Genomic DNA, 110,275 nt, shown 5'->3' with positions numbered 1-110,275 from the left:
ACCGAAACCCCCGTCATCACCCTCGACGCCCGACGCCGCGACAGCGCCAAGAGCGCCCTCATCACCCTCGTCGAACACGCCCTCCTCGCCCGGCTGCGGTGACCCCGGGGCACCGCTCGACGGCGCACGGCCGAACGGCGCGGCCCGCGGACCCTCCGGTCCCCGGGCCGCGCCGTCCTGTCACCGCGGCGGGCCCTCGCCGCACCGGGCCGCCGGTGCGGCGCCCGGGTCAGTCCCGGGCCTCGTCAGGCTCCAGCCCGACCCGCAGCAGGCCGTAGGTGTAGGCGTCCTCCAGGGCCAGCCAGGAGGCCGCCACCACGTTGTCGGCCACCCCGACGGTGGACCAGGTGGCGGTGCCGTCGGTGGTCTCGATCAGCACCCGGGTCTTGGAGCCGGTGCCGTGCTGGCCCTCCAGGATGCGGACCTTGTAGTCCACCAGCTCCAGCTTGGCCAGCTGCGGGTAGATCCGCTCCAGCGCGGTGCGCAGCGCCTTGTCCAGCGCGTCGACCGGGCCGTTTCCCTCGCCGGTGGCGAGCATCCGCTCGCCCTTGGCCCACAGCTTGACCGTCGCCTCGTTGCCCGCGGCGCCGCCCGGGCCCTGCTCGCTGATGGTGCGCCAGGACTCCAGGGCGAAGTACCGCTCGCGGCGGCCGCGGACCTCGTCGCGCAGCAGCAGCTCGAAGGAGGCGTCGGCGGACTCGTAGGTGTAGCCGAGGTTCTCCTGCTCCTTGACCCGGGCGACCACCCGGCCGGCCAGGTCCCGGTCGGTGGAGAGGTCGTAGCCGAGCTCCTTGCCCTTGAGCTCCACGGAGGCGCGGCCGGCCATGTCGGAGACCAGCATCCGCATGGTGTTGCCGACCGTCTCCGGGTCGATGTGCTGGTAGAGGTCCGGGTCGACCTTGATCGCCGAGGCGTGCAGTCCGGCCTTGTGGGCGAAGGCCGAGAAGCCGACGTAGGGCTGGTGGGTGGAGGGGGCGAGGTTGACCACCTCGGCGATCGCGTGCGAGATCCGGGTCATCTCGGCCAGGCTGCCGGCCGGCAGCACCCGGCGGTCGCACTTGAGTTCCAGCGCGCCGACCACCGGGAAGAGGTTGGCGTTGCCGACCCGCTCGCCGTAGCCGTTGGCGGTGCACTGGACGTGGGTGGCGCCGGCCTCGACCGCGGCCAGGGTGTTGGCGACGGCGCAGCCGGTGTCGTCCTGGGCGTGGATGCCGAGCCGGGCGCCGGTCGCGGCGAGGACGTCGGCGACGGTGTCGCGCACGCCGGAGGGCAGCATCCCGCCGTTGGTGTCGCAGAGCACCACCACCTCGGCGCCCGCCTCGTGGGCGGCGCGGACCACGGCCAGCGCGTAGTCCCGGTTCGCCCGGTAGCCGTCGAAGAAGTGCTCGCAGTCGATGAAGACCCGGCGGCCCTGCGCCCGCAGGTGGGCGACGCTGTCCCGGACCATCTCCAGGTTCTCGTCCAGGGTGGTGCGCAGCGCCAGTTCGACGTGCCGGTCGTGGGCCTTGGCGACCAGGGTGACCACCGGTGCGCCGGAGTTGACCAGGGCGGCCAGCTGCGGGTCGTCAGCGGCGCTGCCGCCGGCCCGCCGGGTGGCGCCGAAGGCGACCAGCCGGGCGTTCCGGAGGTCCAGCTCCTCGGCGGCGCGGGCGAAGAACTCGGTGTCCCGGGGGTTGGCGCCGGGCCAGCCGCCCTCGATGAAGCCGACGCCGAACTCGTCCAGGTGCCGGGCGATGGCCAGCTTGTCGGCCACCGTGAGGTTGATGCCCTCGCGCTGGGCGCCGTCGCGCAGGGTGGTGTCGAAGACGTGGAACGCGTCGTCGGGGAGGTTGCTCGCCTGGGTCATGACCCTGGGTCTCCGTTCCGGGAGGTCGGGTTGCTGCTCTGCCGGTTCTGGTTCCGGCTCCACTGTCCAGCATCCCGCGCGCGCCCCGGTGTCCCTCGGCCCCTTGTGGGGGCTCCGGCCGGTCCGGGGGAAACAAAAAGACCCCTCGCGGGTGCGAGAGGTCTGCGCGCGGGTCTGGACGCTGGTGGTCGCTCCGCATCGGGTGGGTGCGGGAGCGGTCACTGCGGACCGGCGCGCCTGCTGCTAATAATCAGCGAAAGCGAGGACACGTCGGCAGTCTGGCACATCGTCCGCGCCTCGGCCCGCCCGTCTCGGCATCCGGAACGGACGGGCCGGGAGCGGGCCGGGCGGGCCGGGGCGGGCGGCTCCCTCGGCGGCCGCCCGCCCGGCGGGAGCGGGATCAGACGATCCGGTGCAGCCAGCCGTGGGTGTCGGGGGCCTGGCCGCCCTGGATCGCGAGCAGCGAGCGGCGCAGCTCCATGGTGACCGGGCCGGGCTCGCCGGCGCCGACGGTCCAGTCGCCGCCGCGGGACTTCACCGAACCGACCGGGGTGATCACGGCGGCGGTGCCGCAGGCGAAGACCTCGGTCAGGGTGCCGTCGGCGTTGCCCCGCTTCCACTCCTCGGTGGAGATCTTCCGCTCCTCGACCGCGTAGCCGAGGTCGGTGGCGAGCTGGAGCAGCGAGTCGCGGGTGATACCGGGAAGCAGGGCGCCGGACAGCTCGGGGGTGACGATCCGGGCGTCCTCGCCCTCACCGAACACGAAGTAGAGGTTCATGCCGCCCATCTCCTCGATCCACCGGTGCTCGGCGGCGTCGAGCCAGACCACCTGGTCGCAGCCCTTGGCGGCGGCCTCGGCCTGGGCGACCAGCGAGGCGGCGTAGTTGCCGGCGCACTTGGCGGCACCGGTGCCGCCCGGGGCGGCGCGGACGTAGTCCTCGGAGAGCCAGACCGAGACCGGCTTGACGCCGCCCGGGAAGTAGGCACCGGCCGGCGAGGCGATGATCATGAAGAGGTAGGAGTTGGCGGGCCGGACACCCAGACCGACCTCGGTGGCGAACATGAACGGCCGCAGGTAGAGGCTCTGCTCCGGCTCGTTCGGGACCCAGGACTGCTCCTGCTGGACCAGCAGCTCGACGGCCTCGACGAAAGCCTCGACCGGCAGCTCCGGCATCGCCAGCCGGCGGGCCGACGCCTGGAAGCGCTGCGCGTTGGCCTCCGGACGGAAGGTCGCGATCGAGCCGTCCGCCTGGCGGTACGCCTTGAGGCCCTCGAAGATCGCCTGACCGTAGTGGAGGGTCATGTTGGCCGGGTCCATCTCGATCGGCGCGTAGGGCGCCAGCTGGGCGTCGTGCCAGCCCACCCCCTCGGTCCAGCGGATGGTGACCATGTGGTCGGTGAACACGCGCCCGAAGCCCGGGTTGGCCAGCCGGGCCTCGCGCTCCGCCTGGGGCAGCGGGTGCGCGGAGGGCTTGAGGTCGAACGTGATGGGCGCCTGGGTGGGCGTGCTCATGGCTGTGTGTCCTTCACCGTGGGGTTGGTCCGGGCCGCCTCCGCCGGTGCTCGTCCCGGACTCACACTCCGGTACGGACGCACGACGGCACGGCCCACTGTCGATACTCGCATCCAGAGGGCCGTGCCGAACAGTCGCGGACTCCTTGGAGAACCGCAAGCTGCCGTTATGGGGTCCGGCCCACCGGGGCCGGAACACCGTTTGTCGGGTCCCGGCCTCCTAGGCGGATACTCGGGCGGCGAGCGCGTCGCCGACCTGGGCGGTGGTGCGGGTGCCGGTGCGCTCGGCGAGGTCCGCGGCGACCGCGGTCTCGATCCGGGCGGCCTCGGCGGCGTACCCGAGGTGCTCCAGGAGCATGGCGACCGACAGCACGGTGGCGGTCGGGTCGGCCTTGCCCTGGCCCGCGATGTCCGGCGCCGAGCCGTGCACGGGCTCGAACATCGACGGGAAGGCACCGCTCGGGTTGATGTTGCCGCTGGCGGCCAGGCCGATGCCGCCGGTGACGGCGGCGGCCAGGTCGGTCAGGATGTCGCCGAACAGGTTGTCGGTCACGATGACGTCGAACCGCTCGGGCTGGGTGACGAAGAAGATGGTCGCCGCGTCGACGTGCAGGTAGTCGGTGGTGACCTCGGGGAACTCGGTGCCGACCTGCTCGAAGATCCGGGTCCACAGGTGGCCGGCGTGCACCAGCACGTTGTTCTTGTGCACCAGGGTGAGCTTCTTGCGCGGGCGCGCCTGCGCCCGGCGGTAGGCGTCGCGCACCACGCGCTCGATGCCGAAGGCGGTGTTGAGGCTGACCTCGGTGGCCACCTCCTGCTCGGTACCGGTGCGCAGGGAGCCGCCGTTGCCGACGTACGGGCCCTCGGTGCCCTCGCGGACGACCACGAAGTCGATCTCCGGCTCGCCGGCCAGCGGCGACTTCACGCCCGGGAAGAGGCGGCCCGGCCGGAGGTTGATGTGGTGGTCGAAGGCGAACCGCAGCTTCAGCAGCAGCCCCCGCTCCAGCACACCGGACGGCACGCTCGGGTCGCCGATGGCGCCGAGCAGGATCGCGTCGTGGCCCTTGAGCTCCGCCAGGACGCTGTCCGGGAGGGTCTCACCGGTGCGGTGGTAGCGCCGGGCGCCGAGGTCGAACTCGGTGCTCTCCAGCTTCACATCGGCGGGAAGCGCAGCCTCCAGGACCTTGAGGCCCTCGGCCACCACTTCCTGGCCGATACCGTCACCGGGGACTACTGCGAGACGAATCGTGCGAGACATGTTCGGAGGCTACGCCGATGTCCCAGAGCCTGACATCTCGCGTCCACCATCCGGACAACGCCCTTGGTGGCAGGTGATCAGGTGAGATCGATGTCGACCGGAAACGGCCGGTCCACCTTCAGCTGCTTGTGGTGGATCCCGGTCGGCCCGTAGAGCCCGGTGGCCGGGTCGATCTCGTACGGCTGCGGTCGTCCAGCTTCACCCCCATTCGGCGCCAGACCTCCCGGCCTTCCGGCACCTGTTCGTCCAGGTGCCGGTCCAGGCGACTGACCGTCCGGGCGTGGAAGCGTGTCTGACGTGCGCTGAAGACCGGACCGCCGAACAGCAGCTCGGTGTGCGGCGGAAGGTCGGACGGCCGGTCAAGGCTGTCGGCGGTGTGTCCCTCGGCCGGCGGGCGGAGCCGAACCGGGTACTGCTCAGAGAGATCCTCCACCGCTCCACCCTCGCAGAGGGACGCCGTCGGGTTCAGCCGTTCTCCCGATCGGGGGAGCGTGCGGCGAAGGCCGCACGCTCCCCCTCGGGACCGGCTACGGCAGGGACAGGATCTGGCTGCGGCGGCCCTCCGGGTTGAGGTGGTGGAGCAGCAGGACCCGGGAGCGGTCCCCGTCGGTGCGGCGGATGTCCAGCAGGGTGGCGGGGTGGACGGGGGCGGCCAGGGCGGTGGGGCCGCCGGGGCCGGTGCGGATGTCGACGGCGGGGTGCAGGACGTCGACGGCGAGGGTGGGGCGGGTGCCGCGCAGGCCGATCGCGGAGTAGGCGTCGGCCGGGTCCCGGCCCGCGCCGGCCAGGCCGGTCCACACCGCGTAGTGGACCGTGCTGTGCCCGGCCCGGACGCCCGGGAGGGCGGAGAGCCGGACCGGCAGGACCACCGTGTCGGAGTCCAGCAACGCGGTGTCGGTGTCGCCCCAGCGGGCGTTCAGCGGCTGGACGTCGAGTTCGGCGCCGGTGCGGGCGTCCACCGTCCGGGCCACCAGGACGTCGCTGCCGCGCATCCGGTCGGCCCTGACCACCGCGTCGGTGACGCCGTCGCCGTCGGTGTCCAGCGAGGCCCGGACGCCGAACAGGCCGACCGGGGTGGCGGACGGGGCCCACACCTGGGCACCGAGGTAGAGCCGGCCCTCGGCGAGCGGGTCCCCGGCGACGGTGGGCGCGTCGGTGGCGGCGCCCGCGGCCCTCAGGTTGGCCGCCCGGTCGCCGGGGCGTTCGACGCAGACGTCCCGCAGGTGCTCGGCCTCCTCGGTACTGCCCTCCGGGACGAAGCCCGCGCCGGGCCCGACGGCCGCCCCGCTGTCCGGCGGGCAGTCCGCCCAGCGGGCGCCCTCCCCGCCGAGCGCGAAGGCGCTGAGCAGACCGGCCCCGTCACCGGGCGCGTCGGTGCCGGTGAGCGCGACCACGGCCCCTGAGCGGGTGGTGCGGACCGGGGCGGTGGCGGCCAGGTCGGTGGCCGGACGCGGGGCCGCGAACAGCGGCACCCGCAGGCCGGGGACGGCCGGGTCGTCCGGGGTCAGCAGCAGCCGGCCGGAGAGCTCGCCCCGGTAGCTGCGGGCCCGGCCGCCCTGGACAGTGGCGATCGTCGGGTCCGGGGCCCGGCCGAGCGCGCCGGGAACGGCCAGGGTGACCCGGACCCGCGCGGTGCCGCCGGGCGGCAGCTCGATCCGGTCGGGCGCGAGCTCGAAGCGGGCGCCGGGCAGCTCGGTGGCGGCCGCGTAGCCGGTCCGGTAGGCGACCGGGGCGGCGGACAGGTTGCGGACCTCGACCTCGCGCACCAGGGCCTGCGGCCCGGTGACGGCGACCGGGCCGAAGGAGACGCCGACGGCGCCCTCCACCGCGCCCTCCCCCGCCGCGTAGGCGACGGCCGGGGTGCGGACGGCCCGGTCGACGGCGGCCCGGCCGGCGCCGGTGCGCTCGGGCCCGTAGACCGGGCCGGTGCCGCCGTCGCCGAGCCAGGTGTCCCCGGCGGTGTTCATCAGCGCGGCCTTGACCTGTTCGACGGTCCGGTCCGGGTGGGCGGCGCGGACCAGGGCGGCCAGTCCGGCGACGTGCGGGGTGGCCATCGAGGTGCCGTCCTCGCGCTGGCCGCCGGTGCCGCTGCCGACCCGGGCCGACCAGATGGTCTCGCCGGGGGCGGCGAGGTCCGGCTTGACCACGCCGGGCACGCCGATGCCGCGCGAGGTGAAGTCGGTGAGGGTGTCGAGCCGCTGCGGCTGGTCCTGGGCGACGACGCCGTGCAACGGGTTGCCGGGCGCCGCGAGCCGGACCCGGACCGGACCGGCGGCGGCGCCCGCGCGGAGCCGTTCGCCGTCGGCGCGGGCGAGCAGGGCCAGCGGGACCCGGTCGTTGCCGGCGATCTCGGCGAGGTGGTCGTCGTCGGCGGCGAGCAGGGCGCCGAGGGCCCCGGCTTCGGCGACGTGGTCGGCGCGCGGGCCGGAGCCGCAGGCCCGCTCCGACTCGCGGGTGCTCCAGGCGAGGACCGCGATCCGGCCCGCGATCCGCTGCCGGTCGGCCTCGGAGAAGGCCGCGCAACCGTCCCGCTGGTCGGTGGGCAGGGCGAGTTCCCCGGCCACGTCGGCGGTGGACCAGTCCTGGTAGCGGGCGCTCCAGTGGGCCGGAACGACCCCGGCGAGCGGCTGCGGGTCGAGCACGGTGAGGCCGTCGGCGTCGCTGTGCGGGTCGACCGAGGCGGCGACCGCGAGGGCCCTGGCGGCGGTGCCGGGGCTGCCGCCGATGGCGTACACGTCGCCCTCGTTGCCCGCGGCGGCGACGACCACGGTGCCGAGCGCGGCGAGCCGGTCGACGGCGAGGGCGTCGGCGTCGTCGGTGGCGCCGAAGCGGCTGCCGAGCGAGAGGTTGAGGACGTCGAGCCGGTCGCTCGGGTCGCCGTCGCCGTCCGGGTCGGCGGCCAGGTCGAGGGCCTCGCCGAGCTGGTCGGTGGAGCCGTCGCAGCCGAACACCCGGATCGCGTACAGCTGGGCGCCGGGGGCGGCGCCGGGGCCGACCCGGAAACCGGCCGGGTCCAGGCCGGGCCGGTAGGGGCCGTGGTAGGGCTGTCCGTCGGTGGTGACGCCGAGGCCGGCGGCGGTGCCGGCGACATGGGTGCCGTGGCCGTTGCGGACGCAGTCGATCGGGTTCCCGTCCGGGTGCGGCTCCGGCTGGTAGTGCGGGGAGGACGGGTCGGGCTGGTAGTCGTCGCCGACCAGGTCGCGGCCGCCGGTCACCTTGGCGTTGGGGAAGAGGCCGGCCGGCGCGGGCTTCGCGCCGTCGACCGAGCGGAACGCCTCCTCGGTGCCGGGGCCGCCGAAGTCGGCGTGGGTGTAGTCGATGCCGCTGTCCGCGACGCCGATCCGCACGCCCCGGCCGGTGTCGCCGCCGTCCGGGCCGCCGTCGGAGGAACCGCCGGTCCAGACCTCGGGCGCACCGGTGACCGGAACCGAGTGCGCGTTGTCCCGCTGCTTGCGGACGATCGGGTGCACGGCCGCGACCCCGGGCAGGGTGCGCAGCGCGGGCAGCCGGTCGGCCGGCGCGCTGACGGCGAGTCCGGTGAGCAGGGTGCGGGTGCGGTAGAGCTCCCGGGCGGCGGGGACGGCGTCGTGGACGGCGTCGGCCAGGCGGTCCAGCGCCGTGGAGGCGCGGGCCCGCTGGGTGGCGCCGGCCCGGGCGGCCTCGCCCCGGACGGCGTCCGGGGAACGCCTGTTCCGCCGGGCCTCGTCCCCGGCCCGGCGCCAGGCGGGGACGACGGGTTCGGTGGCGAGTTCCAGCAGGACGGCGACGGGCCCGGTGGCGGAGCGGCCCGGCGGGGCCGCCGGGGCCGTCGGCGGGCTGCCGGTGGCGGGGGCGGCCCCGGTGAGCAGGGCCGGTCCGGCGAGCAGGGTGAGTGTCAGGCCGAGCCGGGTGAACGGTCGGCGGACGACGGGATGGCGCATGGTCCTCTCCCCCGGCCGGGGGAACTGATCCGCATGCGGTGCCGCTGACGCCCGCCCGCGCGGCCGTCGATCACCCTTCCGGGGGCCCCAAATTAGGAATATCGCGCCGGTCCGGCGAGCGACTTCCACCGAACGGCGGCAAGGTGCACTCCTGGGGGTGACCTTCCGTCAGTCCGTCCGGCCCATTCGGCGGATGAACGCCGAACGGGCCGGGGCCAGGTCGGGGGCGGCCCCGGCCGGGGCGGCGGGTCGGTGCCGGCCGGTCAGTGGTGGCCGGTCGCGCCGCCGTTGTCGCGGCGGTCCAGCGCCCGCTGGAGCGCGGCGGCGGCGAAGGGGTTCTGCTCGACGGCCCGGCGGCGGCGCGGGGCGCGGGCCTGCGGGGCGGCGGGGGCGGAAGCGGCGTGGCGGTCGGCGGTCGGGGGCATACCGGGGCTCCTTGGTTCGATACGCGCCGTGGGAACGGACGCGGCGGTGGGGAGGAGGGGGGTACACCGGGCGGGGGTCTCCCGCCCATGGGTGCGGACGCGCGCACGGGCCGGGCGCCCTGGCTACAGGGGCGGCACACCGTGCGGCTGCTTCCACGGTACGACCCGGGCCCGGCGGTGTCTGCACGAATACTCGGATTTCCTAGTATCTGAGACGGGCTTCACCCGGGGGAACGCGCCAGGGCCCGGACCGCCGTGCGAACGGTGGTCCGGGCCCTGGTGGGGGGCGGTGCGGGGCTCAGGCGCCGAGGTCGACCGAGCGGGCGAAGCGGGCGCCGATCTCGGCCGCGATCGCCGACAGCACCTCCTGCGGGATCTCGCTGTCCACGGTGAGGGAGGCGAGCGCGCCGCTGCCGTCGCGGGCCACCTGCATGCCGGCGATGTTGATGCCGGCGTCACCGAGGTGACGGCCGAGGACACCGACCACGCCGGGCCGGTCCTCGTACTTGAAGAAGGCCATGTGGTCGGTGAGCGCGACGTCCACGTCGAAGGCGTCCACGCCGACGATCTTCTGGACCTGCTTGGGGCCGGCCAGCGTGCCGGAGATGGCGATCTCCTCGCCGTCCGCCAGGGTGCCGCGCACGGTGATGACGTTGCGGTGCTCGGGGCTCTCGCTGGAGGTGGTCAGCCGCACCTCGACCCCGCGCTCCTGGGCGAACAGCGGGGCGTTGACGTAGGACACCGTCTCCGCCACCACGTCCTCGAACACGCCCTTGAGGGCGGACAGTTCGAGCACCTTCACGTCGTGCTGGGTGATCTCGCCGCGCACCTCGACGTCGAGCCGGACGGCGACCTCGCCGGCCAGCGCGGTGAAGATCCGGCCGAGCTTCTCGGCCAGCGGCAGGCCCGGACGGACGTCCTCGGCGATGACGCCGCCCTGGACGTTGACCGCGTCCGGCACCAGCTCGCCGGCCAGCGCCAGGCGGACCGACTTCGCGACCGCGATGCCGGCCTTCTCCTGGGCCTCGTCGGTGGAGGCGCCCAGGTGCGGGGTGGCCACCACGTTGTCGAGGGCGAACAGCGGCGAGTCGGTGCACGGCTCCTTGGCGTACACGTCCAGGCCGGCGCCGGCCACCCGGCCGTCGCGCAGGGCGCTGAGCAGCGCCGCCTCGTCGACGATGCCGCCGCGGGCGGCGTTGACGATCCGGACGGTCGGCTTGACCTTGTGCAGCGCCTCGTCGCCGATCAGGCCGATGGTCTCCGGGGTCTTCGGGAGGTGGACGGTGATGAAGTCCGAGACCTCCAGCAGCTCCTCCAGCGAGACCAGCTTGACGCCCATCTGCGCGGCGCGGGCGGCCTGGATGTAGGGGTCGTACGCGACGATCTTCATCCCGAACGCGGACATCCGCTGGGCGACCAGCACGCCGATCCGGCCGAGGCCGACGACGCCGAGGACCTTCTCGCTGAGCTCGACGCCGGTGTACTTGTTGCGCTTCCACTCGCCGCCCTTGAGCGCGGCGTTGGCCGGCGCGATGTTGCGGGCGACGGAGATCAGCAGGCCGCAGGCGAGTTCGGCGGCGGTGACGATGTTGGAGGTCGGCGCGTTCACGACCATGACTCCGGCCTTGGTGGCGGCGGAGACGTCCACGTTGTCGAGGCCGACGCCGGCGCGGGCGACCACCTTGAGCTTGCGGGCCGCGGCCAGCGCCTCGGCGTCGACCTTGGTGGCGGAGCGGACCAGGATGGCGTCCACGTCCGCGATGGCGGTCAGCAGTTCGGTGCGGTCCGCGCCGTTGCAGTGGCGGATCTCGAAGTCCGGACCGAGGGCGTCGACGGTGGCGGGCGACAGCTCTTCGGCGATCAGTACTACGCCAGATTTCACAGTTGTAGCAGTGCTCACGACAGTGTGTCCTTAACTGTCCGGTTCTCCCCGGATCCGGGCGCGAGGGTGGCCTTGCCGGGCGGGGGAAGGTGGCATGCCGCGTAGTTAGACGCACGACGCTGTGGGCCTGACGCGCACTCGGAAGTGTATCGACGGGCTGGGTAGCAGGCTGCTCCCGTCCGGCAAAATCACCCGGACGGGAGCCGCCTTGTTGTACAAGGGGGATACGGGCCGGCGAGGGCTCCCCCGAGGCGTTACGCCTCTTCCTTGACCCAGCTCATGAGCTTGCGGAGCTTCTTGCCGGTGCTCTCCAGCAGGTGGTCCTCGTCGGCCTTCTTGTACTCGTTGTACTTGGGCAGACCGGCCTTGTACTCGGCGATCCAGGTGTTGGCGAAGGTGCCGTCCTGGATCTCGGTGAGGACCTTCTTCATCTCGGCCTTGGTGTCGGCGGTGATGATCCGCGGGCCGGTGACGTAGTCGCCCCACTCGGCGGTCTCGGAGACGGACCAGCGCATCTTCTCCAGGCCGCCCTCGTACATCAGGTCGACGATGAGCTTCAGCTCGTGCAGGCACTCGAAGTAGGCGATCTCCGGCTGGTAGCCCGCCTCGACCAGGGTCTCGAAACCGGCCTTCACCAGGGCGGCGGTGCCACCGCAGAGGACGGCCTGCTCACCGAACAAGTCGGTCTCGGTCTCCTCGGTGAAGGTGGTCTTGATGACGCCGGCCTTGGTCGCGCCCAGGCCCTTGGCGTAGGACAGCGCCAGGTCGAACGCCTTGCCGGAGGCGTCCTGCTCGACGGCGACGATCGCCGGGACGCCGCGGCCCTCCTCGTACTGGCGGCGGACCAGGTGGCCCGGGCCCTTCGGGGCGACCATGCAGACGTCGACGTCGGCCGGGGGCTTGATGAAGCCGAAGCGGATGTTCAGGCCGTGGCCGAAGAACAGGGCGTCGCCGGCCTTCAGGTGCGGGGCGATGTCGGCCTCGTAGACATCGGCCTGGATCGGGTCCGGGACCAGGATCATGATGACGTCGGCCTCGGCCGCGGCCTCGGCGGGGGTGACCACGCGCAGGCCGGCCTCCTCCGCCTTGGCCCGGGACTTGGACTCCGGCTTCAGGCCGACCCGGACGTCCGCGCCCGAGTCGCGCAGGGACAGCGCGTGGGCGTGGCCCTGGCTGCCGTAGCCGATGACCGCGACCTTGCGGCCCTGGATGATGGACAGGTCGGCGTCGTCTTCGTAGAACAGCTCGGCCACGGGGGCACATCTCCTTGCGAGTGGTTTGCCGGGTCTGCGGTGGTTCCTACCGTATGCGGATCCGGCGTCGGGGTGGGGCGGTGCTTCAGGGTTTGAGACGGCGGCGCGTCCCGGAGGGCCGGGACCGGTCGGGTCCTAGGCGCTGCGGTCGAGGGCGCGCAGCGAGCGGTCCGTGATCGAACGCGCGCCGCGTCCGATGGCGACCAGGCCGGACTGGACCAACTCCTTGACGCCGTAGGGCTCCAGCATCCGGAGCATGGCCTCCAGCTTGTCCGAGCTGCCGGTGGCCTCGATGGTGACCGCGTCCGGGGACACGTCGACCGTCTTGGCGCGGAACAGCTGGACGATCTCGACGATCTGCGACCGGGTCTCGTTGTCGGCGCGGACCTTCACCAGGACCAGTTCCCGCTGGATCGCAGCGGACTGGTCGAGCTCGACGATCTTTATCACGTTGACGAGCTTGTTGAGCTGCTTGGTGACCTGCTCCAACGGGAGGTCCTCGACGTTGACCACGATGGTCATCCGGGAGATGTCCGGGTGTTCGGTCGGGCCGACGGCGAGGGAGTCGATGTTGAAGCCCCGACGGGAGAACAGCGCGGCGATCCGGGCGAGCACGCCGGGCTTGTTCTCGACCAGGACGGAGAGGGTGTGCTTGGACATGGGTCGTGGGTTCCCTTGGTCGTTCCGGAGGGGGCTCAGTCGAGGTCGTCGCCGAAGTCGGGACGGACGCCGCGGGCGAACTGGATCTCGTCGTTGCTGGTGCCGGCCGCGACCATCGGCCAGACCATGGCGTCCTGGTGGACGATGAAGTCGATGACCACCGGGCGGTCGTCGATCTCCATCGCCTGCTTGATCACCGCGTCGAGGTCCTCGGGGCGCTCGCAGCGCAGGCCGACGCAGCCCATCGCCTCGGCGAGCAGGACGAAGTCGGGGATCCGGGTGCCCTGGGCCGGCGGCTCGATGCCGTCGTGGCCGGGGCCGGAGTGCAGCACGGTGTTGGAGTAGCGCTGGTTGTAGAACAGCGTCTGCCACTGCCGGACCATGCCCAGCGAGCCGTTGTTGATGACCGCGACCTTGATCGGGATGTTGTTCAGGGCGCAGGTGACCAGCTCCTGGTTGGTCATCTGGAAGCAGCCGTCGCCGTCGATCGCCCAGACCTCGGCGTCCGGGCGGCCGGCCTTGGCGCCCATCGCGGCCGGAACCGCGTAGCCCATGGTCCCGGCGCCGCCGGAGTTGAGCCAGGTGCCCGGCTTCTCGAACCGGATGAACTGCGAGCTCCACATCTGGTGCTGGCCGACGCCCGCCGCGTAGACCGCGTCCGGGCCGACCAGCCGGCCGATCCGCTCGATGACCTGCTGCGGGGACAGCTCGCCGTCGGGCGCGGGCTCGTAGCCGACCGGGTAGGTGGTCTTCCACTCGTCGAGCCGCTCCCACCAGTCGGCGTAGTCGCCCTTGTGGCCGGCGTCGAACTCGGCCTGGACGGCGACGATCAGGTCGGCCAGCACCTCGCGGGCGTCGCCGACGATCGGCACGTCCGCCGGGCGGTTCTTGCCGATCTCGGCCGGGTCGATGTCCGCGTGGACGACCTTGGCGTACGGCGCGAAGCTGTCCAGCTTGCCGGTGACCCGGTCGTCGAAGCGGGCGCCGAGGGTGAAGAGCAGATCGGCCTTCTGGAGCGCGCTGACGGCCGGGACGGAGCCGTGCATGCCGGGCATGCCCAGGTGCTGCGGGTGGCTGTCCGGGAAGGCGCCGAGCGCCATCAGGGTGGTGACCACCGGGGCGCCGGTCAGCTCGGCCAGGATGCGCAGCTCGGCCGTGGCGCCGGCCTTGACGACGCCGCCGCCGACGTACAGGACCGGACGCTTGGCGGTGACCAGCATCTTGGCCGCCTCGCGGATCTGCTTGGCGTGCGGCTTGGTCACCGGGCGGTAGCCGGGCAGCGAGGTGTCGACCGGCCAGCGGAAGGTGGTGGTGGCCTGGAGGGCGTCCTTGGCGATGTCGACCAGGACCGGGCCGGGGCGGCCGGTGGCGGCGATGTGGAACGCCTCGGCGATCACCCGGGGGATCTCGGCCGGGTCCGTGACCAGGTAGTTGTGCTTGGTGATCGGCATCGTGATGCCGCAGATGTCCGCCTCCTGGAAGGCGTCCGTGCCGATCGCCTTGGAGGTGACCTGGCCGGTGATGGCGACGATCGGCACCGAGTCCATGTACGCGTCGGCGATCGGGGTGACCAGGTTGGTCGCGCCCGGACCGGAGGTCGCCATGCAGACGCCGACCCGGCCGGTGGCCTGGGCGTAGCCGGTGGCGGCGTGGCCGGCGCCCTGCTCGTGGCGGACCAGGATGTGGCGCACCTTGGTGGAGTCCATCAGCGGGTCGTACGCGGGAAGGATGGCCCCGCCCGGGATGCCGAAGACGGTGTCCGCACCGACGGCCTCCAGCGAGCGGATGAGCGACTGGGCGCCGGTCATGGTCTCGACGACGTGCTGAGGAGCGGGAGCGTGGGCGGCCGGGGTGTCCCCGCGGCGGGGGGATGCGGCGTGCTCGGTCATCTGCCTGTCTCTTCTCGGTTCTGGCCGACCCGGGGGTTTGCGGGCCCCGGGGGGTCGAGGGTGGGGTCCCGCTTGCGGGCCGATCGCCGGCTCTGCCCCAATCGTCCCTTTCGCGGGGCCTCGGGGCCAGGGGTCTTGCGGTGGTGGAACAGCGTCGGTGCAACAAAAAACCCCTCGTGCCCAAGGGCATGCGAGGGGTGGCGCGTCGGTCTGTCGCGAACGGGTCGGGGCCCGCTCAGCCGACGCGCCCGCCAAGTACGAGAATTCGGGTGCGCATGGCAACGACCTTCCTCCCGCCAAGGGTCGGCTGTCAAGCAGGTGGGACGGCCGTCTCGCCATGCGGACCTGCTCCCGGACCCGCCACGGCCGGGTGTTCGGGCAGGTCGGAGCCGTTGTGGTGAGGTACGACACGCCCTCCGGCGGCCTCGCCGCGGCCACTCGTCCGGGTGTCCGCGGCCAGGAAGGGGCGCCGCCCGGGCAGCGGGCCGGGCGGCCTCGGCACCGGGTAGGCGCGGCGGGCCAGCTCGCGCCGGAGCCGGATCTCGTCCAGCGGCGCGGAGAACGCCGAGCCCTGGACCTGGCGACAGCCCAGCTCCTGCAGCACGGCCACCTGGCGCGGCAGGTCGACGCCCTCGGCGGCGGTGACCAGCCCGAGGTCCCGGCCGAGCCGCAGGGCGTGCCCGGCGAGAGTGCGGGCGAGCGCGGACTCGCCCAGGTCCTGGACCAGCGAGCGGTCCAGCTTGAGGCCGTCGAAGGGCAGCCGGACCAGCGCACCGAGCGAACCCCGGCCGGCCCCGAAGCCGGCCAGCGCGGTGCCGACGCCGAGCCGGCGCAGCGCGTCGAGGCGGCGGCCGAGTTCGTCCGCCAGGTCGTCCGGGCCGGTCCGGGCCACCTCCACGATCAGCTGGCCGCCGGGCAGCCCGCTGTCCCGCAGCGCCGCGACCACCGCCTCGTACAGACCGGGCGCGCACAGCCGCTCGGCGGACAGCCGGACCGACACCGGGACCGGCGGCGGGACGGCGCGGCTCCGGGCGGACGGACCCCGGCGCAGCGCGGCGGCGGTCACCGCCTCCCGGACCAGCCAGCGGGAGAACCGGGCGGCGGCGTCGCCCGGCTCGGTGGAGCGCAGGAACTCGGCCGGGGTGAGCAGCAGGCCCTGCGCGGAGCGCCAGCGGGCCTGCGCCTCGACGGCGGTGACCGCGCCGCTGGTGAGGTCCACCACGGGCTGGTGGAGCAGGGTGAAACCGCCCTCGCGGACGGCCGCGCGCAGGCGTTCGTCCAGTTCGGTGCGGCGTTCCAGGTCGGCGCGCATGGCCGGCGTGTAGAGCATCACCCGGCCCTTGCCCTCGGACTTGGCGCGGTACATCGCGAGGTCCGCGTTGCGCATCAGCTCGTCGGCGGCGGCGCGCGGGTCGGCGGCCGGGCCGCGTTCGGGGGTGCCGAAGGCGATCCCGATGCTGGCGGCGACGCTGAGTTCGCTGCCGCCGATCCAGTAGGGCTCGGAGAGCGCGGTGCGCAGCCGGTCGGCTAGCTCCTGGACCTGGAGCCGGCCGAGCGGGCCGCAGACCAGGGCGGCGAACTCGTCGCCGCCGAAGCGGGCGACGGTGTCCCCGCAGCGGACGGCGCCCTGGAGCCGGCGGGCCGCCTGGACCAGCAGTTCGTCGCCGACCTGGTGGCCGGCGGTGTCGTTGACCGCCTTGAAGCCGTCCAGGTCGAGGAAGAGCACGGCGACCCCGGAGCCCGCCTCGTCCTGCGGGCCGCGGGCGGCCAGGGCGGCGCGCAGCCGCTGGGTGAACAGCGCCCGGTTGGGCAGGTCGGTGAGCGGGTCGTGGAAGGCGTTGTGCTGCAGCTGGGCCTGGAGCATGACCCGTTCGGTGACGTCGCGGCTGTTCAGGATCAGGCCGTCGCGGTAGCGGTCGACGGTCGACTCGACGTGCAGCCACTCGCCGCCGCCGGAGCCGATCCGGCACTCCACCCGGGCCGCGGGCAGCGGTTCGGCGCCGGGGTCGCGGTGGGCGGCGAGCCGGCCCCGGGCCAGGAAGCGGCGGACCTCCAGCAGGACCCGGTCGACGTCCTCGGGGTGGATCAGGTCGAGCAGGTTGCCGCCGACCAGCTCCTCCGGGTCACGGCCGTAGACGCCGAGCGCGGCCGGGGACACGTAGGAGAGCACGCCGTTGGCGCCGGCGATCATGATGACGTCGCTGGAGCCCTGCACCAGGGAGCGGAAGTGCGCCTCCTTGTGGGCGAGCTCCTGGGCCAGCGAGAGGTTGTCGAGCAGCATGATGCCCTGGCGCAGGATCAGCGCGAGGCCGACGGTGCAGGCCGCCGAGGCCACCACCCGGTCCAGGGAGCGCCCGCCCAGGGCGTTGTAGAGGATCCCGGCGGTGCAGACGGCGGCGGCCGCGTACGGGGTGAGGGCGCTGAAGGTGGTGGCGACCCGGCGGCGGGGCAGCCCGCCGAGCGCCGGGTGCTCGCGCAGCGGGCGGCGCCAGCGCGGGGACCACGGGGCCCAGGCCAGCAGCAGGCTGCCGGCGAACCAGCCGGCGTCCAGCAGTTCGCCGGAGTGGTAGCTGCTGCGCAGTTCGGGCGAGGTGAACAGGGCGTCGCAGAGCACGGTGACGGCGAGACCGACCATGGCGGTGTGGACGGCCGCGCGGTTGCCGTCCCGGCCGCCGAAGCGCAGGCCGACGACCAGCGAGACGAGCAGGATGTCCAGCACCGGATAGGCCAGGTTGAGGGCCAGCCGCAGCGGGGAGCCGTCCTCGCCGGCGGCGGTCCGGCCGAGGGCGAGGCTCCAGCTGAGGGTGAACAGCGAGCCGGCCACCAGCCAGCCGTCCAGCAGCAGGCAGAGCCAGCCGGCGGCGGTGCGGGGGCGCTGGGCCAGCACCAGGACGCCGGTGATGGCCAGCGGGGCGAACAGCAGGAAGGCGTACTCGGCCAGCGAGTTGGGCGGCAGCGGGGTGCGCTCGACCAGCTCGTACCAGCCCCAGGTGCCGTTGCCGAAGGCGACCATGAGCGAGGAGAGACCGAACAGCAGCCAGGCCGGGCGGGCGTGGCCGCCGACCGTGCAGCCGTAGGCGAGACAGGAGAGAGCGGCGGCGAGCGCGGCCGCGGCCAGGCCGAAGTCGCCCATGAAGACGGCGACCTGGCGCGAGCCCCAGCCGAGCGCGGCACCGAGGGTGTAGGCGAGGCAGAGCACGCCGAGGGCGGCGCCCGGCAGCTTGCGGCTGCAGAGCGCCCGGCGGAGCGGCCCCGGTCTCGCGCCGCGGCCGGCCGGCCGGTACGGGGGCGGGCCGCCCGTTCTGCCCGGGGGCGGGCCGCCCGCACGGGCGCCGCGCGGCGGCGGGCCCGGCCGCGGCGGGCCGTCCACGGGCAGGACGGCGTCCGGCGCCTGGGGCCGTCCGGCTCCGGGCAGCACCGCGTCGGTGGAGCTCACTCGGCCTCTCCCCCTCCGGCCCGGGGCCTCGCGCCCCGGTCACGGACCACCGGCCGCGCGCCTGGTGGCCGTGCGCGGTGACCTGGCGCCCCGGCAGGGCGGTGGCCCAGGGGGCGGGGGGCCTGCCGGCCGTCCCGCCACACCGATGTTCCCGTTCGGGACCCTACACCACTTCGGTCACTCAATGACACGCACACTCAACTTAGAGTAATGGTCCAGGAGTGGGGAATTGGGTCCGATTCCGCCGGAACGGTCCGGTTGACGGGGGCGCGCACAAGGGGGCTCACGCAGCGCGCACAGGAGCACGCGGCGGCGCCCGCCCGGCACCGGCCACCACGGCGGGCCGGGCGTCGGGCGGGAGCCTCGGACGGGCCGTCAGCGGGCGACCGGGACCAGGTCCTCCGGGAACAGCCGTAGCCGGTGGGCCAGCGCGGCCGCCTCGCCCCGGCCGGTCACCGCGAGCTTGCCCAGGATGTTGGAGACGTGCACGCTCGCGGTCTTCGGCGAGATGTACAGTTCCTCGGCGATCTGCCGGTTGGTGCACCCCCGGGCGAGCAATCGGAGCACGTCCCGCTCACGGGGGGTGAGGCCGAGCGATTCACCGGCCGGCAGTGCCGGGGCGGGCGCCGGACGGTCCGCGACCAGGACCAGGCCGGCCCGAGCGGCCAGCGCGTCGATCTCGGCCCGCAGCCCCGCGTCGGAGCGGGCCGCGGCCAGCTCCCGCGCCTCGCGCAGGAGTGCCACGCCGGATTCGCGGCGCCCGGCCAGCACCTCGGCCTCGCCGGCCCGCAGCAGCGCCGCCGCCAGCGGGAACGGCAGCCCGGTCGGGCGCAGCGCCGCGACCGCGACGGCCCACTGCCCGGGGGTGTCCGCGCCCTCGGCGCGGGCCAGTTCGGCCTCCAGCAGCCGGGCCCAGCCGTGGTGCAGCGGCACGGTCGGGGTCAGCCCGGCCGCCGTCGCGGCGATCCTGGCCAGCACCGCGGCGCGGCCCCGCTCCGCCTCCGGCAGGCCCCGGCTGTCCGCCTCGGCGGCGGCGCCGTCCACCAGCAGCGGGTAGAGGTCGGCGAGGTAGCCGCAGCGGAGGTCCTCGTCCAGGGCGGCGATCAGCTCGGCGCGGGCGTCCAGCGAACGGCCGGCCCCGACGGCGACCCGCAGCGCCAGCCGCGCGATCGGGACGGAGTGCTGGAGCTGGCCGATCCGGTTGGCCGCCCTGGCCTGTGCCAGCATGGCGGCGGCGGTGGCCAGGTCGCCGCGGAGCAGGGCGAGTTCGCCGCGCATCCGGTCCAGGAACTCGGCGTGGGTGCCGGTCGCACCGACCAGCCGGCACTCGGCGAGCACCTGCTCGGCCTCGTCGATCCGCCCGAGGTCCATCAGCGACTCGGCGAGGTTCCCGGTCAGGATGGCGCCGATGTTGCGCTGCAGGCCGTTGCCCCGGGCGGATTCCAGCCCCTCCCGGGCGAGCGCCGCCGCCTCCTCGGCCCGGCCGAGCCCGCGCTTCATCGCGGCGAGGTTGTTGATGCCGCGCAGCAGGACGTCGGGGGCGCCGATCCGCCGGGTGGCCTCCACCGCCGCGGTGAGCTGGGCGACGGCGGTCTCCGGGTCGGAGTCGAGGTCGTTGCGCAGTCCGCCGAGCGTCATCAGGGCGTGCTGCTCGACGGCGTCGGCGCCGACCTCGCGGGCGATCCGGACCGCCCGCTCGGCGAGTTCGACCAGCTCGGGCCGGGGGTTGGAGAGCATCCCGCTGCCGGCGGCGAGGGCGAACACCTCGGCCTGGACGGCGGACGGCGGCAGGTGCTCGACCAGCCGCCGCGCGTACGCGATCTCCTCCTCGTCACCGGAGCGGCGCAGGTGGCCGAGCATCCGGGCCCGGTTGATCCGGAACCAGGCGGCGCGGGCCGGGTGCCCGGTCTCGTCGACCATCTTGAGCGCCCGCCGGGCCAGGCTCAGTCCGCGCTCGCGGTCCCCGCTGCGCCGGGCCGCGACCACCGCCTCGGCCAGGACGTCGATCAGGCAGAGCCGGTCGCAGTGCTCGTCGTGCCGGTCCACGTCGCAGGAGCAGGGCGGGTAGGTCTCGGCCCAGTCGTGCGGGCGGAGGGTGCCCGCCAGCACCTCGTCCGGGACCTCGTCCCAGAGCTCCAGGGCGCGTTCCAGCATCCGCAGCTGCTCGGCGAAGGCGTTGCGCCGGCGGGCGGCCCTGGCGGCCTCCAGCGCGGTGGGCAGGGCCCGGGCCGGGTGGTGGGCGTGGTACCAGTAGTTGGCCAGCCGGGCGGGGCGGACGTCGGAGCCGACCAGGTGCGGATCGGCCTCCAGCGCGGCGGCGAAGCGCCGGTTGATCCGGTGCCGCTCGCCCGGCAGCAGGTCGTCCGAGACCGCTTCCCGGACCAGCGCGTGCCGAAACCGGTAGCCGTCGCCGTCGGTGTCCGGGCGCAGGATGTTGGCGCCGACCGCGACCCGGAGCGAGGCGATCAGCTCCTCCTCGTCCTCCAGGACGGCGGCGAGCAGGGCGTGCTCGACGTAGGAACCGCCCTCGGCGGCGATCCGCAGCACCCGCTGGGTCTGCTCGTCCAGCGCCTCGACCCGGACCAGCAGCATGTCCCGGAGCGAGTCGGTGAGCCCGGCCGAGCAGCCCTCGCGGAAGGCGGTGGCGAGTTCCTCGACGAAGAAGGGGTTGCCCTCGGAGCGGCGGTGGATCCGGTCGACCAGCTCCCGGTCCGGGGCGGCGGTGCCGAGGATGCCGGCCAGCTGCGCGGCCACCTCGCCCGGCCCGAACCGCTCCAGCTCGGCCCGCTGCACGGTGCGCAGCCGCTCCAGCTCGGCCAGGAAGGGCCGCAGCGGATGGCGGCGGTGCAGGTCGTCGCTGCGGTAGGTGGCGACCAGCAGCACCCGGGCCCGGTGCAGGGTGCGGACCAGGTAGGCCAGCAGCTCCCGGGTGGAGCGGTCGGACCAGTGGAGGTCCTCGACGGCGAGCACGAGGGTACGGTCCGTGCCGAGTCGTTCGAACAGCCTCGCGGTGTGCTCGAACAGCCGGGCTCGTCCGTACTCGTCGTTGGGTTCGCCGTCGGCCTCGCCGAAGTCCGGCATCAGCCGGGCGAGGTGCCCCTCCATGCCGGCCGCGGCCGCCTCCAGCTCGGTGCCCAGGCTCCGGTGCAGCCGGCGAAGCGCGGTGGCCAGCGGCGCGTAGGGCAGGCCCTCGGCGCCGATCTCCAGACAGCCGCCGACGGTGGTGACCACGCCGTCCAGGCACGCCTGGCGGAGGAACTCCTCCAGCAGCCGGGTCTTGCCGACCCCGGCCTCGCCGCCGATCAGCACGGTCTGCGGCTGGCCGTCGCCGGCCCTGCGCATCGCGTCCAGCAGGACGGTGAGTTCCGGATCGCGGCCGACGAAGACGGGACTCACCGATATCTGCTGCATGGAGGCGAGCATGCCACAGAGGTCGGGCGTCGTCCGAGGGGTTATCCCGCCCCCTGGACGCCCGGAAGGGGAGGCGCACCCCCGTGGCGCCTCCCCTTCCGGTCCCCGCTCGGCACCGAGGTGCCGGTCCGTCAGCATTCGCGCGGACGGACGGCCCGCCGCTGGATGCGGAAGCCCACGTTCGGGCGCCAGCCGGTGCGCTTGGCACCCTTCGCCTCGCGGACCAGGCGCTCGTGGTCGGCCTGGGCCCGGAGTTCCAGCTCCTGCTGCTTGATGAGCTCGTACTCGATCACGGTGTTTCCCCTCGTGGGTTTCGGTGTCTCTCTCGTTCTGAGGTAAAGATTCCTCTCCCAGGGGGGTCGGCCGCATCGGCAGCCTGCCGCATGTTCCGGGGCCCGACCGCCTTAGGTACCGGCCGCCGGGTACGGCAAAGGCCCGGTCCTCCCCCTGGCGAGGGGTAGGACCGGGCCTCGGGCCACTAAGTGGCCCTTAGATCGCCTCAGGCGCCTTGGAGGCTCAGGCGGAAACGCCCAGCTTCTCCAGGATCAGATCCTTGACCCGGGCCGCGTCCGCCTGGCCGCGGGTGGTCTTCATGACCGCGCCGACCAGCGCGCCGACCGCGGCGACCTTGCCGTCGCGGATCTTGGCGGCGATCGCCTCGTTCTCGGCGATGGCCTGGTCCACGGCGGCACCGAGCGCGGAGTCGTCCGAGACCACGGCCAGGCCGCGCTGCTCGACGACCGCGTCCGGCTCGCCCTCGCCGGCCAGCACGGCCTCGATGACCTGGCGGGCCAGCTTGTCGTTCAGCTTGCCCTCGGCGACCAGCGCGGCGACCCGGGCGACCTGCGCCGGGGTGATCGGCTGCTCGGCCAGCTCGGTGCCGGTCTCGTTGGCCCGGCGGGCCAGCTCGCCCATCCACCACTTGCGGGCCTGGTCGGCCGGGGCACCGGCCGCGATGGTCTCCTGGATCGGCTCGACGGCGCCGGCGTTCAGCACCGACTGCATGTCCTTGTCGGTCAGGCCCCACTCGGCCTGCAGCCGGGCACGGCGCACCCGGGGCAGCTCGGGCAGCCCGGCGCGCAGCTCCTCCACCCAGGCGCGGGACGGCGCGATCGGCACCAGGTCCGGCTCCGGGAAGTACCGGTAGTCCTCGGCGTTGTCCTTGATCCGGCCGGCGGTGGTGCTGCCGTCCTCCTCGTGGAAGTGCCGGGTCTCCTGGACGATCGTGCCGCCGTCGGTCAGCACCGTGGCGTGCCGCTGGACCTCGAACCGGGCGGCCCGCTCCACACTGCGCAGCGAGTTGACGTTCTTGGTCTCCGAGCGGGTGCCGAAGGTCTCGGTGCCGTTCGGGCGCAGCGACAGGTTGACGTCGCAGCGCATCTGGCCCTTGTCCATCCGGGCCTCGGAGACGCCCAGCGAGCGGATGACCTCGCGCAGCTCGGCGACGTACGCCCGGGCGACCTCGGGGGCGCGCGCGCCGGCTCCCTCGATCGGCTTGGTGACGATCTCGATCAGCGGGATGCCGGCCCGGTTGTAGTCCAGCAGCGAGTGGGTCGCGCCGTGGATCCGGCCGGTCGCGCCACCGACGTGGCTGGACTTGCCGGTGTCCTCCTCCATGTGGGCGCGCTCGATCTCCACCCGGAAGGTCGAGCCGTCCTCCAGCTGCACGTCGAGGTAGCCGTTGAAGGCGATCGGCTCGTCGTACTGCGAGGTCTGGAAGTTCTTCGGCATGTCCGGGTAGAAGTAGTTCTTCCGCGCGAACCGGCACCACTCGGCGATCTCGCAGTTCAGCGCCAGGCCGATCTTGACGGCCGACTCCACGCCGATCGCGTTGACGACCGGCAGCGAGCCCGGCAGGCCCAGGCAGGTCGGGCAGACCTGGCTGTTCGGCTCGGCGCCCAGTTCGGTCGAGCAACCGCAGAACATCTTGGTCTTGGTGCCCAGCTCGACGTGGACCTCCAGGCCCATCACCGGGTCGAACGACGCGAGCGCGTCCTCGTAGGAGACCAGGTTCTTGACGCTCACAGCGTCCCCTTCACTAAAAAGTCTTCGGTGGTGCGGGCCCGGCCTGCGCCTCGGGCGCAGGCCGGGGCCTCACGGGCTGGGTCAGCCCAACAGGACGTCGTCGTCGCCGAGGCGGCGCAGCTCACGGACCAGCAGGGCCGTGCCGGTGACCAGCGCGGCCGCGCCGACCAGGGCGTTGACCAGCTTCAGGGTGTCGCTCTCGCCGCGGGCCTTGCGCACGTCCTTGACGATGGAGACCGCGCCGAAGGCGCTGGTGCCGATGGACAGCCAGAGCCCGGGCTTGGAGTGCTTCCACCCCTTCAGCGATGCCGACTGGGCCTTGGCGTTCTCGATCTTGCTCACAGTGCCGGTGCCTCCTCCAGCAGGGTGTGCCCCCACTTGTCGTTGAGTGCGGCCTCGACGGCGCCGCCCACGCGGTACAGGCGGTCGTCCGCCATCGCGGGTGCGATGATCTGCAGGCCGACCGGGAGATTGTCCTCCGGGGCCAGGCCGACCGGCAGCGACATGGCCGCGTTGCCCGCAAGGTTGGACGGAATCGTGCACAGGTCGGCCAGATACATCGCCATCGGGTCGTCGGCGCGCTCGCCGATCGGGAAGGCGGTGGTCGGCGTGGTCGGCGAGACCAGGACGTCCACGCCCGCGAAAGCGGCGTCGAAGTCGCGGGAGATCAGCGTCCGCACCTTCTGGGCCGAACCGTAGTAGGCGTCGTAGTAGCCCGAGGAGAGCGCGTAGGTGCCCAGGATGATGCGGCGCTTCACCTCGGGGCCGAAACCGGCCTCACGGGTCAGCGCGGTGACCTCCTCGGCCGAGCGGGAGCCGTCGTCGCCGACCCGCAGGCCGTAGCGCATCGCGTCGAAGCGGGCCAGGTTGGACGACGCCTCGCTCGGGGCGATCAGGTAGTACGCCGGCAGCGCCAGGGTGAAGGACGGGCAGGAGACCTCGACGACCTCCGCGCCCAGCTCGCGCAGCAGCTCCACCGACTCGTTGAAGCGCTGCATCACGCCGGCCTGGTAGCCCTCGCCGGCGAACTCCTTCACCACGCCGATCCGCATGCCGCGCACGTCGCGCAGCTTCGCGGCCTCGACCACGGCCGGGACCGGCGCGTCGATCGAGGTCGAGTCCAGCGGGTCGTGGCCGGCGATCGCCTCGTGCAGCAGCGCCGCGTCCAGCACGGTTCGGGCGCACGGGCCGCCCTGGTCCAGGCTGCTGGAGAAGGCCACCAGGCCGTAGCGCGACACCGAGCCGTAGGTCGGCTTCACGCCGACGGTGCCGGTGACGGCGCCGGGCTGGCGGATCGAACCGCCGGTGTCGGTGCCGATCGCCAGCGGCGCCTCGAACGCGGCCAGCGCGGCGGCCGAACCGCCGCCGGAGCCGCCGGGGATCCGGGAGAGGTCCCACGGGTTGCCGGTCGGGCCGTAGGCGGAGTTCTCGGTGGAGGAGCCCATCGCGAACTCGTCCATGTTGGTCTTGCCGAGGATGACCACGCCGGCGTCCTTGAGACGCGTGGTCAGCGTGGCGTCGTACGGCGGGATCCAGCCTTCGAGGATCTTCGAGCCGCAGGTGGTCGGCACGCCCTTGGTGGTGAAGACGTCCTTCAGCGCCAGCGGGACACCGGCCAGCGGGCCCAGCTCCTCGCCCTTGGCGCGCTTCTCGTCGACGGCCCGGGCGGCGCTCAGCGCGCCCTCGGTGTCGACGTGCAGGAAGGCGTTGACCTTCTTGTCGACGGCCCCGATGCGGTCCAGGTGCGCCTGGGCCACCTCGACGGCGGACACCTCGCCCTTGGCGACGGCGGCGGCGGTCTCGGCCGCGGTGTAACGGATGAGCTCGGTCATGGGTCAGTCCTCCCCGAGGATCTGGGGCACACGGAAACGCTGCTCCTCGGCGGCCGGGGCCCCGGCCAGCGCCTGGTCCGGGGTGAGCGACGGCCGGACCTCGTCCGCGCGCATGACGTTGGTCAGCGGCAGCGGGTGGGAGGTGGGCGGGACGTCCTGTCCGGCGACCTCGGAAACGCGGGCGACCGCGCCGATGATCACGTCGAGCTGCTCGGCGAAGTGGTCCAACTCTTCGGCCTGCAACTCAAGACGCGACAGCCGAGCGAGGTGGGCGACCTCCTCGCGCGTGATGCCAGGCATGCAGCGATCCTCAGGGTGAGTTCTGGTGAGGCCCGGATCCGCCTTCCGGCGGCGCCGGGCCCGGGCCGGGAGCCGCCGGTCCGGCGTTCCCGTCCTCGTGGTCTGTGGTCCCCATCCTATGGGGCACGGCACTGCCACCGGCCAACGACCGGCGGTGGGCGCCGGTCACCCTCGCCGGACAGCCCCTGGGCGCGGGCCGGACGGACCTGCCGCCGCGAGCGGGTCGGCCCCTGGGCGCGGGCCGGACGGCGCTCTCACTGCTGGCGGGTCTGCGCCCAACTCCGGTGCTTGGGCGCCTGGATCTCCAGCTTCGCCGCCTGCACGGCCTGGATCACCGGCGGCAGGACGGGCTGGATCGCGGGCGGCATCCGGTCGGCGGCGGAGCCGAGCCGCTCCACCGGCGGGGCGCCGGTGCGGTGCACCCGCAGCCAGGCGGTGGCCTGCTCGGCCGGCAGCGCCGCCGACACCAGCCAGCCCTGCACCGCGTCCACGCCCATGCAGGCCAGCCGCTCCCAGGTCTCGTCGTCCTCGACGCCCTCGGCGACCACGGTCAGGCCGAGCGAGTGGGCCAGCTCGACCGAGCAGCGGACCACCGCCGCGTCGTGGTCGTCGGTGGCCATCCGGGAGACGAAGGAGCGGTCGATCTTCAGCTCGCCGACCGGCAGGCTGCGCAGCCGCACCAGCGAGGAGTGGCCGGTCCCGAAGTCGTCCAGGGACATCCCGACCCCGTAGCCGCGCAGCTCCGCCAGGGTGTCGGCGGCGCGGCGGGAGTCGTCCAGCAGCAGCCGCTCGGTGATCTCCAGCTGGAGCGCGTGGGCCGGCACCTGGTGGCGGACGAGGTGGCCGGCGACCCGCTGGGCGAAGCCCGGGTTGAGCACGTCGCGCGGCGAGACGTTCACCGCGACCTGGACCTGGAGGCCCTGCTCGCGCCACTGGGCGAGCTGGCCGACCGCGGCCTCCAGCACGTAGTCGGTCAGCCGGGGCATCAGCCCGCTGGACTCGGCGAGGCCCACGAACTCGTCCGGGGAGACCCGGCCCTGGCCGGGGCGCTCCCAGCGCAGCAGCGCCTCCAGACCGACCACCCGGCCGTCGAAGGCCACCTTGGGCTGGTAGTGCAGCTGGACCTCGCCGGTCTCCAGGGCCCGCCGCAGATCGCCCAGCAGTCCGATCCGGTACGGGGTGTCGGCGTCCTGGGTCTCGTCGTACTGCTCGACCGAGGTGCGACCGCGTTGCGCGTGCCCCATCGCCACGTCGGCGCGGCGCAGCAGCGACTCGGCGTCCTGGGCGTGCTGGGGGAAGACGCAGACGCCCGCGCTGGCCTCCAGGACCAGCAGCAGTCCGTCCAGCCGGATCGGGGCGGCCAGTTCGGCGATCAGCGCCTTGGCCACCTTCTCCAGCGAGTCCGGGCAGCCGATGCCGGGCAGCAGGACGGCGAACTCGTCGCCGCCCATCCGGGCCACCATCGGGTGGCCGCGGTAGTGCCGCGGCAGTCCGGCGAAGACGTCGTCGATGGACTCGCGGGTGGCGCTGCCGGCGGCGCCGCCGGAGCGCAGGGCCCGGTGCAGCCGGCGGGCGATGTGGACGAGCAGGCGGTCGCCGGCGGTATGGCCGAGGGTGTCGTTGAGCGACCGGAAGCGGTCGAGGTCGAGCAGGATCAGACCGACGCTGTAACCCTCGGTGTGCTCGGCGATCGCCTCCTGGGCGGCGAGGAGTAACGCCTGGCGGTTGGGCAGATCGGTCAGCGGGTCGGTGAGCTGGTCGCGCGCCCGGTCGCGGGCGATCCGCCAGGCCGCGACCAGGACGGCCAGCGGCACCGCGAACAGTGGCAGCAGCTCCGCCTCGTAGCGGTAGACCAGCACGGCCAGCGGGATGAGCGGCGCGGCGCCGGCCAGCAGCACGCCGAGCAGCAGGACCGCTCCCGCCACCCCCTGCGGCGGGCGTGTGGGCGCACCGCCGGTCGTACGATCCATAAGCCCAGTCCTCCGTCGGGCCCGCCCCGTCAGGCCGCCTAGCGGTGAGGCACCGTACCGGCGCCGGCAGCCTGCCGGGCATGGAGCGGCCCCGCGGAGTCCGGCTCAGCCGGTACCCCCACCCCTGCTGACACTCTGTTGCGCTCCAGGGTATGCGCGGCTTCACCCGACGGGCAGACTTTCGGACAACCGGACATACGCCACCGCGCTCGGTGCCGCACAGTGTCACGATGCCCGCTATCACTGTGCGGCACCCGATGACGTTGCATCAGGACGATAACAAGCCGGATTCGGGGCTTCCGCGCGCGGGGTCAGCCCTCGGTGCCCTCCTCCGCGGGGACCTGCGGAGCCTGCGCCCCGTCCGGGTCCGCCACCTGCTCCGGGACGGCGTCCGCCGCCACCTCCGCCACCTGCTCCGCGTCCTGGTCCGGGTCCTGCTTCGCGGCGGCCTTCCGCTTCGCCGGCGCCTTCTTCACCGGCTCCTCCGGCGGTTCGGGCGACAGCCCCAGGTGCACCCGGGCGGCGGCCGAACCCTGCTCCAGCAGAATCGTGAAGCCCGCGTCGTCGAGCACCGGCAGCCCCAGCTGAACGGCCTTGTCGTACTTGGACCCGGGATTGTCACCCGCGACCACGAAGTGGGTCTTCTTCGACACCGAACCGGTCACCTTCGCCCCCCGCGAGGTCAGCGCCTCCTTGGCGCCGTCCCGGGTGTGCCCGGCCAGCGTGCCGGTGACGACGACGGTCAGCCCCTCCAACGGGCGCTCGCCCTCCTCCTCGGCGGCCTCCTCGGTGAAGCGGACCCCGGCCTCGCGCCACTTCTCGACGATCTCCCGGTGCCAGTCCACCTGGTACCACTCCACGATCGAGCGCGCGGTGCCCGCGCCGACCCCCTCGGTGGCGGCCAGCCGCTCCTCGCTCGCCGCGAAGATCGCGTCCAGGTCGCGGAACTCCCGGGCCAGGTCCTGGGCGGCGACCGGGCCGACGTGCCGGATCGAGAGGCCGTTGAGGAAGCGCCAGAGCGGGCGGTCCTTGGCCTTCTCGATGTTCTCCAGCATCAGCCCGGTGTTCTTCTTCGGCGCACCGGCGGTGGTGGCGAAGAAGAACACCTCCTTCTCCTCGCCGGTCTCGTCGTCCAGCTTCGGCATACCGGTCTTCTGGTCGCGCACCAGCACCTTGATCGGCAGCAGCCGCTCCACCGTCAGGCCGAAGATGTCGCCCTCGTTCCCCACCGGCGCCTCGACCGGCTCCAGCGGCTGGGTCAGCGCGGTGGCGGCGACGTAGCCGAGGCCCTCGATGTCCAGCGCCGAACGCCCGCCGAGGAAGGCGATCCGCTCCCGGATCTGGGCGGGGCAGAACCGCGCGTTCGGACAGCGCAGATCGATGTCCCCCTCCGCCATCGGCCGCAGCCCGGTACCGCACTCGGGGCAGTGCGAGGGCATCACGAACGCCTGCTCGGTGCCGTCCCGGAGGTCGTACACCGGGCCGAGGATCTCCGGGATCACGTCGCCGGCCTTGCGCAGCACCACGGTGTCGCCGAGCAGGACGTCCTTGGCCTTGACCACGTCCTGGTTGTGCAGGGTCGCGTACTGCACCATCGAGCCGGCCACCTTCACCGGCTCGGCCAGCACCGCGTACGGGGTGGCCCGGCCGGTGCGGCCGATCCCGACCTTGATCGCGGCGAGCTTCCCGGTGACCTCCTCCGGCGGGTACTTCCAGGCGATCGCCCAGCGCGGGGACTTCGAGGTGGAGCCGAGCCGGCCCTGCAGCGCGATCTCGTCCACCTTGACGACCACGCCGTCGATCTCGTGCTCGACCGAGTGCCGCTGCTCGCCGAAGTGCGCGATGAACTCCCGCACCTCCGCCAGCGAGCCGACCACCCGGTTGTGCCGGGCGGTCGGCAGGCCCCACCCGCGCAGCAGCTCGTAGGCGTGCGACTGGTTGTCGATGTCGAAGCCGACCCGGGCGCCGATGCCGTGCACCACCATCCGCAGCGGGCGGGAGGCGGTGATCAGCGGGTCCTTCTGGCGCAGCGAGCCGGCCGCGGCGTTCCTCGGGTTCATGAACAGCCGGATCATCGCCCGGGGCCGCTTGCCCTCCTTGGCGCGCTCCTCGTTCTCCAGCCGGCGGCGCTCGTTCTCCTCCGCGAAGGAGGCGTTGAGCGCCTCGAAGTCCTCGGTCGGGAAGTAGACCTCGCCCCGGATCTCGACCAGCTCGGGCACGTCCTCGCCGGTGAGCCGGTGCGGGATCTCCTTGATGGTGCGGACGTTGGCGGTGATGTCCTCGCCGACCCGGCCGTCGCCCCGGGTCGCCGCCTGCGTCAACCGGCCGTTCTCGTAGGTGAGGTTGACGGCCAGGCCGTCCACCTTGAGCTCGCACAGGTAGTGGTACTCGATCCCGGCCAGCTCGGCGGCGACCCGCTCGGCCCAGGCGGCGAGCTCCTCGTCGTCCATCGCGTTGTCCAGGCTGAGCAGCCGCTCCCGGTGCTCGACCGGGGCGAACAGCAGGGTCGGCGCGCCACCGACCCGCTGCGAGGGCGACTCCGGGGTGACCAGCGCGGGGTGCTCCGCCTCCAGCCCCTCCAGCTCGCGCATCAGCCCGTCGAACTCGGCGTCGCTGACGACCGGCGCGTCCTGCTCGTAGTACCGGGCCCGGTGGTCCGTGATCTCGGCGGCCAGCTCGGCGTGCCGCTTGCGCACCTCCGCCGGAACGTCCTCCCAGCCCTCGACAGCCACCACCGCAAGCCCTCCGTCAATCTCTCATTCCGGGTTGTCCACCAGACTCCGGGCCGCGTTCACACTGAGTGACAGCGCCCGGCGCGCGTGGTCCGGGGAGGCCCCGGCCAGCCCGCAGGTCGGCGTCACCAGCACACGGCGGCCCAGCAGCTCCGGGGAGAACCCGAGCCTGCGCCACAACGCCCTGACACCCTGGACACTACCGGCCGGGTCCGACAGTGCCGTTGATTGAGCGAGCGCCCGCTCGGTGGACGGGACGACGCCCGCGAGGATCATCGTTCCGGCGTCGACCGCCTCGCCGAGCTCCTCGTCCTCACGCTCGGTCAGCAAGGAGAAGTCCAGCGAGACCCCGGCCACCCCGGCCCGGCGCAGCAGCGGCAGCGGCACCCGCGGCGCGCAGCAGTGCACCACCACGGGTGCGTCCAGGGCGCCGATCACGTTCCGCAGCGTCTCCTCGGCGCGCTGCCGGTCGACGGAGCGCAGCCGCTGGAAGCCGCTCGCGGTCCTCACCTCGCCGGCCAGCACGGCGGGCAGCGAGGGTTCGTCCAGTTGCAGCACCACCTCCGCGCCCGGCACCCGGCGGCGGACCTCGGCGAGGTGGCGGCGCAGGCCCTCGGTGAGCGAACCCGCGATGTCCCGGCAGGCACCGGGGTCGGCGAGCGCCTTCTCGCCGTACTTGAGCTCGATCGAGGCGGCCAGCGTCCACGGCCCGACCGCCTGCACCTTCAGCGCGCCGGTGTACCCCTGGGTGAACTCCTCCAGCGCGTCGAGGTCCTCGCCGAGCCAGGAGTGGGCCCGCCGGGTGTCCCGGCCCGGGTGGTCGGCGAACCGCCAGCCGCTCGGCTCGGTCTGCGCGAACAGCTCGACCAGCAGGCCGGCGGAACGGCCGATCATGTCGGCGCCCGGCCCGCGGGCGGGGAGTTCGGGGAGGAACGGCAGGTGCTCCAGCGCGCCGGTGGAGGTCCTGGCGGCCTCCCGGGCGTCGGTGCCGGGCAGCGATCCGACGCCGGTGGCGGCGCCGACCAGGTCGGGGAAGGGAAGTCCGTTGCTCACGGCCGAAGCCTATGGCGTCGGGAACGCCGCCGGCCCCGGCACCGGGCGCGGGGCCCGGTGCCGGGGCCGTCGGGTGGCCCGGGCCCTACCGCCCCGGGCGGACGGTGATGTCGGTGATCTCCGCGTCCCGGGAGGCGTCCAGCGCCGCCAGGACCGCCTTCGCCACCGACTCCGGCTCGATCCACTGGCCGGGGTCGTACTCCTTGCCCTCCTGCTGGTGCACCTTGACCTGCATCGCGGTGGCGGTGCGGCCCGGGTACACCGAGGTGACCCGCACCCCGTGGCCGTGCTCCTCCAGCCGCAGCGAGTCGGCCAGGGCCTTCAGCCCGTGCTTGCTCGCCGCGTACGCCGACCAGTCGGCGCTCGCCCGCAGCCCGGCACCGGAGTTGACGAACACCACGTGGCCCTTGACCAGCCGCACCGAGGGCAGCAGCAGCCGGGTCAGCTCGGCGGGACCGACCAGGTTGACGTTCAGGGTGTCCTGCCACGCCTTGACCGGAAGCTCGCCGACCGGGGCCAGCTCGACCATGCCCGCCACGTGCAGCAGCGAGTCCAGCTCGACCGGCGGCGCCTGGTGCCCGAGGGCCCAGGAGAGCTTCGCCGGGTCGGCGAGGTCGCCGACCAGGGTCCGCGCGCCGGGGAAGCGTTCGCGCAGCTCGGCGGCGCGGCGGGCGTCGCGGGCCAGCAGCCAGAGCTCGTCCCCGCGCTCGGCGAGACGGGCGGCGAGGACGGCGCCGATGCCGGAGCCGGCGCCGGTGATCAGATGAGAGGCCATGACCGTGATCCTCTCAGCCCTTGAGCTGCTCGAAGACCTGGGCCGGGGTGTCGGCGAAGGTGATCAGCTCGGCCAGCGGGCGGGGCAGGAAGCCCTCGGCGTCCATCCTCTCCAGCTGGGTGCGCAGCCCCGCGTAGAAGCCCTCGGTGTCCAGCACCACCACCGGCTTGTCGTGCAGCGCGTGCTTCTTCAGCTCCAGCACCTCGGTGACCTCGTCCAGCGTGCCCAGCCCGCCGACCAGGACGACGACCGCGTCCGCGCGCGCCAGCAGCTTCGCCTTGCGCTCGGCCAGGTCGGCGGTGGTGACCAGCTCGTCGGCGCCGTCGTACGCCTTGTGCTTCAGGAACTCGACCGAGATCCCGACCAGCCGACCGCCGGCGTCCCTCACCCCGTCGGCGAGCAGGCCCATCAGCCCGGCGTTCGAGCCGCCCCACACCAGTGTGTGCCCGCCCTCCCCGAGCAGTCGGGCGAATTCGGCGGCGGGAAGGGAGTAGCGGTCGTCGAGCGAGTACGCGGAGCAGAAGACAGTGATGTTCATAGTGGTCCCCGGTCTATCACGCCGCCGGGCCTGCGCTCATTTCGATTACTGGGCGGACCCGTCCCCGTACGGCACCAGCGCCGAAAGGCCCAGGGTGAAGCCGAACGGCTCCGGGATGCCGATCTCGTCGCCGAACTTCCGGTCGCTGCGGGTGTGGTAGCGGTCGTGGTCGGGTTCGGAGAACAGCGTCACCGTGCCTTCGCGCGGGTCCACGATCAGGTAGAGCGGGATCCGCATCACGGCGTAGTCGTGCAGCTTGTCCATCCAGTCGTTACCGGGGTTCGACGGGGAGACCACCTCCACCGCGATCAGCGCCTCGGCGGCTGGGGCGCGGTTGCCGGGCTCCGAGAGCACGGCAACCGGAAGGTAGGTGAGGTCCGGACCGCGCCCCACCGAACCGTCGGGAGCGACGATCACAGCGCGTTCGGTCGGCACGTACCCCTCGGGTTCGTGCCGCTCGAACTGCCGCCGCACCTGCGCGAGGTTGAGCTGGTGGATGTTCGACGGCGACGCCTGCACGACCAGGTTGTCGCCGGACCACTCGATCCGGACGCCGTCGGGTGCGGTCCGCTCCAGCTCCGCCACGAAGTCCCTGTGCTGCTCGAACAAGCCCATGCCGTCCTTCTCCCGTCAGCCGAGCAGATGCCGCCCGTCATGGTCCCGGACAGCCGGTACGGCACCGTCCCGCAGCGCGTCCAGCACGCGCACGGCGTACACCTCGGCCATCCGGTCGGAGACCTCGCCCGGCGTGAGCCAGTCGACGGCGGTCGACTCCTCGGAGAGCCGCTCGCTCCCGCTCTCGGGGCGGCAACGGAACACCAGGGCGACGATTCCCCGGCTCACGTTCTTGTAGACGCCGGTCAGCCGCTCGACGCCGACCTTGATCCCGGTCTCCTCGAACACCTCGCGCCGTACGCCGTCCTCGACGGCCTCGGTCACCTCCAGCACTCCGCCCGGCGGCTCCCAGGTCCCGTTGTCGGCCCGCCGGATCGCCAGCACCCGACCGTCCTCGCGCACCACCACCCCGGCCACGGACACCGAGTGGAGCGGCGTTGACCGAGGCTTCCCGGCACTGTTACTCATGTGCAGGAGAATAGGAGCCCTGAAGGACAGTCGCGGCCCGGCCCTGGTGGATCACCTGACCGGTGACCGGTGGGTGCCACCGTGTCGGTGGCGGCCGCCTTTCACGTGGCCGTCGCTGCCGTAATGCTGATCGACCGCACCCGCTGAATGCCGCCCGCGTCGCCGGGTCGGCGGCGCGGGCGGTCAGGAACAGCGTCCGTCCTCAGGCGTTGACGGCCGGGCGGTGCGTGGTGGCGATGGTGGCGGAGCCGACGACGCGGGTGCCGTCGTAGAGGACCACGGCCTGGCCGGGGGCGATGCCGCGGGCGGGGGTGTCGAGGTCGACGTGGAGGGTGTCGTCGGCGACCGAGGCGCTGACCGGGACCTCCTCGCCGTGGGCGCGCAGCTGGGCGGTGTAGCGGCCGTCGGCGAGCGGCTCGGTGCCGCACCAGCGGGGACGGATCGCGGTGAGGCCGGTGACGTCGAGGCCCTCGGCCGGGCCGACGGTGACGGTGTTGTTCACCGGGGAGATGTCGAGCACGTAGCGCGGCTTGCCGTCGGCGGCCGGGCGGCCGATCCGCAGGCCCTTGCGCTGGCCGATGGTGAAGCCGTAGGCGCCGTCGTGCTCGCCGAGCTTGGTGCCGTCGACGTCCAGGATGTCGCCGGTGGCGGTACCGAGGTGCTGGGCCAGGAAGCCCTGGGTGTCGCCGTCGGCGATGAAGCAGATGTCGTGCGAGTCGGGCTTCTTCGCGACGGCCAGGCCGCGCCGCTCGGCCTCCTCGCGGATGACGTCCTTGGTGGTGTCGCCGAGCGGGAAGAGCGAGTGGGCGAGCTGGTCGGCGTCGAGCACGCCGAGCACGTAGGACTGGTCCTTGGCGGCGTCGACGGCTCGGTGCAGTTCGCGGGAGCCGTCCGCCAGGTCGACGATCCGGGCGTAGTGGCCGGTGCAGACGGCGTCGAAGCCGAGGGCGACCGCCTTGTCCAGCAGCGCCGCGAACTTGATCTTCTCGTTGCAGCGCAGGCACGGGTTCGGGGTGCGCCCGGCGGCGTACTCGGCGACGAAGTCGTCGATGACGTCCTCGCGGAAGCGCTCGGCGAGGTCCCAGACGTAGAAGGGGATGCCGATCACGTCGGCGGCGCGGCGGGCGTCCCGGGAGTCCTCGATGGTGCAGCAGCCGCGGGCGCCGGTGCGGAAGGACTGCGGGTTGCTGGACAGCGCCAGGTGCACGCCGGTCACCTCGTGGCCGGCCTCGACGGCGCGGGCGGCGGCGACGGCGGAGTCCACCCCGCCGGACATCGCGGCGAGCACGCGCAGGCGGCCGCTGGCGGACGGAGCGGTGGGGGCACCCGGGAAGTCAGTCATGATGACTCCAAGCGTACGTGGTGCCGTCCGGCATTCCGCCGGGGCCGTTCGGCCGGAAGGGCTCAGCGCCGGACGGCCGCGAGGCCGGCGTTGCGGGCGCGCTGGACGGCCGGGGCGATGGCCTCGGCGAGGGCGGTGACGTCCTCGCGGGTGGACGTGTGGCCGAGCGAGAACCGCAGCGAGGCCCGGGCGAGCAGCGGATCGACGCCCATCGCCAGCAGCACGTGGCTGGGCTGCGGGACGCCGGCCGAGCAGGCCGAGCCGGTGGAGCACTCGATGCCGCGGGCGTCGAGCAGCATCAGCAGCGCGTCGCCCTCGCAGCCGGGGAAGGAGAAGTGCGCGTTGGCGGGCAGCCGCCCCTCCCCCGCCGGGTCGCCGTTGAGCACCGCGTCCGGGACGGCGGCGTGCACGGTCGCGACCAGTTCGTCCCGCAGCGCGCCCAGGGTGAGGGCGTGCTCCTCGCGGCGTTCGACGGCGATGGCGGCGGCGGCCGCGAAGCCGGCGGCGGCGGGCGCGTCGAGGGTGCCGGAGCGGACGTCGCGCTCCTGGCCGCCGCCGTGCAGCAGCGGGACGGGCGTGGCGCCGCGCGACAGCAGCAGCGCGCCGATGCCGAACGGGCCGCCGATCTTGTGGCCGGTGACGGTGAGCGCGGTGAGGCCGGAGCCGGCGAAGGAGACCGGCACCTGACCGAGCGCCTGCACCGCGTCGGCGTGCATCGGGATGCCGTACTCGGCGGCGACGGCGGCGAGTTCGGCCACCGGCTGGACGGTGCCGACCTCGTTGTTGGCCCACATGACGGTGACCAGGGCGACCGAGCCGGGGTCGCGTTCGATCGCCTCGCGCAGCGCCGCCGGGTGGACCCGGCCGAGGGCGTCGACCGGCAGGTAGTCGACGGTGGCGCCCTCGTGCTCGGCGAGCCAGTGCACGGCGTCCAGCACCGCGTGGTGCTCGACGGGGCTGCACAGCACCCGGGTGCGTGCCGGGTCGGCACCGCGGCGGGCCCAGTACAGGCCCTTGACGGCGAGGTTGTCGGACTCGGTGCCGCCGCCGGTGAGGACGATCTCGCTGGGCCGGGCGCCGAGCGAGTCGGCGAGCGACTCGCGGGACTCCTCGACCACGCGGCGGGCCCGGCGGCCGGCCGCGTGCAGGGAGGAGGCGTTGCCGACGACCCCCAGGTGTGCCGACATGGCGGCGATCGCCTCGGGCAGCATCGGCGTGGTCGCCGCATGGTCCAGGTATGGCATAACCATCCGATTGTAGTGGTCCTCCGGCCTGCGCCGGACCGGTGCGACCGGTGCGGCCGGGCGCACCGCACCGATCCGGCCACCGGACGCCGGTCACCGGGGTGCTGCCCCTCGGGGCAGCCCAGGTACGGGGAACGGGCCACGAACGGTTAGCCTGACGGCCACCACCACACGGCCTCACGGCCATCACCACGCGGCCCGGCGGCCATCGCCACGCGGCCCGGACACCACCGCCACGCGGCCCGGACACCACCGCCACGCGGCCCGGACACCACCGCCACGCGGCCCGACGGCCACCGCCACGCCGCGCGGCCGGACCCAGGAACGGAACCAGGAACGGGGAACGCGATGTCGCAGTCGGTCGATCGGGCGCTGACCCTGCTCGGCTCGCTCGGCGACGGGCCGGTCACCCTGGAGCAGGCCGCCGGCTCGATCGGGGTGCACAAGTCCACCGCCCTGCGGCTGCTGCGCACGCTGGAGGAGCACGGCTTCGTGCACCGGCTGTCCGACCGCCGCTACCGGGTGGGCGGCCGGGTGCTGTCGCTGGCCCAGCGGGCGCTCCAGGAGATCGACGTCCGGCAGGTCGCCGCGCCCTACCTGGCCGCGCTGAACGAGCGCTGCGGCTGCACCGTGCGGTTGGCCGTGCTGCAGGACGACGAGGTGCTGTACCTGGACGAGCTGGCCGGCCGCTGGAGCGCCGATCCGGGCCGGCCGGACCGGATCGGGCGGCGGGCGCCGGCCGCCGGGACGGCGATCGGCCGGGTGTTGCTGGCCGGGCTGGCGCCGGACGGCCCGGCGGCGGACGGGCTGGCCGAGGACCTGGCGGCGGTGCGCCGGCGGGGCTGGGCGGCGGAGTCGGCCGAGCACCGGGAGGCGGTCACCTGTGTGGCCGCGCCGGTGGCGGGCAGCGACGGACGGGCGGTCGCGGCCTGCGCGATCTCGGCGCCGGCCGACCGGATGCCGCCGGCCGAGCTGCTGCGGCTGGTGCCGGAGCTGCTCTGCACGGCGGAGGCGGTCTCGCTGGCGTACGGCGGCTCGCCTACTCCTCGCTGGTGCGAGAACCGTTGCGGTGCCAGGCCCGCGGCGCGCGCCAGCCGTACTTGAGGGCGAGCATCCGCAGGCCGAACGCGGTCAGCGCGGCGGCGGTGCCGGTGGCGGCGGTGAGGCTGTCGAGGGCGATCAGCACGGCGACCAGGGCGGCGCCGACGAGGGCCGGCACGGCGTAGATCTCGCGGTCCCAGCGCAGCAGCGAGGGGAGTTCGCCGGCCAGGACGTCGCGCATCACGCCGCCGCCGGCGGCGGTCACCATGCCGAGGGCGACCGAGGAGACGGCGCCGAGCCCGAAGTCGTGCGCCTTGGCGGTGCCGGTGACGCAGAACAGGCCGAGGCCGAGCGCGTCGAGGGTCTGCACCGCGCGGTTGATCCGCTCGACCTCGGGGTGCAGGAAGAAGACCACCAGGGCGGCGCACAACGGGGTGACGAAGTAGCCGAGGTTGCTGAACGCGGCCACCGGGGTGGCGCCGATGACGAGGTCGCGCATCACTCCGCCGCCGAGCGCGGTGACCTCGGCGAGGACACAGATGCCGAAGATGTCCATGTTCTTGCGGACGGCGAGCAGCCCTCCGGAGAGGGCGAAGACGAAGATGCCGACGAGGTCCAGCGACTGCTGCACGTCGGAGGGGAAGATCTGCGAGGTCACCGCACCAGTGTGACCCGGCCGGGCCTCCCCTCCGACCGTACGGTCAGACGGAGGCCCGGGCCCCGTCACCGGTGACGGCGTTCTCCGGGAAGTGGCAGGCCACCTGGTGGCCCGCGGTCGCGACGGCGAGCGGCGGTTCCTGGGTGGCGCAGATCTCCTGGGCCTTCCAGCAGCGGGTGCGGAAGCGGCAGCCGCTGGGCGGGTTGATCGGCGAGGGCACGTCGCCCTTGAGCAGGATCCGCTCGCGCCCGGCGCGCTGGCGCCGGCGCGGGTCGGGCACGGGGACGGCCGACATCAGCGCGGTGGTGTACGGGTGCATCGGGCTGCGGTAGAGCGAGTCCCGGTCGGCGATCTCGACGATCTTGCCGAGGTACATCACGGCGACCCGGTCGGAGACGTGCCGGACCACCGAGAGGTCGTGCGCGATGATCAGGTAGGTCAGGCCGAGCTCCCGCTGGAGGTCGTCGAGCAGGTTGACCACCTGGGCCTGGATGGAGACGTCCAGGGCGGAGACCGGCTCGTCCGCGACGATCATCCGGGGCCGCAGGGCGAGCGCCCGGGCGATGCCGATGCGCTGGCGCTGGCCGCCGGAGAACTCGTGCGGGTAGCGGTTGTAGTGCTCGGGGCTGAGCCCGCACAGCTCCAGCAGTTCCTGGACGGCCTTCTTGATCCCGCCCTCGGGCGCGGCCTTCTGCAGCCGGAACGGCGCGCCGACGATGGTGCCGACGGTGTGACGCGGGTTCAGCGAGGAGTACGGGTCCTGGAAGATCATCTGGATGTCGCGGCGCAGCGGCCGCATCGCCCCGACGCCCAGATGGGTGATGTCCTTGCCCTCGAACTCGATCGTCCCGCCGGTCGGCTCGTCGAGCCTGGTGACCAGCCGGCCCATCGTCGACTTGCCGCAGCCGGACTCGCCGACGACACCCAGGGTCTCACCGGCGTTGACCGTGAAGTCGATGCCGTCGACCGCCCGGACGGCGCCGCTCTGGCGCCGCAGCAGACCGCTGTGGATGGGGAAGTGCCGGGTCAGACCGGTCACCCTGAGCAGCGGCTGCCGATCGGGGGCGGGCGCCGGCGCGGGGATGGTCGCCGCCTGAGTGTCCGTCATCGGTTCTCTCCAGAAGGGTGGTACGAGTCCGGGCTCACAGCAGGGGCGCGATCTCTTCGGTGAAGATGCGGTGCCGCTCGGAGAGCGCGAGGTGGCAGGCGGCGTGGTGGCCGGGCGCGACCTCGGTGAGTCCCGGGGTCTCCTCGGTGGAGCGTCCGCCGGTCAGCGCCGCGTAGGGGCAGCGCGGGTGGAAGGCGCAGCCGGACGGCACGTTGATCAGGCTGGGCGGGGTGCCCTTGACCGGCACCAGTCGCTCCTGGAGCTCCCGGTCGAGGCGCGGCATCGAGCCCAGCAGGCCCCAGGTGTAGGGGTGTTCCGGGGAGTCGAAGAGGGTCTCGGCCGGGCCGCGCTCGACGCACTTGCCGCCGTACATGACGAGGATGTCGTCGGCGAGCTCGGCGACCACCCCGAGGTCGTGGGTGATGATGATGACCGCCGAGCCGAACTCCTCCTGGAGGTCCCGGATGAGGTCCAGGATCTGCGCCTGCACGGTGACGTCCAGGGCGGTGGTGGGTTCGTCGGCGATCAGCAGCGAGGGGTCGTTGACCAGGGCCATGGCGATCATGGCGCGCTGGCGCATGCCGCCGGAGAACTGGTGCGGGTAGTCGTCGACCCGGCGGTCGGGCTGCGGGATGCCGACCCGGTCGAGCATTTCGACGGTGCGGGCGCGGGCCTGCTTCTTGGTCGCCTGCGGGTGGTGCACCCGGTACGCCTCGACGATCTGCTGCCCCACCGTGTAGTAGGGGTGCATCGCGGTCAGCGGGTCCTGGAAGATCATCGCCATCTCGCGGCCGCGCAGCTCCCGGACCCGGTCCGGCCCGGCGGCGACGAGGTCCTCGCCGTCGAGGCGGATCTCGCCGGTGATCCGGGCCCGCTTGGAGCGGTGCAGACCCATGATGCCGAGCGAGGTGACGGACTTGCCGGAGCCGGACTCGCCGACGATGCCGAGGGTGCGGCCCTTGGCGAGGTCGAAGCTGACCCCGTCGACGGAGCGGACCAGGCCGTCGTCGGTGTCGAAGTGGATCCGCAGGTCCCGGACGGAGAGGTACGGGTCCCCTCCGGCCGGGGCGGCCGCGCGGGCCGGGGTCTTCTGGAGCTCGGTCACGACAGCCTCACCCGGGGGTCGACAGCGGCGTACAGGAGGTCAACCACGAGGTTGCAGAGGACGATGAAGAAGGCGGCGAGCAGCGTGGTGCCGAGGATCTTCGGCAGGTCGTTGTCGGAGATCGCCTGGACGGCGAACTGGCCGACGCCCTGGAGCGAGAACACCTGCTCGGTGATCAGCGCACCGCCGAGCAGCAGACCGAGGTCCATGCCGAAGATGGTGACGATCGGGGTCAGCGCGGCGCGGAGTCCGTGCCGGGTGACGACCTTGCGCTCGGCCAGGCCCTTGGCCCGGGCGGTGCGGATGTAGTCCTCGCTCATCGTCTCCAGCATGCCGGCGCGGGTGAGCCGGGCGTAGAGGGCGGAGTAGAGGAAGGCCAGCGAGATCCAGGGCAGGATCAGGTTGCGGGCCCACATCAACGGGTCGTCGGTGAAGTTGACGTACTGCAGGTTGTCCAGGATCGGCCACTCGTAGCTGAACACCGTGAGCAGCAGCGCGCCGGTGAAGAAGACCGGCAGCGAGACGCCGGCGAGGGCGATGCCCATCGAGATCCGGTCGAAGATCGACCGCGGCCTGAGGGCGGAGACGACGCCGGTGGCGACACCGGAGACCAGCCAGAGGCTGGCCGCGCCGATGGCGAGCGACAGCGTGACCGGGATCCGCTTGGACAGCTCGGGCCAGACCTCCAGGTGGTTCTTGAAGGAGTAGCCGAAGCAGGGCACGTGGCAGGTGGCCGGTTCCGGGCCGAACTTGTACTCGGCGCCGCTGACCAGACCCTTGAGGAAGTTCCAGTACTGGGTGTACAGCGGCTGGTCGAGGCCCAGGTTCTTCTTGACCGCCGCGATCGCGTCGGGAGAGGGGTTCTTCCCGATGTACTGGGTGGCCAGCTGGTCGACCGTCTCGCCGGCGAGGCGCGGGAGCAGGAAGAAGATCGCGAAGGTGACCGCGCTGACGACCAGCAGCAGCACCGCCGCGGCGAGGATCCTGCGGATGATGTAGGCAAACACAGTTGGTCGGCTCCGGCCGCCCGCCGCCGTCCGGGGTCCTCCGGACGGCGGCGGGCGAACCGCTGCCTTCACCTGCCTTCAGGGATGCGGAGCCAGGCTCTTACTTGGTGGTGCCGATGTTCAGGTAGTCGTACTCACCCGAGAAGGCCGGCGTGGACGCGAGGTTGGTGGCGTTGTCCGGGCGGTACAGGAAGACCTTGAAGTCGGTCAGCGGAACGTAGACCGCCGCCTCCATGACCTTCTTGTCGATGTCGCCGTAGATCTTCTCGCGGGCGGCCCGGTCCGGGTTGGTGGCGGCGTCGTCGAGCAGCTTGTTGACCGCCGGGTCGTTCAGCGAGGCCAGGTTGCTGTTGCCGGAAGCCTTGATCGCGCGGCCGTCGACGATCTGCTGCAGGAAGCCGTAGCCGGTCGGCCAGTCGGCGCCCCACTGCATCATCATCAGACCGATGTTGTGCTCCTTGGCGAACTTCGGAGCGCCGGCGCTGTCCGCCAGGTACTTGCCCTGCGGGAACTGCTGGATCTCGGCGTTGATGCCGACCTTCTTCAGCGCGGCCTGGATCGAGGTGGCGGCGGCGACCTCGGTGGCGCGCTCGGTGCGGGCGGAGAGGACGGTGGTGATGCTGTCCTTGCCGCAAGCCTTCAGCGCGTCCTTGGCCTTGGCCTCGTCGCCCTTGTTGTCCTTGGTCTCCCAGACGTTGAAGTCCTGGTGGCCCGGGATGTCGGGCGGGAGCACGGTGTTGGCGACCTGGCCGCGGACGGGGCCGCCGAGCGCGGTCTGCACCGAGACCTTGTCGACCGCGTACTGGACGGCCTTGCGGCACTCGATGTTGTCGAACGGCGCGACATCGGTGTTGATGGCCATGTAGACCAGACGGCCGCCGTAGGCGTTGTCGGTGTTGGCCTTCAGCTTCGGGTTCTGCAGGATCTGCGCCTGGGTCTGCGGGTCGACACCGCCACCCACCAGGTCGACCTGGGCGTTGCCGGCCAGCAGGTCCTTGTCGATGGTGGCCTGGTCGATGTTCATCCGGAGCACGATCTTGTCCGGCAGCTGCTTGCGGATCGGGTCCGTGCTCGGGTCCCAGTTGGTGTTCGGGACCAGGACGGCCTGCTTGCCGTCCTCGTAGGACTCGAACTTGAAGGAGCCGGAGGAGACGATCTTCTTGACGTACTCGGCGCCGGTGTCCTTGGCCTGCGGGACCGGAACCGTCTGCGGGGCGCTGACCAGGTAGTCGAAGTCGGCGAAGGCGTGCGTCAGGTGGAAGACGATGGTGGTGTCGTCCGGGGTCTCGATCGACTTCAGGTCGCCGGTCTTGTCCTTGTACGGACCCTCGTACGGCGTGGGGTTGTCGACCAGCAGCTCCTTGAAGTACGTCGGGCCGTTGGAGTTCACGTCCGGCGCGAAGTTGGAGCGCTCGACGGCGTACTTGACGTCCTTCGAGGTGATCGGGGTGCCGTCGTCGTACTTCAGGCCCTTGCGCAGCTTGTACGTCCAGCTCAGGCCGTCCGCGCTGACCTGGCCGAGCGACTCGGCGAGGTCCGGGACGAGCTTGTTGCCCGCCTCGCCGGCGCCCGGCTGGAAGGTGGTGAGCGGACGGCCGTACAGACGCGAGAAGTTGTAGATGTACGCGTAGTACGTGTTGCCGGGGTCGAGCGAGTCCGGGGTGCCCTTCATCTCGAAGGTGACCGTCCCGCCCTTCTTGTCGGAGGCGTTGACGATGCCCTTGGTGGCCGCATTGGCACCGGAGCCGCCGGCGGCCTCGGTGCCGGAGCCGGTGGGCTTGGCGTCGGTGCTCTTCGAGCTGGACGAGCAGCCGGTGACGACCAGGACCGCGGCAGCGGCCGCGGCGGTCAGCGCGACGGTACGGGACCTACGCATGGTTGAGATCAACCCCTTGAGGAAGTGTTGGCCGAACGAGGGATCCTGACGCGGCGTCAGTTGCTCTTGGGATCGAGGGCGTCACGCAGCCCGTCGCCGAGCAGGTTGAAGGCGAGTACGGTGACGAAGATCGCCAGACCGGGGACCACCATGTACTGGGGGTCCACCTGGTAGTACCGGATCGCGTCCTGGAGCATGCCGCCCCAGGACGCCTGCGGGGGCTGGATGCCCACGCCGAGGAAGCTCAATCCGGCCTCGAAGAGGATGTTGGTCGGGATCAGCAGGGTCGAGTAGACCAGGATCGGACCGACCAGGTTGGGCAGCAGCTCCTTGAAGAGGATGAACGGCCCCCGGGCGCCCAGGCTCCGGGCCGCGTAGACGAACTCGCGCTCACGCAGCGAGAGGGTCTGTCCGCGCACGATCCGGCCCATGTAGGGCCAGTTGAAGAAGCCGATCACGAAGATCAGCACCATGATGTGCAGCGGGAGGCCGTGCAGGCCGAACGCGCCGCCCTGCAGCGAGGTCGAGATCGCGATCGCGAACAGCAGCAGCGGGAAGGCGAGGAAGACGTCCATCACCCGGCTGATCAGGGTGTCCACCCAGCCGCCGTAGTAGCCGGCCATGATGCCGAGCACGGTGCCGATGGTGTTGGACAGCACGGTCGCGCCGAAGGCGACCAGCAGGGAGACCCAGGAGCCCTCGATGACACGGGTCAGCAGGTCACGGCCCTGCAGCGGGTCGACGCCGAGCGGGTGGTCCCAGCTCATGCCGCCCCAGTCGCCGAACGGCAGACCGCCGAGGTCGGCGTCCAGGAGGTCCTGGTTGAGGGCGTCGGGATCCAGGCCGAAGGCCGATTCGATCGGCTTCGCCAGCACGGCGAGCAGGATCAGCAGGATCACCACGACGCCGCCGACCAGGGCGGCCTTGTCCCGCTTGAAGCGGGTCCAGGCGATCCGGCCGAGCGAGCGGCCCTCGATCTTCTTGGCCGGACTCGCGGCGGCGTCTGCCTCCGGTGCGTTGCCGGCGGTCTTGATGGGTGCGGTCATGGTCAGTTCGGTCCCCTCGCCGACGGTGGCCGGCCCACGGGTGCCGGGCACCGGGATCGGCGGCGCGGCTGGTGCGGACGTGCTTGGGTGCGGACGTACGGAGGTACAGGAGCGGAGTGCTTCCAGCGGTACGACTGGCTCAGTACTGCTGCCACGCGGGATGGGCGTCACGTGGATCATGCGGTCCGCCAGCGCGTTCGCCCTTGTGGGACGCCAACCACGCGCGGCGGGCTGTTGCAGAACTCTCTGCCATCCGAACTGGCTTACGCCAGCCCTGACCACCGACAGATGCCCAACTGTGATCTGTCCGCATGCACCTCCCAGGTCATCGGCATATCCCTCTTCACACAGCTGTAACAGCCATGTCAAGATGTCTTCCTGCGATTCGGGGAGAACGTCCGAAAAAACGTCGAAACCGGCCTGACGGAATGTCAAGCCGGTTTCATGGAAGGGCATCCGGCGCGCCGGTCCGGAGGCCCGTGCCGGGCCGCCCCCGGCCGCCCCCGGTCAGCGACCGGGGTAGCCGGGCCACGGCTGCTGCGGCGGCGGCTGCTGCCCCGGCCAGCCCGGACCCGGCGGCTGGGTGCCGTAACCGAAGCCCTGCCCGTGGGCGGGACCCTGCTGCGAGGCGTACGGCGGCGGGGGCACCGGCGGGTACGGGCCGGTCTGCGGACGGCCGTGCCCGGCCGCCTCCCGGTCGTAGAACGGGCGCGCGTGGGCCCGCATCCACAGTGCCACCGGGTCGAACTCGTCCGCCATCGCCACCGTCGAGACCGCCAGCCCCTCCGGCGCGACCGCGATCGCCCGCTGCATCAGCGCCCGCACCGCCTCCACCGTGGGCGGCGAGCTCTCGTACAGCTCCAGTCCGATGGCGAGGTACGGCTCGCCCACGGACGGCCGCACCCAGGCCCGGCGCAGCGCCCGCACCGAGCGCACCTCGGCCGCCTGCCGCTCCAGCAGCGCGAAGAACTGCTGGGCCGGCACCTGTGGCTCGCTCAGCTTCAACGGGCCGGCCGGCAGCCGGTCCAGCCCCGCGGCCACCCGGCGCAGGTCCGCCCACGGCACCCCGACCCCGCCACCGGGGGCGTGCGGGTTCAGCCAGAGCCCCCAGCGGGTCCGGTACAGCGAGGCCGCGATCTCCCGGCCCGAGATCACCTCGTGCGCCCGCGCCCAGCCGGAGGCCGCCAACTGCTCGGGCGAGGTGACGGCCGGCGCGTAGCCGTGGCCGCTGATCTCCATGTTCCCGTACTGGGCGTCGGCGCTGCCCGGCGTGCCGTGCCACAGCAGCATCCAGACCCGGCCCTCGGCGAGCGCGTTCAACATCGTCTCGTATGCCTCGTAGCGCTCCGGCGCCACCTCGCGCAGGGCGCGCTCCAGCGCGCCCGGATCCGGGCGTCCGGTGGGCGCCTGGCCCCAGGGCCCCGGTGCGCCGCCAGCTACCGATCCCGCACTCATGCGCCCACCTCGTTGCGCCTCTTCGTTCCTCGTCCGTCACCGGCGGCCCGGCGGCCGTCAGGACGCACCTTATGGGGCGCCGCCGACCACCGCCACGCCGACGTGCCAGGGCCCGCGCCGCTCCCCACCGCTCCCCCGTCCGCGCCCGGCCCTACAGGCACCGGACGGACGGCCGGGGTCCGGCTCAGCCCCGTACGTGGAAGGGCGCGACCCGGTTCAGCATCCATTCGACCACCGGGTCGTCCGCGAGGTCGAGCAGTACGAGGTGGACGCCGCCGGGCAGCGGCGCGGTTCCCAGCGCGCGCCCCAGCGCCTCGTTCACCGCCCCCGGGTCGGCCGGGGCCGCCGGGTCCAGCTGGACACCCACGAACATCACGGTCGGCTCGCCCTCGACACTGGCCAGCGCCCGCCGGGCGGTCAGCACCCCGGGCAGCAGTGCCAGTTCGGCACGGCAGGCGGCCAGGAACAGCTCCGGGTCCTCACCCGGCACCGGCTCGCGCAGCGCCACCCGGCCCCCGGACGGCGCGTCCTGGACGGCGTCCCAGCGGTCCTCGCGCGGCCCGCGGCGCAGCTCGGCCACGCCCTCCGGCGGAACCGGGATGCCCACCGGGGCCTCGGGGTTGACGGCGATGCCGACGCCCAGCGGCAGGCCGCGGGCGAACTCCCACACCGGCGCGACCGCGAACGCCATCCCCGGCGCCTGCTGCCGCAGCACCTCCTGCGAGGAGAACACCGGGACATAGGGGCCGCCGGCCAGTTCCAGGGTCGGCAGGTCCAGCGCCCGCCCCTGCGGGTCGCCGCCGGACGGCAGCGGGATCCACACCTGGCTGCGCGCCAGCACCTCGATCACCCGCGGGGTCGCGCCCGGGTCGCCGAGCGCGGCGGTGAGCACCTGCTCCAGCTCGTTGGCCGGCCACGAACCGCCCGCCGGCGCCGACTGCGCCCCGCCCCAGCCCTGCTGCTCCACCGGGTTCCCCATCCGCCGCTGTACCGCCCTCCGCTCGCCGTTCCCGCAGCCTAGCGTCCGGGCGCGGCGGAGCGGGACGCGGAACGCGACAGAGAACGGGGAGGGACCTGTGAGGCAGCCCCCTCTCCCGCCATCGGTGCGGACGTGCCATGATGTGCGCGTCTGCGGTGGCATCCACCCAGCCCCTCCAACTCCATACCGGCCGCTCGAACCCGCGCGGGAGAGTCCGGAGTGCCCCGTCCTGGCGGCACAGCCGGCGCCGAAGGAGCAAGTCCTCCCCGGAATCTCTCAGGCCCCCCTACCGCACGGGTTAGGCAGATCTGGAAAGCGGCGCACGGCCCTGCCGTCCGCCCACCCACGGTGCAAGCCGCCATGCTGTCCTGTTACAGGGCAGTGGCCGGTGAAGCTCTCAGGTACGACGACAGATGGGGAGACCCAGCCGCCGCATGCCCGCGCGCAGGGTCCGCCGCCCCCTGCAGGGCCGGTCCCGGCGTGCGCACCCCTGAGTGCCCCGACCGAGGAGTTCCTGGCCATGTCGTCCCTCCGCCTCACCGCGCTCGACGCGCTGCACCGCGCCCTCGGCGCCACCATGACCGACTTCGCCGGCTGGGACATGCCGCTGCGCTACGGCAGCGAGCGCGAGGAGCACCTCGCCGTCCGTACCAGGGCCGGGCTGTTCGACCTCTCCCACATGGGCGAGATCACCGTCACCGGCCCGCAGGCCGGCGAGATGCTGGACCACGCCCTGGTCGGCTTCGTCTCCGCGCTCGGCGTGCTGCGCGCCCGCTACACCATGATCTGCGCCGAGGACGGCGGCATCCTGGACGACCTGATCGTCTACCGCCTGCGCGAGGACGCCTTCCTGGTCGTCGCCAACGCCTCCAACGCCCAGCTGGTGCTGGACGAGCTGATCGCCCGCGCCAAGGGCTTCAACGCCGTCGTCTCCGACGACCGCGACGCCTACGCGCTGATCGCCGTCCAGGGTCCGGAGTCCACCGCGATCCTGGCCGACACCACCGAGGCCGACCTGCCCGGCCTGAAGTACTACGCGATCCTCCCGGCCCAGGTGGCCGGCCGCGACGTGCTGCTCGCCCGCACCGGCTACACCGGCGAGGACGGCTTCGAGATCTTCTGCAACCCGGGCGACGCCGAGCAGATCTGGCAGGCGCTGACCGCCGCCGGCGCCGAGCGGGGCCTGATCCCCTGCGGCCTGTCGTGCCGCGACACGCTGCGCCTGGAGGCCGGCATGCCGCTGTACGGCCACGAGCTGTCCACCGGGCTGACCCCGTTCGACGCCGGCCTCGGCCGGGTGGTGCGCTTCGACAAGACCACCAACGAGGGCGCCTTCGTCGGCCGCAAGGCCCTGGAGCGGGCCGCCGCCGAGGCCGAGGCCAACCCGCCGCGGGTCCTGGTCGGCCTGGTCTCCGACGGCAAGCGGGTGCCGCGCGCCGAGTACACCGTGGTCTCCGCCGACGGCGCCCCGATCGGCGTGATCACCTCCGGCGCGCCGTCCCCCACGCTGGAGAAGCCGATCGCGATGGCCTACGTGGACGCGGCCCACGCCGCGCCGGGCACCACCGTCGCGGTGGACGTGCGCGGCAAGCACGAGCCGGTGCAGGTCGTGGCGCTGCCGTTCTACAAGCGCGCCCGCTGACGCCGCTCCCCCACCTTTCCCTCGCGAGGCTCGTCCGCCCCTCGGGCCGCTTCGTCGTACCCGCTTCCCATCCTGGAGAATGACGCCATGAGCAACCCCCAGCACCTTCAGTACACCGAGGAGCACGAGTGGCTGACCACCGCCGAGGCCGGTGAGGTCGCCACGGTCGGCATCACCAAGCACGCCGCCGACGCCCTCGGCGACATCGTCTACGTGCAGCTGCCCGCGGTCGGCGACACCGTGTCCGCCGGTGAGACCTGTGGCGAGCTGGAGTCGACCAAGTCGGTCAGCGACCTGTACTCGCCGGTGACCGGCGAGATCACCGAGGTCAACGACGCCGTCGCCGACGACAACAGCCTGGTCAACAGCGACCCGTTCGAGGGTGGCTGGCTGTTCAAGGTCCGGATCGAGTCGACCGGCCCGCTGCTGAGCGCCGACGAGTACAGCAAGCTCACCAACCCCTCGGCCTGAGCCACCCACGGGGCGGCCCGCCCGCGGCGGCCGCCCCGCCCGCCGGCCCTCCTCCCTCTCACTCCCGGGAAGACCCCACCATGACGGTTCTGAACCAGTCCCTGCACGCCCTCGACCCGGAGATCGCCGCCGCGGTCGACGCCGAGCTGCACCGCCAGCAGACCACCCTGGAGATGATCGCCTCCGAGAACTTCGCCCCGGTGGCGGTCATGGAGGCCCAGGGCTCGGTCCTGACCAACAAGTACGCCGAGGGCTACCCCGGCCGCCGCTACTACGGCGGCTGCGAGCACGTCGACGTGGTCGAGCAGATCGCGATCGACCGGATCAAGGCCCTGTTCGGCGCCGAGCACGCCAACGTCCAGCCGCACTCGGGCGCGCAGGCCAACGCCGCCGCGATGTTCGCGCTGATCCAGCCGGGCGACACCATCCTGGGCCTGTCGCTGGCCCACGGCGGCCACCTGACCCACGGCATGAAGATCAACTTCTCCGGCAAGCTCTACAACGTGGCCGCGTACCACGTCGACGACAAGACCGGCCAGGTCGACATGGCCGAGGTCGAGCGCCTGGCCAAGGAGCACCGGCCGAAGCTGATCATCGCCGGCTGGTCCGCCTACCCGCGCCAGCTCGACTTCGCCGCGTTCCGCCGGATCGCCGACGAGGTCGACGCGCTGCTGATGGTCGACATGGCGCACTTCGCCGGTCTGGTCGCGGCCGGCCTGCACCCCAACCCGGTGCCGTACGCCGACGTGGTCACCACCACCACCCACAAGACCCTGGGCGGCCCGCGCGGCGGCGTCATCCTCTCCAAGGCCGAGTGGGCCAAGAAGATCAACTCCGCGGTCTTCCCCGGCCAGCAGGGCGGCCCGCTGGAGCACGTCATCGCCGGCAAGGCCGTCGCCTTCAAGGTCGCCGCCTCCGAGGAGTTCAAGGAGCGCCAGCAGCGCACCCTGGACGGCGCCCGGATCCTGGCCGAGCGCCTGCTCCAGGCCGACGTCGCCGAGGCCGGCGCGACCGTGCTCTCCGGCGGCACCGACGTCCACCTGGTCCTGGTCGACCTGCGCAACAGCGAGCTCGACGGCCAGCAGGCCGAGGACCGGCTGCACGAGGTCGGCATCACTGTCAACCGCAACGCGATCCCGAACGACCCGCGCCCGCCGATGGTCACCTCCGGCCTGCGGATCGGCACCCCGGCGCTCGCCACCCGCGGCTTGGGCGCCGAGGACTTCCGCGAGGTCGCCGACATCATCGCCGAGGCCCTGAAGCCGGCCTTCGACGAGACCGTCGCCGACGCCCTGAAGGCCCGGGTCACCGCCCTCGCCGACAAGTACCCGCTGTACCCGAACCTGTAGGTCCCTCCTGTTCGGCCGCGGGTGACCGGGCTCACGCCGCCCGGACACCGGGGATTCCGGGGCACCGCGCACACTGGAAGGTGCGCGCGGTGCCCCGACCCGTGTCGGTCGCCCGACCCACCACCTCCGCCACTGCCGTCCCTCCCTCCCTGCCGGCACCACCCACGAGACCAGACAAGGACGTCACTCCGTGGCCATCAGCGTCTTCGACCTCTTCTCCATCGGCATCGGCCCGTCCAGCTCCCACACCGTCGGCCCGATGCGCGCCGCCCGGATGTTCGCCCGCCGCCTGAAGTCCGAGGCCCTGCTGACCGAGGTGACGGCCGTCCGGGCCGAGCTGTTCGGCTCGCTGGGCGCCACCGGCCACGGCCACGGCACGCCGAAGGCCGTCCTGCTCGGCCTGGAGGGCTACTCCCCGCGCACCGTGGACGTCGACCGGGCCGACCTCGACGTCGAGCGGATCACCGCCGAGAAGCGGCTCAACCTGCTCGGCACCCACGCCATCGACTTCGACCGCGACACCCAGCTGGTGCTGCACCGGCGGCGCTCGCTGCCCTACCACGCCAACGGCATGACCCTGTGGGCCTACCGGGCCGACGGCTCCACCGTGCTGGAGAAGACCTACTACTCGGTCGGCGGCGGCTTCGTCGTGGACGAGGACGCGATCGGCGCGGACCGGGTCAAGCCCGACGACACCGCGCTCAAGTACCCCTTCCGCACCGGCGACGAACTGCTCCGGCTCAGCCGGGAGACCGGCCTCTCCATCTCCGGCCTGATGCTGGAGAACGAGAAGGCGTGGCGGAGCGAGGAGGAGATCCGCACCGGGCTGCTGGAGATCTGGCAGGTCATGCAGGAGTCCGTCCGGGCGGGCATGTCCCGGGAGGGAATACTCCCCGGCGGCCTCAAGGTGCGCCGCCGGGCCGCCTCCGGCGCCCGCGCGCTGCGCGCCGAGGGCATCGGCCCGGCCAACGCGATGGAGTGGGTGACCCTCTACGCGATGGCGGTCAACGAGGAGAACGCCTCCGGCCGCCGGGTGGTGACCGCCCCGACCAACGGCGCGGCCGGCATCATCCCCGCCGTCCTGCACTACTACCTGAACTTCATCCCCGGCGCGGACGAGGACGGCATCGTCCGTTTCCTGCTCGCCGCGGGCGCGATCGGCATGCTCTTCAAGGAGAACGCCTCCATCTCCGGCGCCGAGGTCGGCTGCCAGGGTGAGGTCGGCTCGGCCTGCTCGATGGCGGCCGGCGGCCTCGCGGAGGTCCTCGGCGGCTCGCCCGAGCAGGTCGAGAACGCCGCCGAGATCGGCATCGAGCACAACCTCGGCCTCACCTGCGACCCGGTCGGCGGCCTGGTCCAGATCCCGTGCATCGAGCGCAACGGCATGGCCTCGGTCAAGGCCGTCACCGCCGCCCGGATGGCCCTGCGCGGCGACGGCCGCCACCACGTCTCCCTCGACAAGGCGATCAAGACCATGAAGGAGACCGGCGCCGACATGAAGATCAAGTACAAGGAGACGTCCCGCGGCGGCCTCGCCGTCAACGTCATCGAGTGCTGACACCGGCCCCACCCGCGCCCGCGCCCCCGCCCACCGGCGGGGGCGCGGGCGTTTCCGCTTCCGGCCCTACCGGGTGCCCGCCCGCTCAGGCCCTCAGGACGATCGCCCGTACGCCCGGCAGATCGGCAAAGGCGGCCGAAGCGTCGGTGGTGACCACCGTCCGGGCGGTTGCGAGCGCCGTGGCCGCGATGATCAGGTCGTGGGCGTCACGGGGACGGCCCTGTCGACGGACGTGCGCCATCAGTCGCGCATGGATGCGGGCCGTATCGGGGGTGTAGTCCTCCACCGGCACGACCGCCAGCACCGCGTCGACGAAGCCCTGCCGCCCGAGCCGACGGGACTCGTTCGCGAGTTCGACCCCCAGGTGGAGTTCGGCCGCCGTGACGGCCGCGATCGCCACGTCGTCCTCCGGGTCGAACAGGCTCGCACTCCCCTGGCGCTCCGCGCGGATCAGCACACCGGTGTCGAGGATCAGTCGACGGGCCACTCGGTCACCTTGTCCTCGAACAGGGAGCGTGCGGACGCGATGTCCTCGGCGAAGTCGTCGTCCGGGCGGAAGCGCCGCAGCACGTCATTGAGGGCGGCCCCGTTGCCGACCGGGGCCGGCCCGATGACGGCGATCCGCCGACCACCACGCGTCACCACGATCGTCTCGCCGTGCTCCGCCGAGTCGAGCACGGCGGCGAAGCTTCTCGAAGCCTCGGTTGCGGTCATCAGCCTCATGGAATCAGATTATCTGAGACACCTGTCGCCCGTCCATGGAACCGACGGACCAGCCGTCGCGCCCCCGCCCACCGGCGGGGGCACGGGCATTACCCGACCGGTCATGGAACGGCCCGGCGGTGCGGGGCAGCCGGATCGGTTCGAACTCGGCGCCACGCGGTGGCACTGCATGGCGCCGCTCCTCCATGCTCGTTCCATGACAGTCCAGCCGGTCACCCCCGACGGACGCGAAGGCGTGAAGCTGATCCCGCTGCATCGGCGGCGGCGGTTCGTCCCCCGCACCGAGTTCGCGGCCGAGTCCCGCAGCGCGCCCGCCGTCTCCCTCGATGCCTTCCGCGCCGACCAGGAGACCGCCGCCGACGGCCTGGCAAGCAGTCGCTGACGCCTGCCGCCCCCGCCTTGGCCCCTTCAGGCGGTGGGGGTGCGGCGGTGGAGTTCCTCGGGGGTGAGGTCCTCCAGGTGGGTCAGGAAGATCCAGAGGTGGCCCGAGGGATCCCTGAGGACGGCGGTGCGGTCGCCGTGGAACATGTCGGTCGGCGGCTGCAGCACCTCCGCCCCGGCGGCTTCGGCCCGCGCGGCCAGGGCGTCGACGTCCGGCACGTAGACGTGCAGCGCGACGCTGGTGCCGCCGAGCGCCGTCGGCGCGGTGAAGGGCGCCCCGTCCCCGCCAGCATCGCCCAGCATCAGGACCGACGCCCCGATGCTGATCTCCGCGTGCAGCACCCCACCGTCGGGGGCGTCGATCCGGACGTCCTCACGGGCTCCGAACGCCCGCTGGTAGAAGTCGATCGCGGCGGACGCGTCGTCGACCATGATGTGCGGGACGACGGCGTAGCGGTAGCGCTCGGGTACGACGGCGTCGGTGTCGGCGGCGGCTGTGCTGGTCATGGCGGATCCCCCTCGATGTCGCCGCCCGGCGGTGCGCCGGGCGGCCTCGGGACCACGGTAGGAAGTGAAGCCGGCTTCAGGTCAAGGCCGACCGCTCCGCCCGGCCGCTACCTCAGGATCGACCGGGGCACGTCGGTGGCCCGGGTGAAGACCGAGAGCGGGAGCTGGGTGTCGCAGTACTTGTTGCCGGTCGAGACGACGCCGATCACCACGCCGCCCACGACCAGCGGGCCGCCGGAGTCGCCCTTGCAGATGCTGTCGGCCGTCCCGGGCCCCGGAAGGCCGCAGACCTTCAGCAGCGGCGAGGCCCCCGGCTGCGTGAACGGCTCGCACTCGGCCGGTGCCGCGAGGGTGAGCCCGGCCTTCTTCAGGTGCGTGCCCGGGCCGCCGTCCCCGGTCCGCCCGTAGCCGAACACGGTGGCCGTGCGGCCGTAGCGGTAGAGCTTCTCGTCGCCCTTGCCCGCCACCCGGACCGTCCGCTGCGGGAGCGGCCGGTCGAGGGTGAGCACGGCGGAGTCGTGGTCCAGGCCGGGCGTGAAGCGGGGGTCGACCTTGAAGCTCCTCACCCGCCGCTCCTGGCCGCCGGTGCCGGTGAGGTCGGTCCGGCCCGCGATCACCCGCAGGGCGGTCGGGTCGTCGGCCTCGGTGACGCAGTGGCCGGCGGTGAGGACCTTGGTGGGGGCGATCAGCGCGCCGGTGCACCACTGCTGGCCGTCAGCCGTCTCCAGGGCGATGACGAACGGGTTGGCCCCGGTGGTCGTGTCCGACCCGCCGTGGACGGCGGCGGCGGGACCGGCGGCCATCGCGACCAACCCGGCGGCGGCCGCCAGGACGGCGAGCGGGCGGCGGGCGGTGCGGTTCTGGCGGCTCATGGTGGTACCTCTCTGCCGGTGACGAGACGTCACCAAGCGTGACGACCGCCACCCGGCCAACGGTTCCGCCCTTCCGTCACCAAACCCCCGACCCGCGCCGGCGACGGGGGCGCGGTGCCCGTCGAGCACCGGGGAGCCCTCCGCCCGGCCATCCCCGGCGACCCGTACAGGAAGTCGAGCGGGTCGGCCTCCTGTGCGGGCTGGCCGGGAAAGGTCGAAGGAATTCACTCGAACGAGTGACGATCTGTCAATTTCAGGTCAGAGATGGGAGACCCCGACTCGGCGCACCCTTTCGGAAGAAAGGATTCCGGTGGCGCGGCCCGCAAAGCGGGCTCGCACGTCCATACCGAGGGGAGACGGTAGGCATGTGGCAGACCTACGTTGACAATCAGCTCGTGGGTTCGAGGAATCTCGACGGCGGGATCATCGTCAGCGCCGCCGACGGCGGCACCTGGGCGCAGAGCAGCGGGTTCAGCCTCAACGCCGGTGAGGGCGCGGCGCTCGTCGCCCTGTACAAGAACCCGGGCGACGCGTTCACCAACGGCGTCACGGTCGGCGGCGTCAAGTACACGGTGGGGATCAAGGCCGACGCGCGCTCGATCTACGTCAGGAAGGGCTCCGCCGGCATCGTGCTGGTCAGGACGTCCCAGGCCATCCTGGTCGGCCGGTACAGCGAGCGGCACCAGCCGGCCGTCGCGGCACAGACCGTGGAGAAGCTGGGCGACTACCTGATCGAGAACGGCCGCTAGGCCGACGGGGAAAGTCGGGTGGGCCGTCCGGTCGTCGTGCGGACGACGACCGGACGGCCCGCGCGCGTTCACGCCTTCAGCTCGAACCAGACCGTCTTGCCGATGCGGCCCGGGCCCCGGGGGTGGGCACCCCAGGCGGTGGCGAGGGCGGCGACGAGTTCGAGGCCGCGCCCGGACTCGTCGTCGGGGTCGGCCCGGCGCGGGACGGGGAGCCTGGGGTCGGCGTCGGAGACCTCGACCCGCAGGGTGGAGTCGTCGAGGACGGCGCAGGTGACGAGGATGTGGCGGTCGCGCGGGGCGTCGGCGTGGCGGCAGGCGTTGGTGGCCAGTTCACTGAGGAGGAGCAGGGCCACCTCCGTGGACTCGTCCGGGACGCGCCACTCGTACGCCTGCCGGAGGAGCTGAACACGGGCGCGGCCGACGCTGCGGGGGTGGCGGGGGAACGTCCACTCGACCATGGCTGTCCTTGGGTGGGGAGGAACCGGGCGTCACCCGCAGGAGCGGAGTTCGGCCATTTCACGTCCAGGTAACGAGGTGGGGGCATAGCCTCGGGAGTTCCAGCCGAGGTACACCGGTGAGGTGACCCGCCGGTCGACCGCACACGATGGGGGTCCGAGGATGGGCGCGCCCGCGCAGCCGCCGATGGCTTGGAAGTACTGCGGAGACCAGATCAAGCGGTGGCGCGCCCAAGCGGGGGTGACGAGGGAGCAGTTGAGCCGCGCGGCCAACTACGACATCGAGAGCGTGCGGTCGATGGAGGCGGGGAGGCGCAAGCCGTCGCTGAAGCTGCTGGAGACGGCGGATGAGCTGTGCGACGCGCGGGGCCTGCTGGTGGGAGCGCAGGAGTACCTCAAGCCCGAGAAGTTCCCGACCTATTCGCAGGGATACACCGACGCCGAAGCAAGAGCCATCGCGATCAATTGGTACGAGGGTCTCCTCATCCCTGGACTTCTACAGACCGAGCAGTACGCCCGCGAGCTGCTGAGTCACAGCTGCCCGCCGCTGGACGACGAGACAGTCGATGCCCGAGTCGCGGCACGGCTGGAGCGGCAGGAGAAGTTGCAGAACTCTCCGACGGTGATGTTCGGATTCGTCATCTATGAGGCGGCCTTCCGCTCCATGGTCGGTGGGCCGGACTGCATGCGCCCCCAACTGCATCACCTGATCGAGGCGGGACAACTCCGCAATGTCACAGTCCAAGTGTTGCCCATCGGCCGTGGCGCCTATACGGGGCTCGGAGGCTCGCTGATCCTCTTGGAGTCCCCGGAGCACGAGCATTTCGCCTACATCGAAGGCCAAGAGACCGGAGTGCTCTACGCCGACTCGAACAAGGTGAGTGTCCTGACTCGGCGCCATGGCATGATCTGCTCGCAGGCCCTCGGAGTCGAGGATTCTGCGGCGTTCATCGAGCAGGTGGCGGAGGAGCTTTGAGCGATCGCGGCAACTGGACCAAGTCCAGCTACAGCAACGACCAAGGGGGCGCCTGCGTCGAAGTCGCTGCCTCCCCCTCCTCCGTCCTCGTGCGGGACTCCAAGGACAAGGCCGGGCCCCGGCTCTCCTTCTCCCCCTCCGCCTGGGCGGACTTCGTCGCGTTCGCGGCCGAAGCTCAGGCGCCGGAAGGCGAGTGACTTCCATGGGAACGGGTGGGTAACCACCTCCCACCCGCCCAGCCAACTGGCCTTCCGGCCAGCCCATATGACTTATCGTCACCGTTCGCCACGGTGTGCCGCGAGCATGTAGCGTGCGGCTCGGACGAAACAACCCCCGCCGGTGCTACCAACACCGAACGGGGGTCTGACCTTCACGATCGAAAGCAGTCGATCCTGTGGCTACCCACGACTTTAGCTCCATCACGCTCCCTCCCGGGCCGGAACTCGCCTCCCCGGGCTACGGAAAGCGCCACGCCCCCGGTGAACTCCCCCGGGAGGCCCGAGACTTCGCACACCTGCCCGTTCGCGAGGCGTACCTCGCCAGCATGATCGACCGCTTCCCCGAGGGCGCGGCGATGGACGTGAAGTCCCTCGCCGCCTTCAACCCGCTCTACGGGCAGCAGGCCGTCCGCACCGCACTCAACAACCTCTCCACGGCCGGCCACCTCCGCCGGGTCCGGGAGCGAGTCGGCGCCGACCGCTCCCAGTGGGTGTTCCGGACGTACTTCTCCCGCACGCCGCGCGGTGATGCCTGGTGGAACCACTTCATCGCCACCGGCGAGGCCCTGGCCGAGGAGCGCCCCGCCGAGCGGTCGACCGACGTGCAGCCCCCGCCTCCCCCGGCGGACGACCCCGAGCCGCACCACTCCCCCGCCCACCGCGCGCTGGCCGGCCTCGGCCGCGCCGACCACCGGCTCGCCCTCTCGGCCGCCGACTGCGCCGCCCTGGAGCCGCTCGCCGCCGAGTGGCTGGCCCGGGGCGCCACGGCGGAGCTGTTCCGGACGGCGATGACGGCCGGACTCCCGCCGGAGGTGCACAGCCCGGCCGCGTTCACCCGCCGTCGGCTGGTCGACAAGCTCCCCCCGGCGCGCCCGGTACAACCCGACGCCGTCCCGCCCGGGACCCGCCTCGCCGAGTGCACCGACTGCCGGGTCCCGGCCCGGCCGCCGGCCCTTCTCGGCGGCCTCTGCCGGGCCTGCCGGGCGGGCGGCAGGTCGTTCGCCCCGCCACCGCCCGCGCGTCTGCCCGCGACCGCCGTCCGTCGGCACGCCGCCCGGGCCCGGGCGGCCCTCAAGACCGGCCAGAATTCGTGTCGATCATGAATAATCTCAGGCGCTGACGTGAACCTGTGCAAATTCCGAAGGTGAACTAAGTTACAAACCTTCCATTCGAAGCCATCCGGTTTGCCCACATGCTGAGATCCATGCGATAGTCGAAGCGTTCGAGGGTGAACGTCAGCGACTGACGGAGCCCCCCGGGCAACGATGACTTCGGCCCGCCCGACCTGGCACGGCCGACACCCATCGCACGGCACGCACCCCCTTGGCCGCGCGATGACCTGCAAGGGCCCCCACCGCCGGACCACGGCGATATCGGGGGCCCTGCGTGTTTCCCGGCCCGACCGAGCCCGGTCCGGTCCGACTCAGACCCGCTCGCGGACCTTCAGTTCGAACCAGACGCCCTTGCCGCGCGGCAGCAGGTCGGCGCCCCAGCGGTCCGCCAGGTCGTCGACCACCTGGAGCCCGCGCCCGCGCTCGGTGGCGGGCAGCGGCTCGGCGAGGATCATGCACGGGAGCGCCCGCGAGGAGTCCCTCACCTCGACCCGGAGCCAGCCCGGCTTGCGCACCACCTGGAGCCCGATCGTCCGCCCCGCGGCGTGCCGCACGGCATTGGCGACCAACTCGCTGGTGAGTAACTCGCACACCTCCAGGTGCTGGTGCAGCTCCCAGGCGCCGAGGACCGCGAGCACCAGTCGGCGCGCCACCGGTCCGGTCTCCGGCCGGGACGGGAGCCGCACCTCACCCGGCGTCGTCCGGTCGCACAACCGGCCGGCGTACAACCGCTCCAGCTCGTCGCAGCTGAGCCGTTCCAGCGCCGCCAGGGAGTCCTGGAACGACCCCCACGACGCTTCGGCGACCAAGCTGGAACCCGGAATCGATGACTGATCTGTTTCGCCCCAACCCGCCATGCGCCCCATCATTGCGGAACGCAAGCGGCCGCGTACGGACAATGAACAAACGATCACTACTCTTTCGGCATATGCCGGGTGCAACCCGAACCCGCGTTCGCAAAGCCCGGGTCGCCGCCCCGCCGAAGTCCTACCAGGCGCTCCAGTCGACGTTCCAGCCGCTGAGGCCGTTGTCCGGCGCGACCTGCCCGCGGGTGGAGTTCCGCACCGTGACGACGTCCCCGATGATCGAGCCGTCGTAGAACTGCCCCGCCGAGGTGGCCGCCCCGCCGCCCTTGACGTCCTTCAGGCCCACGCAGCCGTGGCTGACGTTGTCCTCGCCGAAGGCGTTGCTCCAGTAGTTGCCGTGCACGTAGGTGCCGGAGTCGGTCAACCGCATGGAGTGCGGAACCTGCAGGTCGTAGGGGTCGCCGGTCATCCCGGGCAGGGTGCTGGACTGCATCCGCACCACGCCTTCCTTGGACATCACGACCATGGTGCCGTTCCAGGTCGGGTGCTCGGTCGAGCCGGAGGTGATCTCCACGACCGAGCTCTGCCCGTCCCGGTCCACCGTCATCCGGTGCGTCTTGGCGTCAACCGTCGAAATCTGGGATCGCCCGATAGTGAAGGGCTCGTCCCGGTCCACACCCCCGTAGACGCCCGGCGCGATCTCCACGCTCTTCAGCCGGTACTTCACGGTGACCTTGGTGCCGGGGTTCCAGTACTTCTCCGGACGGAAGTCCAGCCGGCGGTTGCCGAACCAGTGGCCCTTCAGCACGGTGCCGTCGCTGGTCTCGAAGGAGATGCCCCGGGCCACCGTCTCCTTGTTCTTCACGTCCTTGTCGAAGGCGACCGAGACGATCATGCCGACGCCGTAGGTGGCGTTGTCCTGGATGTTGTCGCTGGCCTTCGCCTCCCGCTCGGGCGTCAGCGTGGTGAAGCTGCTGTCGGCCGAGGCGACCACGCCCCCGGCGTCCGCCGCCAGCGCGCTCACCTGGTAGGCGGTGCCGACGGCCAGCGGGCCGGAGGGGCTCCAGCTCGCACCGTCCGCGGCGAGGGTGCCGGCCACCTCCTTGCCGGTCCGGTCGCTCACCTTGACCGTGGTGAGCTTCCCGCCGGACACCGCGACCTTGAGCGAACCGTCCGGGGCGACGTCCACGGCGCCGCTCCTCGGCTGGATGTCCACCACGGCCTGCGAGACCTTGGGCGCGGCGGCGGTGGCGGCTCCGGTCGCGGCGGCCGGGGCGGCGGCCTGCCCAGCGGCCGGCGCGGCGGCCGACGGGACCCCCGCGGTCCCGTCGGCCCCCAGCTCGGCCCTGGCCGCCGTCCCGCCGCCGGTACCGCCGCTCCCGCCGCAGGCGCTGGTCAGCACCAGCGCCCCGCCGACCAGTCCCGCGGCCACCACCTTGCGTATCGACTTCACCGTCGTCCCCCTCGTTCGTGTCACGGTGTTCGCCCTTTACACGCGCTGTACCCGGGAAAGGTTGCGCCGTTCGGGGGGGCATCGGCCCCGGAAACGCGACCGGCCCGACCCCAACGAGTGAGGATCGGGCCGGTGGTGGCGGTTCCGCGACTGGCGGAGGCTACCGAGGGGTAGGGCCTACCAGTTCGCCCAGCCGATGTTCCAGCCGCCCAGGCCGTTGTCGGGGGAGACGACCTTCTCCTTGGAGTTCTTGATGGTGATCACGTCACCGATCATCGAGTCGTTGAAGAACTTGCCGGCCACCGAGGCGTCGCTGCCGCCCTTCTCGTCCTGCATCGAGATGCAGCCGTGGCTGGCGTTGGTCTTGCCGAAGGGGTTGGCCCAGTAGTTGCCGTGCACGAAGGTGCCCGAGTTGGTCAGCCGCATCGCGTGCGGCACGTCCGGGATGTCGTACTCGCCGCCGAGGCCGACGGTCTGCGAGTTCATCCGGGTGACCTTCTCCTTGGACATCACCACCATGGTGCCGTTCCAGGAGGGGTTCTTCTCGTCGCCCAGGGTCACCGGCACGGTGTGGCTCTCGGCGCCCCGGGTCACCGTCATCTGGTGGGTGGCCGAGTCGGCCACCGAGACCTGGGAGCGGCCGACGGTGAACGGCTCGTCCTTGTCGATGTCGCCGTAGACGCCCGGCGAGACCTCGACGTTCTTCAGGCGGTACTTGATGACGACCTTGGTGCCCGGGTTCCAGTACTTCTCGGGGCGGAAGTCCAGCCGCTTGGTGCCGAACCAGTGGCCCTTCACGGTGGTGCCGTCGCTGGCCTCGAAGGTGATGCCCTGGAGGACCGCGTCCTTGTTCTTGACGTCCTTGTTGAAGACCACCGAGACGATCATGCCGACGCCGTAGGTGCCGTTGTCGGCGATGTTGTCGTTGGTGGAGATCTTCTTCGCCGGGGTCAGCGTGGTGAACGAGGTGGTCGAGGCGGCCACCAGGCCCTCGGCGTCGGTGGCCTGGGCGTTCACCTTGTACGCCATGCCGACGGCCAACGGGGCGCTGGGCTTCCAGCCGCTGCCGTCCGCGGCGATGGCACCCGCGACCGGCTTGCCCTCCTTGTCGGTCACCTCGACCGCGGTGAGCTTGCCGCCGGTCACCCCGACCTTGAGCGCGCCGTCCGGGGCGACGTCCTGGGCGCCGTCCTTGGGCTCGACGTTCACCACGGCGGCCGAGGTCTTCGGCGCGGCGGAGCTCTGGGCCGGCGCCGGCGTCCCCCCGGTGCCCGTCGCCCCGGCGTCCGCGGCGCCCGCGCTGGCGGTCGTGTCGCCGCCGCCCCCGGCCTTGTCGTCGCCCCCGCTGTTGCAGGCCGCGGTGAGCAGCAGCACCCCGCCCATCGCCAGCGCCACCGCACCTCGGCGCGCACGACGGCTGATGGCAGTGGTACGTATCGCGGCGTCGGCCGCCCTAACCTGCTTCACGGTCTTTCCCCTCCCGGTGTCCATCACTGTGGACGCGCTGTTGCCCGGACGGGTTGCACCGGACCGGCGGTCTTCTGCGCCGGGCTTCGGCGCGGCAAGCAGGATAGCTGGGCCGATCGGGTGAATCCTGGGAGGGCTGCCGGTGAACAGGGGTGAAGATCGTCCGCCACCGCCCGTCAGGGCCTGGCCCCGGGGGACGGTGCCGGGGGGACGGCCGGGGGAGCACCCGCCGGAAGGCCCGGGGACGGGCTCGGCGCCGGGGCCCGCGAGGCGCTCGGCGACACGCTCGACGCCACCCCCGGGGACGGACCGACCGACGGAGCGGCGGACGGGGCAGCGGCCGGGGCGGACAGGGCGGACGGACCGGCCGAGGGGCCGGCGGCCGGCCCGGCGGACGGGGTTCCGGAGGGGCTCGCGGCCGACTGGAGGGCGCTCCCGGCCACCCACTGCGCCCAGGGCAGATTCCAGCCGTTCAACCCGTTGCTCGGCGGCACCGCGTCCCCCGTCGAGGCTTTGACCTCCAGCACGTCCCCCGGGATGGTGTGCTCGAACAGCCAGCCCGCCGGCGTCTCCCCGCTCGCCCCGCCCTTGGCGTCGGCCAGGCCGATGCAGCCGTGGCTGGTGTTGGCGGTGCCGAACACCGACGGGTTGGCCCAGTAGTTGCCGTGCACGAAGGTGCCCGAGTTGGTCAGCCGCATCGCGTGCGGCACGTCCTTGATGTCGTACTCGTCGCCCATCCCCACGGTCTGCGAGTTCATCCTGGTCACCCGGTACTTCTCGGACACCACCAGCACGCCCCGGTAGGTCGTGTGCTTGGCGTCCCCGCCCGACACCTTGAGGACGCGCACCACCCGGCCGCCCTGGCCGGCCCGGACGGTGAGGGTGTGGGTGTCCAGGTCGACGGAGGAGACCTGGGCCCGGCCGACGGTGAACCGGACGTCCTTGTTCTGGGTGCCGAACTCGCCCGGGGCACCCTGGACGTCCTTGAGCCGCAGCGCGACCGCCACCTTGGTGCCCGCCGCCCAGTACCCCCGGGGCCGGAGGTCCAGCCGCTGGTTGCCGAACCAGTGCCCGGCCACCTCCACCGGCGGATCGGCGGTCACCGCGACCGCGCGCTCCACCGCCGCCCGGTCGGTCACCGGTCGGCTGAACCGCAGCGAGACCGGCATCCCCACCCCGACCGTGGAGCCGTCCTCCGGGGTGAAGAAGGCGACGAAGGTGTGCGCCCGCGCCACGGTCGAGAAGTCGGCGTGCTGGACCGCCCGCTGGCCCTGGTCGTCCTCGGCCACCGCGTCCAGGGTGAACCTGGTGCCCAGCGGCAGCGGGCCGTCCGGCGCCCAGCCGGTGCCGTCGGCGGAGAGCGTCCCGGGCACCTCGCCGCCGCGGGTGTCGGCCAGCCGCACGGACACCAGCCGGCCCTGGGCGACGCTCACCCGGACCGGGCCCTCGGGCGGCAGGTTCTCGGTGTCGTCGGCGGGCAGCGCGGTGATCGACGCCCGGGAGACCACCGGCGGAGCGGACGGCTCCGCCCGGGCGGCGTCCGCGCTCGTGCTGCCCGGCGCGCCGCCGGCGCCGGAGCACCCGGCCAGCACGGCCAGGCAGCAGCCCGCCGCCGCCAGCCGCCGAACCCACATCCGTCCTCGGGGCCGCATCCCGGGGCCTCCCGCCGTAGCCGTCCGATACCCCGCACAACGAGGGCGGTCCCGGCAGGACACGCCGACACGCCGGGAACCCCCACCCCGACGGCCCAGCACCGGGGCCGCGCCCGGACGCCATCCGCCGGTAAGACGGTGTTCAGCCGCTTCCGTCCGGTGCGATCAGGGAATGAGACACCGCACGGGGTCCGGGACACCCCGCCAGGGAGGGCACCGCCATGGCGTCAGGGCAGGAGTCGGCGGCCGCCGTGCGCGCGCACGCCCCCGCGACCGTCAACGGGCACCGCGCGTACCGGCACCCCGACGGGCGGCCGGGCGGTGAAGCGCCCTGGCCGGGCAGCCGGCTACCGCTCGGCGCGCGCTTCCACCCCGGCCCGGACGGCCGCCCCGGCACCAACTTCGCGCTCTGGGCCGGCGGCGCCGAGGCCGTCGACCTCTGTCTGTTCGACGAGGACGGCCGCGAGAGCCGGCTGCGCCTCACCGAGCAGGACGCCCACACCTGGCACGGCTTCGTCCCCGGTGTCCTGCCCGGTACCCGGTACGGCTACCGGGTGCACGGCCGCTGGGACCCGTGGACCGGCGCCCGGTGGAACCCGGCCAAACTGCTGCTCGACCCGTACGCCCGGGCGATCGACGGCGGCTACACCGCGCACGACGCGGTCTGCTCCGCCGTCCGCAACTGGCCCGAGGCCGAGGTCGCCGACACCGTCCGGGACAACCGCGACTCCGCCCCGTACGTGCCCAGAGCCGTGGTCGTCCGGGACGACGACGACTGGTCCGACGACCACCGGCCGAAGACCCCCTGGGCCGAGACCGTCCTCTACGAGCTGCACGTGCGCGGCTTCACCCGCCGCCACCCCGACGTCCCGCCCGAGCTGCGCGGCACCTACGCCGGACTCGCCCATCCGGCGGCGATCGCCCACCTCACCGGCCTGGGCGTCACCGCGGTCGAGCTGCTCCCGGTCCACCACCACGTCAGCGAGGACCACCTCCAGGCCCGCGGCCTCGTCAACTACTGGGGCTACAACACCGTCGGCTACTTCGCCCCGCACGCCGGCTACTCCGCCGCCGGCTCGCGCGGCGGCCAGGTCGGCGAGTTCAAGCGGATGGTCCGGGCCCTGCACGCCGCCGGCATCGAGGTGATCCTCGACGTCGTCTACAACCACACCGCCGACGGCGCCGAGCTCGGCCCCGCGCTGCTCCTGCGCGGCATCGACAACGCCGGCTACTACCGGCTGCCGCCCAACCGCCCGCGCGGCTACGCCGACTACACCGGCTGCGGCAACAGCCTCGACACCCGCCGCCCCCAGGTGGTCCGGCTGATCACCGACTCGCTGCGCTACTGGGTGCACGAGATGGGCGTGGACGGCTTCCGCTTCGACCTCGCCGCCACCCTCGCCCGCGGCGCCGACGGCGGTGTCACGATGGAGCACCCGCTGCTCTCCGCCGTGTCCCAGGACCCGCTGCTCAGCCGGGTGAAGCTGATCGCCGAGCCCTGGGACGTCGGCCCGGGCGGCTACCAGGTGGGCGGGTTCCCGCCGCCCTGGGCCGAGTGGAACGACCGCTACCGCGACACCGTGCGGGACTTCTGGCGCGGCGCCCGGCCGGACGTCCGGGAGCTCGGCTACCGGCTCTCCGGCTCCTCCGACCTCTACCAGCGGGACGGCCGGCGCCCGTACGCCTCCGTCAACTACGTGACCGCGCACGACGGTTTCACCCTGCGCGACCTCGTCTCCTACGACCGCAAGCACAACGAGGCCAACGGCGAGGACAACCGGGACGGCACCGACGACAACCGCTCCTGGAACCACGGCGCCGAGGGGGAGGGCGACGCCGGCCCCGCCGTCACCGCCCTGCGCCGGCGCCAGCTGCGCAACCTCACCGCCACCCTGCTGCTCTCCGCCGGCGTCCCGATGATCACCGCGGGCGACGAGTTCGGCCGCACCCAGGGCGGCAACAACAACGCCTACTGCCAGGACAACGAGGTGAGCTGGCTGGACTGGTCGCTGCTCGACGACCCGGCCTGGCGGAGCCTGTACGACTTCACCGCCCGACTGGTCCGGCTCCGCCGCGAGCATCCGGTGCTGCGGCAGCGGGCGTTCTTCTCCGGCCGCGCCACCGCCCCCGGCGGCCTCCCCGACCTGGCCTGGTTCACCCCGCTCGGCAAGGAGATGACCGAGGCCGACTGGTTCGCGCCGACCGCCGCCGTGGGCATGCTGCTGGCCGGCACCGCGATGTCGGAACGGGACCCGTGCGGCCGCCCACTGCTCGACGACAGCTTCCTGCTGCTGCTCAACGCGGGCCCCGAACCGGTCCCCTTCGTCCTGCCCGGCACTCCCGGGGCGGCCGACGGCACCCGCTACGAGACCGTGGTCGACACCGCCGCGGCGGACGGCGGCCCCGCCGGGCGGCACCGCCCCGGCGACCCGGTCCCGCTCGGCGCCCGCGCCCTGCACCTGCTCCGGGCCGTCCCCTGACCGGTCCCGACCCGGGCGTCCCCACCCCCGCCGTCCCCACCCCCGTCCCCACCCCGGGCGTTCCCGACCGACGGCCCCACCTGGCCGGTTCTCGACGACAGGTCCGAAAAACCGGATGAGAAATGACGGCCGCCCGGCCTACCCTCACGGCGATGGCCGAGAACCAAGCCCCCGACACCGCCCCCGACCCGGAACCCGGCGCCGAGCCCGGCACCGGGCCGCCCGCCCCCCGCCGGTCGACGGTGCGCTCACTGCTGCGCCTGTGGCCCTACGTCCACCCGATCCGCGCCCGGCTGACCGTCTCGGTCACCGCCGCGATGCTCGGCGCGCTCAGCGCCCTGCTCGTCCCGACCGTCCTCGGCCGGATCGTGGACGGCCCGATCGCCGACCGCGACCTCGGCGGTCTCTGGGCCCCGGCGGCGCTGCTGCTCCTGCTCGGCCTCGCCGAGGCCGCCCTCTTCTTCACCCGCCGGGTGGTACTGGCCCGGCCGCTGGCCGGCGTCGAGACGGCGATGCGCGGCGACCTCTTCGCCAAACTCCAGCGACTGCCGGTCTCCTTCCACGACCGCTGGGGCTCCGGCCAGCTGCTCTCCCGCGCCACCTCCGACATGTACACCATGCGGCTGTTCCTGGCCTTCCCGCTGGTCTTCCTGATCGTCAACACGGTGACCTTCCTGGTCGGCACCGCGCTGATGTTCACCCAGGACTGGCGGCTGGCACTGATCGTGCTCGGTCCGGCCGTCCCGCTGCTGGTGCTGACCCGGCGCTTCGAGGCCGGCTACTCCGGCGCCGCCCGCCGCGCCCAGGACCAGAACGGCGACCTCGCCACCGTGGTCGAGGAGTCCGTGCTCGGCATCCGGATCCTGAAGGCGTTCGGCCGCCACCGCTCGATGGCGGAACGATTCCGCGAGCACTCCCGGCAGCTGCGCCGCACCGAGCTGCGGAAGGCCGGCCTGCTCGCCAACCTCTGGGCGGTCATCGTCGGCCTGCCCGAGCTGGCGCTCGGCTGCGCCCTCGCGGTCGGCGTCCACCTGGTCGCCCAGGACGAGCTGTCCGCCGGCACCCTGGTCGCCTTCCTGTCCACCGCGCTCGCGCTGCGCTGGCCGGTCGAGTCACTGGGGTGGCTGCTCGCCTACGCCAACGAGGCCGCCACCGCCACCGACCGCTTCTTCGAGGTGCTGGACGAACCCGAGGCGGAGGCCGCCGAGGCCCCCGCGGGCACCGCCACCGACCCGGCCGGCCCCCAGGACGGCATCCGGCTCACCGGCGTCCGGTTCCGTTACCCCGACGCCCCGGCCGACACCCCCGATCTGCTCCGCGGCGTCGACCTGCACATCCGCAGCGGCGAGACGATGGCCCTGGTCGGCGCCACCGGCAGCGGCAAGACCACCCTCACCGCCCTGCTCCCCCGCCTCTACGAGGCCACCGGCGGCAGCATCACCCTCGACGGCCGGGACATCCGCGAGTTCGACCGCACCCGGCTGCGCGAGCTGGTCGCGGTCGCCTTCGAGGAACCCACCCTGTTCTCCGCCACCGTCCGGGAGAACGTGCTGATGGGCGCCCCCGGCGCGGACGAGGAGCAGCTGCGCACCGCGCTCGCCACCGCCCAGGCGGGCTTCGTCGAGAAGTTGCCGGAGGGCGTCGGCACCGAGGTCGGCGAGCAGGGCCTCAGCCTGTCCGGCGGCCAGCGCCAGCGGCTCGCGCTGGCCCGCGCCGTGGTGGGAGATCCCGCCTTCCTGGTCCTCGACGACCCGCTGTCGGCGCTGGACGTGCACACCGAGGCGCTGGTCGAGCGCGCCCTGCGCCAGGTCCTCGCCGCCACCACCGCCCTGGTGGTCGCGCACCGGCCGAGCACGGTGCTGCTCGCCGACCGGGTCGCCGTCCTCGCCGAGGGCCGGATCGAGGCCGTCGGCACCCACCAGGAGCTGCTGCGCGACTCGGCCCGCTACCGCGAACTGATGTCGGGCGAGGCCGCCCTCGTCCCCGAGGGGAGCACCGCCCGATGACCACCACCGTCGAACCCGCCGCCGCGCGCACCGATCCGGACGCGCCGGACGAGGAGGAGCTGCCCGCCCCGCCGGCCGACGAGGAGGACATACCGGTCCCGCCCGGCGCGGCGCGCACCCTGCTGCGCTCGCTGCTCGGCCCGCACCGAGGCCGGATCGCCGCCGCCATGGCGGTGATCCTGCTCCAGCAGGCGGCGCTGCAGGCCGGCCCGCTGCTGGTGGCCTTCGCGATGGACCGGGGCATCCCCGCCCTGCGCGGGCACGACGCCGGCCCGCTGATCGCGGTGGTGGCCGCCTATCTGGGCTGCGCGGTCCTGGGCACCGTGCTCCAGTGGGCCTTCATCAAGATCAGCGCCCGGGTCAACCAGGACATCCTGCTGGACCTGCGCGGGCGGATCTTCCGGCACGCCCAGCGGCTCAGCCTGGACTTCCACGAGCGCTACACCTCGGGCCGGATCATCTCCCGCGCCACCAGCGACGTGGACGCGCTGCGCGAGCTGCTCTCCGAGGGCCTCCAGGAACTGCTGACGGTCTTCCTCTCGGTCTGCTCCATCTCGGTCATCCTGCTGGTGCTGGACTGGCGGCTCGGTCTGGCCTCGCTGGCCTCCTTCCTGCCGCTGTGGCTGATCGCCCGCTCGTTCCGGCGCCGCTCGCGCCGGGTCTACCGGCGTTCGCGGACCGCCGCGGCCTCGCTGATCGTCCGCTTCACCGAGACCATGAACGGCATCCGCCCGGTGAAGGCGTTCCGCCGCGAGCGGGCCAACGACGCGGCGTTCGGCGTGGTGAACCGGCAGTCGGCCACCGCCACCGCGGACGGCCTGCTGGAGATCGCCCGCTATGTCGGCCTCTCCCGCGGCACCGCCAATCTGTGGAGCACCGGCGTGCTGGTGCTCGGCGCCTGGCTGGTCACCGACGGCGCGGTCGAACTCGGCGTGCTGACCGCGTTCGTGCTCTACCTGCGGCGGCTGTTCGACCCGATCGACCAGCTGGCGATGTTCCTCAACAGCTACCAGTCGGCCGCCGCCGCCCTGGAGAAGATCGCCGGCCTGCTGGCCCACGAGCCGACCGTCGCCGAGCCGTCGGCGCCGAGGGAGCTGCCGGTCACCGCCGTGACCGGCCGGGCGGTGCGGTTCGAGGGGACGCGGTTCGCGTACCGCACCGGCAAGGAGGTGCTGCCGCCGTTCGACCTGGCACTGCCCGCCGGGCAGACCGTCGCCGTGGTGGGCGCGACCGGGGCCGGCAAGTCGACGGTGGCCAAGCTGCTGGCCCGGTTCTACGACCCGACCGAGGGCCGGATCACCCTGGACGGGGTGGACCTGCGCGACCTCGCCGGGCCGGAGCTGCGGCGCGGGGTGGTGATGGTGACCCAGGAATCCTTCCTGTTCTCCGGCACCGTCGCCGAGAACATCGCGATCGGCCGGCCCGGCGCCACCCGGGCCGAGGTCGAGGAGGCCGCCCGGGCGATCGGGGCGCACGCCTTCGTGACCGAGTTGCCGGACGGCTACGACACCGATGTGCGCAAGCGCGGCGGGCGGATCTCGGCCGGCCAGCGACAGCTGGTGGCCTTCGCCCGCGCGCTGCTCGCCGACCCGGCGGTGCTGATCCTCGACGAGGCCACCAGCTCGCTGGACGTGCCCGGCGAGCAGGCGGTGCAGCGGGCGATGCGCACGGTGCTGGCCGGACGGACGGCCGTGATCATCGCCCACCGGCTCTCCACGGTGGAGATCGCGGACCGGGTGCTGGTGATGGAGCAGGGCCGGATCGTGGAGGACGGCAGCCCGCGCGAGCTGATCGACGGCGCCGGCCGCTTCGCCCTGCTGCACCGGGCCTGGCGGGACAGCCTGGTCTGAGCCCCGCCCGCGACGCCGCCGCACACCTTCGCGGGTAATGGTCCATAGGCCCTTTCATCCATTACCGAAAGGGTCTATGGTCGTTCCAGGGCTTACCGCCCCCGGGTTCGCGAAGGGGAACGAGCATGGTCGACCGTCAGCACTGGGAGCAGTGGCAGCGCAGCTGGGACCGGCAGCAGGAGTGGTACCTGCCCGACCGCGAGGAGCGGTTCCGGGTGATGATCGACCTGGTCGGTGCCGTCACCGGCCCGGCCCCGCGCGTCCTCGACCTCGCCTGCGGCACGGGCAGCATCACCGAGCGCCTGCTCGCCCGGCTGCCCGGCGCCACCAGCGTGGGCGTGGACCAGGACCCGGCGCTGATGACCATCGCCCGGGGCGTGCTCGGCGAGGACGAGCGGTTCACCCTGGTGACCGCCGACCTCAAGGACCCGCGGTGGGCCGACACCCTGCCGCCCGGCCCGTTCGACGCGGTGGTGACCGCCACCGCCCTGCACTGGCTGCCCGCCACCGACCTGACCCGGCTCTACGCCGACCTGGCCGGGCTGCTCCGCCCCGGCGGGGTGTTCCTCAACGCCGACCACATGCCGGACCCGGCGATCCCGCTGCTCAACGCCGCCGAGCGGGCCCAGCGGCACGGGCGGCAGGAACGCGAGAAGGCCGAGGGCGTCCTCGACTGGGAGTCCTGGTGGCTCGCCGCCGCGGCCGACCCGCTGCTCGCCGACCAGGTGGCCGCCCGCAACACGCTGTACGGCTCGCACGCGGACGGCGAGTCGCACCCGGTCGGCTGGCACACCGAGCGGCTGGTGGCATCCGGCTTCGCCGAGGCCGGGGTGGCCTGGCGCTCGGTGGCCGACGCCATGGTGGCCGCCGTCCGCTAGGGGTTCTCCGGCGGGCGCCCGGCCGGGCGGGGCTCCGGTCCGGCCGGCGCCCCGCCCGGCGCGCTCAGCGCAGCAGCACCGCGTCCATCGCCGGCACCTCCGGCGGCAACGCCACCAGGCCCGGCTCGGCCGGCGAGGCCAGCCGGGGGTGCGCGGGCAGGACCCGCACCGTGTAGCCGAACGGCCCGGTGCGGTTCAGCTCCAGCGAGCCCTCGTACCTGGTCCGCCCGTCGAGGTCGGGCCCGCCGACCGGCTTGAGGGCGAACAGGCAGGCATCGGAGATCCGGTCCGACTCGTCCACCCGGCCGGAGACCACCTGGACCTCGACGTCGGCGGGCTCCAGCGGACCGAGGGTCACCTGCACCCGCAGCGCCAGGGCGCTGCCCAGCTCCTGCGCCTCGTCCGGGCAGTCCGCCTCGACGTGCTCCACCCGGACGGCCGGCCAGCCCTCCCGCACCTTGGCCTTCCACCCGGCCAGCTCCCGGGCCGCGCCGTACGCCCCGCCGTCGGCGAGTTCCCGCTGGGCCCGCGCGGCCGGGGCGTAGAGCCGTTCGACGTACTCGCGGACCATCCGGCCGGCCAGCACCTTGGGCCCGAGGGTGACCAGGGTGTGCCGGACCATCGCGATCCACCGGTGCGGCAGGCCGTCCGAGCCCCGGTCGTAGAAACGGCCGGCGACCTGGTCCTCGATCAGGTCGTAGAGCGCCGCGGCCTCGATGTCGTCGCGCCGCTCGGCCTCCCGGCTGTCCGGATCGAGCACACCGTCACCGGTGTCGGCGGTGGGGATCGCCCAGCCGTTCTGGCCGTCGAACCACTCGTCCCACCAGCCGTCCAGCACCGACAGGTTGAGGCAGCCGTTGAGCGCGGCCTTCATCCCGGACGTGCCGCACGCCTCCAGCGGGCGGAGCGGGTTGTTCAGCCAGACGTCGCAGCCCGGGTAGAGGTGCCGGGCCATCGCCATGTCGTAGTCCGGCAGGAAGACGATCCGGTGCCGGACGGCGGGGTCGTCGGCGAAGGCCACCATCTGCTGGATCAGCCGCTTGCCGCCGTCGTCGGCCGGATGGGCCTTGCCGGCCACCACGATCTGCACCGGCCTGGTCGGGTGCAGCAGCAGCGCGCGCAGCCGCTCCGGGTCGCGGAGCATCAGGGTGAGCCGCTTGTAGGAGGGCACCCGGCGGGCGAAGCCGATGGTGAGCACGTCCGGGTCGAGCACCGAGGAGACCCAGCCGAGTTCGGCCTCGCCCGCGCCGCGCTGGCGCCAGGAGGCGCGCAGCCGGTGGCGGACCTCGTCGACCAGTTGGGCGCGCAGGGTACGGCGCAGCTCCCAGACCTCGGTGTTGCCGATCCGCTCCAGACCGGTCCAGCGCTTGGTCTCGCCGGTGGTCATCGCCTCCTCGGCGCGGTCGGCGCCGATCTCGGCGGCGCCGAGCCGGACCACCGCGGGGTCGATCCAGGTGGCGGCGTGGACGCCGTTGGTGACCGAGGTGATCGGCACGTCCGCGGCCTCGAAGCCCGGCCAGAGGCCGTTGAACATCGAGCGGCTGACCTCGCCGTGCAGGGTGGAGACGCCGTTGGCGCGCTGGGCCAGCCGCAGGCCCATGGCGGCCATGTTGAACAGCTTGGGGTCGCCGCCGCGCCAGGTCTCGGCGCCGAGCGCGAGCACCTGCTCGACCGGGACGCCGGGCAGCGCGGTCTCGCCGCCGAAGTGCCGGGCCACCAGCTCGCGGTCGAACCGGTCGATGCCGGCCGGGACGGGCGTGTGGGTGGTGAAGAGGGTGCCGGCCCGGACCGACTCCAGGGCGGCCGCGAAGTCGAGCCCGGCGCCCGCGACCAGTTCGCGGATCCGTTCGACGCCGAGGAAACCGGCGTGGCCCTCGTTGGTGTGGAAGACCTCGGGCGCGGGGTGTCCGGTGAGCCGCTGGTAGGCGCGCACGGCCCGGACGCCGCCGACGCCGAGCAGCATCTCCTGCAGCAGCCGGTGCTCGCTGCCGCCGCCGTAGAGCCGGTCGGTGACGTCCCGCTCGGCGGGCGAGTTGGCCTCGATGCCGGAGTCCAGCAGCAGCAGCGGGACCCGGCCGACCTGGGCCTTCCAGATGTGCGCGGCCAGGGTGCGACCGCCGGGCAGGGCCAGGTCGACCCGGCTGGGCGTGCCGTCGGGCTCGCGCAGCAGGGTGACGGCCAGCTCGTCCGGGTCGAGCAGCGGGTACCGCTCCTGCTGCCAGCCGTCCCGGTCGAGGGACTGCCGGAAGTAGCCGTGCCGGTAGAAGAGGCCGACGCCGATGATCGGGACGCCGAGGTCGCTGGCGGCCTTGAGGTGGTCGCCGGCGAGGATGCCGAGGCCGCCGGAGTACTGGGGCAGCGCGGCGGCGATGCCGTACTCGGGCGAGAAGTAGGCGATGGCGGCGGGGGGCGGCACGGCGGCCTGCTGGGCCGCCGTCTGGTACCAGCGCGGGCCGGCCAGGTACTCCCGCAGGTCGTCGGCGAGGTCGCCGAGCCGACGCAGGAACCTGCGGTCGGCGGCGAGCGCGGCGAGCCGGGCGGCCGGGACCTCCCCGAGCAGCCGCACCGGGTCCTCGCCCGTCGCGGCCCACACGTCCGGGTCCACGGACCGGAAGAGGTCCCTGGTCTCGGGGTGCCAGGACCAGCGCAGGTTGAGGGCCAGCTCGTGCAACGGCTGGAGTTGTTCGGGCAGGACGGTGCGGACGGTGAATCTGCGGATTGCCTTCACGGCGTGAAGCGTAGCCGCGCCCGATGGCATGATGGTGCGTCAGTTGGGCTATTCGGCATCCGTTCGGCCTATTGGTGAGATCGCATTCGGCGCATTGGTCTGCACGGGGGGCGCACGAGGCGCACTTTCCGGGGCACCGCGCCACCAATACGTGAACGCGGCGGAACAGATCCATTTCGACCGGCGGGCCCGCGCCCGATCACCTCCGAAACTCCGGCCGGACCGGTGCGGAATCGGCGCCACCGGTGCGAGGATGAACCGCGGTCGTCGATGCTGCGGGGAGTGCGGAGACGGGTGGCGTTCTCCCGTGAAGCAGCACGTCCGAATCCTTTTCGTGTTGATCGTTCGTCATCCTGATTGGTCCATTCGGCGCCCATGGCGGACCGCCGCGTGTCCTCGCGATCATCCCGCTCGTTCACGGGTGGGTCGGGTCCTCCGGGGGCGCGCTCCGAGAGGCGTGCGCCGGGACGCGCGCGGGCTCTCGGGCCCTCCGCCAGGGGCTCGGCGGGAGCGGGGCAGGTTGCCCGGAACGACGGCGCGGGCAGGCTTCCGTTCGCAGGTCCTCCCCACCCAGCAGTCCTCCCGGTACTCCCCTGGCCCTGCCGGCCCGCGGGAGCTGCCGCCGATCTCGGGCAGGAGTTTGGCATGCACGGCGACACGCGGGACCAGTCCACACCGGTGGCGGACATCCTCGACGCAGCGGTCGCGGAATCCGCCGGACGGATGGATTCTGACGCTCGGACGGACCCGGCGATGCCGGGACCCCGGGGCGCCGGGGCAGACCGTTCGGAGCGACCGGACGAGCCGGCCCGACAACCCGGGGCCGAGGACAGCCGGACCGCCCCCGGCCCGACCGGGGCCGCGACCCCGCGCGGGCGCACCACCGCCCGCCGCGCCGCGAGCGCCTCCGAGCCCGCCACCGGCCGGGCCGGGGGCACCGCACCGGCCGGTGCCGCCGCCGGCCCCGCCACCGGCCGGGCCCGCGCCAAGCCCGCCACCACCCGCAGGACCGCCCGCCCGACGACAGAGAGCGACACCGTGATCGGCCGCATCCCCGTCCTGGACGTCAGCCCCCTCGTGGACGCCGGCCGCCGCCCGGCCAAGGCGGTGGTGGGTGAGGCCGTCCCGGTCTCCGCGACCGTGTTCCGCGAGGGCCACGACGCGGTCGCCGCCAACGTGGTGCTGCGCGACCCGCGCGGCCGCGGCGGCCCCTGGACCCCGATGCGCGAGCTGGCCGAGGGCTCCGACCGCTGGGGCGCGCACGTCACCCCGACCGCCCCCGGCCGCTGGTCGTACCTGGTCGAGGCATGGTCCGACCCGGTGACCACCTGGCGCAGGGCGGCGGCGATCAAGCTGCCGGCCGGGATCGACACCGCGCTCGTCCTGGAGGAGGGCGCGCAGTTGCTGGACCGCGCCGCCGCCGGGGTGCCGAAGAAGGAGGGCCGGGCGGTGGTGCTGGCGGCCGCCGAGGCGCTGCGCGACCCGGCCCTGCCGCCGCTGTCCCGGCTGGCCGCCGCGCTCGCCCCCGAGGTGCAGGAGCTGCTGGGCCGCTTCCCGCTGCGCGAGCTGGTGAGCGCCTCCCGCCCGGTGCCGCTCCAGGTGGACCGGGAACGGGCGCTGTTCGGTTCCTGGTACGAGTTCTTCCCCCGCTCCGAGGGCGCGGTGGTCGACCCGACCGGGGTGGAGCCGCCGCGCTCGGGCACCCTGCGGACCGCCGCCGAGCGGCTGCCTGCGGTCGCCGCGATGGGCTTCGACGTGGTCTACCTGCCGCCCGTGCACCCGATCGGCCGCGCCTTCCGCAAGGGCCCCGACAACAGCCTGACGGCCGGTCCGCACGACGTCGGCTCGCCGTGGGCGATCGGATCCCCGGAGGGCGGCCACGACGCCGTCCACCCGGACCTCGGCACGATCGAGGACTTCGACCACTTCGTCACCGAGGCCACCGCGCTGCACCTGGAGGTGGCGCTGGACTTCGCGCTCCAGTGCTCGCCGGACCACCCGTGGGTGAACAAGCATCCGGAATGGTTCAGTCACCGGGCGGACGGCACCATCGCCTACGCCGAGAATCCCCCGAAGAAATATCAGGATATTTATCCGATCAACTTCGACCAGGACCTGGACGGAATCGTCAAGGAGACGATCCGGGTCCTCCGGTTCTGGATGGCGCACGGGGTGCGGATCTTCCGGGTCGACAACCCCCACACCAAACCGGTGCTCTTCTGGGAGCGGGTACTCGCCGACATCGCCCGCACCGACCCGGACGTCGTCTTCCTCGCCGAAGCCTTCACCCGCCCGGCGATGATGCACACCCTGGGGAAGATCGGTTTCCACCAGTCGTACACATACTTCACCTGGCGCAACACCAAGGCCGAACTCACCGAGTACCTCACCGAACTCACCGGCGACTCGGCCGCCTACATGCGCCCCAACTTCTTCGCCAGCACCCCGGACATCCTGCACGCCTACCTCCAGCACGGCGGCCGGGCCGCGTTCGCGATCCGCGCCGTCCTGGCGGCCACCCTCTCCCCCAGCTACGGCGTGTACGCCGGCTACGAGCTCTACGAGAACGAGCCGGCCCACCCCGGTTCCGAGGAGTACCTGCACTCGGAGAAGTACGAACTGCGCCCCCGGGACTGGAGCCGCACCGACACCCTCGCGCCGCTGCTCACCGTCCTGAACCGGCTGCGCCGCCGTCACCCGGCCCTGCGGCAGCTGCGTTCACTGCGCTTCCACCCCACCGACAACGAACAGGTGCTCGCCTACTCCAAGACCGCCCCGACGCCCGACGGCCTCACCGACCACCTCATCACCGTGGTCAACCTGGATCCGCACCACGCCCAGGAGGCCACCGTCACCCTGGACGGGGACGGGCCGTACGCGGTCCACGACGAGCTCACCGGCGCCGCCTACACCTGGGGCCGGCACAACTACGTCCGACTCGACCCCTCAGCCGAGCCGGCCCACCTCCTCACGGTTCGGAGGAACCCAGCGTGACAGTCAACGAGCCCGTCCCCGACACCTTCCCCGAGACCTCGAAGAAGAACCTGGACCCGGAGTGGTTCAAGCGTGCGGTCTTCTACGAGGTGCTGGTGCGGTCCTTCCAGGACAGCAACGGCGACGGGGTCGGAGACCTCAAGGGGCTCACCGCCAAGCTCGACTACCTCCAGTGGCTCGGGGTCGACTGCCTCTGGCTGCCGCCGTTCTTCGCCTCGCCGCTGCGCGACGGCGGCTACGACGTGTCCGACTACAAGTCGGTGCTGCCGGAGTTCGGCGACCTCGCCGACTTCATGGAGTTCGTCGACGCCGCGCACGCCCGCGGCATGCGCGTGGTCATCGACTTCGTGATGAACCACACCAGCGACCAGCACCCGTGGTTCCAGGCGTCCCGGGAGGACCCGGACGGCCCGTACGGCGACTTCTACATGTGGGCCGACGACGACAAGCAGTACCCGGACGCCCGGATCATCTTCGTCGACACCGAGACCTCCAACTGGACCTACGACCCGGTGCGCAAGCAGTACTTCTGGCACCGGTTCTTCTCCCACCAGCCCGACCTCAACTACGACAACCCCCGGGTCCAGGACGAGATGATCGCCGGGCTGCGGTTCTGGCTGGACCTCGGCATCGACGGGTTCCGGCTGGACGCGGTGCCGTACCTGTTCGCCCGGGAGGGCACCAACTGCGAGAACCTCCCGGAGACCCACGAGTTCCTCCAGCGGGTCCGCAAGGAGATCGACGCCGACTACCCGGACACCGTGCTGCTCGCCGAGGCCAACCAGTGGCCGGAGGACGTCGTCGACTACTTCGGCGACTTCGCCTCCGGCGGCGACGAGTGCCACATGGCGTTCCACTTCCCGGTGATGCCGCGGATCTTCATGGCGGTCCGCCGGGAGTCCCGCTACCCCGTCTCGGAGATCCTCGCCAAGACGCCCAACATCCCGCACGGCTGCCAGTGGGGGATCTTCCTGCGCAACCACGACGAGCTGACCCTGGAGATGGTCACCGACGAGGAGCGCGACTACATGTACGCGGAGTACGCCAAGGACCCGCGGATGCGCGCCAACGTGGGCATCCGCCGCCGGCTCGCCCCGCTGCTGGAGAACGACCGCAACCAGATCGAGCTCTTCACCGCCCTGCTGCTCTCCCTGCCCGGCTCGCCGGTGCTCTACTACGGCGACGAGATCGGCATGGGGGACAACATCTGGCTGGGCGACCGGGACGGCGTCCGGACCCCGATGCAGTGGACCCCGGACCGCAACGCGGGTTTCTCCTCCGCCGACCCGGGCAGGCTCAGTCTGCCGCCCATCATGGATCCGGTGTACGGCTACCAGGTGACCAACGTCGAGGCGCAGCAAAGCAGTTCGAGCTCGCTGCTGCACTGGACGCGTCGCATGATCGAGATCCGCAAGCTCAACCCGGCGTTCGGCCTCGGCAGCTACACCGAACTGCCCTCCAGCAACCCCGCGGTGCTGGCCTTCGTCCGTGAGCACGAGGGGGACCTGGTCATGTGCGTGAACAACTTCTCGCGGTTCGCGCAGCCGACCGAACTGGACCTGCGGCGGTACAACGGACGGAATCCGGTCGAGCTGATCGGCGGGGTGCGCTTCCCCTCGATCGGCGAGTGGCCGTACCTGCTCACCCTGGCCGGGCACGGCTTCTACTGGTTCCAGCTCCGCCGGCCCGCCCGGCCCGGCGGAACCGGACGGTCGAAGTAACGATCCGGCAGCCGCCGCAGAGCCCACCGAACCCTCCGGGGGCGCGAGTTCGTACCCCGCGCCCCCGGTCGTCTCTGCACCACCGCGTACGGAGAACAGCCCAACGGCCACCCACACGAAGGCGTGACACCCGGGCCCAGCGCTCGCGTGCCGCGCCGCCGCGCCGCCGCAATCCGGAAGACTGACGGACCCGGCCAGACCCGTCGGGCGATCCGCCCAGCTCCTCCGGGGAAAGGGAGTCATGTCCGAAACCTCCCGTTCGCAAGTCCCCCTGCACCAGGACGTCCCCGCCGGCTCCGCCGCGTCGGCCGTCCCGCGGGGTACCGGGGTCCGGAGGACCGCCCTGGGGGTGAGCGAACTCGTCCAGGCGGCGCTGCCGCTGATCGCCGAGTGGCTCCCCACCCAGCGCTGGTACGCCGGGAAGGGACGGCCGATCACCGGCCTCGTCCCCGTGGTCGGCACCCCCCTCCAGGTCGGCGACCCCGCGCTGCTGCACCTGCTGCTCCGGGTCGAACACGCCGCCACCGCCGGTGTGCCGCACGGCGACCTGTACCAACTGCTGCTCGGCGTCCGCTCGCAGGGCCCGGCCACGATCGAGCCGACCGCCGTACTGGGCCGGCTCACCCAGGGCCCGTACGACGGGGCGACGCTCTACGACGCGGTGCACGATCCGGAGCTCACCGGTCGGCTGCTGGAGCACCTGGCCACCGGCGACCGGTTCGGCGCGCTGTCGTTCCGCCGCACCCCGGGCTCGGGACTGCCCACCAACCTGCCCGGGCGCGCCTCCACCGCCGAGCAGTCCAACAGCTCGGTCATCTACGGCACCTCGTACATCCTGAAACTGTTCCGTCGCGTCCACCCCGGCACCAACCCCGACCTGGAACTCTCGCTCGCGCTCTCCCGGGCCGGTTCGACCCGCATCCCCCGGGTCGCCGCCTGGTTCGAGAGCCGCCTGGAGCGCACCGAGCCGGCCACCCTCGGGCTGCTCCAGCGCTACCTGCCGGAGGCCGAGGACGGCTGGGAACTCGCCCTCGACCAGGTCGGCCGGCTGAAGGGCGACCCCTCCCCCGGCAACTTCGCGATCGAGGCGCACCGGCTCGGCCGGGCCACCGCCGAGGTGCACCGGGTGCTCTCCCGGTCGATGCCGGTCGCCCGGCTGGACCGCGGGCAGACCCGGCAGCTGGCCTCCGCGATGGCCGACCGGCTGGACAGCGCGGTCGCCGCCGTCCCGGGGCTGATGCGCTACCGGGGCGCCCTCCGCTCGGCCTTCGGCCAGATGGCCGACGCCCACCCGGACGGCATGGCGGTCCAGCGGATCCACGGCGACCTGCACCTCGGCCAGGCCATGCGCACCCCGCACGGCTGGGTCCTGCTGGACTTCGAGGGCGAGCCGGCCAAGTCGGTCGCCGAACGGCGCGAACCGCAGACCGCGCTGCGGGACGTCGCCGCGATGCTCCGTTCCTTCGACTACGCCGCCGCCCACCTGCTGGCCGGCGGACCGTCCGACCCGGAACTCGCCCACCTCGCCGCTGCCTGGGCGCAGCGCAACCGCACCGCCTTCTGCGCCGGCTACACCGCGGGCGGCGGCACCGACCCGGCGGCCTCGCCGGAGCTGATGCGCGCGCTGGAGATCGACAAGGCGGTGTACGAGGTGGTCTACGAGGCCCGGCACCGGCCGAGCTGGTTGCCGATCCCGCTGGCCGCGATCAACCGGCTCGCCGTCACCGTCTGATCCGCCGCGCGCCCCCTCGCCGGCCGGTCCGGTCCCCGCCCCACCGGAGGCCGCCCCCGCTCCCCGCCCCGGTCCCTCGCCGGAGTCGCGCCCCCGCCCCGCATCCGCCGCCCCTCCCCCGATTCCGCGCCCCGCTCCAGGAGGTCCTCGCCGTGACGCCGCTCGACCCGCCAGGCCGCACCATCCGCACCGTGCCGGCCACCTTCCTGGCCGGCCCGGACGCCCCGAAGCGCGAACCCGCCGCCGCCCGACGGGCCGAGCCGGAGCCGACCGGGGCCTCCGGGGCCACCCCCGCGACCCCGGGCGCCGTGCCGCAGCCCGCCGTACCCCCGGCCGCCGTCCCACCGCCACCGTCCGCGCCCGCGCCCGCGTCAGTCGGCGGCGACGCGGGCGCGGGCGGCACCGGCACCGGCACCGGCACCGGCACCGGCACCGGCACCGGGGGGACGCTGCGGCTGCCCGAGGCCCCGCTGCCGCCCGCCGAGGTGGACCGGCTGGTCGGCGGCCAGCACCACGACCCGCACGCCCTGCTCGGCGCCCATCCGGTCAACGGCGGCACCGCGATCCGGGTGCTCCGCCCGTTCGCCGACCGGGTCCTGGTGGAGACCGACCAGGGTCCGGTCGAGCTCACCCACCAGCACGGCGGCCTGTTCACCGGCCTGCTGGCCGCCCCGGAGGCCCCCGACTACCGACTGCTGGTCGAATACCCGGACACCGAGCCGCTGCGCCAGCACGACGGCTACCGCACCCCGCCCACTCTCGGCGAACTCGACCTGCACCTCATCTCCGAGGGCCGGCACGAGCAGCTCTGGCAGGCCCTCGGCTCGCACGTGCGCACCGTCGGCGGCGTCGCCGGCACCGCGTTCGCGGTCTGGGCGCCGAACGCCGCCGGGGTGCGGCTGATCGGCGACTTCAACCACTGGAACGGCACCGGGCACCCGATGCGCTCGCTCGGCTCCTCCGGCGTCTGGGAGCTGTTCGTCCCCGGTCTCGCCGAGGGCGCCCACTACAAGTACGAGATCCGCACCCGGCACGGCGAGGTCCTCGACAAGGCCGACCCGCTGGCCCGCGCCGCGCAGCTGCCGCCCGGCACCGCCTCGGTCGTCACCAGCTCCTCCTACCGCTGGCAGGACGGCGAGTGGATGGCCCGCCGGGCCCGCACCGCGCACCACCGCGCCCCGATGTCGGTGTACGAGCTGCACCTGGCCTCCTGGCGGCCCGACCTCACCGACTACCGCGCCATCGCCGCGGAACTCCCCTCCTACCTGAAGGGGTTGAACTTCACCCATGTGGAGTTCATGCCGGTGATGGAGCACCCCTTCGGCGGCTCCTGGGGCTACCAGGTGTCCGGTTACTACGCGCCCACCTCCCGGCTCGGCGGCCCCGACGACTTCCGCTTCCTGGTCGACACCCTGCACCAGCACGGCATCGGCGTCATCGTCGACTGGGTGCCCGCGCATTTCCCCAAGGACGACTTCGCGCTCGCCCGCTTCGACGGCGAGCCGCTGTACGAGCCGGCCGACCCGCTGCGCGCCGAGCACCCGGACTGGGGCACCCTGGAGTTCGACTACGGCCGGGTCGAGGTGCGCAACTTCCTGGTGGCCAACGCGGTCTACTGGTGCGAGGAGTTCCACATCGACGGCCTGCGGGTGGACGCCGTCGCCTCGATGCTCTACCTCGACTACTCGCGCGAGGGCGGCGCCTGGACGCCCAACCAGTACGGCGGGCGGGAGAACCTCGACGCGGCCGCCTTCCTCCAGGAGATGAACGCCACCGTCTACCGGCGCTGCCCGGGCGTGATCACCGTCGCCGAGGAGTCCACCGCCTGGGACGGCGTGACCCGGCCCACCGACCGCGGCGGCCTCGGCTTCGGCCTGAAGTGGAACATGGGCTGGATGCACGACTCGCTGGTCTACATGGGCAAGGACCCGGTGCACCGGCGCTTCCACCACAACGAGATCACCTTCTCGATGGTGTACGCCTGGTCGGAGAACTACATCCTGCCGATCTCGCACGACGAGGTGGTGCACGGCAAGCAGGCGCTGGTCTCCAAGATGTCCGGCGACTGGTGGCAGCAGCGCGCCAACCACCGCGCCTACCTCGGCTTCATGTGGGCCCACCCCGGGAAGCAACTGCTCTTCATGGGGCAGGAGTTCGCCCAGGGCGCCGAGTGGGACCACGAGCAGGGCCCGCAGTGGTGGGTGCTCGACGAGCAGTGGCCGGCCCACCGGGACCACCTCGGCGTGCGCCGCCTCGTCCGCGACCTCAACGGCCGCTACCTGGAGACCCCCGCCCTCTGGGAGCAGGACAGCGTCCCGGCCGGCTTCGGCTGGCTCGACGGCGGCGCCGCCGAGGACAACCTGCTCTCCTTCGTCCGCTACGCCGCCGACGGCACCCCACTGGTCGCGGTCTGCAACTTCTCCCCCGTCGTCCGGCACGGCCACCGGGTCGGCCTGCCCGAGCTCGCCGGCCGCGACCAGCTGTGGGAGGAGGCCCTCAACACCGACGCGGCGGCCTACGGCGGCGGCGGGATCGGCAACTCCCACCCGGTGAAGTCCGAGGCCGTCGCGTGGGACGGCCAGCCCCGCAGCGCCGAGCTGGTCCTGCCGCCGCTCTCGACCGTCTGGCTCCGCCCGGTGTGACGGGCCGCTCCGGGCCGCCGCTCCGCACCCCCGGGGGTGCGGAGCGGCGGCCCGTCGCCGTCCCCGGCACCGGTTCTCCCGCCGTCCGCCGTTCTTCCCCGGCCGGTGCCCCCTGCGCCCCGCCGGCCCGCGGACGGCCGGGGCCGTGGCGGGCACCCGGTGGATTTCCCGGCGCCCGCCCGGATGATCGGAAAGACTCGGCCCAGGGGTCGTCCGACGGGGAGCGAGGGAAGCGTCGGTGGGGATGGTGCTGGGGTGGGGGTACGTGCTGCTGCCGCTGGTCTGCTGGACGGTGCTGGCGCGGACCAGGACGGTCGGGGCGGTGGTCGCCGGAGCACTGGCCGCGCTGGCGGTCGTCCCGGTCGGCCTGGAGTACGGGTGGTTCCACAGCCGGGCCGTCGCGGAGTCGCAGGCCGGCTATCCGCTCGCCGCCGGGCTGGTGGTCCTGCTCGGCGCCCTGGCCGAGCACCTGCGGCGCGGCCACCGGCCCGCCGGCGGGTCCGCCCGGACGACCGCCGCGATCGCGCTGACCGCCGCGCACGCGCTGCTCGGCCTGGTGGTCGGCCTGCTCTACCAGCTCGCCGTGCACGAGCCCTTCTCGCCCGAGCGGTCCGAGCTGGCGCTGCCGCCCGGCCTGGTCGTCGCGCACGACAGCGGTCCCGACCGCGACTGCGGCCTGCACGCCTGCGTGCGCGAGCTGACGGTGGTGAGCGCCGAGGGCCTGCCCGCCGCCGAGGTCGCCCGCCGGCTGCGGGAACGGCTGGCGGCGGACGGCTGGCGCACCCGGCCGGACCTCGTCCTGGCCCGTCGGCACGGGTGGCTGCTGGACAAGCGGATCACCCTGCTGACCGTCACCGCGCGGCCGGCCGGGGTGGCCGTCGAACTCGCGGGCCCGGACCGCTCGCCATGGTGACCTTCGGCCCCTTGCGCGCGTTCGACCGCTCCGCTCGCGAACGCGCGTTCACGGTGCGAATGTATGGTCGATATGACCACTTCCTGAGACGACGGGACGGAGAGAGCCGCGTGGCGCGCAGCGTGTACGTGACCGGGATCGACCGGGGCGACGGCCGGCAGGCGGTGGAGCTCGGGGTCATGGAACTGCTCACCCGCCAGGTGGACCGGGTCGGGGTGTTCCGCCCGCTGGTGCACGCCTCCGCGCACGGCGCCTCCGGCTCCGACCACGTGGTCGAGCTGCTGCGGGCCCGCTACCGGCTGGACCTGCCGGCGGCAGATCTCTACGGCCTCGACTACGAGGCCGCCGCCGCGCTGCAGGCCGCCCAGGGCCAGGACGAGCTGGTCTCGGTCCTGGTGGACCGGTTCCGGGCGCTGGAGCGCCGCTGCGAGGCCGTGCTGGTGCTGGGCACCGACTTCGCGGACACCAACATCCCCGACGAGCTGGCCTTCAACGCCCGGCTGGCGAACGAGTTCGGCGCCGCCGTGCTGCCGGTGGTCGGCGGGCACGGCGAGGAGGCCGAGGCGGTGATCGCCGAGGTCCGCAACGCCCACCGGGCGTACACCGACCTGGGCTGCGAGACCCTGGCGATGGTCGCCAACCGGGTCGCCCCGGCCGCCAAGCAGCCGGTCCAGCGCAAGCTGACCGAGAAGCTGCCGATCCCCGCCTACGTCATCCCCGAGGAGCCGGCGCTGGCCGCGCCGACCGTCGCCCAGCTGGTGGAGGCGACCGGCGCCGAGGTGCTGATCGGCGACGCCTCCGGCCTCGCCCGGGACGTGCGCGGCTTCGTCTTCGGCGGCGCCATGCTGCCGACCTTCCTGGACGCGCTGACCGAGGGGGCGCTGGTCGTCACCCCCGGCGACCGCGCCGACCTGGTGATCGGCTCGCTGGCCGCGCACGCCGCCGGCGCCCCGCCGATCGCCGGGGTGCTGCTCACCCTCGGCCAGCACCCCGGCCCGAACGTGATGGCGCTGGCCGCCCGGCTCGCCCCCGGCACACCGGTGGCGGTCGTCCCGGAGGGCAGCTGGCTCACCGCCGCGGCCCTGACCCATCTGGAGGGCAAGCTCTCCTCGGCCAGCCCCCGGAAGGCCGAGATCGCCCTCGGACTGTTCGAACTGCATGTCGACACGGCCGAGTTGACCAACCTGATCGAGGTCGGCCGGTCCGAGCGGGTGACCCCGATGATGTTCGAGCACGCGCTGCTGGAACGGGCCCGGGCGGCCCGCCGGCACGTGGTGCTGCCGGAGGGCACCGAGGACCGGGTGCTGCGCGCCGCCGAGATCCTGCTGCGCCGCAACATCTGCGACCTCACCCTGCTCGGCGAGGTCGACGCCGTCCGCCGCAAGGCCGCCGCCCTGGGCATCGCGCTGCCGGAGCCGGACGCCGGTGCCGACCGCGCCCGGATCCGGATCGTCGACCCGGCCACCAGCCCGCTGCGCCGCCAGTTCGCCGAGCTGTACGCGAAGCTGCGGGCGCACAAGGGCATGACCGTGGAGCTGGCCCTGGACGTGGTCACCGACGTCTCCTACTTCGGCACCCTGATGGTCCAGGAGGGCATCGCCGACGGCATGGTCTCCGGCGCGGTGCACTCCACCGCCGCCACCATCCGGCCCGCGTTCGAGGTGATCAAGACCTCGCCGGGCGCCGCCATCGTCTCCAGCGTCTTCTTCATGTGCCTGGCGGACAAGGTGCTGGTGTACGGCGACTGCGCGGTCAACCCGGACCCGGACGCCCAGCAGCTGGCCGACATCGCCATCCAGTCGGCCGCCACCGCCGCCCAGTTCGGGGTCGAGCCGAGGGTCGCGATGCTCTCCTACTCGACCGGCACCTCCGGCTCCGGGGCGGACGTCGACAAGGTCCGCAAGGCCACCGAGCTGGTCCGCGAGCTGCGCCCGGACATCCTGGTCGAGGGTCCGATCCAGTACGACGCGGCGGTGGACGAGCACGTCGCGGCCACCAAGCTGCCGGGTTCGGCGGTGGCCGGCCGGGCGACCGTGCTGATCTTCCCGGACCTCAACACCGGCAACAACACCTACAAGGCGGTGCAGCGCTCGGCGGGCGCAGTCGCCGTCGGACCGGTGCTCCAGGGGCTGCGCAAGCCGGTCAACGACCTGTCGCGCGGCGCGCTGGTGCAGGACATCGTCAACACGGTGGCGATCACCGCCATCCAGTCCCAGGAGCGCACCGAGGTGACGGCATGAGTGAAGGTACCCGGGTCCTGGTGCTGAACGCCGGCTCCTCGTCGGTGAAGTACCAGCTGATCGACATGCTGGACGGCGACCGGCTGGCCTCCGGCCTGGTCGAGCGGATCGGCGAGGCCGGCGGACGGCTGGTCCACACCCCGCGCGGCGGCGCCGAGCGGGAGGCCGCGCAGGCGTTCCCCGACCACGGCGCCGCCCTCAAGGCGGTCGCCGAGGAGCTGGCCGCCGACGGCCTCGGCCTGGACTCCCCCGAGCTGGCCGCGATCGGGCACCGGGTGGTGCACGGCGGACTGCGGTTCACCGAGCCGACCGTGATCACCGACGAGGTGCTGCGGGAGATCCGCCGGCTGATCCCGGTGGCGCCGCTGCACAATCCGGCCAACATCACCGGTATCGAGGTGGCCCGCGCGCTGCGGCCGGACCTGCCGCAGGTGGCCGTCTTCGACACCGCCTTCCACGCCTCGATGCCGGAGTACGCGGCCCGGTACGCGATCGACCGGGCGGTGGCCGACGAGCACCGGGTGCGCCGCTACGGCTTCCACGGCACCTCGCACCAGTACGTCTCGCGGGCCACCGCGCGACTGCTCGGCAAGGACCCGGCCGAGGTCAACGTGATCGTGCTGCACCTGGGCAACGGCGCCTCCGCCTCGGCGGTGAGCGGCGGGCGCTGCGTCGACACCTCGATGGGACTGACCCCGCTGGAGGGCCTGGTGATGGGCACTCGTTCGGGTGATATCGACGCCGGCGTGGTCTTCCACCTGCACCGGGTCGGCGGCCTGTCGGTCGACGCGATCGACGACCTGCTCAACCGCCGCAGCGGACTGCTGGGCCTGTGCGGCGACAACGACATGCGCGAGATCATGCGCCGCGCGGACGCGGGAGACCCGGACGCCCGGCTGGCCTTCGACGCCTACGTCCACCGGGTGCGCAAGTACGTCGGCGGCTACTACGCCGTCCTCGGCCGGGTGGACGCGATCGCCTTCACCGCCGGGGTCGGGGAGAACGCCGCGCCGGTGCGCGCGGCGGTCGCCGCCGACCTGGAGGAGCTCGGCATCGCGGTCGACCCGGAGCTCAACTCGGTACGCTCGCGCGAGCCGAGGATCATCTCCCCCGAGCTGCTCACGTCCGGGAGCCGCGCCCGGGTGGCGGTCGCCGTCGTCCCCACCGACGAGGAACTGGAGATCGCCCGGCAGACCTTCGCCCTGGTGCACCGATCGGCCGAAAACTGACCCTCCGTCGTCTCGCTCCGCGAAATCCTTCGTCGGCGATTCCTTTCCATTCGGGCCGAATGCACCCATAACACGAACGGATAGACTGATCGATATGCGCCGAGCGAAAATTGTCTGCACCCTGGGTCCCGCGACGGACTCCTACGAACAGCTGAAGGCCATCGTCGAGGCGGGCATGAACGTCGCCCGACTGAACATGAGCCACGGCTCCCACGCGGAACACGAGGAGCGGTACCGCAAGGTCCGCCAGGTCTCGGAGGACACCGGCAAGGCCATCGGTGTGCTGGCCGACCTCCAGGGTCCCAAGATCCGTCTGGCGACCTTCGCCAACGGCCCGGTGACCGTCGACAACGGCGACGAGTTCACCATCACCACCGAGGACGTCCCCGGTGACCAGTACATCTGCGGGACCACCTACAAGGGCCTGCCCGGCGACGTCAAGCCCGGCGACCCGGTCCTGATCAACGACGGCGTCATCGCCCTGGAGGTCGTCAGCGTCGACGGCCCGCGGGTCAAGACCGTGGTCGTCGAGGGCGGCGTGCTCTCGAACAACAAGGGCATCAACCTCCCCGGCGCGGCCGTGAACGTGCCCGCCCTGTCCGAGAAGGACAAGGAGGACCTGCGGTTCGCCCTCCGTCTGGGCGTCGACATGGTCGCGCTGTCCTTCGTCCGCAACGCCGCGGACGTCAAGGACGTGCACGCGGTCATGGACGAGGTCGGCATCCGGGTGCCGGTGATCGCCAAGATCGAGAAGCCGCAGGCCGTCGAGGCCATGGAGGAGATCGTCCTCGCCTTCGACGCGATCATGGTGGCGCGCGGCGACCTGGCCGTCGAGTACCCGCTGGAGCGGGTGCCGCTGGTCCAGAAGCAGCTGATCACCCTGGCCCGCCGGAACGCCAAGCCGGTCATCGTCGCCACCCAGATGATGGAGTCGATGATCCACGCCTCGCGCCCTACCCGCGCCGAGGTCTCCGACGTCGCCAACGCCATCCTGGACGGCACCGACGCGGTCATGCTGTCCGCCGAGTCGAGCGTCGGCAAGTACCCGATCGAGACGGTCCGCACCATGAGCCGGATCTGCGAGAAGGCCGAGGAGGAGCTGCTCTCCCAGGGCCTCCAGCCGCTCAACCCGGGCCGCAAGCCGCGCACCCAGGGCGGCTCGATCGCCCGTGCCGCGTGCGAGCTGGGCGACTTCCTCAACGGCAAGGCGCTGGTCGCGTTCACCAAGTCCGGTGACACCGCGCGCCGCCTGTCCCGCTACCGTTCGCCGATCCCGGTGATCGCGTTCACCCCGGACAACGCCACCCGCAACCAGCTCTCGCTGAGCTGGGGCGTGGAGGCCCACGTCACCGAGCAGGTCGGCTCGACCGACGCGATGGTGGCCCAGGTCGACGGCGAGCTGCTCCGCATCGGCGAGCTGGACGAGGGCGACACCGTCATCGTCACCGCCGGCTCCCCGCCCGGCATCCCCGGCAACACCAACATGGTCCAGGTCCACCACCTGGGCACCCGCACCGCGTAAGCGGCGCGGAACACGCCCGTGGGGCGGTCCCTCCGATCGGGAGGGGCCGCCCCACGGGCGTACGCGGGTCCGGGTCAGGCGTTCCCGGGGTACGGCTGGTCGTCGTTGTAGAGCTGCATGCCGGGGATCTTCAGCGTCCCGCCGAACTGGCCCGACTGGATCGCGGTCACCCCGGTCAGCTCGATCCACAGCGGCAGCTGGAGCTGGCCGATCAGGTCGTAGAGCCACTGCGGCAGCGGCCCGTCCGGAGTGAGGGTGAGCTCGCCCAGGTCGATCGGGATCGGCAGGCCGAGCACCTTGGCCAGGTGGCCGGAGAGCCGCTCGACGTACATGGTGACCGGGCCCTTGCGCATCGTCGAGACCGAGCCCGGCGCGCCCTTCACGTGGAAGGTCTTGCCGTTCCCCTGCAGCGTGGTCATGTGCAGGTTCTCGATGTCGACCGTCTCGACCTCGAACTTCAGCACCCGCTTGGTCCCGGTCGGCGTCTGGACGTTGACCACACCAAGCAGCACCGCGTGGTTCAGGGTGAGCCGGCTGGTCTGGAGGGTCCAGTTCTGGTCCGGCACGAGGATCGGGTTGTCCGGCGGCTTGCCCGCCGGGCTCAGCGCCTTGGTGTCGACCAGGCAGTTCGGGTCCTTCGACGGGGTTCCCGAGGCGGTCGGCGTCGCGGAGGCGGCCCCGGCGGCGGGCTTCGCGGACGCCTTGCCGGGCGCCTTGGTGCCGACGGACGCGGAGGGCGCCGCGCTCCCGGCGGCAGGAGTGCCGGTCGGGGGCGCGGTGGTGGGCTTCGGGCCGGTCGGCGCGGGGGTACCCGGGCCGGTGGCACCCGGGGACGCCGGGGCGGTCGGCGCGGCGGTGCCGGCCGGGCCACCGGTCGGGTCGGCGGCCGGGGCCGTGGACGGCGAGGCGGTCCGGGCCGACGACGCGGTGCCCGGGGCGACGGGCACGGGGGCGGCCGGGGCGACGGCGCGGGACCCGGCGGACGGGCTCGCGGTGGCCGTCGGGCTCGGCGAGCCGCCCGGGTGGAGCAGATCGGCGACGCCGCCGACGATGTCGCCGATGAGTCCGGCCTGGACCACCCCGCCGCCGGTACCCGCCGCGCGGGCCTTGGTGGCGGACGGCTCGGGCGCGGCCGTGCCGGCCGGCGTGGTCGGAGCGGACGGAGCGGTCGGGGCCGTCTCCGCGGGCGGCGTCGGGGCGGGAGCCGTCGTGGGCCCGGCCCCGGGTACGGCCGTCGGCTCGGGCGCGGCCGTGGTCGCCGGCGCCTCGGGGAGCGGGACGGACGGGCCCGGGATCGGCGGCGGCAGCTCGCTCTTGGGCACCGGTGTCTCGGCCACCTTCGGCGGCGCGTCCGGGGCGGTGGCGCACGGCTTGCTGGCCGCGGTCTCCGCGATCGCCGGGTTCGGCGTGTAGGTGGCGGCCATCAGCAGCGCGGTCGGCACCGCCGCCATCGCCAGGGCCCGGCCCCTCAGCCGGAGCCGTACGGGCGTGCGGGGCGCCGCGTGCCGGGGCGAACGGTGCTCCGCCGGCTCGGGGCGCTCCTCGCGCGGGTCGCTCACCGGACCTCCTTGGGCTCTGCGGCCTGCTGCGCCGGAACGCTCCCCCCGGCGGCGGGCGCCTCGACGGCGGGTCCGGCAGCGGTCGGCGCGGTGGCGACGGACTCGGCCGTCGCGCTCTCGGCCGCCTCGGCGACCGTCGGCTCCGGCAGCTTGGCCCACGCCATCATCAGTCCGCCGCCGATGATCCCCGGAAACAGCGCCATGCCGAATCCGGCGAGGTTGGAGACGGGTATCGACACCAGCGTCAGCAGCGTGGTCGCGACGCCCGCGAAGATCCGGACGGCCGGCTGGAACCAGGCGGTGAGCCCGAGGATGATCAGCAGCACGCCGATGATCAGCGAACCGGCGCCCGCCGTGGTCGACATGGCGATGGTCACGCCGCCCAACGAGAGGTGGGCGTAAGGGAAGTACAGGATCGGAACGCCGGCGATCATGGCCAGCAGGCCGCCCCAGAAGGGCCTGGAGCGGCGGAATTCACGGAAGCCCCGCCAGATCGCCCCGACCGGGTTCCGATGTTCGGGCCGAGCCTCGGCCGTTGCGCTGGACATGGTGCGGCTCCTCGATGCCTCTACGAGGGAAGAACTGTGATGTCGGGCCGGGGGCGGTGTTCGCCGCCCCCGGCCCGCGTGGGAACCCGTCACTCGGGCGCGCCGGTGGGCGCGCCGTCAGCTGGGGCTCAGAAGCACTCGTTGCCCGCGCCGTCGCCGCTCTTGAGCTTGAGGCTCAGGCCGTTGAGCACGAAGGTGCCGGCCGAGGTGGCGCGCGCGGTCTGCTTGACGTCGGTCAGCACGGCCTCCTTGGCGGCCTGGGAGAAGCCCAGCGCGCCGGTCGGGAGGTTCTTGCCGGCGTCGCCGAGCTTCGGGTGGCCGTGCCAGCCCTGGGTCGCCGTCCCGGTGAGGGTGGAGGCGTCCTGGCCGATGTTGATGTCGGTGAAGGTCGCGTCGGCGTCCAGCTGCTCGAGGTCGATCAGCAGGTTGTGCGCGGTGACCGGCTTCTTCTCGTCGTTGCCGGCGTTCAGCTGGAGGGTGATCTTGCCGAGGCCGAGCTTCGACAGGTCGGTCACCACCGACTGGCAGAGGTTGTGGATCTCCGCGTCGTCGAAGGCCGAGACGGCGACCGGGTGCGGCGCGCCGTTGGCCTCGATGTCGACCGCGCCGAACTGGGCGAAGTTCGAGCCCTTCAGGTACGTGGTCTTCACCTTGAACTGCTGGCCGGAGACGCTGAACGACGCCGCGAGCGCGCTGTTGGCGATGGAGACACCGACCATCGCGGTGGCCGCGATGCTGGGGACCATGACCAGGGCGAAGCGCTTCCAGCGGGTCTTGCCGTGGGTCTGGGACATGCGTGTCCTCCTTCTGGACGTACATCTCCGGCTCCCCGGTGGCGCGTCCCGCACCGATGGGGGCCTGGGATGGGAGAGAGCTACGTCCTCGGTAGCGGAGAGCGCCGTGGCAACACGGGCGATCCCCCCGAGCGACAACCAGTGACCGCGCGGGCAGCGCGGCCTTACGAAGGACAGGAACCGCCGTGGGAGCGGATACCCCCCTGCCTTCTCGCCGGCGGCGGGGCCGTCGGCAGCCCGGTGGGGATCCCCTACGTCGGGCCCGCCGACCGGCTGCCGGCGGAGGTCGAATCGTGGGGACCGGGCGTGCCGATGCTGCTCGAATCCCGGGCTGAGCACAAGAGGTCGCATTACTGACGGGTAATCCCATACGAGCCGAAACGATCATGGAATCGGCCGGAAAACCACGCAGAGTGACGAAATGGAGGATTCGTGAGGGCGAAATCCCTCGGAAACATCAGCGAAACACCCGTGGACGGTCACATGTCGTGACCGTCCACGGGTGTTGTCAAGATTTGGTAAACCTCAGCGGCGATGACCGGATTGTCGCCAAATCACCAGGCGGCACCGCAGGTCATCCGCCGTGTCACCGGCCGGGCGTGGGCAGCCCGTTCGCACCCGGGGTCAGAACAGCACCCGGGCCAGCGCCTGGCGGGCCGCGGTGACCCGCGGGTCCTCGGTGCCGATCACCTCGAACAGCTCCAGCAGCCGCAGCCGGACCGCGTCCCGGTCCTGGCCGAAGGTCCGGCCGACCGTCACCACCAGCCGGCCGAAGGCGTCCTCGACGTGCCCGCCGACCAGGTCCAGGTCGGCCGCCGCCAGCTGCGCCACGACGTCCTTCGGGTCGGCGGCCGCGGCCGCCCGGACCGCCTGCGGGTCCAGCCCCTCGACCCGGTGCAGCAGCTGCGCCTGGGCCAGGCCGAGCCGGGCCTCGGTGTTGCCCGGCTGCTCGACCAGCACGTTCTCGTACGCCTGGACGGCTCCGGCCAGGTCGCCCCGGTCCAGCGCGTCGTGGGCGGCGGAGAGCGCCGGGTCCTCCGGCCGCTGCGGGGCGGCGACCTCGCCGCCCTCGGCCGGGGCGCCGGCACCGCCGACGATGCCGAAGCGCTGCTCGGCGACCAGGATCAGCTGGTCCAGCACCTTGCGGACGTTCGCCTCGTTCTCGGCACCCTGGAACAGCGGCACCAACTGGCCGGCCACCACGGCCATGACGGCCGGAATGCCCTGGATGCCGAACTGCTGGGCGATCAGCTGGTTGGCGTCCACGTCGATCTTGGCGAGCACGATCCGGCCGGCGTACTCCTCGGCCAGGCGCTCCAGGATCGGGCTGAGCTGCTTGCAGGGCCCGCACCACTCGGCCCAGAAGTCGACGACCACCGGCACCTCGGTGGACCGCTGGACGACCTCGGTCTCGAAGGTGTCCTCGGTGACGTCGATGACGAGCTCGTAGCCGACCCCGACCGGGGCGACCCCGGCCTCCTCCGCGGCGGCCGACTGGCGGGCCCGCTCGGCCCTGGCCTGCTCGGCCTTCTGGGCAGCCTCGCCGGCTGCCTTCACTGCGGCGAGGTCGACCGCGCCACGCAGGGCGGCACTGTTGAGACGAGAATTCCGTGGCTGCATGGCACTATCCTCCCCCGCCCGCGTCGCCGGTGGGCACCAACCTCCCGGAAAACGCCCCGCGCGGGCTGCGCGGTCCCGATTCCCGAGGTGGCGGACCCACCTCCGAGTAGCCTGAACCGTTCGGCGCGGATCCCCATCCGCGCCCGCGCCGGTCCCGTCCCACGGGGACGCGGCGCCTGGTCGTCGCTTTCGCTACGAGTCGTAGCGTAACTGGACCGAGGGCACCCGCCGCAACCCCTATCGGCAGTCCCCCGACGTGAGCTGGGCCACTTTCCCGGGCGCCCCCACTGACCTGGACCTGGAGGAGTCGCTACCGTTACCGGTCCCACCCAAGTTACTTACCGGTAAATCGCAAGGAGGCCCGGTGCCGGCCCCCCAGCCATCCGCGACCCCGCCGCACGAGGTCCGCCCGGCCGAGGCCCCCCAGGACACCCCCCGGGGCCCCGGGCTCGCGCCCCCCACCCGCTCCCCGGAGACCCCCGAGGGGGGCGCCGCCCGGGCCAAGGGGCGGCCCCGCAGCGCCGCCGCGGACCGCGCGATCCTGGACGCCACCCGCGAGACCCTGGCCGAACTCGGCTGGGGCGGGCTGACCATGGGCCATGTCGCGACCAGGGCCGGGGTCGCCAAGACCACCCTGTACCGGCGCTGGCCGTCCAAGAACGAACTCGTGGTCGACGCCGTCGCGAGCCTCTTCGACGAACTGGTGATGCCCGACCTCGGCAGCCTGCGGGCCGACATCGAGGCGGTGGTGACCCAGTTCGCCGATCTGCTGGCCCGCCCGGAGAGCCAGGCCGCGCTGCTCGCCCTGTTCGCCGAGGGCACCCGTGACCGCCAGCTGCGGCGGCGGATCCGGGAGGCGATCGTCGACCCCCAGAAGCGGCTGGTCCGGCAGGGCCGGGCGGCCGCCCAGACCCGGGGCGAACTGGCCCCGGACGGCGACGAGACCACCGCCCGCGAGGAGATCGACATCATCTTCGACACCATCGCCGGCACGGTCGAGCACCGGGTGCTGGTCAGCGGCGAGCCGATCACCCCGGAGTGGACCCGCCGGTTCACCGGTCTGCTGCTCGGCCCGTTCCCGAGCCTGCTCGGCGGCTGAGGGGGGCGACCGGAGGCACGGCGAAGGGCCGTCCGGCACCCGGGGTGCCGGACGGCCCTTCCACGACAGGGCCTAGAACCGGGCGGTCTCCCGGTAGATGCCCCACTCCTCGCGCAGGACGTTGCAGATCTCGCCGAGGGTCGCCTCGGCGCGCACCGCGTCCAGCATCGGCGGGATCATCGAGGCGCCGGACCTCGCGGCGTCCAGCATCGCGTCCAGCCCGGCCCGGACGGCGGCCTCGTCCCGGGCCGCCCGGCGGGCGCCGAGCACCCGGACCTGCTCCCGCTCGACCTCGTGGCTGACCCGCAGGATCTCCAGTTCGGGGGTGACGCTGCGCGGGTGGCAGTTGACGCCGACGACCCGCTTCTCGCCCTTCTCCACGGACTGCTGGTACTGGAAGGCCGCCTCGGCGATCTCGCCGGTGAACCAGCCGTCCTCGATCCCGCGCAGGATGCCGGAGGTGATCGGACCGATCGGGTGGTCCTCCCGGCCCTTGTCCAGGATCTTCCGGAAGATCTCCTCGGCCTGCTGCTCGATCCGGTCGGTCATCGCCTCGACGTACCAGGAACCGCCCAGCGGGTCGGCCACATTGGTGATGCCGGTCTCCTCCATCAGCACCTGCTGGGTGCGCAGGGCGATCTCGGCGGCCTGCTCGGAGGGCAGCGCCAGGGTCTCGTCCAGGGCGTTGGTGTGCAGCGAGTTGGTGCCGCCGAGCACCGCCGAGAGCGCCTCGACCGCGGTGCGGACCACGTTGTTGTACGGCTGCTGCGCGGTGAGCGAGACACCGGCGGTCTGGGTGTGGAACCGCAGCCACTGGGCCTTGTCGGTCTTCGCGCCGAACCGCTCGCGCATCCACCGGGCCCAGATCCGCCGGGCGGCGCGGAACTTGGCGATCTCCTCGAAGAAGTCGAGGTGCGCGTCGAAGAAGAACGACAGGCCGGGCGCGAAGACGTCCACGTCCAGGCCCCGGGAGAGGCCCAGCTCGACGTAGGCGAAGCCGTCGGCCAGGGTGTACGCGAGCTCCTGCGCGGCCGTCGCCCCGGCCTCGCGGATGTGGTAGCCCGAGACCGACAGCGGCTTGTAGGCCGGGATGCCCTCGGCGCAGTGGGCCATCAGGTCGCCGATCAGCCGCAGGTGCGGCTCGGGGGCGAAGAGCCACTCCTTCTGGGCGATGTACTCCTTGAAGATGTCGGTCTGCAGGGTGCCGTTGAGCACGGCCGGGTCGACGCCCTGCCGCTCGGCGGCGACGAGGTACATGCAGAAGATCGGCACGGCCGGGCCGCTGATCGTCATCGAGGTGGTGACCTCGCCGAGCGGGATGCCGCGGAACAGCACCTCCATGTCGGCGGCCGAGTCGATCGCCACGCCGCAGTGTCCGACCTCGCCGAGCGAGCGCGCGTCGTCCGAGTCGTAACCCATCAGGGTGGGCATGTCGAAGGCCACCGAGAGGCCGCCGCCGCCCGCCTCCAGGATCATCCGGTAGCGCTCGTTGGTCTGCTCGGCGTTGCCGAAGCCGGCGAACTGGCGGATGGTCCACGTCCGGCCCCGGTAGCCGGTCGCGTGCAGGCCGCGGGTGTACGGGTACTCCCCGGGCCAGCCGATCCGCTCGAAGCCCTCGACGGCCTGCCCGGGGGCCGGGCCGTAGACCGGCTCGACCTCGTCCCCGGACAGGGTGGTGAAGTCCGCGTCCCGCTTGCGGGAGCTGTCGTACCGCTGCTGCCAGCGCTGCCGTCCGCGCTCGATCTCCTCGGCGTCCATGACCCCGAACTCCGCTCCGTACGGCCGCCACACCAGCGGGCGGCACAGCTATTAGGACGTCCTACCAATTTACTCGGACGTCCTACTATTTGTCGACGGACACCCGGCCAGGGCACCGGGAGCATGCGAAAGGGCGCCCTCCCCCGGACGGGGAAGGGCGCCCTTTCGCGGCCTCGACGGCCTCGGCGCGGCGGTCGGCGGCGACGCGCTCAGACGCCGGCCGGCTGGCGGGCGGCGTCACCGGCGGACGGCGCGGCGGCCGCCTCGGCGACCACCTTGCGCTCGGCCACGAAGGAGGCGAACGGGATGCAGCCGGCGGCGAGGAAGAAGACCATCCGGCCCAGCGGCCACTTGAGCTTCTGGCCGAGCAGGAAGGTCACCACGAAGTACCCGATGTAGAGGTACCCGTGCAGCATCGCGACGTAGGTGGTCACGTCCTCGGCCGCGTGGAAGCCGTACTTCGCGACCATGAAACCGCAGAAGACCAGCAGCGCCACACCGGTCGCAACGGCCAGGGCGCGGTACCAGCCCAGCAGGGGGGTCGCCTTCATCTCTACATCGCCTCGCGAGTCAGCATCGGGGGGTACGTCCGGATCCGCGCACCGCTCCCACGAGGGTAGCCGTCCTCACGCCCCGCCCGGCGCAGGCCCCTCGCCCGGCAGCTCGGCGAAGTCGCCGGCCGCCACCCGCAGCGGGCGGAGCAGGTCGAACACCTCCCGGCACTGCTCGCCGTCGAACTCCTCCAGGCCGAAGTCCATCGCCATGAGCTCCCCGGTCGCCCCCTCGACCACCTCGCGCCCCCGGTCGGTGATCGTGGCGAGCACGCCCCGGCCGTCCAGGGGATTGGGGCGGCGGGCGACCAGTCCGGCCCGCTCCAGGCGGTCGACGGTGTTGGTGACGCTGGTCGGGTGGACCATCAGGCGCTCGCCGATCTTGGAGAGCGAGAGCTCCCCGGTGCGGCTGAAGGTGAGCAGGACCAGCGCCTCGTAGCGGGCGAAGGTCAGCCCGTACGGCTTGAGCACCGCGTCCACACGGGAGAGCAGGATCTGGTGGGCCCGCATGATCGAGGTGATCGCCGCCATCGCGGGGACGGTCCCCCAGCGGCGGGTCCACAGCTCGTCGGCACGGGCGATCGGGTCGAAGTCGAGTGCGAGGGGCTTGGCCACCCGCCAACCGTACCGGCGGGAGGGGCCGCCGCTACCAGTCGTCCTGAGGGATGGACAAGCGCGACACGTGGCGGGATCACGCCAGCGGGTCCGCCAGGTCCGTACCAGCACGTTGCGGGGGTGTGAACGGGTACCAACCGCCTCCCGGCCCGGGGCGGCCGGACTCCGGGGGCCCGCGGACGGCGTCCGCGCCGCTACCGGGCGTCGGTTCGGACAGCAACCCGTCGCCGCGACGCGCGGTTCGCCCCATTCCTCACTCTGTTCACCTTCCGTCACATTGGCGAGACCTGGCCAATCCATGAACGAGACCTGTCATTTCACTTGTTGGATTGTCATGCTTTCGGCCAGCCCCGTTCGGTGGCCACCGCCCCACTCACCGGTGACCGCCGTGAACCGCACGGAGCAGCACGTCAGCGCCCGTTCCGCCCCTCAGGTGCCAACCCCGGCACCCCGGAGCGCGGCGCGACCGCGCACGCGGTTTTCCGGAAGGACCTGTACGTGAAGCGATCGCTCGCAGCCGGCGCCGTACTCTCCGCCACCGCTCTCCTCACCGGCGTCATCCAGGTGAGCACCGCCGCCCAGGCCACTCCCACCCCCTCGGTCCAGGCCCAGGCCGCCGAGCACCGGGCCGGCCTGATCGCCCTGGCGAACGGCGAGTCCGGTCCGCTGACCAAGGCGCTCGGCCTCGGCGGCCAGGAGACCCTGGTCGCCAAGGACGCCGTGGTGGACGCCGACGGCACCCGCCACCTCCGCTTCGAGCGCACCTACGCCGGACTGCCGGTGCTGGGCGGCGACCTGGTCGTGCACCAGGCCGCCGGCGGCGCGGTCGAGGCCGTGGACAAGGCCGTCGCCGTGCCGATCGCGGTGCCGAGCCTGACCCCGGCGATCCCGGCCGACAAGGCTTCCGCCCAGGCAACCGGCGCGGTCGCGTCCAGCGTCGGCATCGCCGCCGACAAGGACGAGTCCCCGCTCGCCGAGGTGCACCAGGCCGGTGCCGCCGAACTGGTCGTCTGGGCCACCGACGGCAACCCGCGACTGGCGTACCGGACCACCGTCCGGGGCGTGCGCGCCGACGGCACCCCCAGCAGCCAGCTGCTGGTCACCGACGCCGCCACCGGCCAGGTGCTCTCCACCCACGAGCAGGTGCAGACCGCCACCGGCACCGGCAAGGGCGTCTTCGTCGGCAGCGTCCCGCTGACCACCGCCAAGAGCGGCTCCACCTACCAGCTGAAGGACGCCTCCCGCGGCGGACAGTCCACCAGCGACCTGAAGGGGAAGACCACCGGCTCGGGCACCCTCTTCACCGACGCCGACAACGCGTGGGGCGACGGCACCGCCGCCAACCGCCAGTCGGCCGCGGTGGACGCGCAGTTCGGCGCGGCGGCCACCTGGGACTACTACAAGAACACCTTCGGCCGCAGCGGCATCAAGAACAACGGCGTCGGCGCCACCAGCCGGGTCCACTACGGGCGCAACTACGTCAACGCGTTCTGGGACGACTCCTGCTTCTGCATGACCTACGGCGACGGCAGCGGCAACACCAACCCGCTGACCGCGCTGGACGTCGCGGGCCACGAGATGACCCACGGCGTCACCTCGGCCACCGCCGGCCTGAACTACTCGGGCGAGTCCGGCGGCCTCAACGAGGCCACCTCGGACATCTTCGGCACCATGGTCGAGTGGTCCGCCAACCTCGCCGCCGACAAGCCGGACTACCTCATCGGCGAGGAGATCGACATCAACGGCGACGGCACGCCGCTGCGCTACATGGACAAGCCCTCCAAGGACGGCGGCTCGGCCGACTCCTGGTCCTCGGGCGTCGGCAACCTGGACGTGCACTACTCGTCCGGCGTCGCCAACCACTTCTTCTACCTGCTGGCCGAGGGCAGCGGCGCCAAGGTGATCAACGGCGTCGGCTACAACAGCCCGACGTCCAACGGCTCGACGGTCACCGGCATCGGCCGCGACAAGGCCGCGGCGATCTGGTACCGCGCGCTGACGGTCTACTTCACCTCGACCACCAACTACAAGGCGGCCCGCACCGGCACCCTGAGCGCCGCCAAGGACCTCTACGGCGCCGGCAGCGCCGAGTACAACGCGGTCGCGGCCGCGTGGAGCGGCGTCAACGTCAACTGACGCCCGGTCCGACGGACGCCCGGGGCCCCCGCCGACAGGGGAGGCCCCGGGCGTCCGTCTTTCTCCCGCCCGCGTAGCAAGGCCCGCGGAGGGCGACAAGGGTCGCCGCTGGCGGGATCCCGCCAGCGGACGAAAGCGGACAACCGGCACAACCGTCGCACGGTCACCATCCGTTCGCACCGTGGCGAGACCTGGCCAATACCCGGTGGCCACCTGTTGTTCGACGGACTGAATTGTCATGCTTCTGCCCAAGCCCCGTCCGGACGTCCGTCGCCCCACCCACCGACGGACCGTCAGGCCGCACGGAGCAGCACGTCAACGCCCTACCGCCCCACGGCGCCAACCCCGGCGCCCCGGTACGCGGCGTGACCGCGCACCCGCGGTTTCGTGGAAGGAACCCCGCACGTGAAGCGAAAGCTGACAGCCGGCGCCGTACTCTCCGCCTCCGCACTGCTGGCCGGCGCCATCCAGGTCGCCGCCGCCCCCGCCCAAGCCGCCCCCGTCCAGCAGCGGGAGGCGATCGTCGCCCTGGCCGGCCAGCAGGCCGCGCCGGTGGCGAAGGCGCTCGCCCTCGGCGGCCAGGAGCAGTTGGTCGTCAAGGACGCGATCGTCGACGCCAACGGCACCCGCCACCTGCGCTACGACCGGACCTACGCCGGACTGCCGGTCCTGGGCGGCGACCTGATCGTCCACCAGAAGGCGAACGGCACCATCACCTCGGTGGACCGCGCCTTCGACGGCCGGCTCTCGCTGCCGAGCCTCACCCCGAAGCTCTCCGCCGGCACCGCGTCCACCCAGGCCGTCGACTCGGTCCGGGCCACCGTCGGCATCGCCCCGGCCGACGAGGACGCGTCCCCCGTCAGCCGCGTGGACGGCGCGAGCAGCCCGACCCTGGTGGTCTGGGCCGGCGACGGCAGCCCGCGACTGGCCTACCAGACCGTGGTCCACGGCGAGCGCGCCGACGGCACCCCGAGCAGCCAGCGGCTGATCACCGACGCCGCCACCGGCCAGCTCCTCTCCACCCACGAGGAGGTGCAGACCGCCACCGGCACCGGCAAGGGCGTGCACGTCGGGACGGTCACCCTGACCACCACCCAGAGCGGCTCCACCTACCAGCTCAAGGACGCCTCCCGCGGCAACCAGTGGACCGGCAACGCCAAGAGCGGCAACGCGCTGTACACCGACGCGGACAACAACTGGGGCAACGGCAGCGCCTCGGACACCCAGTCCGCCGCGGTCGACGCGCAGTTCGGCACCGGGGCGACCTGGGACTACTACAAGGCCAAGTTCAACCGCAGCGGTATCAAGAACAACGGCGTCGGTGCCAGCAACCGGGTGCACTACGGCAACGCCTACGTCAACGCCTTCTGGCAGGACTCCTGCTTCTGCATGACCTACGGCGACGGCGCCAACAACACCAACCCGCTGACCGCCGTCGACGTGGCCGGCCACGAGATGAGCCACGGCGTCACCTCGGCCACCGCCAACCTCACCTACTCCGGTGAGTCCGGCGGCCTCAACGAGGCCACCTCGGACATCTTCGGCACCATGGTCGAGTGGTACGCCAACCTGCCCTCGGACGTGCCGGACTACCTCATCGGCGAGAAGCTCAACATCAACGGCAACGGCACCCCGCTGCGCTACATGGACAAGCCCTCCAAGGACGGCGCGTCCAAGGACTCCTGGTACTCCGGGGTCGGCAACGTCGACGTCCACTACTCCTCCGGCGTCGCCAACCACTTCTTCTACCTGCTGGCCGAGGGCAGCGGCGCGAAGGTGATCAACGGCGTCAGCTACAACAGCCCGACGTCCAACGGCTCCACGATCACCGGCATCGGCCGCGACAAGGCCGCCGCGATCTGGTACCGCGCGCTGACGACCTACTTCACCTCCAGCACCAACTACAAGGCCGCCCGCACCGGCACCCTGAACGCCGCCAAGGACCTCTACGGCGCGGGCAGCGTGGAGTACAACACGGTGGCCGCGGCCTGGAGCGCGGTGAACGTCAACTAGCCGACACCGGACCACTCCCGGAAAAGCCGCAGGCTGCCGGGGCCCACTGGGAGAGGCGGCCCCGGCAGCCTGTCGGCGTCGGGCACGGGGAGGGTTCGCGCGGGCCGGTCGGTCAGGCCGCGGCCGGCACCGCGGCCGCGGCCCCGGCGCGCTCCTCCTTGGCGAGCATCCGCTCGGCCACGAAGCCGCCGCCGGGCAGTACCGACAGCACGAACAGCACGGCGCCGCGCTTGACGTCCCACTTCTGCGACTGCCAGGCCATGATCCAGAAGACCACGTAGAGGACGAACAGGATCCCGTGGACCATGCCCATCACCGGCACGCCGTTGAAGCTGGTGGTGCGCTTGAGCACCGAGCAGAGCAGCAGGAGCAGGAACGAGACCCCTTCGGGGCCGGAGACCAGGCGCAGGCGGTGGACGGCGCTGCTGTTCACGATGGGTACCTCGATACGGGGGCTCGGAGATCGCTTGTGAACCGGCTCACAAGCATCCGTCCCATTATCACCGAGCACATGTCCGACCCCTCCCCCGGGGGTGCGCGGACCGGAGGCCGGACCACCGCTTTGTACCGGACGCGTACCAGAACCCGGCCTCCCCCTCCCCCGCCCGGCCCGTCGACCGCTACATTGCGGCCGTGGCACAGTTTCGACTCCAGGGGTCCAAGACGCTCGCCGTCGACATGACCGGCGACCTCGTGAAGGCCAAGAACGGTTCAATGGTCGCCTACACGGGCCAGATGAACTTCAAGAAGCTCAGCGGTGGCGGCGACGGCATCCGCGGCATGGTGACGCGCCGGCTCACCGGCGAGCAGATGACGGTCATGGAGGTGAAAGGACAGGGCACCTGCTACTTCGCCGACCAGGCCACCGAGATCAACCTGGTGCGGCTGAACGGCGAGACGCTCTACGTCGAGTCCGACAATCTGCTCTGCACCGAGGGCACGCTCAAGACCGGGACCAGCTTCACCGGCCTGAACGGCGTCTCCTCCGGCAACGGCCTGTTCACCACCAAGGTCGAGGGGCACGGCTGGGCCGCGGTCACCTCCAAGGGGCCGGCCATCATCCTCCGGGTGTCCCAGGGCATGCCGCTGCGGGTCGACCCCGGCGCGTACGTGGCGCACACCGGCAACCTCAACCGCTCCATCAAGTCCGGCGCCGGCTGGAGCACCTTCATCGGCGAGGGCGGCGGCGAGGCCGTCCAGGTGGAGTTCACCGGCGAGGGCCTGGTCTACGTGCAGCCCTCCGAGAAGCTGACCGTCGGGGGCGACGTCTGATGGCGTTCACGAAGCTCAACAGCAAGATGATCGAGGCCCGGGTCGTGCCGGGGCAGCGGCTGTTCAGCCAGCGCGGCGCGATGCTCGCGTACACCGGCGAGGTGCGGTTCACGCCGAACATCACCGGCGGGCAGGGCGGCGTGATGTCGATGATCGGCCGCCGGGTGGCCAACGAGGACACCCCGCTGATGACCGTCGAGGGCCAGGGCAGCGTGATGTTCGGCCACGGTGGCCACCACGTGCAGGTGATCGACCTGACCGGCGACACCCTGTACGTCGAGGCCGACCGGCTGCTCGCGTTCGAGGGCTCGCTCCAGCAGTCCACCATGTTCATGGGCTCGCAGGGCGGCGTGATGGGCATGGTCCGCGGCCAGGTGACCGGTCAGGGCCTGTTCACCACCAAGCTGGACGGCCACGGCGCCGTCGCGGTGATGGCGCACGGCGGCGTCTTCGAGCTGCCGATCACCCCGAACCAGCCGGTGCACGTCGACCCGCAGGCGTACGTCGCGCACCGCGGCCAGGTCCAGAACAAGCTGTCGACCGCCCTGGGGTGGCGCGACATGATCGGCCGCGGCTCCGGCGAGGCGTTCCAGCTGGAGCTGTCCGGGCACGGCACGGTGTACGTGCAGGCGAGCGAGGAGAAGCTCTGATGTCCTACCCGCCGCAGCAGCCCCCGTACGGGCAGCCCCAGGACCCGTACGGCCAGCCGACCCAGCCCGGCTACCCCGCCGCCCCGCCGCCCGGGTACCCCCAGCCCGGCTACCCCCAGCAGGGCCAGCAGCCGTACCCCCCGCAGCCGTACCCCCCGCAGGGCTACCCGCAGCAGGGCGGCTACCCGCCGCCCCCGCCGCAGGGCTACCCGGCGCAGCCGCCGCAGCAGTACGCCCAGGAGCAGTACGGCGGCGCCCAGGCCCCGCTGCCCAAGGCGCAGGACGGCACCGGGCCGGTCGTCCACGACGTGCACAGCCTGCCGTCCAACGACAACGTCAACCCGTACGCCTTCTCGGTGGACCTCAACGGCTCGTACTTCCTGCAGAAGGGCAAGATGGTCGCCTACTACGGCGACATCTCCTTCAAGGGCGTCGGCGCCGGCGCGATCGACCGGATGCTCGGACAGCACTTCAACTCGCCGATGCACGCGGCGGACTGGGTGGTCGCCGAGGGCCGCGGCAAGCTGCTGCTGGCCGACCGGGCCTTCGACCTCAACTCCTACGACCTGGAGGAGGGGAACCTCACGGTCCGCTCGGGGAACCTGCTGGCCTACGAGCCCACCCTGCGGCTCAAGCAGTCGATCATCCCGGGCTTCCTGACCCTGATCGGCAGCGGCAAGTTCGTCGCGGCCTCGAACGGGCCGGTGCACTTCGTCGAGCCGCCGATCCGGGTGGACCCGCAGGCGCTGGTCGGCTGGGCGGACTGCCCCGCGCCGTGCCACCACTACGACCACGACTACATGCACGGTGTGATCGGCGGCCTGCGCCGGCTCACCGGGCTGGGCGGGGCCTCCGGCGAGGAGCACCAGTTCGAGTTCATCGGCGCCGGTCAGGTGCTGCTCCAGTCCAGCGAGGTGCTGATGGCCGAGCGCGCCGTCGGCCAGGTGCACGCCGAGGCCGGGGTGCCGATGGGCGGGGTGCCGGGCCAGCACGGCGCCGGCCACGGCGGCCAGCTGCCGAACGTGAACGTGCCCGGCCTCGGTAACCTGGGCGACCTCGGGCGGCGCTTCGGGCTCTGACCCGCCCCGCCGGTCCTTCCGGTACGGCGCCGCGCCTCCCGTGCGGCGCCGTGGCCGGATCCCGACGGCCGACGCGTGGGCGGCGGGCGGACGCCGCGTGGGCGCCGACAAAGTCGTACAACATTGAACTAAGTGCGGTATCGTAGAACCATGGACACGCACACCGTCGACCCGGCAGACGTCTCGGCCCCGCAGCCCGAAGGGCCCGAGGAGGAGACCCCCTGGCTGACCGTCCGGGAGCAGCGGTTGTGGCGCGCCCACCTGGAGGTCGCCAAGCTGCTGGAGTACCAGCTGAGCCGCGAGCTCCAGCCGCACAACCTGGCGATCAACGACTACGAGATCCTGGTCGTCCTCTCCGAGGCGCCCGAGCGGCGGCTGCGGATGACCGACCTGGCCACCGCGACCCTCCAGTCGAAGAGCCGGCTCTCGCACCAGATCACCCGCATGGAGAACGCCGGCCTGGTCCTGCGCCAGGAGTGCCCCGGCGACCGCCGCGGCCTCTACGCCCACCTCACCGAGCAGGGCTGGGCGACCATGCAGCGGGTCGCGCCCTGCCACGTGCGCAGCGTCCGGGCCCACTTCATCGACCGCCTCTCCCCCGAGCAGCTCGACGCGATGTACGAGGCGCTCGCCCCGGTCGCCGAACACCTGCGCGGGCTGCGCGGACGCGGCTGAGCCGCTCCGCGCGACCGCGCGCCGACGGCCGGCACCCCCTCGGCGGGGTGCCGGCCGTCGGCGCGGGAACGGTCGTCAGCTCGTGGTGAGGCCCGCCACCAGGCGGTCGGCCGCGCCGTACGGGTCCAGTTCCCCGGCCACCACCTGTTCGGCCAGGGCGGCCAGCTGCCGGTCGCCGTGCAGGTCGCCGATCCTGGCCCGCAGCGCGGACAGCGCGATCGCCTCGATCTCCTGCGCGGCCCGGCGGCGGCGGCGCACCTCCAGCTCGCCGTGCTCGGCCAGCCAGGCGCGGTGCTTCTCCAGCGCCTCGACCAGCTCGTCCACGCCCTCGCCCCGGGCCGCCACGGTCTTCAGGATCGGCGGGCGCCAGGCCCCCGGCTCGCGGGCCTCGCCGAGGCCCAGCATGTGGTTCAGCTCCCTGGCGGTGGCGTCGGCGCCGTCGCGGTCGGCCTTGTTGACCACGAACAGGTCGCCGATCTCCAGGATCCCGGCCTTGGCGGCCTGGATGCCGTCGCCCATGCCCGGGGCGAGCAGCACCACCGCGGTGTCGGCCTGCGCGGCGATCTCCACCTCGGACTGCCCGACGCCGACGGTCTCGACCAGGATCACGTCGCAGCCGGCCGCGTCCAGCACCCGCAGCGCCTGCGGGGCGGCCCAGGACAGGCCGCCCAGGTGGCCCCGGGTGGCCATCGAGCGGATGAACACCTCGGGGTCGGTGGCGTGGTCCTGCATCCGGACCCGGTCGCCGAGCAGCGCGCCGCCGGAGAACGGCGAGGACGGGTCGACGGCCAGCACGCCGACCCGCCTGCCCAGCCGCCGGTAGGCGGAGACCAGCGCCGAGGTGGAGGTGGACTTGCCCACGCCCGGCGAGCCGGTCAGCCCGACCGTGTAGGCGTGCCCGGTGTGCGGCGCCAGCGCGGCCATCACCTCGCGCAGCTCCGGCGCGGCGTTCTCGACCAGCGAGATCAGCCGGGCGACGGCCCGCGGACGGCCCTGCCGGGCCTGCTCGACCAGGGTCGGCACATCGATCATGGGTGGGTCTCCTTGCGCCGAAGGGCTGCGGATCGCTTGTGGCGATCCGCAGCCCCGGTGTGGTTCGGTCGGTGGCCGGTGCGGGGTCAGACCTTGGGGACCCGCACGATCAGCGCGTCACCCTGGCCGCCGCCGCCGCAGAGGGCGGCCGCGCCGATGCCGCCGCCGCGGCGCTGGAGCTCCAGCGCGAGGTGCAGCACGACCCGGGCGCCGGACATCCCGATCGGGTGACCCAGCGCGATCGCGCCGCCGTTGACGTTGACGATCTCCGGGGAGACGCCGAGGTCCTTGGTCGACTGGTGGGCGACGGCGGCGAACGCCTCGTTGATCTCGATCAGGTCGAGGTCCTCGACCGCGATGCCCTCCTTGGCCACCGCGTGCCGGATCGCGTTGGACGGCTGCGACTGCAGCGAGTTGTCCGGGCCCGCGACATTGCCGTGCGCGCCGATCTCGGCGATCCAGCTCAGGCCCAGCTCCTCGGCCTTGGCGCGGCTCATCACGACCACGGCGGCGGCGCCGTCCGAGATCTGCGAGGAGGTGCCGGCGGTGATGGTGCCGTCCTTGGTGAACGCCGGGCGCAGCCGGGCCAGGCCCTCGACCGTGGTGTCGGCGCGGATGCCCTCGTCCTGGGCGAAGACGACCGGCTCGCCCTTGCGCTGCGGGATCTCCACCGGGACGATCTCGGCGTCGAAGACACCGTCGGCCTGCGCCTTGGCGGCGCGCTGGTGCGAGGCGGCGGCGATCTCGTCCTGGACCTCGCGCGGGATGCCGAGCCGGGTGTTGTGCTTCTCGGTGGACTCGCCCATCGGGATGTTCTCGTAGGCGTCGGTCAGGCCGTCGTGGGCCATCGCGTCGAGCAGCTCGATCGCGCCGTACTTGTAGCCCTCGCGGGACTTCGGCAGCAGGTGCGGGGCGTTGGTCATCGACTCCTGCCCGCCGGCCACCACGATGTCGAACTCGCCGGCCCGGATCAGCTGGTCCGCGAGCGCGATCGCGTCCAGGCCGGAGAGGCAGACCTTGTTGATGGTGAGTGCCGGGACGTTCAGCGGGATGCCGGCCTTGACGGCGGCCTGGCGGGCCGGGATCTGGCCGGCGCCGGCCTGGAGGACCTGGCCCATGATCACGTACTCGACCTGGTCGCCGGTGACACCGGCCCGCTCCAGCGCGGCCCTGATCGCGAAGGCGCCGAGCTCCGCGCCGGAGAAGCCCTTCAGGGAGCCGAGCAGCCGCCCCATCGGGGTTCGTGCCCCGGCAACGATCACAGAGGTGGTGTTGGTCATGGGACGAGCCCCTTTGCACGTCGTGGCCGGGTGGAGGATGCCGCTCAATGTACTGACCCCTTACCCACCCGTCACCGGACCCATGGTGTGATCGAGCGCACTGACACCGTCCGGTCAACACCGTGCCGACCCGGCCCGGGTGAACCCTGCCGGGTCCGTGTGAGCAGACTCGCACCCCGATCGGTGGCGCCGGGGAGCGCCATGCGCTGCACTGTTGCCGACCTGTCGCGCCCGCCCCTCACCGGAGGCCATCCGTGCTCACCCGCATCGACCACATCGGCATCGCCTGCCGCGACCTCGACAAGACGGTCGAGTTCTACCGTGCCACCTACGGCTTCGAGGTGTTCCACAGCGAGGTCAACGAGGAGCAGGGGGTCCGCGAGGCCATGCTCAGGATCAACGACACCGGGGACGGCGGCGCCTCCTACCTCCAGCTGCTGGAGCCGATCCGGGAGGACTCCCCGGTCGGCAAGTGGCTGGCCAAGAACGGCGAGGGCGTCCACCACATCGCCTTCGGCACCGCGGACGTCGACGCCGACTCCGAGGAGATCCGCGCCAAGGGCGTCCGGGTGCTCTACGACGAGCCGCGGACCGGCTCGATGGGCTCACGGATCACCTTCCTGCACCCCAAGGACTGCGGCGGGGTGCTGACCGAGCTGGTCACCGCCGCCGGGCCGGGCGCGCACGAGGACCACTGACGCCTCCCCGGGTGCCGCCGCGGTGCGGCACCCGGGTCTCCGGGCCCCGCCACCCCCATGACCGGCCGGTAACCTCGCCGCCGGGCCGGAAAACCCCCACGCGGCCATTCCCCCGCCGCACGCTCCCACTACAATGCCCAGGTGCGCGAAGGCTCCGGGGGACGGAGACGACGGGCACGGCCGAAGACAGGCCCGCCCGCCCAGGTGGGAGGCCCGTCGCAGGGGAGTCCACTACGCGGGCACGGCTGAACAGTCGCAAGACGGATCTGTCACCATTCTCCACAAGGCAAGAGTTCGCCCAGGAGTCCACCCGGACGGGGGAACGCGGATCGACCGCGCTCCCACGCCCCGGACTCCGACGACGCGGCGGAGGTTCCCGGTACGACGGGGGCGTCCGGACGTCCGCGATGCAAGGACCAGTCGGAACGGCGCCCGGACCACGGGAGCGGACCGGCCGGGTCGAGGACGCGACCAGGAGATGGATGGGACCGCGGAGTGCGGGGCTACGACCGCTACGAGGTTGACGATCACCTCTCCCAGTTCGAGGCCGAGATGGATCGGACTCGGAAGGAGCGGGACAAGTCAGTCGAGCATGCCGAAGACCTCGCCTACCAGGTGGAGGTGCTCCGGGCCAAGCTGCACGAGTCCCGCCGGATGCTCGCCCAGCCGCGCGCCTTCGACGCCGTTTCCGGCCAGGCCGAGCAGATGCTCCGCACGGCCGAGATGCAGGCCCAGCAGCTGCGCGCCGACGCCGAGCGCCAGCTGCGCGAGTCCCAGGCCGCGACCCAGCGGATCATGGCCGAGACCGCCGAGCGCACCGCCCGGCTGGAGGCCGAGCTGGCCGCCCGCCGACGCCAGCTGGAGGACGAGCTCGCCGAGCTGCGGCGCAGCGCCGAGCAGCACGTCAACGAGAACGTCAGCTGGGCCGAGCAGGCCCGGGCCGGCACCGAGCAGGAGGCCCAGCGCCTGCTCCAGGAGGCCCGCGGCGAGGCCGACCGGCTGATGGCCGCCGCCCGCGCCGAGGCCGCCGCCCTCTCCGACCACGCCCGCGCGCAGACCGCCGCCGACGTGGACGCCGCCCGCGGCGAGGCCCAGGCCGCCGCCGAGGCCGCCCTCCACCGGGCCCAGAACGACGCCGAACGGCTGCTGCGGGCCGCCTCCGAGCAGGCCCAGCAGGCCGGCGCCCAGGCCGCCGCCGATGTCGACGCCGCCCGCGGCGAGGCCCAGCTGCAGCTCGCCGCCGCGCACGCCGCCGCCGAGCAGGAGCTGACCGCCGCCCGCGCCGAGATCGGCCGGCTCACCGAGGCCGCGGCCGCCGAGCAGGCCCGCGCCGAGCAGCAGTTGTCCCACGCCCAGGCGGAAATAGCACGACTGCGCGCCGAGGCCGTCGCCGAGGCCGAGCGGGCCCGGCAGGAGGCCGCCGAGCTGCGCGCCAGGACCGAGGCCGCCGCCGAGCAGTTGCAGGCCGCCGCGGAGGCCGCCGCCGAGCGGCGGGTCGCCGACGGCGAGGCCGCCAGCGAGCAGCGCTCGCAGACCGCCCGCGCCGAGGTCGCCCGGATGGTCGCCCAGGCCACCAAGGAGGCCGACGCGATCCGCGCCCAGGCCGCCACCCGGCAGGCCGAGGCGGACGCCGCCAAGGCCGCCGCCTCCGAGGAGAGCGAGCGGCTGCGCGCCACCGCCGAGTCGGTGGCCGGCCAGCTGCGTGCCGAGGCCGAGGCCGCGATCGCCGAGATGCGGGCGCAGGCCGACCGGGACGTCGCCGAACTGCGGGCCCAGGCCGAGAGCGCCGCCGAGCGACTGCGCGGCGAGGCCGAGGAGGCCGGCCGGGCGGCCGGTGCCACCGAGGCCGCCGCCCATCTGGCCAAGGCCGCCAAGAGCGCCGAGCAGATGCTCGACCGGGCCGGCCAGGACGCCGAGGCCACCCGTACCGGGGCGACCACCGAGGCCGAGCGGGTCCGGGCCGAGGCTGCCGCCGAGGCCGAGCTGCTGCGCGAGCAGGCCCGGGCCGCGGTCGAGGCCGCCCAGAACGCCGCCCTGGACGACGCCGCCGCGATCCGCGAGCGGATCCAGGAGATGCAGGACGAGGCCGCCCGGCTGCGCGCCGAGGCGGAGGAGCTGCGCGCCCAGGCCGCCACCGAGGCGGAGCGGGTGCGCGGCGAGGCCCGTCGGCAGGCCGTGGCGCAGATCGAGGAATCGGCGAAGACCGCCGAGGAACTGCTCACCAAGGCCAAGTCCGACGCGGACGAGCTGCGCTCCGGCGCGGCCGCCGAGATCGAGCGGCTGCGCGAGCAGAGCAAGGAGCAGGCCGCCGAGACCCAGGGGCGGGCCGAGCAGACCCTGGAGCGGGCCCGCGCCGAGGCCGCCAAGATCACCGCGACGGCCGAGCAGCAGGGCCAGGACGCGCTCACCGCCGCCAAGGCCGCGGCCGCCGAGAACCGCTCCGCCGCCGAGCGGGAGACCGCCGAACTGCGCCGCGAGGCCACCGAGTTCGACCAGCAGCTGCGAGCCGGGGCGAACGCCGCCGCGCAGGCCCTGCGGGCCGACGCCCAGGCCGAGGCGAACGCCGTCCGGGACGCCGCCGTCGGCGCCGCCGAGCGGCTGCGCACCGAGACCGACGCCGAGACGGCCCGCACCCGGGCCGAGGCCCACGCCGCCGCCGAGGCACTGCGCGAGGAGAGCCGCCGCGAGCGCGAGGAAGCCTCCGCCGGGCTGCTCCGGGAACGCGAGGAGACCGCCGAGCAGCTGGCCGCCGCCACCGCGGCGCGCGAGCAGGCCGAGGACGCCGCCGAGCGGCTCCGGGCCGAGAGCGAGGCCGCCGCCGAGCGGCTCCGGGCCGAGGCCGAGGCCGCCGCCGAGCGGCTGCGCACCGGGGCCGAGGCTTCCGCCGAGGAACTCACCGAACGCACCGC

83 protein-coding genes, 2 pseudogenes and 1 riboswitch are annotated in these 110,275 nt (G+C 72.9%); of the genes and pseudogenes, 32 read left to right on the top strand and 53 right to left on the bottom strand.

Features of this window, described 5'->3' with window-relative positions; genetic code table 11:
- Positions 1-102: pseudogene (locus ACIQ9P_RS14755) on the top strand (ATP-binding protein); the annotation flags it as partial.
- A gap of 127 nt (positions 103-229) precedes the next feature.
- Here the strand turns inward: ACIQ9P_RS14755 and cimA are convergent.
- The 25 genes from cimA to ACIQ9P_RS14630 form a co-directional block, all read right to left on the bottom strand.
- Positions 230-1,846, bottom strand: a complete 1,617-nt coding sequence (cimA, locus tag ACIQ9P_RS14750; protein ID WP_402354925.1) for a citramalate synthase — start codon at positions 1,844-1,846, stop codon at positions 230-232.
- Positions 1,847-2,246: 400 nt separating this feature from the next.
- Positions 2,247-3,359, bottom strand: a complete 1,113-nt coding sequence (locus ACIQ9P_RS14745; RefSeq protein ID WP_402354923.1) for a branched-chain amino acid aminotransferase — start codon at positions 3,357-3,359, stop codon at positions 2,247-2,249.
- Between the two features lie 219 nt (positions 3,360-3,578).
- Positions 3,579-4,616 carry a 3-isopropylmalate dehydrogenase gene (locus ACIQ9P_RS14740; RefSeq protein ID WP_402354921.1) on the bottom strand — a complete coding sequence of 346 codons (1,038 nt, stop codon included), beginning with the start codon at positions 4,614-4,616 and terminating at the stop codon, positions 3,579-3,581.
- Positions 4,617-5,143: 527 nt separating this feature from the next.
- Positions 5,144-8,536: a S8 family serine peptidase gene (locus tag ACIQ9P_RS14735; protein ID WP_402354919.1), complete on the bottom strand. Its 3,393-nt coding sequence runs from the start codon at positions 8,534-8,536 to the stop codon at positions 5,144-5,146.
- A 263-nt stretch (positions 8,537-8,799) separates the two neighbouring features.
- Entirely contained in the window at positions 8,800-8,961 is a 162-nt protein-coding gene (locus tag ACIQ9P_RS14730) for a hypothetical protein (RefSeq protein ID WP_402354917.1), read from the bottom strand.
- A 298-nt stretch (positions 8,962-9,259) separates the two neighbouring features.
- Positions 9,260-10,843 carry a phosphoglycerate dehydrogenase gene (gene serA / locus ACIQ9P_RS14725; protein ID WP_402354915.1) on the bottom strand — a complete coding sequence of 528 codons (1,584 nt, stop codon included), beginning with the start codon at positions 10,841-10,843 and terminating at the stop codon, positions 9,260-9,262.
- 254 nt (positions 10,844-11,097) lie between these two features.
- A complete protein-coding gene (gene ilvC / locus ACIQ9P_RS14720) occupies positions 11,098-12,096 on the bottom strand; it encodes a ketol-acid reductoisomerase (RefSeq protein ID WP_266271586.1) in 999 nt (332 codons plus the stop codon).
- A gap of 135 nt (positions 12,097-12,231) precedes the next feature.
- Entirely contained in the window at positions 12,232-12,756 is a 525-nt protein-coding gene (gene ilvN / locus ACIQ9P_RS14715) for an acetolactate synthase small subunit (RefSeq protein ID WP_402354912.1), read from the bottom strand.
- A 35-nt stretch (positions 12,757-12,791) separates the two neighbouring features.
- Positions 12,792-14,645: an acetolactate synthase large subunit gene (locus tag ACIQ9P_RS14710; RefSeq protein ID WP_402354910.1), complete on the bottom strand. Its 1,854-nt coding sequence runs from the start codon at positions 14,643-14,645 to the stop codon at positions 12,792-12,794.
- Positions 14,646-14,955: 310 nt separating this feature from the next.
- Positions 14,956-17,865 (bottom strand): putative bifunctional diguanylate cyclase/phosphodiesterase, encoded by a 2,910-nt coding sequence (locus tag ACIQ9P_RS14705; RefSeq protein WP_402354983.1) that lies wholly within the window; start codon positions 17,863-17,865, stop codon positions 14,956-14,958.
- Between the two features lie 591 nt (positions 17,866-18,456).
- A complete protein-coding gene (locus ACIQ9P_RS14700; protein ID WP_402354908.1) occupies positions 18,457-21,492 on the bottom strand; it encodes an AAA family ATPase in 3,036 nt (1,011 codons plus the stop codon).
- A gap of 131 nt (positions 21,493-21,623) precedes the next feature.
- Positions 21,624-21,785: a hypothetical protein gene (locus ACIQ9P_RS14695; RefSeq protein WP_402354906.1), complete on the bottom strand. Its 162-nt coding sequence runs from the start codon at positions 21,783-21,785 to the stop codon at positions 21,624-21,626.
- Between the two features lie 223 nt (positions 21,786-22,008).
- Positions 22,009-23,517, bottom strand: a complete 1,509-nt coding sequence (gene gatB, locus ACIQ9P_RS14690; protein ID WP_402354904.1) for an Asp-tRNA(Asn)/Glu-tRNA(Gln) amidotransferase subunit GatB — start codon at positions 23,515-23,517, stop codon at positions 22,009-22,011.
- 81 nt (positions 23,518-23,598) lie between these two features.
- The gene (locus tag ACIQ9P_RS14685) at positions 23,599-23,859 is read right to left on the bottom strand and encodes a hypothetical protein (protein WP_369826134.1); all 261 of its coding nucleotides are present in this window, start codon (positions 23,857-23,859) and stop codon (positions 23,599-23,601) included.
- Positions 23,856-25,349 carry an Asp-tRNA(Asn)/Glu-tRNA(Gln) amidotransferase subunit GatA gene (gene gatA, locus ACIQ9P_RS14680; protein WP_402354902.1) on the bottom strand — a complete coding sequence of 498 codons (1,494 nt, stop codon included), beginning with the start codon at positions 25,347-25,349 and terminating at the stop codon, positions 23,856-23,858. Before gatA ends, ACIQ9P_RS14685 begins: the two co-directional genes overlap by 4 nt.
- Before the next feature lie 3 nt (positions 25,350-25,352).
- Positions 25,353-25,649: an Asp-tRNA(Asn)/Glu-tRNA(Gln) amidotransferase subunit GatC gene (gatC, locus tag ACIQ9P_RS14675; protein WP_030302932.1), complete on the bottom strand. Its 297-nt coding sequence runs from the start codon at positions 25,647-25,649 to the stop codon at positions 25,353-25,355.
- A 254-nt stretch (positions 25,650-25,903) separates the two neighbouring features.
- Entirely contained in the window at positions 25,904-27,619 is a 1,716-nt protein-coding gene (locus tag ACIQ9P_RS14670) for a putative bifunctional diguanylate cyclase/phosphodiesterase (protein ID WP_402354900.1), read from the bottom strand.
- Between the two features lie 311 nt (positions 27,620-27,930).
- Positions 27,931-30,351: an NAD-dependent DNA ligase LigA gene (ligA, locus tag ACIQ9P_RS14665; protein WP_402354981.1), complete on the bottom strand. Its 2,421-nt coding sequence runs from the start codon at positions 30,349-30,351 to the stop codon at positions 27,931-27,933.
- A 24-nt stretch (positions 30,352-30,375) separates the two neighbouring features.
- Entirely contained in the window at positions 30,376-31,404 is a 1,029-nt protein-coding gene (locus ACIQ9P_RS14660; protein ID WP_402354898.1) for a methionine synthase, read from the bottom strand.
- Positions 31,405-31,489: 85 nt separating this feature from the next.
- Positions 31,490-32,179, bottom strand: coding sequence for an SDR family oxidoreductase (locus ACIQ9P_RS14655; protein WP_402354896.1), 690 nt, complete (start codon positions 32,177-32,179; stop codon positions 31,490-31,492).
- A gap of 13 nt (positions 32,180-32,192) precedes the next feature.
- Positions 32,193-32,717, bottom strand: coding sequence for a TIGR00730 family Rossman fold protein (locus tag ACIQ9P_RS14650; RefSeq protein ID WP_402354894.1), 525 nt, complete (start codon positions 32,715-32,717; stop codon positions 32,193-32,195).
- Between the two features lie 45 nt (positions 32,718-32,762).
- Positions 32,763-33,326 (bottom strand): Uma2 family endonuclease, encoded by a 564-nt coding sequence (locus tag ACIQ9P_RS14645; RefSeq protein WP_402354892.1) that lies wholly within the window; start codon positions 33,324-33,326, stop codon positions 32,763-32,765.
- A 21-nt stretch (positions 33,327-33,347) separates the two neighbouring features.
- A complete protein-coding gene (locus tag ACIQ9P_RS14640; protein WP_402354979.1) occupies positions 33,348-33,812 on the bottom strand; it encodes an NUDIX hydrolase in 465 nt (154 codons plus the stop codon).
- A gap of 190 nt (positions 33,813-34,002) precedes the next feature.
- Positions 34,003-35,142 (bottom strand): tRNA 2-thiouridine(34) synthase MnmA, encoded by a 1,140-nt coding sequence (gene mnmA / locus ACIQ9P_RS14635; protein WP_402354890.1) that lies wholly within the window; start codon positions 35,140-35,142, stop codon positions 34,003-34,005.
- A gap of 62 nt (positions 35,143-35,204) precedes the next feature.
- Positions 35,205-36,386, bottom strand: coding sequence for a cysteine desulfurase family protein (locus tag ACIQ9P_RS14630; protein ID WP_402354888.1), 1,182 nt, complete (start codon positions 36,384-36,386; stop codon positions 35,205-35,207).
- A 348-nt stretch (positions 36,387-36,734) separates the two neighbouring features.
- On the opposite strand from ACIQ9P_RS14630, the gene ACIQ9P_RS14625 reads away from it, so the two are divergent.
- Positions 36,735-37,490 carry an IclR family transcriptional regulator gene (locus ACIQ9P_RS14625; protein ID WP_402354886.1) on the top strand — a complete coding sequence of 252 codons (756 nt, stop codon included), beginning with the start codon at positions 36,735-36,737 and terminating at the stop codon, positions 37,488-37,490.
- On the opposite strand, the gene ACIQ9P_RS14620 is transcribed toward ACIQ9P_RS14625, so the two are convergent.
- The 8 genes from ACIQ9P_RS14620 to ACIQ9P_RS14585 form a co-directional block, all read right to left on the bottom strand.
- Positions 37,426-38,085 (bottom strand): trimeric intracellular cation channel family protein, encoded by a 660-nt coding sequence (locus tag ACIQ9P_RS14620; RefSeq protein WP_402354884.1) that lies wholly within the window; start codon positions 38,083-38,085, stop codon positions 37,426-37,428. The two genes, ACIQ9P_RS14625 and ACIQ9P_RS14620, sit on opposite strands and share 65 nt — an antisense overlap.
- Positions 38,086-38,128: 43 nt before the next feature.
- Positions 38,129-39,193 (bottom strand): ABC transporter ATP-binding protein, encoded by a 1,065-nt coding sequence (locus ACIQ9P_RS14615; protein WP_402354882.1) that lies wholly within the window; start codon positions 39,191-39,193, stop codon positions 38,129-38,131.
- Between the two features lie 34 nt (positions 39,194-39,227).
- Positions 39,228-40,298: an ABC transporter ATP-binding protein gene (locus ACIQ9P_RS14610; RefSeq protein WP_402354880.1), complete on the bottom strand. Its 1,071-nt coding sequence runs from the start codon at positions 40,296-40,298 to the stop codon at positions 39,228-39,230.
- Positions 40,295-41,305 (bottom strand): ABC transporter permease, encoded by a 1,011-nt coding sequence (locus ACIQ9P_RS14605; protein WP_402354878.1) that lies wholly within the window; start codon positions 41,303-41,305, stop codon positions 40,295-40,297. The genes ACIQ9P_RS14610 and ACIQ9P_RS14605 overlap by 4 nt, the downstream gene beginning before the upstream one ends.
- Before the next feature lie 100 nt (positions 41,306-41,405).
- Positions 41,406-43,181, bottom strand: coding sequence for an ABC transporter substrate-binding protein (locus ACIQ9P_RS14600; protein ID WP_402354876.1), 1,776 nt, complete (start codon positions 43,179-43,181; stop codon positions 41,406-41,408).
- 56 nt (positions 43,182-43,237) lie between these two features.
- Positions 43,238-44,227 carry an ABC transporter permease gene (locus tag ACIQ9P_RS14595; protein WP_402354874.1) on the bottom strand — a complete coding sequence of 330 codons (990 nt, stop codon included), beginning with the start codon at positions 44,225-44,227 and terminating at the stop codon, positions 43,238-43,240.
- Between the two features lie 507 nt (positions 44,228-44,734).
- Complete coding sequence (locus tag ACIQ9P_RS14590; protein WP_402354872.1) at positions 44,735-45,682, bottom strand: enhanced serine sensitivity protein SseB C-terminal domain-containing protein; 948 nt, start codon at positions 45,680-45,682, stop codon at positions 44,735-44,737.
- A gap of 184 nt (positions 45,683-45,866) precedes the next feature.
- Positions 45,867-46,661, bottom strand: coding sequence for an enhanced serine sensitivity protein SseB (locus tag ACIQ9P_RS14585; protein WP_402354870.1), 795 nt, complete (start codon positions 46,659-46,661; stop codon positions 45,867-45,869).
- A gap of 195 nt (positions 46,662-46,856) precedes the next feature.
- Positions 46,857-46,963, top strand: a riboswitch (glycine riboswitch).
- A gap of 218 nt (positions 46,964-47,181) precedes the next feature.
- On the opposite strand from ACIQ9P_RS14585, the gene gcvT reads away from it, so the two are divergent.
- The 4 genes from gcvT to ACIQ9P_RS14565 all read left to right on the top strand — a co-directional run bounded on the left by gcvT (position 47,182) and on the right by ACIQ9P_RS14565 (position 51,681).
- Positions 47,182-48,303 carry a glycine cleavage system aminomethyltransferase GcvT gene (gene gcvT / locus ACIQ9P_RS14580; RefSeq protein ID WP_402354868.1) on the top strand — a complete coding sequence of 374 codons (1,122 nt, stop codon included), beginning with the start codon at positions 47,182-47,184 and terminating at the stop codon, positions 48,301-48,303.
- Between the two features lie 87 nt (positions 48,304-48,390).
- Positions 48,391-48,774, top strand: a complete 384-nt coding sequence (gene gcvH / locus ACIQ9P_RS14575) for a glycine cleavage system protein GcvH (protein ID WP_402354866.1) — start codon at positions 48,391-48,393, stop codon at positions 48,772-48,774.
- Positions 48,775-48,854: 80 nt separating this feature from the next.
- Complete coding sequence (glyA, locus tag ACIQ9P_RS14570; protein WP_402354864.1) at positions 48,855-50,123, top strand: serine hydroxymethyltransferase; 1,269 nt, start codon at positions 48,855-48,857, stop codon at positions 50,121-50,123.
- A 190-nt stretch (positions 50,124-50,313) separates the two neighbouring features.
- Positions 50,314-51,681 carry an L-serine ammonia-lyase gene (locus tag ACIQ9P_RS14565; RefSeq protein ID WP_402354862.1) on the top strand — a complete coding sequence of 456 codons (1,368 nt, stop codon included), beginning with the start codon at positions 50,314-50,316 and terminating at the stop codon, positions 51,679-51,681.
- Between the two features lie 85 nt (positions 51,682-51,766).
- On the opposite strand, the gene ACIQ9P_RS14560 is transcribed toward ACIQ9P_RS14565, so the two are convergent.
- Both ACIQ9P_RS14560 and ACIQ9P_RS14555 read right to left on the bottom strand, forming a co-directional pair.
- Positions 51,767-52,168 carry a PIN domain-containing protein gene (locus tag ACIQ9P_RS14560; protein WP_402354860.1) on the bottom strand — a complete coding sequence of 134 codons (402 nt, stop codon included), beginning with the start codon at positions 52,166-52,168 and terminating at the stop codon, positions 51,767-51,769.
- The gene (locus tag ACIQ9P_RS14555) at positions 52,153-52,404 is read right to left on the bottom strand and encodes a type II toxin-antitoxin system Phd/YefM family antitoxin (protein WP_402354858.1); all 252 of its coding nucleotides are present in this window, start codon (positions 52,402-52,404) and stop codon (positions 52,153-52,155) included. Before ACIQ9P_RS14555 ends, ACIQ9P_RS14560 begins: the two co-directional genes overlap by 16 nt.
- Positions 52,405-52,573: 169 nt before the next feature.
- Between ACIQ9P_RS14555 and ACIQ9P_RS14550 the strand changes: the two genes are divergently transcribed.
- Positions 52,574-52,786, top strand: a complete 213-nt coding sequence (locus tag ACIQ9P_RS14550; protein ID WP_402354857.1) for a prevent-host-death protein — start codon at positions 52,574-52,576, stop codon at positions 52,784-52,786.
- A 26-nt stretch (positions 52,787-52,812) separates the two neighbouring features.
- Here the strand turns inward: ACIQ9P_RS14550 and ACIQ9P_RS14545 are convergent, their stop codons facing one another.
- The gene (locus tag ACIQ9P_RS14545) at positions 52,813-53,292 is read right to left on the bottom strand and encodes a VOC family protein (protein WP_402354855.1); all 480 of its coding nucleotides are present in this window, start codon (positions 53,290-53,292) and stop codon (positions 52,813-52,815) included.
- A gap of 107 nt (positions 53,293-53,399) precedes the next feature.
- Positions 53,400-54,164 (bottom strand): S1 family peptidase, encoded by a 765-nt coding sequence (locus ACIQ9P_RS14540; protein ID WP_402354853.1) that lies wholly within the window; start codon positions 54,162-54,164, stop codon positions 53,400-53,402.
- Between the two features lie 365 nt (positions 54,165-54,529).
- Between ACIQ9P_RS14540 and ACIQ9P_RS14535 the strand changes: the two genes are divergently transcribed.
- Positions 54,530-54,913: a profilin gene (locus ACIQ9P_RS14535; protein ID WP_402354851.1), complete on the top strand. Its 384-nt coding sequence runs from the start codon at positions 54,530-54,532 to the stop codon at positions 54,911-54,913.
- Positions 54,914-54,981: 68 nt separating this feature from the next.
- Here the strand turns inward: ACIQ9P_RS14535 and ACIQ9P_RS14530 are convergent, their stop codons facing one another.
- On the bottom strand, positions 54,982-55,371 hold the full coding sequence (locus tag ACIQ9P_RS14530; protein WP_402354849.1) for an ATP-binding protein: 390 nt from the start codon (positions 55,369-55,371) through the stop codon (positions 54,982-54,984).
- Between the two features lie 160 nt (positions 55,372-55,531).
- Here ACIQ9P_RS14530 and ACIQ9P_RS14525 point away from each other — a divergent pair, with 160 nt between their 5' ends.
- The 3 genes from ACIQ9P_RS14525 to ACIQ9P_RS14515 all read left to right on the top strand — a co-directional run bounded on the left by ACIQ9P_RS14525 (position 55,532) and on the right by ACIQ9P_RS14515 (position 57,665).
- Positions 55,532-56,344, top strand: a complete 813-nt coding sequence (locus tag ACIQ9P_RS14525; RefSeq protein ID WP_402354847.1) for a helix-turn-helix domain-containing protein — start codon at positions 55,532-55,534, stop codon at positions 56,342-56,344.
- Positions 56,341-56,541, top strand: a complete 201-nt coding sequence (locus ACIQ9P_RS14520; RefSeq protein WP_402354845.1) for a DUF397 domain-containing protein — start codon at positions 56,341-56,343, stop codon at positions 56,539-56,541. The genes ACIQ9P_RS14525 and ACIQ9P_RS14520 overlap by 4 nt, the downstream gene beginning before the upstream one ends.
- Before the next feature lie 347 nt (positions 56,542-56,888).
- Complete coding sequence (locus tag ACIQ9P_RS14515; protein ID WP_402354843.1) at positions 56,889-57,665, top strand: MarR family transcriptional regulator; 777 nt, start codon at positions 56,889-56,891, stop codon at positions 57,663-57,665.
- A gap of 320 nt (positions 57,666-57,985) precedes the next feature.
- Here ACIQ9P_RS14515 and ACIQ9P_RS14510 read toward each other — a convergent pair whose 3' ends face one another.
- The 4 genes from ACIQ9P_RS14510 to ACIQ9P_RS14495 all read right to left on the bottom strand — a co-directional run bounded on the left by ACIQ9P_RS14510 (position 57,986) and on the right by ACIQ9P_RS14495 (position 63,034).
- Positions 57,986-58,483 carry an ATP-binding protein gene (locus ACIQ9P_RS14510; RefSeq protein WP_402354841.1) on the bottom strand — a complete coding sequence of 166 codons (498 nt, stop codon included), beginning with the start codon at positions 58,481-58,483 and terminating at the stop codon, positions 57,986-57,988.
- Positions 58,484-58,661: 178 nt separating this feature from the next.
- Entirely contained in the window at positions 58,662-59,933 is a 1,272-nt protein-coding gene (locus ACIQ9P_RS14505; RefSeq protein ID WP_402354839.1) for an Ig-like domain-containing protein, read from the bottom strand.
- A 177-nt stretch (positions 59,934-60,110) separates the two neighbouring features.
- Positions 60,111-61,400, bottom strand: coding sequence for an Ig-like domain-containing protein (locus tag ACIQ9P_RS14500; RefSeq protein WP_402354837.1), 1,290 nt, complete (start codon positions 61,398-61,400; stop codon positions 60,111-60,113).
- Positions 61,401-61,576: 176 nt separating this feature from the next.
- Positions 61,577-63,034, bottom strand: coding sequence for an Ig-like domain-containing protein (locus ACIQ9P_RS14495; RefSeq protein WP_402354835.1), 1,458 nt, complete (start codon positions 63,032-63,034; stop codon positions 61,577-61,579).
- A gap of 239 nt (positions 63,035-63,273) precedes the next feature.
- On the opposite strand from ACIQ9P_RS14495, the gene glgX reads away from it, so the two are divergent.
- From glgX to ACIQ9P_RS14475, 4 genes are all read left to right on the top strand, one after another.
- Entirely contained in the window at positions 63,274-65,532 is a 2,259-nt protein-coding gene (glgX, locus tag ACIQ9P_RS14490; RefSeq protein WP_402354833.1) for a glycogen debranching protein GlgX, read from the top strand.
- A gap of 152 nt (positions 65,533-65,684) precedes the next feature.
- Positions 65,685-67,538 carry an ABC transporter ATP-binding protein gene (locus ACIQ9P_RS14485; protein ID WP_402354831.1) on the top strand — a complete coding sequence of 618 codons (1,854 nt, stop codon included), beginning with the start codon at positions 65,685-65,687 and terminating at the stop codon, positions 67,536-67,538.
- Positions 67,535-69,388 carry an ABC transporter ATP-binding protein gene (locus tag ACIQ9P_RS14480; protein WP_402354829.1) on the top strand — a complete coding sequence of 618 codons (1,854 nt, stop codon included), beginning with the start codon at positions 67,535-67,537 and terminating at the stop codon, positions 69,386-69,388. Before ACIQ9P_RS14485 ends, ACIQ9P_RS14480 begins: the two co-directional genes overlap by 4 nt.
- Before the next feature lie 125 nt (positions 69,389-69,513).
- Positions 69,514-70,266, top strand: a complete 753-nt coding sequence (locus ACIQ9P_RS14475; RefSeq protein ID WP_402354827.1) for a class I SAM-dependent methyltransferase — start codon at positions 69,514-69,516, stop codon at positions 70,264-70,266.
- Between the two features lie 64 nt (positions 70,267-70,330).
- Here ACIQ9P_RS14475 and glgP read toward each other — a convergent pair whose 3' ends face one another.
- Entirely contained in the window at positions 70,331-72,994 is a 2,664-nt protein-coding gene (glgP, locus tag ACIQ9P_RS14470) for an alpha-glucan family phosphorylase (RefSeq protein ID WP_402354825.1), read from the bottom strand.
- Positions 72,995-74,032: 1,038 nt separating this feature from the next.
- On the opposite strand from glgP, the gene ACIQ9P_RS14465 reads away from it, so the two are divergent.
- From ACIQ9P_RS14465 to pyk, 8 genes are all read left to right on the top strand, one after another.
- Positions 74,033-75,988: an alpha-1,4-glucan--maltose-1-phosphate maltosyltransferase gene (locus ACIQ9P_RS14465; RefSeq protein ID WP_402354977.1), complete on the top strand. Its 1,956-nt coding sequence runs from the start codon at positions 74,033-74,035 to the stop codon at positions 75,986-75,988.
- Entirely contained in the window at positions 75,985-77,709 is a 1,725-nt protein-coding gene (treS, locus tag ACIQ9P_RS14460; RefSeq protein ID WP_402354823.1) for a maltose alpha-D-glucosyltransferase, read from the top strand. Before ACIQ9P_RS14465 ends, treS begins: the two co-directional genes overlap by 4 nt.
- A 241-nt stretch (positions 77,710-77,950) precedes the next feature.
- Positions 77,951-79,441 (top strand): maltokinase, encoded by a 1,491-nt coding sequence (locus tag ACIQ9P_RS14455; RefSeq protein WP_402354821.1) that lies wholly within the window; start codon positions 77,951-77,953, stop codon positions 79,439-79,441.
- 152 nt (positions 79,442-79,593) lie between these two features.
- Positions 79,594-82,083: a 1,4-alpha-glucan branching protein GlgB gene (gene glgB / locus ACIQ9P_RS14450; protein WP_402354819.1), complete on the top strand. Its 2,490-nt coding sequence runs from the start codon at positions 79,594-79,596 to the stop codon at positions 82,081-82,083.
- 238 nt (positions 82,084-82,321) lie between these two features.
- Entirely contained in the window at positions 82,322-82,996 is a 675-nt protein-coding gene (locus ACIQ9P_RS14445; protein WP_402354817.1) for a hypothetical protein, read from the top strand.
- Positions 82,997-83,106: 110 nt separating this feature from the next.
- Entirely contained in the window at positions 83,107-85,236 is a 2,130-nt protein-coding gene (gene pta / locus ACIQ9P_RS14440) for a phosphate acetyltransferase (RefSeq protein WP_402354815.1), read from the top strand.
- Positions 85,233-86,465, top strand: a complete 1,233-nt coding sequence (locus ACIQ9P_RS14435) for an acetate/propionate family kinase (protein ID WP_402354813.1) — start codon at positions 85,233-85,235, stop codon at positions 86,463-86,465. The genes pta and ACIQ9P_RS14435 overlap by 4 nt, the downstream gene beginning before the upstream one ends.
- A gap of 94 nt (positions 86,466-86,559) precedes the next feature.
- Positions 86,560-87,987, top strand: a complete 1,428-nt coding sequence (gene pyk, locus ACIQ9P_RS14430; protein ID WP_402354811.1) for a pyruvate kinase — start codon at positions 86,560-86,562, stop codon at positions 87,985-87,987.
- Positions 87,988-88,061: 74 nt separating this feature from the next.
- On the opposite strand, the gene ACIQ9P_RS14425 is transcribed toward pyk, so the two are convergent.
- From ACIQ9P_RS14425 to trxA, 4 genes are all read right to left on the bottom strand, one after another.
- Positions 88,062-89,546: a hypothetical protein gene (locus tag ACIQ9P_RS14425; RefSeq protein ID WP_402354809.1), complete on the bottom strand. Its 1,485-nt coding sequence runs from the start codon at positions 89,544-89,546 to the stop codon at positions 88,062-88,064.
- Positions 89,543-90,094: a DUF6114 domain-containing protein gene (locus ACIQ9P_RS14420; RefSeq protein ID WP_402354807.1), complete on the bottom strand. Its 552-nt coding sequence runs from the start codon at positions 90,092-90,094 to the stop codon at positions 89,543-89,545. Before ACIQ9P_RS14420 ends, ACIQ9P_RS14425 begins: the two co-directional genes overlap by 4 nt.
- A 128-nt stretch (positions 90,095-90,222) precedes the next feature.
- Positions 90,223-90,888, bottom strand: a complete 666-nt coding sequence (locus ACIQ9P_RS14415) for a DUF6230 family protein (protein WP_402354805.1) — start codon at positions 90,886-90,888, stop codon at positions 90,223-90,225.
- Between the two features lie 624 nt (positions 90,889-91,512).
- Entirely contained in the window at positions 91,513-92,508 is a 996-nt protein-coding gene (gene trxA / locus ACIQ9P_RS14410) for a thioredoxin (protein WP_402354803.1), read from the bottom strand.
- Positions 92,509-93,046: 538 nt separating this feature from the next.
- On the opposite strand from trxA, the gene ACIQ9P_RS14405 reads away from it, so the two are divergent.
- A complete protein-coding gene (locus tag ACIQ9P_RS14405) occupies positions 93,047-93,607 on the top strand; it encodes a TetR/AcrR family transcriptional regulator (protein ID WP_402354975.1) in 561 nt (186 codons plus the stop codon).
- A gap of 72 nt (positions 93,608-93,679) precedes the next feature.
- Here ACIQ9P_RS14405 and ACIQ9P_RS14400 read toward each other — a convergent pair whose 3' ends face one another.
- The 3 genes from ACIQ9P_RS14400 to ACIQ9P_RS14390 all read right to left on the bottom strand — a co-directional run bounded on the left by ACIQ9P_RS14400 (position 93,680) and on the right by ACIQ9P_RS14390 (position 96,531).
- Positions 93,680-95,365 (bottom strand): methylmalonyl-CoA mutase, encoded by a 1,686-nt coding sequence (locus ACIQ9P_RS14400; protein ID WP_402354801.1) that lies wholly within the window; start codon positions 95,363-95,365, stop codon positions 93,680-93,682.
- 209 nt (positions 95,366-95,574) lie between these two features.
- A complete protein-coding gene (locus ACIQ9P_RS14395; RefSeq protein ID WP_402354799.1) occupies positions 95,575-95,916 on the bottom strand; it encodes a DUF3817 domain-containing protein in 342 nt (113 codons plus the stop codon).
- A gap of 75 nt (positions 95,917-95,991) precedes the next feature.
- Complete coding sequence (locus ACIQ9P_RS14390; protein ID WP_402354797.1) at positions 95,992-96,531, bottom strand: MarR family winged helix-turn-helix transcriptional regulator; 540 nt, start codon at positions 96,529-96,531, stop codon at positions 95,992-95,994.
- Between the two features lie 498 nt (positions 96,532-97,029).
- Between ACIQ9P_RS14390 and ACIQ9P_RS14385 the strand changes: the two genes are divergently transcribed.
- Positions 97,030-98,667, top strand: a complete 1,638-nt coding sequence (locus ACIQ9P_RS14385) for a M4 family metallopeptidase (protein WP_402354795.1) — start codon at positions 97,030-97,032, stop codon at positions 98,665-98,667.
- Positions 98,668-99,072: 405 nt separating this feature from the next.
- A complete protein-coding gene (locus ACIQ9P_RS14380) occupies positions 99,073-100,680 on the top strand; it encodes a M4 family metallopeptidase (protein WP_402354793.1) in 1,608 nt (535 codons plus the stop codon).
- A 112-nt stretch (positions 100,681-100,792) separates the two neighbouring features.
- On the opposite strand, the gene ACIQ9P_RS14375 is transcribed toward ACIQ9P_RS14380, so the two are convergent.
- Positions 100,793-101,116, bottom strand: a complete 324-nt coding sequence (locus ACIQ9P_RS14375) for a DUF3817 domain-containing protein (RefSeq protein WP_402354973.1) — start codon at positions 101,114-101,116, stop codon at positions 100,793-100,795.
- A 197-nt stretch (positions 101,117-101,313) separates the two neighbouring features.
- Between ACIQ9P_RS14375 and ACIQ9P_RS14370 the strand changes: the two genes are divergently transcribed.
- The 4 genes from ACIQ9P_RS14370 to ACIQ9P_RS14355 all read left to right on the top strand — a co-directional run bounded on the left by ACIQ9P_RS14370 (position 101,314) and on the right by ACIQ9P_RS14355 (position 104,356).
- On the top strand, positions 101,314-101,952 hold the full coding sequence (locus tag ACIQ9P_RS14370; RefSeq protein WP_078879803.1) for an AIM24 family protein: 639 nt from the start codon (positions 101,314-101,316) through the stop codon (positions 101,950-101,952).
- Positions 101,952-102,602, top strand: coding sequence for an AIM24 family protein (locus tag ACIQ9P_RS14365; RefSeq protein ID WP_402354791.1), 651 nt, complete (start codon positions 101,952-101,954; stop codon positions 102,600-102,602). The genes ACIQ9P_RS14370 and ACIQ9P_RS14365 overlap by 1 nt, the downstream gene beginning before the upstream one ends.
- A gap of 266 nt (positions 102,603-102,868) precedes the next feature.
- The gene (locus tag ACIQ9P_RS14360; RefSeq protein ID WP_402354971.1) at positions 102,869-103,681 is read left to right on the top strand and encodes an AIM24 family protein; all 813 of its coding nucleotides are present in this window, start codon (positions 102,869-102,871) and stop codon (positions 103,679-103,681) included.
- A gap of 150 nt (positions 103,682-103,831) precedes the next feature.
- Positions 103,832-104,356: a MarR family winged helix-turn-helix transcriptional regulator gene (locus tag ACIQ9P_RS14355; RefSeq protein WP_402354788.1), complete on the top strand. Its 525-nt coding sequence runs from the start codon at positions 103,832-103,834 to the stop codon at positions 104,354-104,356.
- Positions 104,357-104,431: 75 nt separating this feature from the next.
- On the opposite strand, the gene meaB is transcribed toward ACIQ9P_RS14355, so the two are convergent.
- Together meaB and ACIQ9P_RS14345 are read right to left on the bottom strand one after the other, a co-directional pair.
- Positions 104,432-105,388, bottom strand: coding sequence for a methylmalonyl Co-A mutase-associated GTPase MeaB (meaB, locus tag ACIQ9P_RS14350; protein WP_402354786.1), 957 nt, complete (start codon positions 105,386-105,388; stop codon positions 104,432-104,434).
- 86 nt (positions 105,389-105,474) lie between these two features.
- A complete protein-coding gene (locus tag ACIQ9P_RS14345; protein WP_402354784.1) occupies positions 105,475-106,668 on the bottom strand; it encodes an acetyl-CoA C-acetyltransferase in 1,194 nt (397 codons plus the stop codon).
- Positions 106,669-106,922: 254 nt separating this feature from the next.
- On the opposite strand from ACIQ9P_RS14345, the gene mce reads away from it, so the two are divergent.
- Complete coding sequence (gene mce, locus ACIQ9P_RS14340; RefSeq protein WP_402354782.1) at positions 106,923-107,366, top strand: methylmalonyl-CoA epimerase; 444 nt, start codon at positions 106,923-106,925, stop codon at positions 107,364-107,366.
- A gap of 552 nt (positions 107,367-107,918) precedes the next feature.
- Positions 107,919-110,275: pseudogene (locus ACIQ9P_RS14335) on the top strand (hypothetical protein); the annotation flags it as partial.

This window comes from Kitasatospora sp. NPDC094019 (genome assembly GCF_044764505.1).
In the GTDB taxonomy this organism is placed as follows: domain Bacteria; phylum Actinomycetota; class Actinomycetes; order Streptomycetales; family Streptomycetaceae; genus Kitasatospora.
This window is presented reverse-complemented; position numbering and strand designations above follow the sequence as displayed.

Excerpts from the sequence above, each read along its gene's own strand:
- cimA (WP_402354925.1), bottom strand. The coding sequence starts at position 1,846 with ATGACCCAGGCGAGCAACCTCCCCGACGACGCGTTCCACGTCTTCGAC.
- glyA (WP_402354864.1), top strand. The coding sequence starts at position 48,855 with ATGACGGTTCTGAACCAGTCCCTGCACGCCCTCGACCCGGAGATCGCC.
- ACIQ9P_RS14455 (WP_402354821.1), top strand. The coding sequence starts at position 77,951 with ATGTCCGAAACCTCCCGTTCGCAAGTCCCCCTGCACCAGGACGTCCCC.
- ilvN (WP_402354912.1), bottom strand. The coding sequence starts at position 12,756 with ATGTCCAAGCACACCCTCTCCGTCCTGGTCGAGAACAAGCCCGGCGTG.
- ACIQ9P_RS14495 (WP_402354835.1), bottom strand. The coding sequence starts at position 63,034 with ATGTGGGTTCGGCGGCTGGCGGCGGCGGGCTGCTGCCTGGCCGTGCTG.
- ACIQ9P_RS14400 (WP_402354801.1), bottom strand. The coding sequence starts at position 95,365 with ATGGACGCCGAGGAGATCGAGCGCGGACGGCAGCGCTGGCAGCAGCGG.
- ACIQ9P_RS14585 (WP_402354870.1), bottom strand. The coding sequence starts at position 46,661 with ATGGGGAACCCGGTGGAGCAGCAGGGCTGGGGCGGGGCGCAGTCGGCG.
- ACIQ9P_RS14615 (WP_402354882.1), bottom strand. The coding sequence starts at position 39,193 with ATGACGGACACTCAGGCGGCGACCATCCCCGCGCCGGCGCCCGCCCCC.
- pyk (WP_402354811.1), top strand. The coding sequence starts at position 86,560 with ATGCGCCGAGCGAAAATTGTCTGCACCCTGGGTCCCGCGACGGACTCC.
- ACIQ9P_RS14485 (WP_402354831.1), top strand. The coding sequence starts at position 65,685 with ATGGCCGAGAACCAAGCCCCCGACACCGCCCCCGACCCGGAACCCGGC.
- ACIQ9P_RS14625 (WP_402354886.1), top strand. The coding sequence starts at position 36,735 with ATGTCGCAGTCGGTCGATCGGGCGCTGACCCTGCTCGGCTCGCTCGGC.
- mnmA (WP_402354890.1), bottom strand. The coding sequence starts at position 35,142 with ATGACTGACTTCCCGGGTGCCCCCACCGCTCCGTCCGCCAGCGGCCGC.
- ACIQ9P_RS14655 (WP_402354896.1), bottom strand. The coding sequence starts at position 32,179 with ATGGCCTCTCATCTGATCACCGGCGCCGGCTCCGGCATCGGCGCCGTC.
- ACIQ9P_RS14515 (WP_402354843.1), top strand. The coding sequence starts at position 56,889 with ATGATCGACCGCTTCCCCGAGGGCGCGGCGATGGACGTGAAGTCCCTC.
- ACIQ9P_RS14550 (WP_402354857.1), top strand. The coding sequence starts at position 52,574 with ATGGCGCCGCTCCTCCATGCTCGTTCCATGACAGTCCAGCCGGTCACC.
- ACIQ9P_RS14480 (WP_402354829.1), top strand. The coding sequence starts at position 67,535 with ATGACCACCACCGTCGAACCCGCCGCCGCGCGCACCGATCCGGACGCG.
- ACIQ9P_RS14735 (WP_402354919.1), bottom strand. The coding sequence starts at position 8,536 with ATGCGCCATCCCGTCGTCCGCCGACCGTTCACCCGGCTCGGCCTGACA.
- trxA (WP_402354803.1), bottom strand. The coding sequence starts at position 92,508 with ATGCAGCCACGGAATTCTCGTCTCAACAGTGCCGCCCTGCGTGGCGCG.
- ACIQ9P_RS14740 (WP_402354921.1), bottom strand. The coding sequence starts at position 4,616 with ATGTCTCGCACGATTCGTCTCGCAGTAGTCCCCGGTGACGGTATCGGC.
- ACIQ9P_RS14355 (WP_402354788.1), top strand. The coding sequence starts at position 103,832 with ATGGACACGCACACCGTCGACCCGGCAGACGTCTCGGCCCCGCAGCCC.
- ACIQ9P_RS14420 (WP_402354807.1), bottom strand. The coding sequence starts at position 90,094 with ATGTCCAGCGCAACGGCCGAGGCTCGGCCCGAACATCGGAACCCGGTC.
- ACIQ9P_RS14535 (WP_402354851.1), top strand. The coding sequence starts at position 54,530 with ATGTGGCAGACCTACGTTGACAATCAGCTCGTGGGTTCGAGGAATCTC.
- meaB (WP_402354786.1), bottom strand. The coding sequence starts at position 105,388 with ATGATCGATGTGCCGACCCTGGTCGAGCAGGCCCGGCAGGGCCGTCCG.
- ACIQ9P_RS14530 (WP_402354849.1), bottom strand. The coding sequence starts at position 55,371 with ATGGTCGAGTGGACGTTCCCCCGCCACCCCCGCAGCGTCGGCCGCGCC.
- ACIQ9P_RS14415 (WP_402354805.1), bottom strand. The coding sequence starts at position 90,888 with ATGTCCCAGACCCACGGCAAGACCCGCTGGAAGCGCTTCGCCCTGGTC.
- ACIQ9P_RS14710 (WP_402354910.1), bottom strand. The coding sequence starts at position 14,645 with ATGACCGAGCACGCCGCATCCCCCCGCCGCGGGGACACCCCGGCCGCC.
- ACIQ9P_RS14435 (WP_402354813.1), top strand. The coding sequence starts at position 85,233 with ATGAGTGAAGGTACCCGGGTCCTGGTGCTGAACGCCGGCTCCTCGTCG.
- ACIQ9P_RS14540 (WP_402354853.1), bottom strand. The coding sequence starts at position 54,164 with ATGAGCCGCCAGAACCGCACCGCCCGCCGCCCGCTCGCCGTCCTGGCG.
- ACIQ9P_RS14650 (WP_402354894.1), bottom strand. The coding sequence starts at position 32,717 with ATGAACATCACTGTCTTCTGCTCCGCGTACTCGCTCGACGACCGCTAC.
- glgX (WP_402354833.1), top strand. The coding sequence starts at position 63,274 with ATGGCGTCAGGGCAGGAGTCGGCGGCCGCCGTGCGCGCGCACGCCCCC.
- gcvT (WP_402354868.1), top strand. The coding sequence starts at position 47,182 with ATGTCGTCCCTCCGCCTCACCGCGCTCGACGCGCTGCACCGCGCCCTC.
- ACIQ9P_RS14745 (WP_402354923.1), bottom strand. The coding sequence starts at position 3,359 with ATGAGCACGCCCACCCAGGCGCCCATCACGTTCGACCTCAAGCCCTCC.
- ACIQ9P_RS14525 (WP_402354847.1), top strand. The coding sequence starts at position 55,532 with ATGGGCGCGCCCGCGCAGCCGCCGATGGCTTGGAAGTACTGCGGAGAC.
- ACIQ9P_RS14545 (WP_402354855.1), bottom strand. The coding sequence starts at position 53,292 with ATGACCAGCACAGCCGCCGCCGACACCGACGCCGTCGTACCCGAGCGC.
- ACIQ9P_RS14630 (WP_402354888.1), bottom strand. The coding sequence starts at position 36,386 with ATGCCATACCTGGACCATGCGGCGACCACGCCGATGCTGCCCGAGGCG.
- ACIQ9P_RS14590 (WP_402354872.1), bottom strand. The coding sequence starts at position 45,682 with ATGAGTGCGGGATCGGTAGCTGGCGGCGCACCGGGGCCCTGGGGCCAG.
- gatC (WP_030302932.1), bottom strand. The coding sequence starts at position 25,649 with ATGCCTGGCATCACGCGCGAGGAGGTCGCCCACCTCGCTCGGCTGTCG.
- ACIQ9P_RS14595 (WP_402354874.1), bottom strand. The coding sequence starts at position 44,227 with ATGACCGCACCCATCAAGACCGCCGGCAACGCACCGGAGGCAGACGCC.
- gcvH (WP_402354866.1), top strand. The coding sequence starts at position 48,391 with ATGAGCAACCCCCAGCACCTTCAGTACACCGAGGAGCACGAGTGGCTG.
- ACIQ9P_RS14670 (WP_402354900.1), bottom strand. The coding sequence starts at position 27,619 with ATGGATCGTACGACCGGCGGTGCGCCCACACGCCCGCCGCAGGGGGTG.
- ACIQ9P_RS14365 (WP_402354791.1), top strand. The coding sequence starts at position 101,952 with ATGGCGTTCACGAAGCTCAACAGCAAGATGATCGAGGCCCGGGTCGTG.
- ACIQ9P_RS14700 (WP_402354908.1), bottom strand. The coding sequence starts at position 21,492 with ATGCAGCAGATATCGGTGAGTCCCGTCTTCGTCGGCCGCGATCCGGAA.
- ACIQ9P_RS14345 (WP_402354784.1), bottom strand. The coding sequence starts at position 106,668 with ATGACCAACACCACCTCTGTGATCGTTGCCGGGGCACGAACCCCGATG.
- ACIQ9P_RS14555 (WP_402354858.1), bottom strand. The coding sequence starts at position 52,404 with ATGAGGCTGATGACCGCAACCGAGGCTTCGAGAAGCTTCGCCGCCGTG.
- gatA (WP_402354902.1), bottom strand. The coding sequence starts at position 25,349 with ATGACCGAGCTCATCCGTTACACCGCGGCCGAGACCGCCGCCGCCGTC.
- ACIQ9P_RS14475 (WP_402354827.1), top strand. The coding sequence starts at position 69,514 with ATGGTCGACCGTCAGCACTGGGAGCAGTGGCAGCGCAGCTGGGACCGG.
- ACIQ9P_RS14730 (WP_402354917.1), bottom strand. The coding sequence starts at position 8,961 with ATGCCCCCGACCGCCGACCGCCACGCCGCTTCCGCCCCCGCCGCCCCG.
- ACIQ9P_RS14600 (WP_402354876.1), bottom strand. The coding sequence starts at position 43,181 with ATGCGTAGGTCCCGTACCGTCGCGCTGACCGCCGCGGCCGCTGCCGCG.
- ACIQ9P_RS14395 (WP_402354799.1), bottom strand. The coding sequence starts at position 95,916 with ATGAAGGCGACCCCCCTGCTGGGCTGGTACCGCGCCCTGGCCGTTGCG.